Below are 104,786 nucleotides of genomic sequence, written 5' to 3'. Positions count from 1 at the left end.
TTTAGGATAGTAAAACCTCAGTCTGTTCGAGCAAAGCTCTCGGGTTTCCGAGGTTTTACTTTTTAGGATAGTAAAACCTCAGTCTGTTCGAGCAAAGCTCTCGGGTTTCCGAGGTTTTACTTTTTAGGATAGTAAAACCTCAGTCTGTTCGAGCAAAGCTCTCGGGTTTCCGAGGTTTTACTTTTTAGTTCTAATCTTGGTTCAGGTTTTATCTATTATAATTATCTTTGCCAACACAAAATTATTTCAGAAGTTAAACAACACTGAAAAAATCTACAACATGAAACAAACACTTATTGCTCCTTCCGTTTTGGCGGCTGATTTTGCCAATTTACAACGCGACATCGAAATGATTAATCATAGTGAAGCCGATTGGTTTCATATTGATATCATGGATGGCGTTTTTGTGCCCAATATTTCTTTTGGAATGCCCGTTTTAGAAGCAATAGCCAAACATGCTAAAAAAACAATCGATGTGCATTTAATGATTATCGACCCCGATCGCTACATCAAAACGTTTGCTCAACTTGGCTCAAACAACCTAACTGTGCATTATGAAGCTTGCACCCACTTGCACCGCACACTTCAAGCTATTAAAGCCGAAGGAATGAAAGCAGGTGTCGCTATTAATCCGCACACACCCGTGAGTCTACTTGAAGACATTATTCAAGACATTGACATCGTATGTTTGATGAGTGTTAACCCAGGATTTGGCGGACAATCCTTTATTGAGCATACCTATACTAAAATTAAACAACTCCGTGAAATCATTACCCGTAATCATGCCAACACTTTAATTGAGATAGACGGTGGCGTGACCGATAAAAACGCAGCTCAATTAGTTGCCGCTGGAGCAGATGTATTAGTTGCTGGAAATTATGTTTTTAAAGCAGCAAATCCAACTGAAACCATCAAAAACTTAAAAGCCATGTTACAAAAAGGTGATTAATCTTTGTACTGAGACAACAAATACTTGATGATATCCGTAGTCGTTACAATTCCAACTAACAGATTGCCTTGTAGGACTGGTAAAGCGTGAAATTCTTTTTTAGACAATATCTCTGCCACTTCTCTAATCGAAGTCTCTGGCGTTACGGTAGTCAGTTTTTTGGCCATAACTTGCTCTACGGTAAACATATTATAGACGGTCACATCAACTACTTCCTCATCATCGTCAACGGCATCTACAAAGGAAATTCGCAGTAAATCGGTGTAACTTAACATTCCTAATATTTTGTTACCATCCACCACTGGAATATGGCGAATATGATTTTTTTTGAACAATAATTCTGCCTTAGTTAAATCATCACTAAGATTTAAAACAATGAGGTTTTTACTCATTATAGTCGAAACGGGGACAAGATTTTTCATGATGTTACGGATTTATTAACAACAAATTTCAAGCATTTTTTAGTGTTTTAAAATGACGGAAATCATTGTGCCAGAACCTATTTTTTTGTATCTTATGTTTTATGTGAAAAATTTATCATTTTACTCACTTTTTCAAATAAAGTGGGGAATTCTGACTTAAACTGTGCAGGTGTTTCAAAAAAATGTTCGATTAAAACAGCAATAAATTCAAAACTATTGGTATATCCATAAATCCTAAAGTAATTGGATTGGATTAGTTTTTCGGTAATGGCTGGCTGAGCGATGTATGTCATAATTTCGGTATACCGTTGTGCAAAAAGCAATGCACTCACATCGTTTCGTTTTAATCCGTGAAAATGTACCGCATGCGTAAATTCATGAAATCCTAAATTAAGATTATCATTCTGCTGCTGAAAACCTTCCAAAAAGTCTTTCCAAGAAAAAACAATGGCTTTCATTCTTGGGTTAAACTCTCCTTTATGCCACGCGTCATTATGAGTAGAATAATAGGCTTCGGGATAGAGTATGATTTTATCAAATACATCTACTAAATAGTTCCGCATACCAAAAGTTAGCATGATAGCAGAGGCAGAAATCATCACTTTCATTTCTTCGGTAATGACCAAATCTTCTTTAGAAATAAATTGATAATGCGTTAAAAAAACAGCCATACGATGATTAAAATAGTGTCTTTTTTTCACCTCCAAATTAGAATAAAAAGGAAAGGTTTCTTTTAAAAACCGTTGCTGTTCTAGAGAAACGGTTTGTTTATTCCAATAAAAATGAACATACACGGGTCGGTGGAAAATTTTAGCAAAAAAATGCTCAAACGTATCTAAAACGACGGCAAAAAAAAGCACCACGATTAGCGATAGTAAAATAAAAATAACGATGAAAACACCCTCCATTTGTAGTTGTTAAACAGATGGGAAGATAGGGATTATTTTAAATCGCTGAATAGAAAAAAAATGTAATTCCACTAAACCTGTTTTTGAAAAAAATTAAAAGGATTCACTGCGTGCATCCTGACAAAGGGCCGCTTTGAAAATAGCAAGCCAAAAAAAATTCGCACAAGTGAACTTGGCGAAATGTATTCTTTCACGAATCAGGATTCACTGCGTGCATCCTGACAAAGCTCCGCTTTGAAAATAGCAAGCCAAAAAAAATTCGCACAAGTGAACTTAGCGAAATGTATTCTTTCACGAATCAGGATTCACTGCGTGCATCCTGACAAAGCTCCGCTTTGAAAATAGCAAGCCAAAAAAAATTCGCACAAGTGAACTTAGCGAAATTTTTTTGGCTTGCTATTTATTCGTGACCTCGACAGGATTCAAACCTGTAACCCTCAGAGCCGAAATCTGATATTCTATTCAGTTGAACTACGAGGCCTTTTTTAATCTGTGTGCGAATTTACAACAAAAATTGTTATGCTAAAAGTTTTTTTACAATAGTTGAAATAGTTTTTCCATCAGCACTTCCTCCTAATTGTTTAGAAGCAATTCCCATTAATTGTCCCATAGAAGCCATTCCGGCAAAGCCATTGGCTGCAATAATTTGAGCCACAGCCGTTTCTACTTCTGCTTCGCTTAATTGTTTTGGTAAAAACTTTTCGATAACCGTCGCTTGTAATAATTCTGGTTCTGCTAAATCGGCTCTTCCTTGTTGTAAATAAATTGCAGCACTATCTTTCCGTTGTTTCACTAAACGCTGTAATAGCTTAATTTCATCTTCCGAGGCTAATTCTTCTTTGGCACCCCCTTCTGTCAAGGCTAATAAAATAGCCGATTTAACCGCTCTTAATGATTCTAATGCAATCGTGTCTTTGGCACGCATGGCGTTTTTAATTTCCTCGTTTATTGTTGTTTGTAAACTCATATTAATTTTTTTAAGCGATTTACAAAAGAAAATCAAGGGTTGAATCTTTTGTAAAACGTAGGCAAAGATAAAAAAAATAACCCGGAAATTAGATTCTAATTTCCGGGTTAAATACACTAGTTAGAGCTAGCTAATCCACATTGTCATGAAGAAACGAATTATTTGAACGCAATTGTGCGTCGTTATTACTATCGGTTCCCAACGACGTTCTGGATTGATTATTTATTGGTGTATTGGTTGATAAATCAACTCCTTGTCTTTTAAAAGCGGGTACTTTTTCCATCTCTTCTAATCGAGCAGAATTGGTATGAAACTTATAATTGAACTCTTTCAGTTTTTTTCTTCTGTCATCTGCCCGCATTTTTAAAGTTTCATCGATGGATAAATCTATTGGATTAATATCGTCATACGACGGAGCGAATTGCGAAGGACTATCCACACTTTTTAAAGTGATGTTCATCTCTTCATTCTCAGGCTCTTTAACTTCATCAAGAACAGGCTTTGAATTCACTAATTCGTTTTCAATTTCCATATAATCTTCAAGAGAAAATTTGACAACGCCTTCTTTGCCAATTTCAGTTAACGGAATTAATTGGGTAGGTTCGTTTACCACAATATCATTTGTAGCAGTAGGAATAGTAGGTTCTAGGTCAAAAAGGATGGTATTTTTAGTTTCTTTCACTTCAGTTGGCAAATCAAAGGAAAGCACGACTTGTTCTTTTTCTACAATAACAAACTCGGGTTCCCTCACCATAATTTCGCGTACTTCGTGGGTCGTCGCTACTAACCGACTTTCAAAATCAGGACTCACAATCTCGTAGGTCACTTCCATATTTTTAATAACGTCTGTGATAGGCACGAGTTCTGAAAACACAGTTGTTGGCTCAATAACATTAATATCATCGATTAATTCAAATACGATTTTTTCTTCGGTGGATGCCGTCGGTTTTTCATTTATAAGGTTCTCCTCTAAAAGCGTTGCCGCAGCATTTTTAGACAAGTCAATCGTGTTTGACTGATTTTCATCTAAAGAATGGATTATTTTTTTCGGCTCAGCATTGACGATTTCTTTTTGTTGTTCTACATTAAAACCAGTTGCAATAATAGTAACCGCTATAGAATCTCCCAAAGACTCATCGTCACCAACTCCCATGATGATATTGGCATTATGTCCTGCTTCTGCTTGAATATGGTCATTAATTTCACCTATTTCATCAATTGTAATTTCAGTAGTTCCAGAAACGATAAGCAACAATACGTTTCTAGCACCTGAAATTTTATTATCATTTAAAAGTGGCGAATCCAAGGCAGAAATGATAGCATCTTTTGCTCTTGTTTCACCTTCTGCTTTAGCAGAACCCATAATGGCTGTTCCGCTGTTAGACAACACTGTTTTAGCATCTTTTAAATCGATATTTTGCGTATAGTGATGCGTAATTACTTCTGCAATTCCACGAGAAGCAGTAGCTAACACTTCGTCTGCTTTAGAGAAACCTGCTTTAAAACCAAGATTCCCATAAACTTCTCGTAATTTATTATTATTAATAACGATCAGTGAATCTACTTGTTTACGCAACCTTTCTACACCCGACATCGCTTGTTCGAAACGTACTTTTCCTTCAAATTGAAATGGAATCGTTACAATACCAACCGTTAAGATGTCTTTTTCTTTAGCCATTTGAGCGATTACAGGAGCAGCACCCGTTCCGGTACCTCCTCCCATACCTGCCGTGATGAAAATCATTTTGGTATTGCTATCCAGCAATTTATCAATGTCTTCCATGCTTTCTAATGCCGATTGCTGACCTATTTCTGGATTAGCTCCAGCTCCTAAGCCTTCTGTTAAGTTTAATCCTAACTGAATTTTGTTTGGCACCGGACTATTTTGTAGAGCTTGTGAGTCGGTATTACAAACCACAAAATCTACACCTTTAATCCCTTGCTTAAACATGTGGTTGATGGCGTTACTTCCGCCTCCGCCCACTCCAATTACTTTAATTACATTTGATTGGTTTCTAGGTAAATCAAATGAAATGCTTCCAAAATCTGAGTTGCTTGTCATACTTATTGGTTTTTCTAGTTCATTTATTTTTATCGAGGCAGTTTATTCTGCACTGTCTAAAAATTCTTTAATTTTTTCTACGTATTTTTCAAAGAAAGAACGTTTGATTTTATTCTCGGTACTTTCTTGGTTTGGAATATCAGTTTTGGGGTCTTCTTCTAATTTTTCCGCAGCAGGTTCGTTTTTAACTTCGTTTTTCGATTGTTCCATTTCAGTCAATAAAATGGCACTTTTCGTATTATTATTGATGCTATTCATCATCAGTCCCACGGCAGTGGCATACAAGGGACTTGACATTTCCTCGCTAGAATTTCCAGCTAAATGCTCGTTTGGATAACCAATTCGTGTATCCATTCCTGTGATATACTCGACCAATTGTTTGATATGCTTTAATTGAGCACCGCCACCGGTCAAAACGATTCCGCCAATCAATTTCTTTTTTTGATCTTCATGTCCGTATGATTTGATTTCGTCAAATACTTGTTCAATAATCTCAACTACGCGAGCATTAATAATCTTTGAAAGGTTTTTTAAGGAAATTTCTTTTGGTTCACGCCCTCTTAATCCGGGAATAGAAACAATCTCATTTTCTTTGTTTTCACCAGGCCAAGCCGAACCAAATTTGACTTTCAATAATTCTGCTTGCTTTTCAATGATAGAACAGCCTTCTTTGATATCGTCTGTAATCACATTTCCTCCGAAAGGAATCACAGCGGTATGTCGAATAATTCCATCCTTAAAAATGGCCAAATCAGTGGTTCCACCGCCAATATCAATCAAGGCTACACCTGCTTCTTTTTCTTCTTGACTTAGCACTGCATCAGAAGAGGCCAAAGGTTCTAACGTTAATCCAGACAATTCTATTCCTGCACTTTGAATACAACGTCCGACATTACGAATAGAAGCTGCATGACCAACCACCACGTGAAAACTACTTTCTAAACGTCCACCATACATTCCAACTGGCTCTTTGATTTCAAATTGCCCGTCGATTTTAAATTCTTGTGGTAAAACATGAATTATTTCTTCACCTGGCAACATGGCCAACTTGTGTACTTGACTGATTAATTGTTCAATATCACTGCCACTAATCACTTCTTCTGGATTGTTACGACTAATGTAATCACTGTGTTGAATACTGCGAATATGCTGCCCTGCAATTCCAACAACCACATCTTTTATCATGTAACCCGAGTTATCTTCTGCTTCTTTAATAGCAATTTGAATCGACTCAATCGTTTGTGTAATATTATTGACAACGCCTCTGTGTACACCCAAACTTTTAGATTTTCCAACCCCTAAAATTTCAAGTTTACCATACTCGTTTTTCCGACCAATCATGGCCACAATTTTTGTGGTCCCGATGTCTAACCCTACTGCGATGTTTTCGTTTTTCATGTGCTCTTATTTTGTGCAGACAACCTGTTGTGTAAACTTCAGATTAATCTTCTTGTAATTATAAATCGAACTATCTAAAACTGCTTTCTGTAAAAAAGCTTTATAATTTTTAAATTTCTGTTCCATATTGATGGTTCTGCCAAACTCAATATCGTAATCATAGTTTCTATTTTTCATTTTCAAGCTTCCGTTGGGCAATACTTGAATGCCAATGATATTTTTTTTCAAAAAATCATCTTCATGAATAATCCGAAACAACTCTTCTAATTTTTCACTATATTCTGCTTTAATTTCACCTGAAACTAGCGGAACTCGTGCCGTATAAATATCCGACAAAGGCATCTTAGCCCCTTTAATATCAACATAATACGACTCGTCCTGACCATACACTCTGGCCACCGGAGTTTTTTGTTTAACGATCGCTTTTAATGTGCCATCAATACTCAAAAAGACTTCAACTTCATCAACCATCTCATGTTTTTGGATGGTATTTTCCAAATCATTCAAATCTAAAGTAACTTTCCCTATGCTGGAAGCAACTTCATTATTTTCTATTAACAATTTATTAACCGTTTCATGTGTCATAAAAAGTTGATCATTCCCTAAAAATTCGACTTTAATTTCTTTCAATTTTCGATTGTCATTTCGTTTGGTCATAAAAGAATATAAAAAGCAAACTAAGCCTAAAATCAAAACTAATCGAAGCGTTGGCCAGCTAAGATATTTTTTCATATAATCGTTTCTTTAAAGGGTTAACTAAATCGCCAATATCGCCAGCTCCAATAGTCACGATGATGCGGGCCTTACTTTTTAAAACAGCAGTAATCAAGTCGTTTTTAGAGACTAATTGCTTCTGATTATTTTGAATTTTAGCTAATAACCAGTCGGATGTAATGCCTTCCATTGGCAATTCTCGTGCAGGATAAATGTCTAATAAAATCACTTCATCAAATTGAGCCAAACTCTTGGCAAAATCATCAGCAAAATCGCTAGTTCTACTAAATAAATGCGGTTGAAAAACAGCTAACACTTTGTCTTGAGGATACAATTCTCTGACAGCTTGGTGAACCGCATTTATCTCAGTAGGGTGATGAGCGTAGTCATCAATAAAAACCAATTTATCGTGTTTAATTTGATAAGAAAACCGTCGTTTAATTCCGTTGAATGTGCCCAAGGCTTTAACAATTTTGTCGGTTGGGGAACCATAGGTTTTGGCCATCGCCAAAGCCATGAGTGCATTCATTAAATTATGTCTTCCTGGTAAGTTAAATCGAATATCTTTAATCGTTTCGGTCGGTGTTTTCACGTCAAAAACATAAACACCTTGCTGAATTCGAATATTAAAAGCAGTAAAACTTGCTTCGTCTTCAATCGCAACTGTCATTCCTTCTAAAGGCAATTCTTTTGGGATAAAAAGGGCTTTTTTATCTTTAATTTTATCAGCAAATTCTACAAAAGTTGCTTCAATGGCTGCTTTATCGCCATAAATATCTAAATGATCGGCATCCATAGAAGTAATACAGGCCAAATTAGGATGTAGGTGTAAAAAAGAACGGTCAAACTCATCGGCTTCTACCACCGTAACTGTTTTGCCGTTTCCAATTAAATTGGAATTATAATTCTCTACAATTCCGCCTAAAAAAGCAGTAACGTCTACACCCGCTTCATATAAAATATGTCCTAAAATGCTTGATGTTGTTGTTTTTCCGTGCGTTCCCGCTACGGCAAAACAAAACGTATCTTTTGTGATTAAGCCTAAAACTTCTGCACGTTTCTGAATTGTAAATTTATTTTCTTTAAAATAATTCCACTCCGAATGATGGGCTGGAATTGCGGGTGTAATAATAACAAGCGTATTTTCTGGAGTCCAATCTGCTGGAATAGCATGAATTGCATCTTCAAAATGAATGTTCATCCCTAACAACTGTAAAGTTTTAGTTAGCTCGGTTTCGGTTTTGTCATAACCCGCCACTTTTTTGCCTAAAAATTTAAAATAGCGAGCTAAGGCACTCATTCCGATGCCTCCAATGCCAATAAAATAAACGTTATGGATTTGATTTAGATTCATTTCTGGTTTTTACTCTTATTTTTTATCAATTTTAAAATTTCTTTTACGATATCAACCGTCGCGTTGGGCTTGGCTAATTTTTTTATATTATGACTTAATTCCATTTGTTGTTTTTCATTGGAAAGCAAGGATGAAAAAACAGTTTCAAATTGTGCTTCAAGTTCAGTCTCTTTCAAAAGAATTGCTCCTTTTTTTTCAACAATTGCTTTGGCATTTTTTGTTTGATGGTCTTCAGCCACATTCGGTGAAGGAATAAAAACAACCGGTTTTCCAATCAAGCAAAGCTCTGATACCGAAGAAGCTCCAGAACGGGAAATGATGACATCTGCCGCGGCATAAACTAAATCCATTCTATCCACAAAGGAAAGCACGTGTACAAATTTGTGCTGGTTTAAATGACTATACGCATCAAAATACAATTTTCCACATTGCCAAATTACTTGTAGGTTTAGAGCCAAGAAAAAGTCTATCTCTTTTTCGATTAATTGGTTGATTCTTCGTGCTCCCAAACTTCCTCCTAAAACCAACAAGGTTTTTTTATTCGCCTCTAAATTAAAATAGGTAAGTGCGTCAATTTTTTTATTTTCGATTGAAAGTAAGTCTTGACGAACTGGATTTCCTGTTAATTTTATTTTATGCTTTGGAAAATATTTTTCTAAATTTTCATAGGCTACGCAAATTGAATTAGCCTTTTTACTTAACAACTTATTGGTGATGCCAGGATAGGAATTTTGTTCTTGAATTACCGTTAAGATTCCCATTCCCGCAGCTACTTTAAGCAAAGGTCCAGAGGCGAATCCTCCCGTTCCGATAACGACATCGGGCTGAAAAGACTTCAAAATCTGTCTTGCTTTCCACAAACTAGAAAACAATTTAATTGGAAACAACGCATTTTGCAAGGTTAACTTTCTTTGAAGACCAGCAATCCATAACCCTTTAATGGCAAACCCTGCTTGTGGCACTTTTTGCATTTCCATTTTATCTTGAGCCCCAACAAAAAGAATTTCACACGTTGGAAATTGCATTTTTAATTCATTTGCAATAGCGATGGCCGGGTAAATATGACCTCCGGTTCCACCTCCACTCAAAATGAATTTCAAATTGCTCATTTACTTTTTATTTTATAAAACACTACTTAACTTTTATTTAAAACGGCATTCATCGGATTATCTTCGATACTATATTCCTTGTTTTCAATATCATCCGCTTCATCTTCCTTTATTTGTCTATCGATTATTTTCTGAAGAGCGGCTTCTCTTTTTGCTTTTTCTGTATTTTCTGCTGCAATCTCTTCCTCTTTTTTAGTTACATTTAAAATAATACCGATGGCAATACAGGTTACCCAAATGGAGCTTCCACCGCTACTAATAAGTGGCAAGGTTTGACCAGTGGTTGGTAATAATTCTACCGCTACACCCATATTGATAACTGCCTGAAAAACAATTGGAAAACCAAGACCGACCACCAGTAACTTTCCGAATTGCGTAGTTGCTTTATGAGCCGCAATAACAATTCTGAAAAGCAAAAGCATATAAATTCCAATAATTACTATTCCTCCAAAAAGGCCAAATTCCTCTACAATAATGGCATAAATAAAATCGGAAGACGATTGAGGAAGAAAGTTCTTTTGCACACTTTTTCCTGGGCCTAATCCATAAACACCCCCTGTAGCGATAGCTGTTTTTGCTCTTTCAATTTGATAAACCTCATCCAAATCTTTCACATCATCAGTTACAAAACGTTCAATTCGAGATTCCCAAGTATTTACGCGACTTGTTAACGGATTTGGAAATGCTTTGGCAATGAAAATAAAGAGTGCTAAACTGGCAATCCCTATTCCTATAATTGCAGCAATATATTTTATGGGATATTTTCCGATGAAAACCAACATGATAATCATTAAAAACATCAACGCCGCAGTTGAAAAATTTGCGGGTAAAATAAACAACAAGGTAATTCCGACAGGCAACCATAAGTCAATAAACGACGACTTAAAAGTGATCGGTTCTTCGCGTGTTTTCGACAAATAACGCACAACAAATATCATAATGATGATAAAAGCAAAAGCTGAGGGTTGAAAAGAAATCCTAATAAAAGGCACCTGAATCCATCGGCTTGCATTAGCCCCCGCAATGACTGTTCCTTTAAACAACGTATAGGCTAAAAGCACCCAAATAAAGGGCAATAATATTCTAGATATACTTCTAAAATAATGGTACGGAATTTTATGAACTCGATAGATGATAAAAAAACCTAATAAAAGATGCATAAAATGTTTGGCTAAATAACCAACCGTATTTCCCGTCCCTTTTCCGGCGTAAGCCAAGTTGCTGCTTGCACTAAAAACGGGCATAAAAGAAAACAGAGCCAATAGCGCAACCAATGCCCAAATGACTTTATCTCCTTTTAATTTTTTAATAATTGCAAACATAATTCAATTGACTTTTCTGTTCTATTTTATTCTAGTTTTATAATCCTCGAACGGCATGTTTAAACTGACGACCTCTATCTTCATAATTTTCAAACAAATCGAAACTTGCACAAGCAGGCGACAACAAAACGGCATCTCCTTTTTCTGCTAAGTGCTGAGCTGTGCGAACCGCATCATTCATAGAAGAAACTTCTACCATCATGTCTACGACATTTCCGAAGGCATCAATAATTTTTTTATTATCTACTCCTAAACAAATAATTGCTTTTACTTTTTCACGAACCATAGCCATTAACTCGCTGTAATCATTTCCTTTATCTACGCCCCCAACTATCCAAACTGTAGGAGAAGACATGCTGTCTAAAGCAAAAAAAGTAGCGTTTACATTTGTTGCTTTACTATCATTGATATACATCACATTTTGAATTTTTAGAACCCGCTCAAGTCGGTGCTCTACCCCCTGAAAGCTAGATAAACTCTCTCTGATGGTTTGTTTTCTGATTCGCATCAGTTGAGCAACAGAAGTGGCAGCCATTGCATTTTTCATGTTGTGTTTGCCTTCCAAAGCGATTGTTTTTGTTTCCATTGTAAATTCTTCTTCGTTGATGTAGCTTTCCATAATGTTGTTGTTAATAAATCCTCCTATTTTCGGTTTGTTTTGGAGCGAAAAAGGAATTAATTGCGCTTTTGTTTTGTTGTTTTTTAACCAATTCTGTATGGCTTCGTCATCTGCATCATAAATCAAATAATCACTTTGGGTTTGATTCATGGTAATTCTAAATTTTGAAGCTATGTAATTTTCATATTTGTAATCATATCGATCTAAATGATCCGGACTAATATTTGTAATAATGGCGATATGTGGCTTATAGTTAAGGATTCCATCTAATTGAAAACTACTCAGTTCCAAAACATAGACATCAAACTCTTCATCGGCAACTTGCCAGGCAAAACTTTTTCCAATATTTCCCGCCAATCCCACATTCAATCCTGCAGTTTTTAGCAGATGATACGTGAGCATCGTGGTAGTTGTTTTTCCGTTACTTCCAGTAATTCCGATGGTAACGGCTTGCGTAAACGGAGCAGCAAACTCAATTTCTGAAATAACCGGAATGAGCAAAGCGTTTAACTTTGTTACAATTGGCACCGTATCAGGAATACCAGGACTTTTCATCACCACTGCTGCATTTAAAATCAGGGCTTCTGTATGTTTCTCTTCCTCCCAAGCAATTTCATTTAGTATCAGAACTTCTTTATAATTTTCTTTAATTTTTCCAAAATCAGACAGAAAAACATCATAGCCTTTTTTCTTTCCTAAAAGTGCTGTTCCTATACCGCTTTCACCTCCACCTAAAATAACCAATCGCATACTATCTTAATTTTAAGGTGACAATGGATAAAATGGCTAATAAAATTCCGACAATCCAAAAGCGAGTAACAATTTTACTTTCGTGATAGCCTTTCTTTTGATAATGGTGATGCAAGGGCGACATGAGAAAAATGCGTTTTCCTTCGCCATATTTCTTTTTGGTATATTTAAAATAGCTGACTTGTAATACGACCGATAAGTTTTCTGCTAAAAAGACACCACAAAGCACAGGAATTAAAAGTTCTTTACGGATGGCAATGGCAATTACCGCAATAATTCCACCAATAGTTAAACTTCCCGTATCGCCCATAAATACGGCGGCTGGATAACTGTTATACCATAAAAATCCGATGAGTGATCCCACAAAAGCAGAAATAAAAACGGTCATCTCTCCCGAATTGGGGATATACATAATGTTCAAATAATTTGAAAAAATGATGTTACCGGAGACGAACGTAAAAATACCTAAAGTGAGTACCGAAATGGCCGATGTTCCTGCAGCCAAACCGTCAATTCCGTCGGTTAAATTAGCTCCATTGGAAACTGCGGTGATAATAAAAATCACAATTGGAATAAAAATCAACCAAGCCCATTGTTCATATCCTTCACCCAAAAAAGATAAAAAATCAGCATAATTTAATTCGTTATTTTTAAAAAACGGAATTGTCGTAGCCGTTGATTTTTCCTCTAGTGGAACTGGAGAAACCACTGTGGTTGTTGGCTGTAAAATATTGGTTCGTTGCGTATCTTTTCGAACGGTCACTCCAGGATGAAAATAGAGCACCGAACCTACAATTAAGCCCAAACCGACTTGGCCAATAACTTTAAATTTTCCTTTTAAGCCTTCTTTATCTTTTTTGAATATTTTTATATAATCATCTATAAATCCGATTGTACCCATCCATAATGTTGTTACAATCAATAAAATGATATAAATATTATCTAATTTTGCCAACAATAAAACAGGCACTAAAGTGGCTAAAATAATAATCAATCCCCCCATTGTGGGCGTTCCCGCTTTTTGAGTTTGTCCTTCTAAACCTAATTCCCGAACAGTTTCGCCTACTTGTTGATTTCTTAAAAATTCAATAATTCGTTTTCCAAAAATTGTAGAAAGCAATAAGGATAACAGCACTGCCAATCCAGAACGAAACGTAATGTATTGAAAAACACCCGTTCCAGGAACGTCCATTATTTTGTCTAAGTAGTCAAATAAATAATACAGCATCGTAGTTCTATTTATTTCTTTCGGTTAAAAATTCGTTTACCATTTCCATATCATCAAAATGATGACGCACCCCTTTTATTTCCTGATAGGTTTCATGCCCTTTTCCAGCAATTAAAATAATATCATTCGGACTCGCTAATTGACAAGCGGTTTTAATTGCTTGTTTTCTATCTGCAATAGTTAATGCTTTTCGATGATTCTGAGGTTCAATTCCTTTTTCCATATCGGCTAAAATGACCAACGGATCTTCCGTTCGCGGATTGTCCGAAGTAAGGATCACTTTGTCACTCAGGTTAGACGCAATTTGAGCCATAATCGGACGCTTTGTTTTGTCGCGATCGCCACCACAACCAACAATAGTAATGAGTAGCTCATTTTTTGTACGAATAGCATTGATGGTTTCGATTACATTTTCGAGAGCATCGGGCGTATGAGCATAATCCACAATGGCTGTAATTTTATCATCGGATACAATAAATTGAAAACGGCCGGAAACACTTTCTAATTCAGACAATATTCGCAATACTTCCAAGCTTTCCATTCCTAATTCGACTGCCGTTCCGTAAATTGCTAATAAATTATAGGCATTAAAGGTTCCGATAAGTTTTACCCAAACTTCATTTCCATTAATCTTTAGTAATAATCCACTTAATTGATTTTCTAAAATAGTAGCTTTATAATCTGCATACGATTTTAAGGCATAAGTCAATTTTTTAGCTTTGGTGTTTTGCAACATCACCGAACCGTTTTTATCATCATTATTTGATAAAGCAAAAGCCTCTTTTGACAAGGAGTCAAAAAATGATTTTTTCACATCGCGGTATTCAGCAAAAGAAGGATGATAATCAAGATGATCATGTGATAAATTGGTAAAAATGCCTCCAACAAATTGTAATCCTTCGGTTCGTTTTTGGTGAATGCCGTGCGAACTCACTTCCATAAAACAGTATTCTATTCCTTCCTCTGTCATTTGATTCAAAAACCGATTGATGGTAAGTGAATCAGGAGTTGTATGTGTTGCAGGATATTCGGTTTCATCTACCAAAATTTTGACGGTAGAAAGCAAACCCACTTTATAGCCCGCATTTTTAAATAATTGATACAATAAAGAAGCAATCGTGGTTTTGCCATTGGTTCCTGTAATTCCGACTAATTTTAAATTCCGTGAAGGGTTTTCATAAAAATTTGCCGCCATATAAGCCAAAGCCAGATTAGTGTCTTTCACTTGAATATAGGTTACCCCATTCACAATTCGTTCTGGAAAAGTATCGCACACAATCACTGATGCTCCTTGATTTAATGCTTTTTCAATAAAATCATGCCCATTAGAAACCGAACCGCGAATGGCCACAAACACATCATTGAATTCTATTTTTCTTGAATCGAATTCCACTTTATGAATAGCCGCATCCGTTGAACCTTTTACAGCTTCAATATTTACTTTATATAATATGTCTTTTAAAGTTATCATGATAATTCTAAAGTAATAGTGCTGTTTTTTAATAAAGGCTCGCCAGGCTGAATGGATTGTTTTTTTACTTTTCCAATTCCAACTAATTTTACTTTGATATTTAGATTTTCCAAAAGAGCAACGGCATCCATTCCGGGCATTCCGCGAAGATTTGGAACGGTTCTTAGTTCACTACTTGCTTGAGTATAAAACAATTCATAATTCTTATCTTGTAAGAGATTATGCTTGTCAATATTTTTTATTTCATTAGTGGAAGGCACATCGGTATAAACTTTTTGTGCAATTCTTTTAAAGACTGGTCCAGACACATCTGCTCCGTAATAGCCCTTGGAAGCACTAGGCTTATGCACCACGACGATGCATGAATATTTTGGATTATCCGCAGGAAAATAGCCTACAAAAGACGATGCATAGTATAAATTTGCTCTGTCCGCATAGCCTACTTGGGCTGTTCCGGTTTTGCCAGCCATCGAAAAATCTTTTGAATATAATTTAGAACCCGTTCCTCTTTTAACTACGTTTTCAAGAACCACTTTCACTTTATCAATGGTTTCTTGCGAAGCAATTTTAGGATTGATAACTTCTTTGTCAAATTTTTTAATTGTTTTATTCCACTCCTTCACTTCTTTGACAAACAAAGGTTTTACCATTTCTCCATTATTTGCCACAGCATTATAAAGTGTAAGCGTTTGTAATGGCGTCATAGAAACCCCATAACCATAAGCCATCCACGGCAAGGTTGTACCGTACCAATTTTTTGCACCTGGTTGTGGAATAATTGGTTTTCCTTCCCCCTTAATTTGAAGTCCCAATGGCTCATTCAATTTCATCCGGTTAATATGGTTTACGAATTTTTTAGGATTGTTCTTATAATTATCATAAACCGCTTGCACTAAGACTGTATTAGAAGACAATTCAAAACCTCGAGCTAAGGAAATTTTGCCATAGCCCCCTTTTTTAGAATCCCTAACCTTTCTATTATGATAGATAACTTCACCGCCTCTAGAATCAAAAACCGTATTAGTATCGGCTAATTTATCTTCAAAAAGAGCTAACATGTCCATTAATTTAAACGTCGAGCCCGGCTCATGTGATTCTGCCACTGCATAATTGACAGTTTCAGAATAATTTCCTTGAGAATCTCTACCTAAATTTGAAATTGCTTTTACATGACCCGTATTGGTTTCCATCACGACTACACATCCATGATCAGCCTCATAATATTGAAGTTGTTTTAGCAACGCATGGTGTGCAATATCTTGTATATACACATCTAAAGTTGAAATAATATCATAGCCATCTTGTGGCTCCACTTCATTTTCATCTCGCAAAGGTTTCCATTGGCCTTGAGCCATTTTTTGCATTAACCGTTTGCCATCTTTTCCATTTAAATAATCTTTAAATGCCCATTCAATTCCTTTCCCGTCAGGTTTTCCGTTGGGACGAATGCGTTCGTAGCCAATCGTTCGTTCTGCTACCAATCCTATCGGATGCTCACGAACTGTTTGTTGCTCTGTGATAATTCCTCCCTTATAAGGTCCTTTATTAAAAAGCGGAAAACGTTTGATTCGCATATATTCTGTATAACTCAAGTTTCGAGCAACTAAATAATAGCGGTTTTTGTGACTTCTAGCTTTTAGAAACTCTGTTTTATAAAATTGAGAAGGTTTACCAAGTAAAATAGACAAGGAATCAGAAAGCGATTGCAAATTTGCATCAAAATCTACCTTTTTGGGAGCAATGGCATCAAATCGAATTTTATAATTGGGAATAGAAGTCGCCAATAAACTTCCATCAGCCGAATAAATATTCCCTTTATTTGCCGGAATCACGAAATTTTTAACGGTGCGTTCTTTAGCAAGTTTAGTATAATAATCGCCTTCCACCCATTGAATGTTGGTTAATTTTACCGCTATTGCAATCGCCAAAATAAAGAGGAGAAATGCAACGAGGTAAATTCGGTAAGAGATATGTTTATCTTCTACGGCCATATTCTATCTTTGAGTGATTTTTCTTTGGGTTGAATAACTTTTATTTTTGTTGGCGGCACCGTGGACGGAATGATTCCTTTTGCTTCCATTTTTTTTGATACGGTACTTTCCATTTTTAATTTCATTAATTCTGAACGTCTGTCTACAAACTCTGAACGCAATTCTTTTACTTCTTTGTTTAAGGCTAGTATTTCAAATATTTTTTTTTCATACCAATGGATATTGGCAATCATAATCATTGCGAGTACAATCAAAAAAACAAGAAATCGCCAATTTTTAACGGCGTCTTCATTCACTAAAAATCTTGCCTTAAGAATGTCGTAAATACTCGTTTTCATTATTTCTTTTCTGCTATTCTTAATTTTGCACTTCGTGCTCGATTATTCATTTTAATTTCTGCTGCGGTAGGCACAATTAATTTTCCAACGGTTTTGAAAGGGACGCTGAAATTTCCAAAAAAATCTTTTTCAGGCTCACCTTCAAACAAACCGTTTTTCATGAATCGCTTAACCAGTCGGTCTTCTAAAGAATGATACGAAATCACACTTAATCTTCCGCCTGGCTTTAAAACGTCTAACGACTGTTCTAAAAATTCTTTTAGCACTTCCATTTCTTGATTCACTTCAATGCGAATGGCTTGATAGATTTGAGCTAATATTTTATGACTTTTATGAGCGGGCAGATATCTTGATAACACCTGCTTAAGTTGCTCTGTATTTTTAATAGGTTCTTCGCTCCTAGCCTGCACAATTGTACTTGCCATCGCTGCTGCATTAGTTAACTCACCAAATTCCGAAAATAGTAGCTTTAAATCGGCTTCTGCATACTCATTCACAACCGTAAAAGCATTTAGTATCTCATTCTGATTCATACGCATATCCAAACCCGCATCAAATCGGGTAGAAAATCCGCGTTCTGCCACATCAAATTGGTGCGAGGAAACGCCTAAATCGGCTAAAATACCGTCCACCTCTTTGATTCCGTAAAATCTTAAAAAGCGTTTAATATTTCTGAAATTTTCATTAATTAATTGAAAACGTTCATCCACTAAGGCATTTGCTAAAGCATCTTGGTCCTGATCAAAAGCCACTAATTTTCCATTTTCATCCAATTGTTTTAGAATAGCTTTAGAATGGCCTCCGCCGCCAAAAGTGACATCCACATAAACACCTGCTGGTTTGATATTTAAACCTTCAACCGATGCTTCTAATAAAACAGGGTTATGATATTCCATCTGGCTCGTCATTTAAATTACCCATTACTTCTTCCGCTAAATCGGCAAAATCAATTGCAGTGTCGTCTATCGATTTTTCATACAATTCTTTATCCCAAATTTCTACAATATTCACAGCAGAAGACAATACAATATCTTTTGAAATAGCGGCAAAAAGAACTAAATCTTTCGGCACTAACAACCTTCCTAACGCATCAATTTCAACAACTTTAACTCCTGCTGTGAATCGTCTTATGAAATCATTATTTTGTTTTTTAAAGCGATTCAACTTGTTCACTTTACTCATCAAGACATTCCATTCTGCCATTGGATACAATTCCAAACACGGCTGAAAAACCGAACGCTTTAAAACGAAACCTTCTTGCAAGGAAGCAGACAATTGCTTTTTTAAGGGAGCTGGCAATAGTAGCCTTCCCTTAGCATCGACCTTACATTCATATGTTCCTATAATGGTATTCAACACGTTACAATTTTCATGGATTGAAAGCAAATATAAAAAGTTTTTACCACAATTTACCACAAAATACCACTTTGTTAATAAGTTTTACCACTTTACTTCCCACATTGAATTAGAATAAAAAGAGGAATTGAATCAAAAAAACAAAAAATTGCCCAAAACATGCGGATTGAATTGAATCTCAATGCTTCATTGAATTATAATTTTCCAATTATAATTCACAGAGGAAAGCATATTAATATTTAAAAGGGTTTAAAAATGCTGATAACTAGAATTTTATAAGAGTTGTCGATTTTAATTATTTAATCCATCAAATAATCGTGTTAAAACATCATTTTTATAGATAAAATCATATATTTGTGTGCAATTGAAAGCTGTGATTTTGAATGGAACAACAATTTAAAAAAGAAGGAAAATATAGTTATTTTGAAGCGGGTGAAGGAACGCCAATCATTGTATTGCATGGACTCATGGGAGGGCTAAGCAATTTTAGTGGTGTTGCCAATTTTTTTCCTCAAAATGGCTATAAAGTTGTTATTCCGGAACTACCTCTTTACACCCAAAATATTTTAAAAACCAATGTCAAAGCTTTTGCTAAATTTGTAAAAGACTTCATCACGTTTAAAGGATTTGACAAGGTAATTTTATTGGGTAATTCATTAGGTGGTCACGTTGCTTTATACCATACCAAAATGTACCCTGAAAAAGTTACCGCCATGGTATTAACCGGAAGCTCAGGCCTTTATGAAAGTGCGATGGGTGACACCTATCCTAAACGAGGTGATTATGAATATATTAAACAGAAAACACAAGCTGTTTTTTATGACCCCAATATGGCAACAAAAGAAGTTGTAGACGATGTTTTTAACATTGTAAATGACCGTATTAAAGTGATTAAAACACTTACTATTGCAAAAAGTGCTATTCGTCATAATATGGCAAAAGATTTGCCTAAAATGCCAGTACCCACTTGTTTAATTTGGGGAAAAAATGACAAAGTAACTCCGCCAGAAGTCGCTGAAGAATTTCACAAACTGTTGCCTGTATCCGATTTATTTTGGATAGATCAATGCGGTCATGCAGCCATGATGGAACGTCCAGACGAATTTAACCAAATTCTATTGACTTGGCTCACAAAAAATAAAATATAAAAAGTCCGTTTGGACTTTTTTAGTTTAAATACATCCTATGAAAATTACATCTGCCGAGTTTATCATTAGTAATTCCGAAGTCAGTAAATGTCCGAAAGAACCTTTACCTGAATATGCTTTTATTGGACGTTCCAATGTGGGAAAATCGTCTTTAATAAACATGCTGACCAATCATAAAAACTTAGCTAAAACCTCTTCTAAACCAGGAAAAACACAGTTAATCAATCATTTCAAGATTAACAACAATTGGTTTTTAGTAGATTTACCCGGTTATGGCTATGCTCGCGTTTCAAAAAAATCAAAGGCTGTTTTTCAGCAATTTGTGACTGATTATTTTGAAAAAAGAGAACAAATGGTTTGTGCTTTTGTCTTAATTGACATTCGACTAGAAGCTCAAAAAATTGATTTAGAATTTTTTACTTATTTAGGCGTAACAGAAGTTCCTTTTTGTATCGTTTTTACTAAAGCGGATAAAATTGGGAAAACCAAAATTCACTCGCATGTAGAAGCGTATCGCAAACAAGTTTTAGCTAGCGGTTGGGAAGAAATGCCTCAACATTTTGTAACGTCTGCTACTGAAGCTACTGGAAAAGAGGACTTGCTTTCTTATATCGATGAAATTAATCAAGAAATGTTTAAAAGCAATTCATTTTAAGCTTTCAATTCTAATTTTTCGGCAAAATAATCGCAAAAATCACGCATCGTATCAGCCATTTTCTCATCGGTAGTTGCTCGCTGAAACGTATCAGCCATTGCGACTAAGGTTTGGTGAAAGAAAATTTTCATTTCGTCAACGGGCATCTCTTTTGTCCATAAATCAATACGTAATGATTCTTTGTTTTTTGCATCCCAAACAGAAAGCATCATGGCTTTGGTTTCTTGGTTACTAATTCCGCCATCTTCTGCGGTCCAGTGCATTTTTTCAGGGACTTTATTTCCATCTAATTCGATGTCGAATTTTATTTCAAATCGTTTATTTGCCATTATTTTTTTGGTTTATATTTTGAGCGTTCAAATACTTCTTTCGCATCCATTTTCATCAAGTCGTCCACAGAAACTTCATTGTTTTTCATAAAAGACCGAACAATTTGCCAACCCATCCAAACCCCTGTTTTCCCAGGTGATTCACTGTCTAATTCTAAATAAAATTTAGAAAAAGGAGCGGGGGCAATAAAACGGGCAATTAATTTAGAATCGGTATCATATAAAAGATTATCTTCAATAAAATACCGCCAAATTTCCGTTTGATTTTCTTCGCACCAAGTTTGTTGTTCTTTGGTATAGCCTATTTTAGAAAAATCGTCATAGTCTGGCAAAATTAAATCTTTTAGGTACATTTCTTTCCCAAAATAAATCATTTGAGCCAAAAATGTTTTATCTCTTGGCGGAGCAATAACTCGTGTAGAAAAATCAGCTACTATATCGGGCATGATTTGTGAACGTTCAAATGTTTGCGTAAAATAAGCCGGAAACTCATAAAATTTATGGTCTTTTCCTAAATACAAATCTAATGAAACTAGCAACAACGAATCCGAATAAATCACTTTGTGTTGATAATCCATTTCAGAAATTAACGTAATTACTTTTTTAGGTAAAACAGTGTTGGGAAAATAGTATTTGATGTGTCGAAACGTTTTTTCTATTTCAGCTTGAATAGGACTAAAATCGCTGTATTTTTTTTGGACTTCGGCATATAATTCACGGTAAAGCGGATTGGTCATTTTTTCAATAAAAACGCTATCTGCTATTTCATTAGGAAAAAAAGCAGCATATTTACGTCGCATACTTGAAAAATCAGCAATAGGTGTTTCATAAAAAACCTTATCAAATCGTTCTACTTGAACCGTTAGCGGAATTTTCTCAGTAGCTTTTTCTATCTTTGATTTTTCATTGCAAGAAACAAAAGCGACAAACAATAATAGTAAAAAAAGTTTTTTCATTTTGTTATTTATTATCAAGAACTCCATTGGCGTTCGGTTTCAAATCTTTTAGTATTTTTACCTTTTAATTTAATCCGTGCAAATATACAGTACGCATTTGTATTCCTATTATAAGATGACACAAAAAAAAATTCCGCTCGATATAGAAAAAGTCAACCATCACATTGTCAATTGGCTGAAAACATATGCTGAAAACGCAAGAGTGAAGGGTTTTGTTGTGGGTGTTTCTGGCGGCATTGACAGTGCGGTCACTTCTACATTATGTGCTCAAACAGGTTTAAAAACACTTTGTGTCGAATTGCCCATTCATCAAGCGGCATCACAGGTGAGCAGAAAAAAAGAGCATATTGTTCATTTAAAAAACAGATTTCCTAATGTCGACAGTGTTTTAATTGACTTAACAGAAACCTTTGAAACTTTTAAATCAAGTGTACCAAATTCGACAGATGAAGCTAAATATAATTTATCATTAGCGAATTCAAGAGCTCGTTTACGAATGACTACCTTATATTATTTGGCGGGAGTTCATGACTTATTAGTGGCGGGAACAGGAAATAAAGTAGAAGATTTTGGCGTGGGCTTTTATACCAAATATGGCGATGGCGGTGTCGATTTGAGTCCGATTGCCGATTTGATGAAGTCGGAAGTTTTTGCTTTAGGGCGTTATTTAGAAGTGCCAATTTCTATTTTAAACGCTGCTCCAACGGATGGGCTTTTTGGAGATGACCGCTCGGATGAAGACCAATTGGGAGCGAGTTATGACGAATTAGAGAAGGCAATGCTAGCAGTAGAAAACGGAAAAGCTGAAGCGGATTTTAAAGGGCGAGAATTAGAAGTTTTTAACATTTATACTCGCCTACATCGGGTTAACCAGCACAAAATGAATCCCATACCAACATGCATTATTCCTAAAGAATTAAGATAAATAGATGTTTTATGTTAAATATTTTAGTCAGAAATACATTCCATTCCAAAAAAATACAGTACCTTTAACTGCCCTAAATAATTATTAATCATTTTTTCTAACCAAAATACCACTTCTTATGATTAAAGTTTGTTTAGCCGATAACCAGCCTGTAGTTCACTTCGGGGTGAAATCGTATTTTAAAGATCATGCAGAAATTAGTGTTGTGGGCCATGTGGGCAATTACAACATGATTCTAGACATGCTCAAAATTAAACCCATCGACATCTTGGTTTTAGACCTTGAGTTGGAAGGGTTGACAACTATTAACCTCGTGAAATATATTTTAAAAGAATTTCCGTCTACTAAAATCATTATTTTTAGTAATTTATCAGAAAACATTTATGCTCCAAATTCGTTAAAAGCGGGTGTCGCTGCTTATTTACATAAATCAGCTAAATTAGAAACTTTAGGCAATGTTATTGTCAAAGTGAATAATGGAGCGGTTATTTTTAATGATACTATTAAAAAGAATTTAGCGTTGATTGCCAAACAAAACAAAAGCGAACGCTTATACCGTAAATTATCAAATAGAGAAATTGAAGTTTTACGTTTTTTGAGTGATGGTAAAAAGAATAATGAGATTTCTAAAATCTTAGGATTAAACGAAAAAACGATTAGTACTTATAAATTGCGATTACTCACCAAACTGAATGTAACCAATCTTGTAGATTTAGTCAATAAAGCCAAGACGTTGGAGATAGTATAAAACCTAAAAAGACCTCAATTGAGGTCTTTTTTTATCTAAAATAATTAAAATATAATAAGTCGAATTACTTAAACTCAAAATTTACTTTTAAACTTATGGAAAACCTATTTCTACTTCTCTAATGATTATTTTCTTTCCTTTAAAATCTATTTCATCAATTATGAAAAAGACATAGTTTTGATTTCTATATTTTTCATGTACTTCAGAAAGTTCTAATTCTGTGATTTCAGAAATATCAATTGTCTTTTCCTTTATCTACTTCAAAAATCGTTTATTTTTACAGAACTTTAATGGTGGGTGGTTGTCTCCAATATACGAAGATGATTTTTGATTATAAAACGCAAAATGAAATAATTCAAAACCTCTATTTTTTGATGTAGTCTTATGAACTGCATAAAAAATTGTTTCATTTTTATTATTGTTATCTCCATCATCAATACCAAGCCAATTTTTATGAACTATTCTATTAATCTTTTCGTTATCTTTCTTTATTAGAATATACAAAGTGTCTTTTGTCTGAGCAGTACTTAGACTATAACTAAATAAAAAAAATATTAATATTATAAAAAATTTCACTTTAAAATTCTTATTTAATGAACAACTTTTATATTACTATCAATTTCGTTAATCTCTTTAAACCATTGTGATGAACTTTTAATTTCCACGTTTGGTATTCTCCAATTTTGAAACTATTAAGAAAATCAATAAAATAATCCTTAAAAACATTAAACCAAGTTGGAATCTTTATTACATTTAGATTGGTAGTATGTTTTGCAGTCTTTTCTAAAAAAGGTTCAGGTAATCTTCATATGGAATAAAATCACTTTGTATATCTCCAATAATTCCCTCAGTACTCTGAAATTGAGTTCCGGTTTCTTTTGTGTTCAAAGAATTATAAATCAATTTATAATATTTCATTTTTATGGATATTGAATTAAATTTGCTATTTGTTGCAAATTCTTATTCAGATTTTGAATAATCTAATATATAACCTTTATTCTTTTATCCATTTCTTCTATTTCCTGAAATGCAAAACCAGTAAATCTTTTTTCTTCAATAGCATTTTTTAACCTTTCAGAAACATAATATCCTAAACCTGTCATCGGCATATTTGCTAACCTTAAAATATCATTTTCTTGTTTTGAAAAATCTAATACAAGTTCGTGAGCAAGTAAAAAAGGAGGAGTAGTGTGCTTTTTCAATTCTGCATGATAATCTTCATAATTGTAAAACTTTACAACTTCACCGATACTATTTCTCATAACCCAGTCTTCATTAATTTCAAATTTCGATTTTTCAAAATCAATAATATCCTTTTGACTTGGGTAAGAAAGATGAAATAAAGAATAATCTTTTAGAAGCTGCTTTTTATGATGAACATCTATACTCCAAAATTGAAAATCTGCTATTTTAAAATCTTTTAAAAAATCTATAAAATAGTTCTTTAAAACTAAAAAAACAGAATAATCAATAGAAACTACGGAAAGGTGGGTTGTTTCTTTTGCCTTACTTTGCAAAATCGGTTCGGGCAAAGTAAATTGTCTTTGAATCGGCTCGTCAACACCAAATCGAAATTCATTAAAATCAAGAATATTCTTAGCTGAAAGTGCTTGTGGATATATTCCTATTTCTCTTGTATTTATACTCTCTTTACACCAGTAGTATTTCATTTTTCTAATTAATTAGATTTGCAATTTGACCTAAATTCATATTTGGATTGTTCTGAATCAAAGTCTTTACTTGATTTGTAAAATTAACTAAATTAACATATGCTTCTTGTGGTGTGTTCGATATTGCATTCAGCTGTGTTAATTTTTGCCCGATCTTATTGTTATAAAGATTATGCCCTGTTAAATGATTAGTTGAAGGTAATGGAATGCCGTTAATAATATCATTCATGTGCCAAGCATCCCCAGATTTAGCCGCCTTTTGAACTATTGCACTATTACAAAAATCCCATGGTATTAAATGATGTGCGTGTTGACCGTTTGAAGCAAATGAACCCAAACCTAAAACTTTTCTTAGTTGAGCTCTATCACCAAAAGTAATTAAATTTGCGGTTACTTTCCAAATTAAAACCTCTTTTGAAGCAATATTTGTTGCTACATTAAAATAGTTTTTAGCTCTTAACCCAAACTTAGTTGCAGCAGAACCGAATCCTACAATTGGTAATGCACTAGCAAAACTTAAACCAGAGTTTAATTTATCTCCCTCTAAAGCATATAATACCCCATTAATCAAATCTGCTGGCTCTCCTAACAAAGGAACTAAACCAACAACATCAAGACCTAAATGTATTACGTCTTTAAGTGTCTCCCATATCAAAGTTGCTTCGTTCCAGCTTGGGTTAAGTGTCTTTAAAATTCGATATCTGATTTGCAATCTTAATAGAAATACATCTTGCTTTTCAGCATCTAAACTACTTAAGTCGAGGTCAATGTCAGAATCTATTTGATTTAGATAATCGATATCTAAAGAATTATCTAAACCATGCATTTTCGTTTTAACACTAAGACTTACTAATTTAATTGCATCTTGTTGATTTGCCTCTTCTTTAGCAAGCAAAGCTAAATCTCTAGCAAACCCCAAATCTGCATTGTCAGAATTCACATAATCTTTAATTAAATTTTTAATTTCTTCTGGTGCTCCCATCGGATAAGGGTTTTTTAACCAATAATAAAGATCACTATTTTCAGTTTCTAAAGGATTTAAGAAGTTATCATACATAAAGCCTTCATATTCTTCATACTCTAATGGATTTGGAACTACAACAACCGAGTCAGGATCTAACCCCAATGAATTTGAATTTCCACTAGAACCCAAACCTGAGTTACTTCCTGATCCCGAACCCGACCCAGAACCGCTGTTACCTGTTCCTGATGAGCCAGTTCCTGATGAGCCTGATGAGGTTCCTCCGCCACCTCCAGTTGAACAATCCGCAAGAACTACATATGCGGCACATTGGAAACAAAAGCAGTTGTAAGGAATAAAATTACAACTACAGTAAATTATATTTTGACATTCTGCATTCACATAACTACTTGAAGCACCATCAGGAATTGGAGTAGAAGTATCTAACATCATTCCATTTTGATATATACTCATAGATTTTAACGTATAATCTGTTTCATAATTTTCTACTACACCACTGAATGTTTTTAAATCAAAAGGAATATCCTTATTGTCAGGTAACCACCTATAAATAAATGATTGCAAACTATCACCTTTTTCAACTACATGAAGATTTTCAAAAAAATACGGACTATCTTTATCTATTTCGTTTTTTATGACAATAGAATAACTAACCAATCCTTCATTGGGGTAATAAACCAAAATTTTATCTAAATCTAAAATCAAATGAGCGAATGATTCAAATCTTGAAGATTCTCTAGCAAATTTGTTTATAGATTTATTTTTCTTAGCAAATTTTTCTACTACCGGATTTAAAAAAGGAACTTTATCAATAGAGACAGTTTCTAATTTATAATTGTGTTCATGACTCTCTACCTTATTAAGCAAGTCCTCATTTAAACAACTATTCATAATAAAAGCTAAACACAAAAAAGACAAGATTTTAACTGGTAATTTTTTCATACTAATTAAATTTTTGCTAGACATAATTATTTATATATCATGTTAAAATTGCAAAAAAACTATTCTTACAAAAAATAAAATAAAATTAACAAAAAATTAACTTTAGTAGATTATGATTGGTTAATACAGATTAATTATAATCCGAACGCATTCGTCCAATTTTTCGGGTAATATTTACTTTAAGTTTGTTGTAATCGTTAATCATCACAATAATTTCTTGCGGAGAAAAAGTGGGGTTTTCTTCTTGAAGTTGAAGAATTAATTCTTTGTTCACTTGCGTAATAAGGAATTCTCTAAATGTGACAATCGTTTCCGAAACTAAACGAGAGAGAATTTCAAAGTCGTCTTTTTCTTTTACAAATACTTGTTTTTTATCTAGCCAACCATGTAATTGGTATTTTTCATCAGTCATCAAAATATCGGTCACCACCGAAGCTTGTCCCGGCTGTAAATTATTGACATACTGATTTTTATCAAATTCTTTATTGAGATGATAATGTGAAATCAAATCAACATAAATGGCATTAAAAAGCGGGTTTGCTAACTCAATTTCATCTTCTTGTAAGCTTAAATAAATGCGTTCATAAATTTTTTGCTGCACTTTTTCAATGGTTTCTATTTCTTTTCCCTCGTCGTCATACTGCAAAAAAACATTTTCAAACTCCACTTCATGATGTCCATACAATAATAAAATTTCTAAAATTGTTTTTTCCAACAAGGTTAAAATATCAATTTTAGAAATCACAGAATCGTGTTCTGTTTTAACAATTTCAAACGCTTTTTGTTCCTGTTTGAATTTTTTATTGGCTTCAGACAAATCCTTCTGCGTCATTTGAGCCAACGTGCTAAACAAAACTTCTTCTGAAATATCCATGATACGAGCACATTCCTGAATATAAATTTCTTTTTTAATCCGGTCAGGAATTTTAGAAATACTGGTCACCATATCTCGAATTAACTCGGCTTTTTTGATGGGATCATTCTTGGCTTCTTTCATCAACAAAGAGGCTTTGAACTGAATAAAATCCTTCGCATTTTCCTCCAAATACGCCACCAATTCGTTATAAGGCGTTTTTTTAGCGAAACTATCGGGGTCGTCACCATCAGGAAAAGTGCTTATTTTCACATTCATTCCTTCTTCCAAAATCAAATCAATTCCACGTAATGAAGCTCGTAAACCAGCCGCATCACCATCAAATAAAACGGTAATATTTTTGGTTAATCGATTTACGAGGCGAATTTGATTTGGCGTTAAAGCCGTTCCTGAAGAAGAAACGACATTTTCAATTCCCGCTTGATGCATTTGAATTACATCCGTATATCCTTCTACTAAATAACAATTATCTTGTTTGGCAATAGCTTGTTTGGCATGAAAAATTCCATACAATACATTGCTCTTGTGGTATATTTCGCTTTCAGGTGAATTAAGGTATTTAGCTGCTTTTTTATCATTGGTTAAAATCCGACCGCCAAAACCCAGTACGCGACCCGACATGCTTTGGATGGGAAACATGACGCGACCTTTAAAACGGTCAAATTGTTTTCCTTCGCCTACAATAGTCAGTCCTGTTTTTTCTAAAAACTCCAATTGATACGATTTGCCGAGAGCCTCTTTAGTCAACGCATCCCATGTGTTAGGAGAATAACCCAAGTTAAATTTTTTGATGGTTTCAGTCGTAAAACCACGTTCTTTGAAATAAGTTAGCCCGATTGCTTTGCCTTCTTCTTCTTCCCATAATACGTGCTGAAAATAAGTACTAGCAAATTCTGAAACCAGGTACATACTTTCTTTTTCATTGGCCGCCACGGCATCTTCTTCGCTAGAAACCGTTTCTTCTATCTCAATATTGTATTTTTTTGCTAAATAGCGAATGGCTTCAGGAAACGTAAAATGTTCATGTTCCATCAAAAATGTCACGGCATTTCCGCCTTTGCCAGAACTGAAATCTTTCCAGATTTGCTTGACGGGCGAAACCATAAACGAAGGCGATTTTTCATTAGAAAACGGACTCAACCCTTTCAAATTACTGCCCGCCCGTTTGAGTTGCACAAAATCGCCAATGACCTCTTCGACCCGAGCGGTTTCAAAAACTAAATCGACAGTACTTGGTGAAATCATGGTTGTTTTTCAAAGAATGTAAAAGTACATAATTCCATTTTTAAAAAAGGATTTCCTCAAAAAAAAGGTGCTTCTTTATGAAACACCTTTTTTGAAATATAAACTAACTGTACAAATCTTAATTGAAATCAAATCGCAATCCCATCGAGATATTGTGCTGATCAACTGGGTTATCTATAAAAAGAGGATTCAAATTGTATTTAACATATAATGAAGTTGCTCCGTATCCAACATAACCACTCAATCCGTAAACCAAAGTAGATACGTTAAAATCACCTTTTTGTTTGTACTTTATACGAATATCATCTTCTTCATAACGTAATTTTTGAGTAGATTGATAATTTAAACCTCCAAATCCACCAACACCTAAACGGACACTTTTGTGCGTTCTGAATCTTGAAACACCGTCTTCTCCTACCGTTTTTGGTGTAAAATCAAACTCTAAATGAAGTGGAAAAACGACCATAGAATTTCTGAATTTATTTTGACGTAAATTATTATCAAATGTTTGTAATGTGGTTATATCGCCCTCTTTTACAAAATAACGATTCTCCGTTGGACGCAAATTATTATACATTAATGATAGTCCATATTTAAAATGAAGCAAATTATTGTCTTTTAAAATTCTAGTATTAAAAGTAAATCCCCATTCGACAAAATTCGAACCCCATGTTTTAAAATCACTGTTTTCGAGCGAATTTGAATCGCCATCGGTCAATAAATTATTCAAACCGAAGGCAAATACAAACTGGGAAGTAGTTCGTTTTGATAGACGTTGCATCTTCTCTTCTTCACCACTATAAACTTTCATAGAACCAATGTTAATTTCAGTTTTGTGCTTTCCGATGGAATCAACGCCAGTTGAACCAAGTATAACCATAGTTCCGCCATAGGGTTTTGAAGTTTTCGTTTTTCCGTCAATCTCATCTTTAATTAATTGTTGCAATTTTGCCTCTTGTTGAGCTACTTTTTGCTCAATGATTTGAGCTCGTTTTTCGGCAGCATTTAATTTTTCTGTAGCCGCCATTTCTGCAGAAATAGTTCCATTTTCAAGCTTTTTTTCGATGTTTTCGACTTCCGTTTTTAGCGAATCTTTTTGCTGTTGGGTTACCATTCGGATATTTTCCGCTATGTTTTTAGCTCGATTTTCGAATGTTTCTTGGCTGTACATTTTAGTCGCCAATGTGCATAGCAATACTGCTGCATAAATGATAATTTTTTGCATAATTTTAAAATTTAACTGTTCGTGATGGATTGATTTACTCGTAATTTCGATTGGCCAAAGTAGACTTAATCGAATTGTAATTTTTATTGATAGATTGAATAACTTTAGTTCTAAACGACTCATTTACTTCTTGTTCTGCTTCAGAAAGCAACGTTTGTGGGTCGATTATAATTTTAGTTGGATTAACTTTTTTCTCGATTATTGGCACTTCTTTCGATTCGATTTCAGCTAACAAAGCAAGAGCATTAACATATTTATTTTGATTTGCTTTTGGAGTAGCTTTTGGAATTAAAACAACTTGTTCTTCAACTTTCAAATCTAAAAAAGCCTCTTCTTTTGGATTGATTCTCGTCGTTTTAACTTTTATTTTTTCGATTTTAGAAGAAGACTGCACTAGCGGTTTTAAGTCAGTCATAATCACTTCCCCTTCCAACTCTAATTTATTTTCTTCAATTTCTATTGGAAGTATAGTTTCTTTTACTATTGGATTATTCCTTTCGTTTGGTTGAAAAGATTTATACGTATTCATCAACACAATTCCAACTATTGAAAATCCAATTAATGTAGCCGCAATGGTAATCCAATTGTAATTTGGTTTTGATTTCTTTTCAGATATAGTCAACATCGAATCCAGACGATCCCAAGCTTCAGGAGAAGGTTGAATCGCTCTATTTTTCATAGATTCTTTGATTTGCTTTTCTATCTTATTCGGTTCCATTTTCCTTGTTTTTTAATTTTGAAAGCTGCTTCTGAAGCATTTTCCGTGCATGTGCTAATTGTGATTTTGATGTTCCTTCTGAAATTTCGAGCATTTTAGCAATTTCTTGATGCTTAAAACCTTCAATTGCAAAAAGCGTAAAGACCATTCGGCAACCATCTGGTAATTGGTCTATTAAAAGTTGAATCTCTTCGACCGAATAATGGTCTTCTAAACTATCCCATCGTTCTTCAAAAAAAGTTTCATCCTCAATAAATTTAACTTGTTTTTGAACCCGAATGAACGAAATGCATTCATTCACCATGATTCGCCTAATCCACCCCTCAAAACTCCCTTTGTGTTCAAAAGCTTTCAAGTTCGTAAACACTTTCATAAAAGCCGTAATCATGACATCTTCCGCTTGTTGTACATCTTTGATATATTGCCGACAAACCCCTAACATTTTAGGTGAAAACGTGGTATACAGCTGATGTTGAGCATGCCGGTTTTGTTTAACCGCAAGTTGAATAAGGTTTTTTTCGTCTCGATGTAAATTAATTACTTTCATTCTCGGTGCTCCGTATTCCGTTGCGGTTTTCTGTTGAGGTGCTTTACCCAGTGTTCTATTCTAATAGACGATTAAAAGTGCAAAATAGTTGTATGAAGTACTTAAAAAAGTTTGTTTATTTTAATAAACAAACCCTATCTAATTATAAAACAGCTTTTTATGAAAATCTATTTTTTGCGTTCTATCACATAGTTTACCATCAAAATCAAGGCGTCCTTATAATCGGAGGAAGGAAAATCGTTTAAAAGCTGAAGAGCTTCTTGTTGAAATTGAACCATTTTTTGTTCGGCATAAGAAAGTCCGTTGTTCTTTTTTACAAAAGCAATAACTTCTTTTACCCTTTTTTTATCTTTATTATGGTTTTTGACCGAATTAATGAGCCATTTTTTTTCTGTTTTTGAACAAGTGTTCAACGTATAAATCAAAGGAAGCGTCATTTTTTGTTCTTTGATATCGATTCCTGTTGGTTTACCGATGGCTTCTTCGGTATAATCAAACAAATCATCTTTAATTTGAAAAGCCATCCCAATCAATTCACCGAATTTTCTTGTTTTTTCAACAATTACTGTGTTTTCAGGCATTACTGAACACGCTCCTAACGAACAACAAGCAGCGATAAGTGTTGCTGTTTTCTGCCGAATAATTTCATAATAAATATCCTCCGTAATATCTAAGCGTCTGGCTTTTTCAATTTGTAATAATTCGCCTTCACTCATTTCTCGTACGGCAACCGAAATAATTTTAAGTAAATCAAAATCATTGTTGTCAATGGAAAGCAACAATCCTTTAGACAATAAATAATCACCTACTAAGACTGCAATTTTATTTTTCCATAACGCATTGATGGAGAAAAACCCGCGGCGACGGTTACTGTCATCCACCACATCGTCATGGACTAAAGTGGCGGTATGAATCAATTCAATGACCGAAGCTCCACGAAAAGTACGTTCATTCACCAAACCATTTGAAACCATTTTGGCCGTTAGAAAAACAAACATCGGCCGCATTTGTTTACCTTTTCGGTTCACAATATAATAGGTAATCCGATTGAGCAACGCCACTTTAGAAGTCATCGATTCATAGAACTTTTTTTCAAAAAGCTCCATTTCTTTCAGAATGGGTTGTTTAATCTGTTCGGTAATTTTCATAGAGTTTCAAAGATAAGTAGAATCTTAGAATACTACAAGACGAGAAGGCCTCAAAGTGCTTCATTTTTATTCGCTAATTGGCCACAAGCAGCATCAATATCTTTTCCTCTACTGTGTCGCACTTTGGCAATCACACCTATTTTGGCTAAAGCCGAGACATATTCCGCTAAGGCTTTATCCTCTGCTTGCTGAAAAATGCCGTCATCAATTGGATTATATTCTATCAAATTGACTTTACAAGGAACATATTTGCAGAATTTCACCAAGGCTTCAATCGATTTTGCATCATCATTAATTCCTTTCCAAACCACATATTCGTAGGTAATTTTGCTTTTGGTTTTCTGATACCAATAAATCAAACTATCTCGCAAATCGATTAACGGAAAACTTTTAGAAAAAGGCATAATTTCCGAACGAATCTCGTCGATTGCGGAATGAAGGGAAACTGCTAATTTGAATTTCACCTCTTCATCAGCCATTTTTTTAATCATTTTGGGAATTCCAGAAGTCGATAACGTAATGCGTTTAGGTGACATTCCTAATCCTTCTGGCGAAGTAATCATTTCAATCGCTTTGAGTACGTTGTTATAATTCATTAACGGTTCTCCCATTCCCATAAAAACAATATTTGAAAGCGGTCGATCAAAATACAAACGGCTTTCATTATCTATTGCCACCACTTGATCGTAAATTTCATCTGGATTTAGATTTCGCATCCGTTTTAAACGAGCGGTTGCACAAAAACTACAATCTAAACTACAACCTACTTGGCTTGAAACGCAAGCGGTTGTTCTTGTAGCAGTTGGAATTAACACACTTTCTACCACCAAACCATCATATAAACGCACAGCATTTTTAACGGTGCCGTCTTCACTGCGTTGCATTTGATCGACTTTGATGTGGTTAATCACAAAATTATCTTCGAGCATTTGACGCGTTTCTTTCGAAATATTAGTCATATCGTCAAAATTATAGACTTTTTTACTCCATAACCATTCATAAATCTGATTGCCACGAAAGGCTTTATCGCCATTGGCAACAAAAAAATCACGAAGTTGGTCTTTCGTTAACGCCCGAATGTCTTTTTTGGTGGTGTTCATTTTGCAAAAATAGGAAGTATTTATGGAATTGATTAAGTTGTAATTTGTAATTTTGCTCAAAATCAGATTATATGCATTTTCTTTCTGAAGATTTAGAAGATTATATTGCTTTCCATTCGCAAGACGAGCCCGAATTATTAGCCCAATTAAACAAAGAAACTTATCAAAAAATATTGCTTCCGAGAATGTTAAGTGGGCATTTTCAAGGTCGTGTTTTGAGTATGTTGTCTAAGTTGATTCGGCCAACTTCCATTTTAGAAATTGGAACTTATACCGGGTATGCAACGTTGTGCTTATGCGAAGGGCTGCAAGAAAACGGGATTGTTCATACCATCGATATCAAAGAAGAATTAATTGATTTTCAACGAAAATATTTTGACCAATCGTCCTGGGGAAATCAAATTCACCAACATTTAGGCAAAGCGATTTCCATTATTCCAACATTAGAAACAACGTTTGATTTAGTTTTTATTGATGCGGATAAAGAAAATTACCTCAACTATTACGAATTGATTTTACCCAAAATGAACCAAGGCGGCATTATTCTATCCGACAATGTTTTGTGGTCTGGAAAAGTTGTTGAGCCGCTAAAAGAGGGCGATTTGAGCACAAAAATTCTGTTGGAATACAACAAAAGATTGAAAGAAGATATTCGTATAGAAACCGTTTTATTGCCTATTCGTGATGGACTGACTGTTAGTCGTGTTTTATGAAATTGGGAAATAGCGTTTTTGAAAATAGCCATACAATTTATAAAACAAGGTGCCGTTAAAAACTCCAACCATAAATCCGACTAAAATATCAATTGGAAAATGCAATCCTAGATAAATTCTACTGTAGGCAAAGATTAATGGAAACGCAAATAATAGAAAGGCATAGCGGTAATGTTTTCTAAAAATCAAAAAGAAAAAGGTAGTGGATGCCATCGAATTAGACGCATGTCCGGAAAAGAAACTAAATGAACTTCGTTCTTGCACAATCCGAATAGCATTCTGAACCGTTGGATCACTACAAGGACGTAGCCTTTGGAAAGTGAATTTTGAAAAATTAGTTAATTGATCCGTTACTAGAATTAATAAAGCGAGGAATAAAACTACAAACCCAAATTGTTTCCAGCCTATTTTTCTCATTAAGAAATAGAAAACTATTATAAAAAAAAGACTCCAATGCAATTGTTTTGTAATCAACAACCAAAAATTGTCCCAAGCAGGTGAGCCAAGATTGTTAAGGTAAATCAGTAGGTTTTTGTCGAAGGCAATAATTTTTTCCAACTTAATTTTGTCTTTTGATTGGGCCTGTTAATTGGTCTAAATCCGCTTTGGTTTTTTCTATTTCTTTAGTCAGTGCTGTTTCAATTTCTTTCGGCTTTACAATATCGGCGACGTCTTGTTTTATTTTTTGAATTTCTTCTGTAATTCCAGCCGTTAAATCTTGCGTATTTAACCCGTTTTCACCAGCACTTTTTTGAATTTCGTTTTTGATGTCATCTGTAGCATGTTTTAGCTGCTTGATAATCTTCCCTAACGTTCTCGCTATTTCAGGAATTTTATCTGAGCCAAAAAGCATCAAGATCACTATAATGATGAGCAAAAACTCACCTCCACCAATTCCAAACATATTAATTTATTATTTAGCGGCAAATATACAAAGAAATTATAGCTTCCTTTTTTTGAAACGTTTTTTACTTTGATTTTTCAACGTCATCAAATTTAGACTTGATTTCTTCTTTTGGCCACACATTATTCGTTATATCAATATCGGCTGTTTCTAGTTTTGGGTCGAGTTGAATTTTTTTAATTGCTTTTTCTGTAGCAAAAATGCGAGTTGCAGTCTGGTTATTTTTTCTCCAAATTTGCTCTGGGAATTTTATCAATTCTGAGGCACCGTCTTCAAATTGTAATTCGACAATAATTGGCATAATCATACCGCCTGGTTTATCAAAAATTACTTCATAAAAATATTTGGGCGATTTGAGTTTAGTTCGTTCTACTGCTGAAAATTTAGTTGATAAAAAATCATTTAATGGAGCAATTTCTGCGGTATTTAATTCTTTTTTGCGTTTAGTATCTAATTCAGAATTATTCCCTTCGATTAAATACACATACGGTCCTTTTGCTGTTCCGAAACGACCTCGTCTGGTTCTTTGTTCTTTTAATTCGGTTGTTGGTTCTTCTGAAACATAGTATTGCTTGACGTCTTGAATGCCAATATCAACATAATCGGTTGAAAAAAACCATCCTCTCCAAAACCAATCTAAATCAACGGCAGAAGCATCTTCCATCGTTCTAAAAAAGTCTTCTGGCGTGGGGTGTTTAAACTTCCATCGGTTGGCAAAGGTTTTAAAAGCATGGTCAAACAATTCATGCCCCATGATGGTTTCCCGTAAAATATTTAATCCTGCAGCAGGTTTTGCATAGGCATTAGCTCCAAATTGATGAATCCCTTCTGAATTAGACATGATTGGTTCTAAAAACTTTTGGTTGCCACTCATATAAGGTACAATTTTATGAGCTGGCCCTCTACTCGATGGAAAATCAGCCATAAATTCTTTTTCGGTTAAATATTCTAAAAAGGTATTTAAGCCTTCGTCCATCCAAGTCCATTGTCGTTCATCAGAATTGACAATCATCGGAAAATAATTATGTCCTACTTCATGAATAATTACACCAATCATTCCATATTTTATTCGGTCTGACACATAACCGTTTTCATCCGGACGACCGTAATTCCAACAAATCATTGGGTATTCCATTCCTTGATCTTCGGCAGAAACAGAAATCGCTTTATGATACGGATAATCAAAGGTATGTCTGGAATAAGTTATTAACGTTTGTGCTACTGCTCGCGTAGAATAGGTTTCCCACAACGGATTAGCCTCGTTGGGATAAAGCGAAATGGCCATCACACTTTTAGTGTCTAATTTAACGGCCATAGCGTCTAAAATAAATTTTCGAGAAGAAGAAAAGGCAAAATCACGCACATTTTCTGCTCTAAATTTCCATGTTTTTGATTTATCCGAAAAACCTTTCTCTGCTATTTTTGCTTCATTCGGGGTAACAATTAAAACAGGCTTATCGTATGTTTTTTCAGCTAATTCATATCGTTTTACTTGTTCTGCTGAAAAAACTTCTTTTCGATTTAACAAAACCCCGGTTGCTTCCAACACATGGTCGGCTGGAACTGTTATATTTACATCATAATTTCCGAAAGCTAAAGCAAATTCACCTCGACCCCAGAATTGCATGTTTTGCCAACCTTCTACATCATTATAGACTGCCATTCTTGGAAAAAACTGAGCAATAACATACAAACGATTGCCGTCTTTTTCGAATTCTTCATAACCAGAACGACCGCCATCGACACGATAATTATTTAGATTATACCACCATTTAATAGAAAAAGATACTTTTTCTTTCGATTTTAAAGGTGTAGGTAAATTTATTCGCATCATCGTTTGATTGATGATGTAAGAAAGTGGATTTCCTTTGGCATCCTTTACATAAATCAAATTAAAACCGCCGTCAAAAGAATCTTGCATATGTTTTTTTACAAAATCATCAACAGGCAAGGAGCCATCCATGCGTTGACTTTCAATCAAAGATGTTTTTGATTCTCGGGAACGCATATTTTGGTCTAATTGAATCCAAAGATAATCGAGTGTTTCTGGAGAATTATTGTGATACGTGATGGTTTCGACGCCATCAATGCGTTTGTTTTTATCGTCTAAAACGATGTCCATTTTATAATCGGCTTGTTGCTGATAATAAGCTGGTCCTGGTGCTCCAGAAGCTGTTCTAAACATGTTGGGAGTTGCCAACAAATCATACATTTGGCTAAATTTGTTGGAATCATAATTCCCCGATTCTCTCTTGATTTCTGTTTTTTCTTGAGCAAAAAACAAGCTGGGAATCAATCCTAAAAACAACAACTTCTTCATTTATTTTAATTTTAACGGACTAAAATAAACAATTTAAAGTTGCTTTTATTTTTTTATCAGTACTTTAACAACTCACTGGAGTTGTCATCTGTTAATAAAATACTTTTTTTGATATTGAGCACCTTGGTGTGCGTAATATGTTGTTGCTCGGGAAGAACTTCAAATAAAAGTGTATTTTTCACTTCTAGGGTGTTGATTTTTGAGATGTCAATTATTTTTAAGTAACAAATTAATACATCGTCTTCCATTTCTTTTTGAACAAACTGCATCGTTTTTGGTTTGCCATTCACTCGAATAGAAAAATGAGTTGAAAGGTATTGCTTCAATTGCTCTTTTTGAATTTCTGTTTCTCGTTCTGAACCTAGATAAAACTTAGCTTTGTATTTATTTTCCAACGCATTATTTAAATCATCAATAAAAAAACGAGCAGTTACTTCAATTCGCTTTTTTTCGGGTATAAAATCAATTTGCGTGACCGAAACATAAAATTTATGAACAGAAAACGAGGCCAATCCAATGGTCAGCAATACAAGTATCGGAATTATTAATTTTTTGCGGATGCTCATTTAATCTTTCGGAATTTTTTTATAGTCTACACTTTTATTAATTAAAAAGTCAATTAAATCAATTTCGCGATTTACGGCTAACAATTGATTCACGTTAGCATCAGATTCACAATAAGCCAAAAACAAGCCAATCTCTTCTTGCTTCAAACCCAAGGTTTCGGTAAAAAAATGATAGGTAAACTTATCTTTTACTGCTTCTTGAAAATTTTTAGACGACGTGAATACCATTTTCTCTGGTTTATCTTTTTCAAAAATCTTTCCAATCATTTTTCCAATTTTAACAAAATCCATTCCGTACTGAATAGTTCCATCATAAACGCCAGGGTTTGTTGGAGTAGTTTGCAAATCGGCCTCGTATTGTAAATCAATAATTTGCCCCACATTTTCGTTAGAACGCATATCAATTATTTTCATGTTTCGCACATCTTTCATTAAATCACCGGTTAAAGTTCGTGGAGTGACCACTACTTCTTCAAGTTCATTTACAAACTCTTCTAATCGGATGATGAGCGTGATTACTTTAAAGTCATTTTCATTTAAAACCAATAGTCTTGACTTAAAAACAACATTGGAAAAATAAAGCGTATCCGTAGGCCGAGCATACATCGCAAATTCACCTAGATGGTCTGAAACAGCTCCTTTATTGGATGAAATATTGAATATCGTTACGTTTTCAATCGGCATCCGATCGGCCAAGATTTTTCCTTTAATCACTTCTCTGGGCACTAATTGAGCGTAACTCAGTTGCATGGCGAGTAAACACAGAAATAAAAGTAATTTATTTTTCATAATCTTCGATATATATTAAAAATTCTTGGGCTAATTCACCTAATAAAAAGTGGGTTCTATCTTTATTTTTTGCTGTTAATGCTTGAGCAAGATCGCCATCTTCTACAACATAATATTTGAAGCCACCAACATATACTTCAGGTATTTTTAACGAATCCATAAAAAAAGCATCATCAAAATAACTTTCTAATCGCATGATGTATCGCTCTCTTTTTTCAATTTCCAGTTGTTTCTTCAAATCTTTTGTTCGACCAGAAATCCAATTGATAAGCGGATCTAAAACACCTGATGTTGCTGTTCTAATTCGACGTTCAGCTGGCGTATACACTTTCGGTTTATAGGTAATAATCCCTAAACTCTGTGCAGTCATGGTTACATTTTCAGAAACCACCACTTCGTCTAATTGGTTTTCTTTTGCGGTCATTTCAACTTCTACATAACCCGATTGTATTTCTTTTGCCGTAATACTTTTTCGCCAATAATTTAAATGAACTGCCGAAAAGACAACCAAATCATCTTCTTTTACTTCTAAAAAAAAACCTCCTTTTGCATCGGTCACAGTGGCTTTTTCAGAAACTAAATTCAATACATGAATTCCTTCTGCCGAAGCATTTTCCACTTTGACCAAACCTCGAATTTTAATTGAGTTTTGTGCGGCCATGTTAAAAGAGGAGCAAATCAGAAATAATAGCATTAACTTATTCATCGGCTGCTAGAAAATTTAAAAAAACCGTAGCCAAACTAGCCAGTCGGAATTCCATTGCTGTTTTTTGATTTGTTTCCATATAACCTACAACCTCTTCATCATGAATAACATAATACTTAAAAGCACCAACATATTCTACAGGAATTTTTAATGATTGGCTGAAATATTCCTCCTTATAAAGATACGATAATTTTTCGTAACGTTTTTCTTTAATTTCTATTTTGACTTCCTTTTTTAATCGATTGGTTTTACCATTAATTTCATTGATTAGCCCATCGACACTCATTCCACCAAGCGGAATTAAAAGTGGGCTATACCATCTGAACTTCTCGGCAGTTCGCAAACGTCGTTCAGCCGGTGTATAGGATTTTGGAGTATAGTCTATAATACGAAGATCTTGAGCATTGATTTTGGTATATTCGGTCACCACAACTTCATCTAGCTTTTCTTCTTTTGGCGTAAGCAACACTTCAAAATTGCCGTTTTTAATGTCGCTTTCACGGATACTTTTACGCCAATAGTTTAAATGTACAGCTGAAAACACTAGTAAATCATCGGCTTTGACTTCTAGTTTAAAATCGCCTGAAGCATTTGAAATGGTAGCTTGCTCTGTAACCAAGTTCAACACATGTACTCCTTCCACAGGAGCCGAGTCTGCTTTGATTTTTCCTTGAATTAAAATTCGTTCCTTTTCTTGAGCGTTAGAAAGAAAGGAAAGTAAAAGTAAAAGTATAAGAAAGTTTTTTCCTTTCATGTCAAACGATTATCAAATCGGAGTTGTAAATCTATTTGGATTGTTGCTAAAACCATCCCAAAAAGATGGTAATATTTTGTTAAACCAAAAAACGAACCAAAAAATTAATCTGTTATATTTGTAGTAAACGATTTTAAAATGAAAAACATACTCATTGCAAGCACTTCAACTGTACATGGCGGCAGTTATTTAGACTATTTACTACCAGAATTGAAAAATCATTTTTCTAAATGCAAAAGCCTATTATTTATTCCGTATGCCCGACCAGGTGGGATTTCAGAAGACGCTTATACAGAAAAAGTGCAACTTGTTTTTAAAGATTTGGGAATTCAAGTCCGTGGTTTACATGAATTTGATAATCCAGCAGAAGCCTTGAAAAAAGCGGAAGGAATTTTTACAGGCGGCGGCAACACGTTTTTATTGGTCTCTAAATTATATGAAAACAAGGTTTTGGACGTTTTAAAAAAGTTGATTGAATCGGGCACACCCTATTTAGGCACAAGTGCAGGAAGCAACATTTGCGGCATTTCGATGAAAACAACAAATGACATGCCTATTGTTTATCCACCTAGTTTTGACACGTTGAATGTAGTTCCTTTTAATTTGAATCCGCACTATTTAGATCCCGATTTGGGTTCGAAACACATGGGTGAAACACGGGAAACCCGGATCAACGAATTTCATCAATTGAATAGCGAGCCTGTTTTAGGATTGCGAGAAGGCAGTTGGCTAGATGTAAAAGGAGATTCGATTGTTTTGAAAGGAGAATTGACGGCGAGATTATTTAGAAAAAATCAGGATCCAATTGAGTTGAAACCAAACTCTGATTTACATTTTTAATTTTTCTGTCAATACTTAATCTGTTCCTAAAGCTAAAACACGTGTAAAAGTAAATTTTAATTCATTGTACAAGCTGTACAACCAGTGCAATAATAAGCTACATAACCAAACAATCCCTCTTTTTTCAAATCACAGCCGCTACCTGAACCACCGCAATCACATTTTTTTGGAGCTTCAACTCGTTGTAAATTAGTCATTAATTTACCTAAATTTGGGTCATTTGGTATAATTAGACCTATTTCAAAACCAAATAAATAGGTTTTGGCAAATACAAATTTGTCGTTATTTAAATTTTTCTCAAAATTGGGATTAGAAAAATCAGGCTTATCAACATGTTTGTAGACTAAATCATAAGTTCTTTTGATTTCATTTCTGAATGCAGCTACTTTAAAAATGCCTTTTTTTCCAATTTCTGACAAACTTGCTCTTTTAACAGTATCGGAATCGACCATATCATTTGTGGTATATAAAACACCTTCAATGACTTCATTACTTTTAACTTTACCATTCTTACCTGTGCAAGAACCACCACAAGTGCTCTGTAAGCAACCATATCCTAAATCTGCATTATAAAAAGTAGTACAACTTCCACCGCTTGAACAAGTACATGAATAACCTCCTCCATCATTAGCTACCTTAAATTCACCAGTTAACGTGTTATGCAAAAGAAATTGATAGCCTTTTGGCAATTCAAAAGCAACTTCATTTTTTTCTCTGTTAGTGTAATACCAAGCTGTACCAATAGGTAAATTAATTTCATTGCCTAACAAAGTAACTTTTTTCAGCACTTGTTTTTCTGGACTTAATTTCAAGCTCGCATCTTGTTCTGTATCTTTCTCACAAGAAGAGAGGGTTAAAACCATCAAAAAAATAACTAAACCAGAACTTAGGTTATAAAAAAATGTTTTCATATTTTCTTAAATTTGAAATTAATGAAAATAATTATTACTCTGGATATCCAACATAAAATTAATAAAATAAAAAAAACGAAAATATATGTTAACTCTTTTTTAACATTTAATAATATGACATATAGATAGTTACAAAAAATGCGTAGTTAAATTTAGACAAGAATTGTCAAGAATATTTTCAAAAAAATCGAATTATTTTCTTGATTTTTTTCATAAAAAAAACCCCAAAATTTCGTTTGGGGTTATTTGCAGAGCGGAAGACGAGGCTCGAACTCGCGACAACCAGCTTGGAAGGCTGGAGCTCTACCAACTGAGCTACTTCCGCATTTGTGAGTGCAAATATAGAAAAATAGTTTACTTTGATGCAAGTTTTTTTTAAAAAAAATTAATCTGTGTTATTTCTAATGGATAACCGTTTTATTTTTAAATTGTTATCCTTTTTAATTCATGTGATTTTGTCTAATTTTAATAGTATAACATCTAAAAACAGTACGTTTATCACTCCTTTATTGACTGGTAATTCTGAATGAAACTAAAAAAAACCAACTCAGCTGATTCATTTTATCTAAAATAAAGCAGTTGCGTTTTAATAAAAATTAAGTTACCTTACACAAACTATTGTCTAAAAAGAGATAATTGGCATCGCTTTTGTTAGAACTAAAAAAAATGATTAAGCATACGCCTATTTTATGAAATATACTTTTGTTTTTTTATTGCTTTTTTCCATGTTTTCTTGTCAAAAGGAGAAGAAAAAAAATAGTGTTATAAAAGCTCCTCCTGTTGTAACAGTTACTAACGAAGGGAAAATTATTTCTATTGACAGTCTTTTGGTTAGTCAAATCAAAGATTCATTGGTGCAGTCTTTTTACCGAGTCAATAACTACCAAACCGCTTGGCTAGATTACAACTGCCGTGAATCTTTACTTCGAGAACTGCAAAATGTCGAAGAGGAGGGATTAAATCTCAACGATTTTGACATAAAAAAAATTAATGAATTTGAAAAATCCATCAGCACACTTTCAGATAATGAATTAATCGCGTACGATATTTTATTAACTGAAAACTTGAATAGGTACAATCTCAAGGTTGCGAAAGGAACGTTAGACCCCAAAACGCTATACAAAGATTGGGACTTAAAAGCGAATAAGATTAATTTTGAAAAATTGCTACACCGCTTTCTAAAAAAAGATTCGTTTGATTATGCCTTATACCAAGTCAAACCGAATCATTTGGTTTATCAGAAATTAAAAAAAAGTTTAAAATTGTTAGAGAACTTTTCAGATCGACCCTTTCCCAAGTTGGAAATTAAAGATAAAATCGTCTTACAAGACACGAATTCGCTCTTGCCAGAAATAAAAAACAGGTTGGTTTATTGGGGCGATATGAAAAAAAGCGATTCGCTGACTTCCTTTTATGATGAAAACACGTTAAAAGGAATTAAAAAATTTCAATTGCGGCATGGTTTATCTCCCGATGGTGTGATTGGAAAAGGAACAATTTCTGCTTTAAATTTTTCCAAAAAGAAACGGAAAGAGCAAATCATCGCTAATATGGAACGCTGGCGATGGTATCCGCGAGAATTTGAAAAAGAGTACCTTTTGATTAATATTCCAGATTACACATTGGTTGTCATAAAAAACCGTGACACGATTAAAACGCACCGCATTATTGTGGGAAAAGCAAGCAGAAGCACGCCAATTTTGTCTTCAAAATTGAGTTATGTGGTATTTAATCCAACGTGGACGTTGCCGCCAACTATTTTAAAAGAAGATGTGATTCCGGCTGCGACAAGGAATCGGAGTTATTTTGCCAATAAAAAAATCACTATTTATGAAGGAAGCACAATTGTGAGTGCAGAGGATTGGAATCCTTCTAAAGCTAGGTCGTATCGCTACGTTCAATCGCCTGGAGTGAATAATTCTTTGGGGTTAGTTAAAATTATGTTTCCAAATCGGTTTTCGGTTTATTTACACGACACCAATTCTAGAGGTTATTTTGGCCGCGAAATTCGTTCGTTAAGTTCGGGTTGTGTTCGAGTTCAAGATCCGTTTGAGTTGACAGAAACCTTATTACACGATTCTATTCAATGGAATAAACAAAAAATAGATTCGGTTTTGGTGAATGCTAAAACTAAAAATGTCAATTTTAAGCAAGACATTTATCTTCATCTTTTATATTGGACAGCCTGGAGCGAAGGAAATACGCTTCAATTTAGAGACGATATTTATAATTTAGATGCCGCTCTTTATCAAAAACTACGAAATTAATTTAGAAGCAACTTTATAATTTCCTGAAGGATGATAAATAAATAAACACGATTGGTCTTTGATAATCTGGATGATTTCTGCCGTTAATTCTTGTGGCAAAGCAGGGCATCCTAAACTTCTCCCTAAACGTTTATTTTGTTTAATAAATGAAGTAGACACATAATCTGCTCCATGAATCACAACCGCTCTATCTCTAGCATTATCGTTTATTCCGCGTTCTACTCCGTCTAAACGTAAAGATTGGCCATGTTTACCTTGATAAACTTCGCCAGTGAGATAAAAGCCTAAGCTGCTTTGAAATGATTCAGATTTATTAGAAAACTTGTTTGCAAATTCATCTCCAGAATTTCTGCCGTGAGCCACTAAAGAATGGTATAAAATAGAATTGGAATCCATATCGATAACCCATAATCGCTTGACGTTTGAAGACAAACTAAAATCGATTAAGGTTAAAATATTATTGTGAATTAATCCTTTTTGTTGCAGTTTATAAAATCCTTCCAACGCATTTGAAAAACTTTCAAGCTGCGGGAGTTTAAAACTATTGGATTGTAAAGATTGGTATAACGAATTTGCTTTCGATTCGAAAGTTGCCGTTGTGTTTTCCGCAAAAATAGGAGCTTTAGTGGTATTTTTGGTTGATGAAGTAAAAGAAAATAATCCGAACAACAAAACCGATAATAACTTATAATTCATTGGTATTCTTTGGTTTAAAATTAGACTTGGGGTTGCAAACATAAAAATTAAAAATTTTAATACCAAATATAATTTGATATAAATCGTTATTTTTTAAGAAATTAAATCATTTTTTGGAAATTGAATAGCTAACGAAAAAATGAAATAAAAAGTATTTTAAAAGTGTAACAAATCTCAAATTTAACGTCTTTATAATAGAAAATCATAAGAAAATGATAAAGTCGAAGCCTTTTAATTGCCTTTTTTTACTTTTGAACATTATATAGATATGGTAAAAATTAAACTTTTTTTTATTTTGTTTTTTTTATTTTGCGGGGCACAAACAGCCTTTAGTCAGAAGAAAACAGCAAATGCTAAAAGAACTGCAGAAAATATTCTAATTGATGGAAAACTCAATGAAACGGCTTGGGACAACGTTCCTGTGGCAAATGAATTTATTTGTTTTGAACCTGACAATGGTGCATTAGAACAAGAAAATCAAAAAACCGAAATCAAAATTATCTACACAGACAATGCGGTTTATATTGGAGCCGTGCTTTATGACAATCAACCCCATAAGATTGATAAAGAAATTACACAACGTGATAATTTTGGAACATCCGATATTTTTGGTGTTTTTTTAAATGGATTTAATGATGGCCAACAAGATTTTCGCTTTTTAGTCACTGCTTCGGGCGTTCAGTTGGACTGTTTAGCTACCGAAAATGGAGAAGATTACTCTTGGGATGCCATTTGGAATAGCGAAGTTCGAATTACGGATACGGGTTGGATTGTAGAAATGGAAATTCCGTATGCTGCGTTGCGTTTTTCTAAAAATCAAATCCAAACATGGGGATTGAATTTTTTTAGAGAAATTAAACGAAATAGGTATTCGTACACTTGGAATCCAATTGACCGAGCAAAAGGAGCGACAATCAATCAAGCAGGAATTTTAGAAGGAATTACAAATATCAACACGCCAACTCGCTTATTTTTTATTCCGTACACTTCAGGGTATGTGGAATCTGTAAATAATGAAACAACAAGTACCGGGAAAGTCGGAATGGATATTAAATACGGATTAAATGATTCTTTTACCTTAGACGCTATTTTAATTCCTGATTTTGGTCAAACCGCTTTTGACAATGTAGAACTCAATCTGGGACCATTTGAACAACAGTTCAATGAAAATCGTCCTTTTTTTACGGAGGGAACTGATTTATTTTCTAAGGGAGATTTGGTCTATTCCAGACGAATTGGTGGCCCTCCCGCATCTTATCCGAATACGGGAGAAAATGAAACAGTCACTGAATATCCGAATACGGTTGATTTGATTAATGCCGTAAAAATTTCAGGAAGAACCGCTGACGGATTGGGAATAGGATTTTTAAATGCCGCGACTCAAAAAACCTATGCAACCATCAAAAACACAGAAACGAATGAAGTAAGAAAAGAACTTGTGGAGCCTTTTACCAATTATAATGTATTGGTTTTTGACCAACGATTTAATCAAAATTCATCGGTTTCGTTTATCAACACCAATGTGAGTCGCTTTGGCGATTTTCGTGATGCCAACGTAACAGGTTTAGTTTACGACATCAACACTAAAGGAAATAAATTTAATGTTTCTGGCGATTTAGAAATGAGCAGTATTTATGATGATGAAAAACCAAATGGTTATACGGCTTATCTCAATTTGGGAAAAACTTTTGGGAAATACCGTTATTCATTGGCCACAAAATATGTTTCAAAAGATTTTGATCCGAATGATTTAGGAATAAATTTTGTAACAAACTATCATAATTTATATGCTAATTTTAATTATCGCATTATAAATCCAACAAAATGGTATAATTCGTTTCGAATAAACACTAATTATTATGTAGAAATCGAGAATACAACGGGCAAGCTTCAAGACAATTGGATTAATGCGAATGTAAATTCCAGCACGGTGAAAAATGACTATTTTGGCTATGGTTTTTTAATTAGTCCGGTGGTGACGTATAATTTTTATGAGCCTCGTGTTCCTGGTCGTTACCTGGCTGTTCCTGCAACAGGGAATGCATTCATCTTTTTTTCATCTAATTACAACCGAAGATTTGCGATTGATATTGAGCCTTCATTTCGATATTTTGACCAAGAAAACAGACGCAATTACGACTTATTTGTGAGTCCGAGATACCGATTTAATGATAAATTCACTTTAATTTATAATGTGAATGTTTCAAAACAAAATAGTGATATTGGCTGGGTTGATCAAGTAGGAGAAAACATTATTTTGGCCGAAAGAGATCGATTTACTTTCACCAATGGTTTTTCGGGCAAATATGCTTTAAACAATAAAATGACTTTAAATTTAACCTCGCGTTATTATTGGTCTTATGCTGAAAATAAAAAGTTTCACACCTTACAAGACGATGGTACTTTTATCATTAACCCTAATTATACTGCAGATAAAGATTCTAATTTTACAATTTGGAATTTTGATGTTTCCTACTCGTGGTGGTTTGCACCTGGCAGTCAAATAACGGCTTTATATCGAAATAATGCTCAACTTTTTTCCAATAATATCGATAAAAACTTTGGCTCAAACCTCGATACCTTTTTAGATGATGATTTAAACCACATTATTTCTATCAGTCTTCGTTATTTCATCGATTATAATAAAGCCAAGAATTGGTTCAAAAAAGGATAAGTTATCGTAGCAAAAAACTACGACAATCTTTATCTTTGTTTAAAATTCATACCAATGAACAAAAAAGTTATCCTCATGATTCTAGACGGTTGGGGCCATTCACCCGATCCAAAAGTTTCTGCTATCGACCATGCCAAAACACCTTTTATAGATGCTCTTTACCACAACTATCCCAATGCCGAACTGCGAACCGATGGCTTAAATGTCGGTTTACCCGAAGGACAAATGGGAAATTCAGAAGTGGGTCACATGAATTTAGGTGCAGGTCGAATTATTTACCAAGAATTAACCCGAATTAATTTAGCTGTAGCTCATAAAACCTTAAACCAGGAAAAAGTACTACAAGAAGCTTTTGTTTATGCGAAAGAGAATAAAAAAGATATTCATTTTTTAGGATTGGTTTCAGATGGTGGCGTGCATTCGCATATCGATCACTTAAAAGGATTGGTTGATGCCACTCAAGAATATGGTTTAGATAACGTTTTTATTCATGCGTTTACCGATGGCCGTGATGTTGACCCAAAATCTGGGGTTCGGTTTATTTCTGAAATTGAAAATTATTGCAAAAACACAACCGTAAAATTAGCGTCAATCATTGGTCGTTATTATGCAATGGACCGTGACAGACGATGGGAACGGGTTAAAAAAGCATATGATTTATTGGTTAACGGCGTCGGAACATATTCGCATAACGCCGTAGATAGCATCCAAGATTCATATGCCAAAGACATTACCGATGAATTCATTGAGCCGATTCTGATGACTGACGAAAACAATAAACCGCTTGCTACAATTAAAGAGGGTGATGTTGTTTTGTTTTTTAATTTTAGAACAGATAGAGGAAGGCAATTAACCGAAGTTTTGACACAATTTGATTGCCATGAATTCAATATGCATCGGTTAAATTTATATTTTGTGACGTTGACAAATTATGATGAAACCTATCAAAACATCAAAGTGATTTATAATAAAGATAATATCACTGAAACCTTGGGTGAAGTTTTAGAAAAAAATCATAAAAAGCAAATACGAATCGCCGAAACAGAAAAATATCCGCACGTCACTTTCTTTTTCTCTGGCGGACGTGAAGAACCGTTTGAAGGTGAAACCCGAATTTTAAGAAATTCACCCAAAGTTGCCACCTACGATTTACAACCTGAAATGAGTGCGTTTGAACTAAAAGATGCTTTAGTTGCCGAATTAAAGAAAGAAGAAGTTGATTTTGTCTGTTTGAATTTTGCCAATGGCGACATGGTTGGACATACTGGTGTGATGGAAGCCGCCATAAAAGCGTGCGAGGCTGTTGACACTTGTGTGAGGGAAGTTATTGAAACTGCCTTAGAACACCATTATACCACAATTGTTATTGCCGACCACGGAAATTGCGAAACAATGATAAATCCCGATGGTTCTCCGAATACAGCACACACTACTAATCCGGTTCCGATAATTTTAGTAGATAAAGATTTGAAACACATTCAAAATGGCGTTTTAGGAGATGTTGCTCCTACCATTTTAGACTTAATGGGAATTGAAAAACCAGAAGCGATGACACGTCATTCTTTGTTGTAATGAGAATAACAAATGTAATTGAACCCGATATACTAGTTTTATATCGGGTTTTTTAATTAATATTTGCCTATGTAATTGATTTTCATAAACTTGAATTAATTATAAATAAATTCAGATGTTAAAAAAATCCATTTTACTAGAAAACAAAGCATCGCTAACATGCAAAAATTTACAACTAATTATTAAAACAGAAGTTAAAGAATCAAGCATTCCCATTGAAGATATTGGTTTTATTGTTTTGGATCATCCCGAAATTTATATCAGTTTACCAGCAATGAATTTATTGATTGAAAACAATTCTGCTTTCATCCTATGCAATTCCAATCACTTACCCAATGGCATGTTTCTAAATTTGAACAGTCACCATATTCAACAAGAGATTTTCAAGAAACAAATTGAAGCAACAGTTCCGCTAAAAAAACAATTGTGGCAACAAACCATTGTAGAAAAAATTAAAAATCAAGGCGTTTTATTAGAAAAAATAACGGATTCAAAAAATCATTTTGACTATTTAGCAAGTAAAGTCCAAAGTGGCGACACCTCAAATATGGAGGCTGTGGCAGCGAGTTATTATTGGAAATCATTTTTTGAGATTGATTTTAAGCGGGAACGATTTGGTGATTATCCAAACAATTTTCTCAATTATGGCTATGCGATTTTACGAGCGGCAACTGCAAGAGCATTATCAGGAAGCGGTTTATTGAATACGCTTGGTATTCACCATAAAAGTAAGTACAATGCCTTTGCTTTAGCCGATGATATTATGGAGCCTTTTCGACCCATCGTAGATGAAAAAGTGATGGAACTCATGGAAAATTTTCCTGAACAAGAACTCAATACACAACTTAAAGCGGAACTTTTAAAAATCCTAACCCGGACGGTTTATTTTAAAGAGGAAAAAAGTCCATTAATGGTCGCTTTGCAAAAAACAGCAAGTTCTTTACAACAATGTTATACTGGCGATCGGAAGAAAATAAAATATCCAAAATTATGGAGCTAAACGGATATCGAATTATGTGGCTATTTGTATTTTTTGATTTACCAACCGAGACAAAAAAAGACCGACGCAATGCTTCTGGTTTCAGAAAAAATTTACTGAAAGACGGTTTTAGCATGATGCAATATTCGGTATATGTACGACATTGTGCGAGCAGTGAAAGTGCTGACGTTCATGAAAAGCGGATTCACAAACTATTACCTCCTTTGGGAAAAGTTAGTGTTTTGCGAATAACAGACAAACAATTTGGCAATATCTTAAATTTTTGGGGCAAAGCAGAAGTCCCCAAAGAACCAATGCCAACCCAATTGGAATTGTTTTAAAATAAAAAAACACCTCAATTACAGCTTATCATCCTGTAAAAGAAGCGTTTTTTTAATCGATATTTACCTATATTCTCTTGATTACTAGAAGGTCACAAGCCAACTAATATCGTGTTTTCTAATCTTTAATCAAACCACAACAATATTATGAAAGTTATTATTTTAGGTCAGAATATCGTGTTTTCTAATCTTTAATCAAACCACAACTTTGTTTATCGAAAAGCTTTTTGGCGAAAAAATATCGTGTTTTCTAATCTTTAATCAAACCACAACCATTTCCGCAGACTTATAGAATTGTTTTTAATATCGTGTTTTCTAATCTTTAATCAAACCACAACTCTTCTGCAGTGGCTTGATATAAATCAAAGAATATCGTGTTTTCTAATCTTTAATCAAACCACAACACTGGCTCATTGCCCCAGAAAAAGAACAAAAATATCGTGTTTTCTAATCTTTAATCAAACCACAACCTCCTCCTGTACTAACTACTACTTCTTATAATATCGTGTTTTCTAATCTTTAATCAAACCACAACCTATTTACAGTGGCGACAGCTAATCCTGTAAATATCGTGTTTTCTAATCTTTAATCAAACCACAACTCTCATTTGTTCACGCAAGAAATACTCTCTAATATCGTGTTTTCTAATCTTTAATCAAACCACAACTCATCATCCAAAATAGAACCTTGAAGCTCTAATATCGTGTTTTCTAATCTTTAATCAAACCACAACCAGTTATCAGCTTGCTTTTCAATTTCATCAAATATCGTGTTTTCTAATCTTTAATCAAACCACAACCGGCATGCATATTATTACTTGTACACGTTCAATATCGTGTTTTCTAATCTTTAATCAAACCACAACGGGGCATTTAGAGAAATGTATTTGAGTTCAATATCGTGTTTTCTAATCTTTAATCAAACCACAACCACCTGACGGTTATTGTCAGCCATTATAAAAATATCGTGTTTTCTAATCTTTAATCAAACCACAACTGAACATTACACACTACTATTTTCACATGGAATATCGTGTTTTCTAATCTTTAATCAAACCACAACACTTAAACCCTACTATTAATTTAGTGGGGTTAATATCGTGTTTTCTAATCTTTAATCAAACCACAACCAATAAATACCATCTTCATCCTTCGGCAAAAATATCGTGTTTTCTAATCTTTAATCAAACCACAACTAAAAAGGCTATTGCTACCAATTGATGAACAATATCGTGTTTTCTAATCTTTAATCAAACCACAACTTTGTTAAATTCTCTAAATTTTTGGTAAGGAATATCGTGTTTTCTAATCTTTAATCAAACCACAACGGAAGTAGTAGGAAAAGTAAAAGTAGTTAAAATATCGTGTTTTCTAATCTTTAATCAAACCACAACTTGGAGATTGCAAGGTGATAAACGACACTAAATATCGTGTTTTCTAATCTTTAATCAAACCACAACACCTTATTGACCGTAAAAACGGAAGTCCGAAATATCGTGTTTTCTAATCTTTAATCAAACCACAACTTTGTTGATGCGTAAACTAAATTTAATCCAATATCGTGTTTTCTAATCTTTAATCAAACCACAACAAGAAAGTTGAAATAACAGAAACGGAATTAAATATCGTGTTTTCTAATCTTTAATCAAACCACAACAATGGAAACTCATCTACACCAAATGGATTTAATATCGTGTTTTCTAATCTTTAATCAAACCACAACGAGTCTGTTTACGATGTTTATAAATGTATTAATATCGTGTTTTCTAATCTTTAATCAAACCACAACCGCGTATCGGTATAGATCATTCCGGAATAAAATATCGTGTTTTCTAATCTTTAATCAAACCACAACAGTATAACTCATTACTTTCTGTTTTTAGATAATATCGTGTTTTCTAATCTTTAATCAAACCACAACCTGTTTATGGCAATTAGGCTGTCGGCTTTAAATATCGTGTTTTCTAATCTTTAATCAAACCACAACAGCATATTGCTTAGTCGTTTCTTTTGCTACAATATCGTGTTTTCTAATCTTTAATCAAACCACAACATTGATTCATTTCTTAATAAATTTTGTCTAAATATCGTGTTTTCTAATCTTTAATCAAACCACAACACATGTAAACTATACACGAACTATAAGCTAAATATCGTGTTTTCTAATCTTTAATCAAACCACAACATAAAAAATCTTGAATAATTTTTAGCCATAAATATCGTGTTTTCTAATCTTTAATCAAACCACAACGATAGAGAGTTTGCCTTTCAAAGGGTTAACAATATCGTGTTTTCTAATCTTTAATCAAACCACAACGTATCTTTAACGGTCTGACCTTTAATAGAAAATATCGTGTTTTCTAATCTTTAATCAAACCACAACTGCTGAAACTAAATCATTGTAATATTGTAAATATCGTGTTTTCTAATCTTTAATCAAACCACAACAAAAGCATTAAGTAACTGTCCTATTTCTCCAATATCGTGTTTTCTAATCTTTAATCAAACCACAACTCTTGAAACTCGATTTGTTTTTCGAGCACTAATATCGTGTTTTCTAATCTTTAATCAAACCACAACAATTGCGATAAAAATATTCATTGGTACGTTAATATCGTGTTTTCTAATCTTTAATCAAACCACAACTACTTCACTTACAACAAAACACGCAAAACAAATATCGTGTTTTCTAATCTTTAATCAAACCACAACTGCAATTCAGATAGATCTCCATCAGGTCGCAATATCGTGTTTTCTAATCTTTAATCAAACCACAACACCCAATCGTTAGCACTTGCACGAGCAAATAATATCGTGTTTTCTAATCTTTAATCAAACCACAACAGGTATAAATATGTAGGTAGTACAAGCGGGAATATCGTGTTTTCTAATCTTTAATCAAACCACAACCCCGCACTTTGCGACATGATGGCAAAAATGAATATCGTGTTTTCTAATCTTTAATCAAACCACAACTCCATGTCCTCGTTGTCTTCTTCGCTAGCTAATATCGTGTTTTCTAATCTTTAATCAAACCACAACCCCGTAAGTTTTGCGTGACAATTTGCACAAAATATCGTGTTTTCTAATCTTTAATCAAACCACAACCAAAGCGAGTACTGGTTTTACTTTTTATAAAATATCGTGTTTTCTAATCTTTAATCAAACCACAACATGAATGACGATTTCTTTTTTACAAAGCCTAATATCGTGTTTTCTAATCTTTAATCAAACCACAACTATAAATAAAGAGTCAATACATAAAATCGAAATATCGTGTTTTCTAATCTTTAATCAAACCACAACTGTATCGGTTGTTTCATTTGCAAATGCAATAATATCGTGTTTTCTAATCTTTAATCAAACCACAACTACTACTTTCTACAAAAAAAATAACTTAACAATATCGTGTTTTCTAATCTTTAATCAAACCACAACAATGACCTTGACCATGTGTTTCAACAAATTAATATCGTGTTTTCTAATCTTTAATCAAACCACAACGACGCTATTCGTGAACTTGAAAAACGTGATAATATCGTGTTTTCTAATCTTTAATCAAACCACAACGGTCAATCCGTTGGCAAAATCGGGAGATTTTCCGTTGTGGTTTGGTTGTTTAAGAGTTTGAAAAACTTATGTCAAAGAACATTTTTTTACTATTTACATTAATCCTAATTTTTTTTTAAATTCAATAAGCATTTCCTCTTTAGTTTGCTTTTTTGCAAAACCACTTTTTTCAGCTTTATCTATTTTTGCTTGAATTTTTTCAATTTGCTCTTTTGTTAGTTTTGATTCATCCATAATTATATTTTTTCAAATTTTCCTGTTGGTAAAAATTTAAAATCAATTCCTTCAACAAAGGCAGTAAATTGATTGTGATTCATTTTTCTTGTTGGTTTTCTTTCTCCCAATTTAAAAACACCATCCGGTTTAAATTTATCTTTTTTAATATCATCAGACTTTCTAGCTTCTTTAAAATATCGGAATGAAATTACACCAAATTCATAGAGCTTTCCTGAAACAACTTGTCTCTGAATTGATAAACCTTCAATAATATAAATTCTTCCTTTAAAATCTATTATTTCAGAAATATCTTTTGGCTGTTCTACTTCCTTATCATAAAAAACAACTTGCTGCCCTCTTTTTAATACAACATCATTATTATTGCTTTTTGCTATTGGAATCAAAACCTTTTTACCTTTAACTTCTTTTTCTTTATTTAAAGGATAAAATCCTTGACCTTGTTTAATAAGTTTTGCTAAATTAAAATTATTAATTAATTCAAATTCTTTTTTTCCATCTAACTCATATATGGCCATAGCATAATTCTCATCATTTTGTCCATAAACTTTTTGCTTATGTTCGTGACGAGATTTAGACAATAAACTATGTTCTTTTATTTCTAAAGGGTTTTTAACTGAGTTGGCATATAACCTAACTTTATTTATTGGAGTCCCAACAATATTGTTTTCATCGTCTGGCTTTTTCATCCAAACTGTACCTTCTAATTTGTTTTTTTGTTGTGCGTTTGATGAAATTAATAAAACTTTATTTAAAATGGCTTCTTTTACTTTTTGTTTGACTATTTCATCCACAATACTTTCAACATCAGAGGCTTTGATACTTTCTAAATCTTTACGAATTACATATCTAATTTCTTCTGCATTTAATGGATTTTTAATTGCTCCATAAATACTATCTTGATGCAAAGAACCTCTAATAGTATCACCTTGTTGAAATCTCGGAAGTTTTTTTCCGTCTTTATCTAATTTGTAAATTATTCTTCCGGTTGCATCTTTTTTAGGAATTGCTTTTCCGTTTGCGTCCCTTTCAATTTCAGCTACAAATTGCTTTTTACCACGAATTCTAATTATTTTCTTGGATTGCTTTTTAACGTTATCTGGTGTGTAGTGAGATACTAAAATTTCTTTCTCAATTTTTTCTAAATCTTCTTTAAATGTTTTCCAAGGTTTAGCTTTTTCAATAATGGCTTTTGCTTCTTTTTTGTTTTGTTCATCTTCTAATGTCCAAGCACGAGCCAAAACATCATATTTGTCTTTGGTCATACAAGCAATTGTTATTGCATCTATAGTATGATGTGTATGTTTACTTCTATCTTTTACTTTATATTGTTTAAAGCCGTTTTCGTCAATAAAACTTTCTTGGATTCCCCATTGTTTTCTAAATTCGGCAACCATTCCTCCTTTTACACTTTCTACTCTCTTAAAATAAGATTTTAGGTAAGCTTGTGAATATTTAGTAATAATTCCTGTATCTGGAATTTGGCTATTTTTAAAGCCTACTTTTGGTTCTTCCCAAATAAATCGTTCGTATTTTCCTTTTAAATAGTCTCGTTTTAAGGTTAAATAATGTCTTCTTCTAATTTTCTTATCTTTAATTTCTTTTGTTGCAGCAGCTTTTATGGAACGAGTAATGATTTCAATTTCTCTTGATAAATTATCGGCTTCTTCTTTCCAATGTGCAATTCTTGGTAAGATTTCCAAATGATTATTTAACTCAAATGGCATTTGTTGTTTTTTAATTTCTCTATTGAAGTGTTTACTGCACAAAGTCTTATTCATTTGAGAGTTATCTTGTGAAATACTTCTTGGAATAGTATGTTCAATATCATAAGACGGATTACTTCCAATGATATCGCAAATACTTATGTTATTTCCCTTCTCATATATTTCACACTTTTGCTGTTCAATCCAAAGTTGATAGCGTAAAATATCATCTTCAGTTGGATTTACTTCTTTTTTACATTCCTCAAAATAAAGTTTCTTTATTTCTTTAATGGCATCTTCTCTAAATTTTTTATTCTCATTTTGATAATCTTGAATTCCTTTTCTTTTGTTGGCATCGTTTAACTCACGAGCCATTTCTATATGAATCACAGTTTTCTCATCTATTTGTCCTTCAAGAATTAAAGCATTTAACACTTTACGCAATTGATGTAAAGCTCTCATTGCCATAGGGTTTTTTATAGAATTAGTCAGTGGACTTCCCAGAACTACTTTTTCATTTCCAAAAGCATCTTTGATGATTTTCTTTTTGAAAAAATCAATATCTGATGGATGATATAATTTTTTTAATCTATTATTTATCTTCTTATCTTTTTCTTCTTCTGTTCCTTTTTCCTCGCTACAAAATACTTGACCAGTTTCATTTTCACCTTTTAGAAATGCTATAACTTTTTCGTCTAATCGTTTAATTTTAATGAACTCATGTTTTTTCAATTGTTCAATGAAAACTGGAAATAAATTTTCTAAAATAGTTTCTTGTTCATCTTTCTCTTCAATTTTATTGTATTTATAAAAACTCAATAATTGATTTGATAAGTCTTTTTTATAAATAGCTTCGGCTTCTTTTGAATAGTATTCTTCTTTTAATTTACTTGCTTTAATTAATGCATTAATAATTTCTAATTGATTTTTTTCAAAAGTGTAATTTTCTACTAATCCAGCTATTTCATTTTTAATATACTTTTGTTGCTCAATATCTTTCCAAATAGCATCATCAACTATGTTTTCAATGTTAGCCATAAAAACAGCATAAGAATAAAGTAATCCCTCTTTAACATAGGGCAAAATCTTATTTATTGCAGACAAACTTAAACTTGCAAAATCCTTTTTCAATTTTATTTTACTAAACGCTTTTGCAGTTTTTTCATCAAAACCTAACTTATCTTTTGCAAAATCATATAAATAAAGGTCAGACGTTGCAACTGAAAGCAAATGCCATAAATCAATATAATTTACAGATTTTAATACTTCTTCTTGCTTTGAATTTAAAGTTTTGTATGTAAATATTTTTTTACTCCAATCTTCACCTATACAGTTTTTCAAGGAAGCAGAAACTTGGCAAGCAGCAACAGAGTCTGTTGGTTTATAATTGAACCAATAAAAACAGTCGTTCTTTTTAGAAGATTTATAAAAACAGAAACTTGAGCCTTTTTCAATTAACTCTTTGGCTAATACTTCAAAATTAAAATCATTTTTTCTATAGAATTTTGGAACTAATTTCAACTTTTCTTCTTGAGTTATAAATCGTAATGTTTTTTCACTTTGCGTTCCAATCTTAATGGTATTTAGATAAGTCCACATTCTATATTCTTCGAAATTAGGATGCGAAATGGCACATCTTGATTTAGCTTTTTCAAAAGAACATTTTCCTATTAATCCTTTTTGAGATTTTAAAGGTCTTTGAAAAAAAATAGCTTTATATATATCTTTTGCTAACCCTGAAAATTTTTTTTCAGGTAACTTTTCATTATGATTAATTCCAAGGATCTCTTGTGTTTGACAAATTATTATAAACTCTTCCAGATAATGTTCTTCTCTTGAAGTATATTGATTTCTAATTTTTTCTTTATTGTATAAACTATAAAAATATTGTCCTAATGTTTTAAAATTTCCGTCAAGCATGGCTTGAGAAATATCTTTTATTTTACCTTTAACTTTTCCCAATACATCTTTTTTATTTAATCTGACAATAATTTCTTCTTTACATTTTTCAAAATCATCTTCATTTTTATTTATAATGGATATAATGGATTTATATAATGAAACTAATTTTTTATCACCTTCATCTAAATCTTTTGTAAAACCACTTTTCTCGCTACTATCAAGAATTCCTGTTTCAGTGAAGTAATCTTTTAAATCAAATAAAATTTCATCTGTTGAATTCAAATCTTCAACTAATTCTAAAATTTTTGGACAATGCTCTTCTAAAATACCTTCAGCAGATTGATCTAATCTATTACTTAAGAAACCTCTTCTTTGTGCAATATGATATAAAGCTCTACCTAATTCATATAAAGTAACTTTTTGTTTACTTGCTTTATCTCTAAAATAGTAGGGATTTATATTCTCTTCATCGCTCGTTCTTAACCATTTTAAAAATTCTGGATTAAGAGGATAATCTTTAAACCCTGATTTTTTCCATAGTCCAACTTCTTCAATTGATAATGGACACATTCCATTTAGTGATAGTACTTTTAACGTTTCATATTTTCTTAATTTTCTTCGATATTTAATTTTTCTTGCACTTCTGTATTCAGTTCTTTCAGCAGCACGAGAACTTTCAATACCTTTTTCAGTTTTTACACCTTCCGAAAATATCCTTACTCCTTTGTCTACCAGAGAAAAATCATTTCCATCTTTTTCCACAATCGCCCAACCAATACTATTTGTTCCTAAATCTAATCCTAAAATTTTTGCCATTTCCGTATTGTTTTAAAAATCAATTCATAAATATATAAAAAAGAAAAATACTAAAATTACGGGAATCCGTAAACCAACTAAAAAAAGTTTTAGCTATATTTGTAATTGATTAAAATTTCTAATCTTTAATCTTATCACAATAAGGCTATATGCCGTAGGTGAAAACCTTTAGTCCTGCTTCGGTGGGACTTTTTTTTTGGAATTAACATAACGCTTCCAGAAATGTTTACTACATCGATTTTTTTGAGATACGAACGAAGATTAAAAAGATGTTCACTCCTAAACAAAAAAAATCCTTGTCTTTTTAAAAACAAGGATTAATTTAGTTAAAAAACAACTCTAATTAAAAGCCTCTCATTTCATAATAAGCTTTTTCTATACTTTCTTGGTGGTTTGGATGAGCAATTCGGACCAACTCTTTCATGCGTTGCTTCAACGTTTTTCCGTATAAATCGGCAATTCCGTTTTCAGTAATGATATATTGAACGTGCGAACGCGTAGTTACTACTCCTGCTCCTTGTTTTAGGTAAGGCACAATTCGACTTTCTCCTCTTTTGGTTACCGACGGAAGGGCAATAATCGCTTTTCCTCCCACGCTCAATGATGCCCCACGAATAAAGTCCATTTGTCCTCCAACACCCGAATACATTCTGCCTCCAATAGAATCTGCACAAACTTGACCTGTTAAATCCACTTCAATGGCAGAATTAATAGCCACCATTTTTGGGTTTTTACGGATACGAGCCGTATCATTCACGGCAGAAGATTCTTTTAGTTCGAAAAATGAATTGTCGTCTACAAAATCATACAATCGTTTGGAACCCATTAAAAAAGTGGCCAAGACACGACCTCGAGTTGTTCCTTTATAATTACAATTTATCACGTCTCTTTCGATCAAATCTATCACTCCGTCCGAAAACATCTCGGTATGCAAGCCTAAATCTTTATGATTTGTCAATTGACTCAAAGCTGCATTTGGAATGGAACCGATTCCCATTTGAAGCGTACTTTTATCTTCAATTAATGAGGCAACATATTTTCCTATTATCTCTTCTTCTGGCGTAAACGCTTCCAATTCATGCGTATAAATAGGCACATTGACTTCTACTAAATAATCAATTTCTGATTCATGTAAAATTCCATCACCAAAAGTCCTTGGCATGTTTGGATTTACTTGAGCGATCACAATTTTTGCATTTTCGATGGCAGCCATTGTTGCTTCAACAGAAACTCCAAGGGAACAATACCCATGCTTGTCTGGTGGCGAAACGTGAATAAAAACGACATCCAAGGGAAGCACATTTTTTCTAAACAACCACGGTAATTCACTTAAAAATACCGGAGTATACGAGCCGTTTCCTGCTTTTAGGGTATGCCGAACATTGGCACCAATAAAAAAGGAATTTACATGGAAACTTTGTGCTAATTCAGGATTGGCATACGGAGCTTCTCCTTCGGTATGCAAATGGCAAATTTCTACATCTCTTAATTCTGAAGCTCTATTGGTTAATGCTTTCGCTAAAACGGTTGGGGCAGCTGCGGCAGCCTGTAAATAAACCCGATCACCAGATTTTACAACTTTAACGGCTTCTTCTGCGGTTACATACGTACTCATATTCTTAAATTTTAAACAAAGATAAACGCATTTTTCACGAACAAAGATGACATTTCTCATAGTATTTCAAATTGTAGAAATTTAATTTAAAAGAGTCACAAGGAATGCTTTGGATACAAGGATAAAAAAACAAAAATGTGTACCTTTGTGCCTTTAATTTTTGAACATGATAATTCCAAAAACCAGAGAAGAAATTGAATTAATGCGAGAAAGCTCGCTTTTAGTTTCTAAAACATTAGGAATGATTGCAGGTATAATCAAGCCAGGTGTTACTACCTTATATTTAGATAAATTGGCCGAAGAATTTATCCGTGACCACGGAGGAATTCCGGCATTTTTAGGATTATACGGCTTTCCTAATTCACTGTGTATGAGTCCAAATGCACAAGTGGTACATGGCATTCCCAACCATAAACCTTTAGCAGAAGGCGATGTCATTTCGGTAGATTGTGGTGTTTTGAAAAATGAGTTTTATGGCGATCATGCCTATTCCTTTGAGATTGGCGAAGTAGCTCCTGATGTTAAAAAACTTCTGCAAGTAACCAAAGAATCACTTTATGTAGGCATCCGTCAATTTAAAGCAGGAAATCGTGTGGAAGATGTAGGAAACGCAATTCAAACTTATTGCGAATCAAACGGTTACGGTGTAGTGCGTGAATTAGTAGGACATGGTTTAGGAAGAAAAATGCACGAAGACCCTGAAATGCCAAATTATGGCAAAAGAGGTCGTGGAAAATTGTTTGTAGAAGGAATGGTTGTCGCTATTGAACCGATGATTAATATGGGAACTAAAAACATTAAGCAATTAAAAGATGGTTGGACAATTTTAACGGCCGACATGAAACCGAGTGCTCATTTTGAACATAATGTGGCCTTAATTGATGGAAAACCTGAATTATTATCGACGTTTGCTTATGTATATGAAGCGTTAGGAATTGTGAGTAATGAGGAAGATGGCTTAAGACAAAAGCCTTTGGTTTTATAGGATTTGATTAAAACCAATTAAGTCGTATTGGTGTATTAAACTAATCGTTTCTAGGGCTTAATGGCGAAGAATTATGAAAAAAACATTTAAATATATTTTAAATACTGTTCCGAGACCTATCTTAATTCGGCTGAGTTATGTGGCTCGTCCTATTTTAGCTTTGTTTTTAAAAGGAAATAAATTCACGGATCCTATTGACGGAAAAAGTTTTAGTCAATTTTTACCATATGGCTATGAAAACCAACGAAATAACGTATTGTCTCCGAGTACTCTTTCGCTAGAAAGACATCGGTTGTTATGGTTGTATTTAAAAAATGAAACGCATTTTTTCACCTCAGAACACAAAATAAAAGTGTTGCATTTTGCTCCTGAACAAGCCTTTTACAAACGTTTTCGAAATCAAAAAAACCTTATTTATACTACAACTGATTTGTTTTCGCCTTTAGCGGATGTCAAGGCTGATATTTGTAATTTGCCTTTTAAAGACAATGAATATGATGTGATTTTGTGCAATCATGTGCTAGAACATATTCCAGATGACACCAAAGCAATGCAGGAGTTGTTTCGGGTCTTAAAACCAGGCGGAATGGGGATTTTTCAAATTCCACAAGATTTATCACGAGCGGTTACCTTTTCGGACGACTCGATTACAGATAAAAAAGAACGAGCAATGGTTTTTGGGCAATATGACCACGTTCGTATTTATGGCCGTGATTATTTTGACAAACTTCGAAGTATTGGATTTACTGTAGTTGAAGAAGATTATACTTCAAAAATGACTCCTGAATTAGTTGAAAAATACTGTTTGGCAAAAGGGGAAATTATTCCAGTTTGTTTCAAAAATTAATCTACGATTAATTCTTTAAAATTATCTGATTGAAATTGCTTAATTTTTCCGTTTTCATCGGTATAAATCAAAAGTACAGCAAGTTCCTTTTTAGTTTTTAATAAGGCCGTTGTTGCTTCTAAATCCATAATCATAAAGGCGGTGGCATATCCATCGGCCTCAATACAAGTTGGAGCTAATACAGTTGCACTCAAAATGTTGCTTTTTTCAGAAACTCCTGTTTTCGGATTGATAATATGGACAAATTTTTGTCCCGTTAGGCTATCTATTTTTACTTTTCTATAATTTCCAGAAGTAGCCATGCCTAAGTTTTCGAGTTTTATTTTAGCAATGATGGTTCGTTCTTCTGGCGATTGAGTTGGATCATCTATTCCGACAATCCAATTTTTTTGTTCTATTTTATTAGAGCCAAAGGCAAGGATTTCGCCACCAATTTCAACGATTCCATCTTGGATTCCTTTAGACTTTAAAAAATCAACGACTACATCTACTGAAAAACCTTGTGCAATGGCGTTAAAATCAAAATAGGTTTCAGGATGTTTTTTGGTAATGGTTTTATCTTGGTTTAAGCTTACTTTATCAAAGCCGACAAATACTAATAAACTATCAATTTTTGAAGCGTTTAAATCGATTCTTTTTTTGTTTGGACCAAAGCCATACGCGTTAACTAAAACACCAATGGTTGGGTCAAAAAGCCCGTTTGTTTCTGTAAAGATTTGATGAGAAGTAGAAAAAGTCTTTTCAAATAAATCATCCACCACGATGGTAGAATCACCTGCATTAATTTTAGAAATTTTAGAATCTGGACGATAGGTAGACAAAGACAAATCAAAAACTAACAATAAAGAATCGATTGTTTTTTTATTGACTACTTCGTGTTCACTACTATATTTAATGGCATAGGTGCTTCCTTGTGCTTCGCCTTGTATCACAAAAAACTGAAGATGATCTGACTGACAGCTCAAAGTGAGCAATGCCAAAATTAAAAGACTAGCTAATTTCTTGAAGTCCATTGTAATTAAGAATATAATCTTCATTTTTTGTTACTGGTTTTTCATAATCGTTCGCATTCGCGATGCCTACTCCTGCATATAAAACTTTTGCATTAAGTTTAGTAGCATGAGCTTTAAACGTTTCCATCCAGATAGAATCGTATTCAGCTGGGTCGTTTGGGTATTCATAAACGGTTACTAAAACAAAATGGAGTGTGTTGGTTGGTTTGTCTACACAAACGAATTGTGGGTGCCGTTTTAACTGACTATTGACCGCTAAAAATTCATAGCCAAGCGATTCAAGCTCTTTTCCTACATGATTCATGGCCAAATTATGCAATTCTTGTACTGTTAAAATATCCATGTTGCAAAGGTAATTAGAAATGACAAAAAGAATTCTTAATTAAATTAAAAAGGAGTTGAAACATCCTGAATAAATTAAACCATTAATAAATTAAAAATAACTTATTAATGGTTTAAAGTATAAAACTATTTGTTTAGAAAATACTATCCTCCAAAATCATCAAAACGGATATTTTCAGGAGGCATTCCATAATCTTCTCCCATTTTTTGAACGGCTTGGTTCATCATTGGAGGACCACAGAAATACAATTCAATATCTTCTGGATTTTCGTGTTTAGAAAGGTAATTATCAATTACACAATTGTGGATAAATCCAACAAATCCGTCACCTTCACCATTAACACCTTCTTTTACTTTCCAATTATCTTCTGGCATTGGTTCAGATAAAGCCAAGTAGAATTTAAAATTAGGAAAATCTTTTTCTAAGGCTCTAAAGTGATCTACATAGAACAACTCTCTTTTTGAACGACCACCATACCAATAAGTTACTTTTCTTCCTGTTTTAACGGTTCTGAAAAGATGGTATAAGTGAGAACGCATTGGAGCCATTCCAGCACCACCACCAACATAAAGCATTTCTGATTCACTTTCGTTGATAAAAAATTCACCATAAGGACCAGAAACAATTACTGGATCACCCGCTTTTTTGGAAAAAATATAAGAAGAAGCAATTCCAGGATTGACTGCCGCCCATCCATTTTTTGCTCTATCCCATGGTGGCGTAGCAATACGCACATTCAACATGATTTTTCTACCTTCAGCAGGATAAGAAGCCATAGAATAAGCTCTTTCAACTAATTCATTGTTTTTCATTACTAATGGCCATAAATTAAATTTATCCCATTCTGCTTTAAATTTTTCAGGTTCACCTGGATGTTCCTCAGGATGAGCTGCAATATCGATTTCTGTATACTTTACTTCACATTTAGGGATTTCAATTTGAATATATCCACCTGCTTCATAATGCATATCGTCTGGAAGCTCAACAATAAATTCTTTAATAAACGAAGCTACGTTATAATTAGAGAATACTTTTGCTTCAAATTTTTTGATTCCGAAAACCTCTTCAGGAACTTCGATAACCATATCATTTTTCACTTTAACTTGACAACCTAATCGCCATCCTTGTGCAATTTCTTTTCTTGTAAAATGAGGCTCTTCGGTAGGAAGTATAGAACCTCCACCACTAGTGACAATACATTTACATTGAATACAAGTTCCACCTCCACCACAAGCGGATGGTAAAAATATTTTATTGTTACCTAATGTGGTAAGCAAGGTATTTCCTGATTCAACTTCGATTTGTTCTTCACCATTAATTTTAATTTTAACGGGGCCTGACGGCAATAATTTTGCTTTTGCTCCTAGTAACATCCCTACTAAAAGAAACACGACTATAAGGAAAACAACGACACTGGCTATAATTACTGAATATTCCATTCTATCTTATTATAAATTATATTTTAATTCCCATGAAACTCATAAAAGCAATCGCCATCAAACCGGTAATAAGGAAAGTAATTCCTAATCCTCTTAAAGGTGCTGGCACGTGTGAGTAAGCGATTTTTTCGCGAATAGCGGCTATAGCTAAAATAGCTAAAAACCATCCGATACCAGAGCCAAAACCATAAGTCACGGCTTGAGATATTCCAGAAAAATCTTTTTGTTGCATAAATAAAGAACCTCCTAAGATTGCACAGTTTACGGCAATTAAAGGAAGAAAAATACCTAATGCACCATAAAGAGCTGGAGCAAATTTTTCGACAATCATTTCAACCAATTGCACCATAGAGGCAATTACGGCGATAAACATGATAAAACTCAAAAAGCTCAAATCATAAGTTGCATATTCTGCACCTAACCAACTTAACGCTCCTGGTTTTAATAAATAGTTATCTAATAAATAGTTAATTGGAACAGTAATCGATAAAACGAATATAACTGCAACTCCCAATCCAACGGCTGTTTTTACCGTTTTTGATACCGCCAAATAGGAACACATTCCTAAGAAATAGGCGAAAATCATATTTTCTATGAAGATACTTTTTACAAATAAACTAGCTAATTCTTGCATTGTAATAATTTTTAGATAGCGATGCTATGATTAGTGTTTTTCAATTAATTTTCTGTTTTTAGAACGTTGAATCCAGATTATGATTCCAACAACAATCAAAGCCATTGGAGAAAGCAACATCAACCCGTTATTTTCATATCCAAAAGAATACAAACCTGTTGATTCTGCTAACGTTACTCCTTTATGACCCAATACTTCTATTCCAAATAGCTTTCCAGATCCAAGTAATTCTCTAAAAAAGGCAACTACAACAAGTAGTAAGCCATATCCAGCTCCATTACCTACACCATCTAAAAACGATGGCCAAGGTTTATTTGCTAAAGCAAATGCTTCTAAACGGCCCATAACGATACAATTGGTAATAATTAATCCAACGAATACTGATAATTGTTTACTAACGTCGTATGCATAAGCCTTTAATACTTGGTCAACCAAAATTACCAAAGCTGCTACTACAACTAATTGAACGATGATTCGGATTCGGTTTGGAATTAAGTTTCTTAATAGAGATATAGTCACATTACTAAAAGCAGTAACTACAATAACTGATAAAGCCATTACGATAGCTGGTTCCAATTGAACTGTAATTGCTAAAGCCGAACAAATTCCTAAAACTTGTACTGTAATTGGGTTATTGTCATTCAAGGGATCTGACAATAAACTTCTATTTTTCTTTGAAAATAAAGCTTCTTTTTCTTCTGACATAATTTCTAATTATTTAAAGCTAATTTTGATTTTTGAGCAGAGAAATATTCTTTATAATGACTTAATCTCTCTATAATCATTGCGGTCACACCATCACCTGTAATAGTAGCTCCAGAAATGGCATCTACTTTATTATCTTCTTTAGAAGGGTCGGTATTTCCTTTAGCAACTGTTATCCCAACAATTTCTCCTGATTTATCCATGATTTTTTCTCCAACAAAACGGTCTTGAAACCATTGTTGAGTAATTTCAGCTCCTAGACCAGGCGTTTCTCCTTGGTGGTCAAAAACGGCACCTTTAACAGTATTTAAATCTTCTTCTAAGGCAACATATCCCCAAATTGCATTCCATAATCCAGCTCCTCTTAACGGAATGATATAGAATTTTTTTCCTTCTTTTTCTGCGACATATAAAGGAAATAATTGTTTGTCTGCTGGTTTAGATAATTCTTGTTTTAAATCAATATTAAAAGCAGATACACTTTCATCCACTGTACCATCTACTTTTAGTGATAATTTTTGTTTTATAACTGTTTCAAACTCTTTTTCAGCATGATCTCTGTCGACACTTACACCTACAGAAGCTAAAATGTTTTGCATTTTTTCTTTCTTAACATTTTCATCTTGCAAATCTTTCAATGAAGTAGCAGCAAAAGCCAATAAAGCTCCTACAACTACGACCATAATCCCTGCAAACAAAAACGTATATCCGTTACTATTTCTATCCATGATTAGGCTGTTTTTAATTGTTTAGCAACTCTTTTCTTTCTTCTACTAATATTACCTTGAACCACATAATGGTCGATGGTTGGAGCAAAAACGTTTAGCAACAAAATAGCTAACATTACTCCTTCTGGATAAGCTGGATTAAATACACGTATTAAAATACTAAATAACCCGATTAGAAATCCATAAATCCATTTTCCGCGGTTAGTTTGTGCTGCAGAAACAGGGTCTGTTGCCATAAACACCACTCCAAATGCCAAGCCACCTACTAATAAGTGCGACATTCCGAAGTTCATTAAAGGATTAGCTCCCCAAAGTTCAAAAAGAAATGCTGTAAAAGCAGCTCCTAAAAAGCCACTGACAATAATTCTCCAACTTCCCACTCCGGTAAAAATTAAGATGGCGGCACCAACTAATATCCATAATACAGAAGTTTCTGCGATAGAACCTGGAATTGTTCCTTCAAACATACTCCAAGTATCATAGGCTACTTCTTTTCCGGCAGCTAATTTTCCTAAAATTGTTTCCCCTGAAATGGCATCCATTGTAGTTGCATCAGAAACCCAAACCTTGTCACCTGACATAAAGGTTGGATAAGCAAAGAATGCAAAGGCTCTTGCCGTTAAAGCAGGATTTAAAATATTCATTCCTGTTCCTCCAAAAGCTTCTTTACCGATAATCACCGCAAAAGCAACCGATAAGGCTAACATCCACAACGGTAAGTCAACCGGCATAATCATTGGGATTAATAATCCCGTTACGAGGTAACCTTCGTTTACATCATGCCCGCGTTGAATTGCAAAATAAAATTCAATTCCTAATCCAACACCATAGGATACGATTATCATCGGAATCACTTTCCAAAGTCCATGAATAAAAGCATCCATAAACGGAACTACTTCTTGCAATTGCGATAAACTTTGATATCCTGCATTCCATATTCCAAAAACCAAAGCGGGCAATAAAGCTAAAACAACCGTAATCATAGTTCGTTTTAAATCTACCGCATCTCTAATATGAGCTCCATGCTTTGTGGTGTGATTGGGAACAAATAAAAATGTATCCAACGAATTTACCGCTGGTGCAAATCTTTCAAGTTTTTCACCTTTACCAAAAGGTTTTTTAATTTGATCTATTTTATCTCTTAAAAACTTCATAGCTATATTTTTTAACCTACTTCGTTAATCATTAAATCTAATGCTTCTCTGATAATAACCTGAGCTTCAATTTTAGACGTATTGGCATAATCTATCAATGCAAAATCTTCTGGAGCAACTTCGTAAATCCCTAGATTTTCCATTTTTTCAATATCATGAGCTATACATGCTTTTAACAATTGCATAGGATAAATATCCAAAGGCATTAATTTTTCCATCTCTCCGGTTACTACAAACGCTCTTTCTTCCCCATTTAAATTGGTATCTGCTTTGTATTTTTTTCCTGGCATTAACCAAGATAAAGCGGTGCGTTGCACACTGTGTTTGTTTGCTCCAGCAAATGGCAACCAACCAAACATTCGGTAGTAATTTCCTTCTGGGATAACTGTGACTGTATTAGAATAATATCCTAGATTTCCATCCATTCCTACTTTTGTTCCGGTTAACACATCGCCTGAAATAATTCTAACATTATCCGACGATAATTTACCTGAAACAATTTCTTTAATTTGAGCACCAATTTTAACCGTATAATATTGTGGTTTTGCCACATCAGAACCGGTTAAAGCAATCACTCTAGTAGCATCAAATCGTCCTGTTAAAAACAAATCGCCAATAATAGCTACATCTTGTGGAGCAACTATCCAAACGCGTTCACCCACATTAATCGGGTTTACTTTTGCAATTTGAACACCTACATTCCCAGCTGGATGTGGCCCAACGACGTTGTGTTTTTCAACACCAGAAATTCCACTTAAAATAGAATTCATTTTTCCTCTTAAAGAAAGATGAATTTTACCTGAAGTTAGTTTAGATAACGCATCAACACCTGCCTGAAAAGAAGCCACTTTGTCTTTTAGACAAACTTCGACATCAGCAGACAAAGGAGCCGTGCTAAACCCTGAAATAAAAATAGCTTTTGGCGTGTCATTTGAATTAGCAACTACGTCATAAGGACGTTGCTTAATGAATGGCCAACAGCCAGAAGCAAGTAAATGAGCTTTTATTTGCTCACTAGACATCTCTTTTGGATTTTTCTTTCCGTGTTCCACAAAAGAGTCTTGTGCATCTGCTTGAATTCTAATTTCCAAAATCACACGCTTTTCACCACGTTTAATTTCGATAATTTTTCCACTCACAGGCGACACAAATTTTACTTCTTGGTCATCTTTAGAATAAAATAGGGCTTCACCAGCCTTAACTTCAGCCCCTTCTTTTAAAGTCAATTTTGGCGTAACTTTATGAAAGTCAGAAGGTTTAATAGAGTAAACTTGAGAACGCGGCACAGTAGAAACTGTAGCCTCCGCATCGCCCACTAATTTCAAGTCTAATCCTTTTCTAATTTGAATGTCTGTAGACATAGGTAATGAAGATATGATTAGTAATTTTTCTTAAATAATTTAAACGGTGCAAATTTAAAAATTTAAATGCAATAGGGCTAACTCTATTTGGAATTGTATGAAAAAGCAAGTCTATTTATACTTGTTCTAAATAAGTATTTTTTTAGTTAAAAATTTTAACGGAACGATTTCATTTAAAAGTGAATACCTTTTCAAAATTATAGTTAGTCCTAAACAATTCATAAAATAAAAAGTGCTTTTTAATATATTAACAAATAATAGTATATTTACTTTTTGATACTAAGAACCACAACATGATTAAATTTCGAATTTTAATTGCTTTTCTCTTTTTTTCCTTCACGCTAATTGCCCAATCAATAGGAGAGGTTATTCCTCCATTTAACATCAAAACCGCTTCATTTATTCAGAATAATCAAAACGTTATTCCAATTTTTAGATTAGGTGATTCTTTTGAATTTGCCTTTGATGATTTGTTTGGTGATGAAGCGAACTATTACTATACCATCACCCATTGTAATTATGATTGGACTAAATCTGATTTGAATTTAAATGAATACCTTACGGGATTAGACAACCAACGCATCATTACCTATGACAATTCATTTAACACATTGCAATTGTATTCAAGATATCAGTTAAAACTACCTAACTCTATCACAAAAAGACTTAAAGTGAGTGGCAACTACATTCTGAATATTTTAAATAATAATCAAGAAATTGTATTTTCTCGAAAGTTTGTTTTATATGAAGATTTAGTCAGTGTTCCCATGCTTGTAAAAAACCCTCGAGATGTTAAAGATTTGCAATTTAAACACAATCTAGAATTTTATGTAAGACCTCTTAATATTGTTTTACAAAATCCTATCCAAAATTTAAAAATACTATTGTTGCAAAATGATATTTGGAATACCGCTATAACCGACATCAAACCCATGTATACGTTAGGAACAGATTTATATTATAAATACGATAAGGAAACACAGTTTTGGGCCGGAAATGAGTTTTTATTTTATGAAAACAAAGACATTCGAAATGCTTCAAATAATGTGAGACGAATTTCACTAACCGGAATTTATAACACCTATTTGCAAACCAATTATCCAAGAGGAAACAACCCTTATACGTATGCTCCAGATGCTAACGGTACTTTTGTTGTTCAAAATATTGATTCTAGAGAAAACAATGACGTTGAATCAGATTATTCCTGGGTGTTTTTCTCTTTAAGTGCTCCGACTTATTATGGAAAAAATGACATTTATGTCACAGGCATGTTTAATAATTATGCCCTAACCCCAGAAAACAAAATGGAATTTAATAAAGAAAAAGGTTTTTACGAAAAAGCAATTGTCATCAAGCAGGGATTTACTAATTATCAATACACTTTAGCTGATTCTAATGGGAAAGTAGATTTTGAAAATGCGTTAGACGGTAATTATATTCAAACTGAAAATAATTATACTTGTTTAGTATATTATAGAGCCAATAACGAGCGGTATGACAGAGTTGTTGGAAGAGGGTCTACCAACTCAATAGACATGGTCAAATAACAAACTACGAAACTAAATCAGTGTCAAGCAAAAGGTTAAAAAATTATCGTGGAAACAGTTGCTTAAATTGCAACCATCCTTTAGATATTACAGACAAGTACTGTCCGAATTGTAGTCAGAAAAACTCAAACAAACGTTTAACTTTAAAAGATTTTATTGAGGAGTTTTTAGCAAATTTTTATGCTTATGATTCAAAAGTAAAAAACACCATTCGCTCTTTATTCACCAAGCCTGGTCAAGCCGCTAAAGAATTTATAGCGGGAAAAAGAATGTTTTATGCCAATCCGTTTCGGTTTTATTTAAGTATTTCCTTAGTTTATTTTATTTTACTCGGGCTCATTAACAACTTCTCTCCAGCGGATGACAATGCGTATCATTTTGAAAATGAAAAGATAAAAGAAACACCTATCGACAGTCTTGCCCAGGCAGAAAGCGAAAAAAAGGCAGAAAAAGAATTGGATTCCGTATTAAAGCTAAACGCATTTCAGGACAAAGAATTGGATGCTGTTTTTAAGAAAAAAAACGACACCTTATATACAGAGAAACAGCTAGCTAAGAAAAACGCAATCACTAGTTTGTATTATAAAATTGACACCTACACCTCTTTTATAGAAAAATCTAAAGAAACCGATTACAATAAAATATTAGAAACCCTAAAACACGATTCAACAAATTGGAATAAATTTTTGCTTAAAAAATGCTTTCAAATTATCGAAATGAATACGAGTGGTTCTACTTCGTCTGAAAAGTTTTTCAATTATTTTATAGACAAGTTGACCTTTATTCTTTTTATATCGCTTCCGTTTTTAACGCTCAATTTCGCTCTGCTTTATTACAGAAGCAAATTAAACTATGCAGAGCATCTCGTTTTTGTTTTTAGTGTAATGAGTTTTGTTTTTTTAATTTTATTCCTCTTTGAATTTCTCAATTTACTCACAGCTATTAAGTTAGACGGATTTATATTCTTAGGTTTATATTTTTATTTTTATAAAGCTCTCCGAAACTTTTATGGTCAAAGCCGTTTGAAAACAATAATTAAATTTGTACTTTTGAACTTTATGCTGTCCATAACCGCAGTTTTTGTAGGTTTATTAATGCTTTTGTTTGTTTTTATTTTATATTAGGAATGGTTACACAGATTACTCGAGGTATAAAGATTTCAGTTTCTACTAGTTTTGAAGGCACTTACTTCAAGAACTATAAACTTCATTTTGCTTTTAGTTACCATATTACTATCGAAAATCACAGCAAAGATTCCGTTCAGCTAATGTCTCGCCATTGGGAAATATTAGACGCACTTAATAACCTAGAAATTGTAGATGGCGAAGGCGTTATCGGAAAAAAACCCGTTTTAAAACCAGGCGAAAACTATACGTATAGTTCTGGTTGTTTGTTATCCTCTCCTTTTGGTGCAATGAAAGGTTATTTCAATATGATTAATTTTACCTCAACGCGTAATTTTAAAGTGATTGTTCCTACTTTTAAATTAAGTGCTCCTTTTGCTTTAAATTAAATCTTTCTCTATCGTATTTTGCTTTGTAACTTTTGTTATCAACAATTCAAAAAAACCTTCGTACTTTTGCAATTAAGTTTATAATCCTAAAAAAATTATTGACTTTTTCAACAAATTGTTCAATTTTAAACTTTTCATATTATGTTAAAAGGTTTTTTTCAAGTCCCAAAAGCAGTTAACGAACCCGTTAAAACGTACGCTCCTAATAGTCCAGAAAAAGCAGCAGTTTTAGCAGCTTATAAAAAAATGTGGAACGAAAATATAGATGTTCCTTTGTATATTGGTTCTGAAGAAATTCGCACCAACAATACCAAAAATATGTCGGCACCTCACGACCATAAACATAATGTAGGGAAATTTCATTTAGCGGAAAAATCACATATTGAAAAAGCGATAAATGTTGCCCTTGAAGCTAGAAAAAAATGGTCGCAAATGCCATGGGAGCACAGAGCTTCTGTCTTTTTAAAAGCAGCTGAATTAATTGCAGGCCCGTACCGAGCTAGAATTAATGCCGCAACCATGATTGCCCAATCCAAAACTATTTATCAGGCTGAAATTGATGCTTCTTGTGAATTGATTGACTTTTTACGTTACAATGTTCAATTCATGACGCAAATTTATAACGATCAACCTGCTTCAAACTCTGATGTTTGGAATAAAGTAGAATACCGTGCTTTAGAAGGATTTGTATATGCCATCACCCCTTTTAACTTTACCGCAATTGCAGGAAACTTACCCGCTAGTGCTGCCTTAATGGGCAATGTTGTGGTATGGAAACCAGCAGCAACACAAGTCTATTCGGCTAACATCGTGATGCAAATTTTTAAAGAAGCAGGCTTACCAGACGGAGTTATTAATATGGTCATGGGAGACTCAGCAATGATTTCTGAAGTTGTTTTATCAAACACGCATTTGGCAGGCGTTCACTTTACAGGCTCAACGGGTGTCTTTAATGACATTTGGGCAAAAATAGGCACCAACATCAGTAATTATAAAACCTATCCAAGAATTGTAGGAGAAACGGGCGGAAAAGATTTCATCGTAGCTCATCCTTCATCAATTGTTAAACAAGTAGTGACCGGTATTACACGTGGAGCTTTTGAATATCAGGGACAAAAATGTTCCGCGGCATCCAGAGCTTATATTCCTCAAAGTATGTGGCCAGCAGTAAAAGAACAATTGACCACTGATGTTAATTCGATGAAAATGGGTTCACCTGAAGATTTTGGAAATTTTGTTACGGCAGTAATTTCAGAAGCTTCCTTTGACAAATTAGCTCGTTATATTGATCAAGCAAAAAAAGATAGTGATGCAGAAGTTATCATTGGCGGCAATTACGATAAATCAAAAGGTTATTTTATTGAACCAACCGTTATTCTAACTTCAAATCCAAAATACGCCACTATGGAAACTGAGCTTTTTGGACCAGTAATCACGATTTATGTATATGAAGATGCAAAATGGTCTGAAACATTAAAGCTAGTTGACGAGACATCAGAATATGCTTTAACAGGAGCTATTTTCAGCCAAGACCGGTATGCAATTGTAGAAGCAACTCAAGCCCTAGAAAACGCAGCTGGAAACTTTTACATTAACGACAAACCCACAGGAGCAGTAGTAGGAATGCAACCTTTTGGTGGAGCTAGAGGTTCTGGAACAAATGACAAAGCAGGTTCAATGCAAAACTTATTGCGTTGGGTTTCTACAAGAACTATTAAAGAAACCTTTGTAACTGCAGAAGATTACCGTTACCCATTTTTAGGATAATTTTAATTTTTTTTAATATATATGAAAGTCCGAGCAAATTGTTCGGACTTTTTTTTATATTTGATTGAACTAAACCATTCGCAATCAAACAAAAAAAACCGCTCATGAAAACAAAAATTACTCTTGTAGCACTTTTTGCAATACTATTTTCCTATGCTCAAAACGGAAAATATGATTTGCTAAAAGACAAAACAAAAACGAATATTCTTTATGATCAAGTTTTTGAACTTTCTAAAGTTACAAAATCGCCTAAAGAAGTGATTTCTTCCCTGTATTTTAAACAAGTTTATCACGAAGTACAACGAGCCGATTTTTTACAGCGGTTTCCTGCTTATGACCAATTAAAAAAGGAAGCAGACAACGCTTTTTTTTCAAAAGAAATTCCATTAGCTATCCTTATTTCTGATGTTGAAACGATTAAACCTACTGTGTTTGAAAATCAAGAAATAAGTCAGAATAACAAACAGCAATTTGTTTTAAATCCAACAATAAACGAGGCTTTTCAAATTCATGAATTAGTTTTAATGGCACCGCTAGTAGGAAAATCTAAATTAAACTTAGTTAATTTTATTTTATCAGACAAACATATTTACAATACAACGTCAAAAACAATTCAAGCTATTTCTTATCGATTAAACCCAAATCAAGCTTGGCAATCAGTGCTAATTAATCAGCCATTTCAAGTAAATTTTGATTCTAATGGAAAAAAGAATTTATCCTTTAAAATCAACTTCAATTCGGGTGAAGAGAAAATCATCTCGTCAGAAATTGATATTCAAACCAACAAAAACAATCAGTCTGGAAATGTCATTCAAGCAACATCCATCACGGCTACTATACCTTTTCAAGGATTTGGCGAACCGACTTCCTATTTAGGTCAAGGAGAATATGAAATCTATTTAGACAATGTTGATCAAGTTTTGGATAAACCTATTTTTTTAGTGGACGGTTTTGATCCGGGAGATTCTCGTGGAACGGAACTCATTTACTCTATTTTAGATTATGGAACGTCTGGAGAAAACCTAGGTGATATTGTTCGTGCGGAAGGATATGATGTTATCATTTTAAATTTTCCGCAATATTCACCCGTTGATGGAGTAGTTATTGATGGTGGTGCAGATTTCATCCAGCGAAATGCCATGATTTTAGTAGAACTCATTAATCAAATTAACGCTCAAAAAATAGGAAACGAACAAAATGTGGTGATCGGCCCAAGTATGGGTGGATTAATTAGCCGTTATGCCTTGCGGTATATGGAACAAAACAACATGGAGCATGATGCTCGTTTATATCTTTCTTTTGATTCGCCTCATTTAGGTGCTAATGTTCCCATTGGTTTTCAACATTTATTTAACTATATGGCTTTTGGCCCTTTAGGAGATGTGACGATTCAGGATTTAGTTTCACAAGTAATAGACAGCCCCGCAGCAAAACAAATGTTGTTAGACCATTATAAAGGCCATCTTCAAAGCGGTAGTGCAACAGAATTCAACAATGCAATTCAATTGCCAACAGGAGCACCTAACTTTAGAACGGCTTTTCAAAATGAATTAAACGCCATGGGCTTTCCAACTGAGACAAGAAATGTGGCTATTTCTAACGGAAGCGGCAATGGAACAACAACTGGAACTCCGGGAATGTTTGTTCTTGATGATTATATTGTAGATGCAAGCACCACGCAACGAGCACGTTTTGACATACGATTTACGCCTCCTGCGGGAGTTTCCAATCAGTTAGTCAGTCGTTTTAGAGCTCAACAATACCTTTTATTCTGGGTTACTTTATTTTCAAGTACAGCTAATGCAACTTCACCCGCCACTTCTGCTGGTTTAGATGCTGCTCCAGGCGGCATGTTTAATGTGGCCGATTTTGCAGCTGACGGAAGCGGAAATCCCACTTTAGACGATTTTTTAGCCAATTTGTTAATTGATCGTTTTTGTTTTATTCCGACCTTAAGCTCATTAGCAATCACAAATCCAAATTGGTTTAGTACCGTTACCTCAAGCACTGCCACACCGTTTGTTGCCACGTATGTTCCCTCAGAAAATGAAGACCACGTTACGCTAACCGAAGGAAATGTTGATTTTGCTTTAGAGGAAATTTTAAATTCTCCTTTATCAATTGGTGAAATACCATGGCAAAACACCTTGACAATTAAAAATCCATTTACAAATGTGATTGAAGTTTTTAGTCCAAATACAATCTCAAATGCTACAATAAAAATAGCGGATGCAACTGGAAAAATTGTTTTCAGTAAAAAACAGCTAAACATATCAGGGAATTATCAAATTCCAATTCAATTAACAAAAGGCTTTTATTTTATTAAAATTGAATCGGCAGATAAAACTATCGTTAAAAAACTAATTAAGCAGTAAAAACTAAGACTCATTAAAACCACGAATAGTTTATTAAATCTTACTATTCGTGGTTTTTAGTTTTTATGTTTCAGTGGTAAATGGACCACTTTTTTAGTTTCAAAAAAATCTTCTGTAAAAAAGTCAGCTAACGAAAACTGCACTGCTTTTGGAAAACTAGCTAATTCCTCAGTTAAATCACCGCCTTTTAAATACAAAATACCATTCGCTAAATCATGATTGGATTTGTTTTTCACTTTTTCTTTAACCCAATTCACAAAGTCTGGCATATTGGTTACCGCCCGACTAACAATAAAATCAAAATCGTCTTTTACCTGTTCTGCACGCATTTGTTCCGCTTTTACATTTTCTAATCCTAAAGCAGTAGCCACTTCATTCACTACTTTTATTTTTTTTGCGATGACATCAATCAAATAAAATTGAACTTCTGGAAATAAAATCGCTAACGGAATACCCGGAAAACCGCCACCCGTTCCGACATCTAAAACGGTCGTATGCGGTTGTAAAGAAATGATTTTGGCAATTCCTAGAGAATGAAGTACATGTTTGACATATAATTCATCGATATCTTTACGAGAAATGACATTGATTTTGGCATTCCAATCTTGATATAATTCTTCTAATTTCCGAAATTGAATCACCTGATTTTCAGATAAATTAGGAAAATACTTGGTAATTTCTTCCATCTTGTGCTATTTTTAACAAAAGTAAACAAATTCCTGTTGAAATTTTATAGTTTGTTCGATGTTCTGACTTATAATAATAGTTACCTTTGGAAAAAATTTACAAAATAAATGAATAACAATATCCCTACATTTTCAAAACAAGACAATCTAAAGTTTTTTAGAACGTTAAACTCAAGGGTAAACAACTATTTTAAAGAAAATAAAATCCAAAAAACAGGTAATTGGAAACTACATTTAAAAACCATTATCATGTTTTCTATTTTCTTAACGCCTTATTTTTTCCTATTGGCAATGGATATGCCTTTTTGGACTTATCTTCTACTTAATGTAGTGATTGGTATTGGAATGGCTGGTGTTGGAATGAACGTCATGCATGATGGAAATCATGGTTCGTACTCTAACAAACCGTGGTTAAATAAAATAATGGGTGGAAGCATCTACATTCTAGCCGGAAATGTTTACAATTGGCAAGTACAGCACAATGTTTTACATCATACCTATACCAATATTGTTGGACATGATGAAGATCTTGATGCGGGTAGAATCATCCGCTTTTCAAAACAATCGGAATGGAAATATTTTCATAAATTTCAACATTTTTATTCTGTTTTTCTATATGGCTTATTAACCTTTAATTGGGCAATTACAACTGATTTCAAACAAATGAGAGCCTATTTAAAACGAAAATTATCATACGGAGAAGCCAAAAGCCCAAAAATTTTATGGACAACGTTAATCATCACCAAAGTAATTTACTTCTCGATTTGGTTAGTGGTTCCTATGCTAATGGGAATAACGTGGTGGAAAGTAGTACTAGGTTTTGTAGTGATGCATTATACTGCAGGTTTAATTTTAAGTGTTGTTTTTCAATTAGCACATGTGGTTGAAGAAACTACAAACCCAGTTCCAGATGAGAACGGAGAATTAGAAAACACGTGGGCCATTCACCAATTATTCACAACGGCAAATTTTGCCCCTAAAAGTTGGATTGTCAACTGGTATACAGGCGGTTTAAATCACCAAATCGAACACCATATTTTTCCAAATATCAGCCATGTTCACTATGGTAAAATTGCAGAAATTGTGCGTGAAACGGCTAAAGAGTGCAACCTGCCTTATCATGAGTTTAAAACAATGCGAGAAGCAGTAATTGCTCATTTTAAACACCTAAAAGAACTTGGACAAAAGCCGCAAATAGCATAAGATTGATGACTCACAATTTTTGATCTTAAAATTTAAAATTGACCGACAACATTTATTAAAACAGTATTGACCATTAAACTATTTAGTTTCATTAAGACTCAAAACTTAGTAATCTTAAATATTTTAATGGTTTTAATTTGAAATTTTATTACACATTACTACCATGAACAATCCCCTTTCAGACAGAATCAACAGTTTATCTACTTCTCAAACCTTAGCAATGGCTGCCTTGGCTAGAGAATTAAAAGCTCAAGGAAAAGACATTATCAGTTTAAGTTTAGGCGAGCCTGATTTTAACACCCCTGATTTTATAAAAGAAGCTGCAAAAAAAGCAATCGATGAAAATTATTCTACCTATTCTCCCGTGGATGGTTATGCAGATTTGAAAGAAGCCATTTGCAGAAAATTTAAAAGAGATAATGAGTTGGACTATAAGCCAAGTAATGTGGTGGTTTCTACAGGTGCAAAACAAGCGTTATACAATGTAGCACAATGTATGATCAACGAAGGCGACGAGGTTATTCTACCCGCTCCGTATTGGGTTTCTTATTATGAGATTATTAAAATGTCGGGGGGAATTCCAGTAGAAGTACCCACTTCTATTGAAACTGATTTTAAAATCACTCCAGAACAATTAGAAAAAGCCATTACTCCAAAAACCAAAATGATTTGGTATTCTTCTCCTTGCAACCCAAGTGGTTCGGTTTTTAATCGAGAAGAATTAACTGCTTTATCTAAAGTGATTTTAAAGCATGAAAATATTTATGTGGTTTCGGATGAAATCTATGAACATATTAATTTTTCAGGAACTTTTTGTAGCATCGCTTCAATTCCAGGCATGTTTGACAGAACCATTACGGTGAATGGTGTTGCCAAAGCTTTTGCAATGACAGGATGGAGAATTGGCTATATTGGTGCTCCAGAAATTATTGCCAAAGCGTGTACAAAAATGCAAGGTCAAGTGACTTCTGGAGCCAATTCAATTGCTCAAAGAGCTACGATTGCTGCTGTTGATGCAGATCCAAGTGTTTTAAATTACATGGTTGAAGCCTTCCATAAAAGAAGAGATTTAGTGGTGGGATTAATTCAAGCTATTCCAAACTTAAAAATAAATGTACCCGAAGGAGCTTTTTATGTTTTTCCAGACGTTTCCTTTTATTTTGGCAAAACCTTACGGGGAACATTCATCAAAGATGCTACGGATTTTTCGATGTATTTATTAGCAGAAGCAAATGTCGCTACCGTAACGGGTGACGCCTTTGGAAATCCAGATTGTATTCGTTTTTCCTATGCAACGAGTGAAGAATTACTAATAGAAGCATTGAGAAGAATAAAAGAAGCATTAGCATAAAAATTATCCTTATTTATTTAACTTTCGGATAACTTTTGCAGGATTTCCTACTGCTAAAGAGTTATCCGGAATGTCCTTAGTTACCACGGAACCTGCTCCAATGGTACAGCCATTGCCTATTTTTACTCCAGGACAAATTACAGTGTTTCCGCCTACCCAACAATCATTGCCAATAGAAATTGGTTTAGAAAATTCTACCGTTCTCCGTTCCATTGCGTCAAGCGGATGCGAAGCTGTATACAATTGCACGTGAGGACCAAAAAAAACATTGTTGCCAATTTCAACTTTCATTCCATCTAACACGACACAGTTAACATTAAAGTAAACATTTTCACCTGCGTGAATGTTGTAACCGTAATCACAAAAAAAAGGTGGCTCTACATAAAGCCGTTTGTGAGCATTGGGAAGAAGTTGATGTAAAATATTGCGAGCATTGCCGTTCATCACATATTCGGTTACATTTAATTTATGTAATAATTTTTTGGCACGCAATCGTTCTTCTACTAATTGCTTGTCGTTTGCAAAATAATTTTCACCCGCTAACATCTTATCTTTTTCGGTTTTCATAATTCCTAATTAAGCTTTCAAAAATAGCGTTTTTCACACTTATTCTTGGTCAAAAGTGATGCTTTTTATTTGTAAATTTGAAAATATGAATTCTATTATAGACCATATAGGAAAATTTATTTCACTTACTTCCGAAGAGGAAAATTTATTTTTATCGAAAGTAACGAAACAGCACTATAATGCAAAAACGGTTTTATTGCGACCGGGCGAAATTTGCAAACAGACCTACTTTGTGCAAACTGGAATTTTGAGAAGTTTCACCATCAATGACCACATTGTTGAACACGTGTTACATTTTGCCTGCGAAGGTTGGTGGATTGGTGACATGTACAGTTTAATTTCACAAAAACCAGGCAATTTATACATCGAAGTAAACGAAGATGCAGAAGTGGTTTTGCTCTCGAAGGAAAATCAAGAAGCCTTATATTTAGAAATTCCAAAATTAGAACGCTTTTTTAGAATATTAACTGAAAAATCATTAGTTGCTCATCAAGAACGATTAATGGACAATCTGAGTTTATCTGCCGAAGAACGCTTTGAAAAATTTTGTTTGAAATACCCAACACTTATTCAAAGGGTACCACAAAAACAAATCGCTTCCTATATTGGAGTGACTCCCGAGTTTTTTAGCAAAATGAAAAGTAAATTAGTAAAAAAAATGATTTCTTAATCTAGGTTAAGTGCTAATCCATTCAGGTGGTTGTAAATTTGTATCATAATCACTAAATTTATAACTTCATGAAAAACACTGTTTTGCACCGAGCCAATACAAGAGGAAATGCCAACCACGGATGGTTAAACGCCTATCACAGTTTTAGTTTTGGTAGTTGGTATAATCCAGAACGAGTACAATTTGGCGTGTTGCGAGTGCTAAACGACGATACCATTGCTGCAGGCATGGGTTTTGGAACACATCCACACGAGAATATGGAAATTATTACCATTCCGCTCGAAGGCGATTTGGCTCACAAAGACAGCATGGGAAATTCTGCCACTATTAAAACAGGCGACGTGCAAGTCATGAGTGCTGGCACAGGCATTCAACATTCAGAGTTTAATCCAAATGCCGATTTAAAAACAAAATTATTTCAAATTTGGTTGTTTCCGAAAACAAAAAATGTAGCTCCTCGATACCAGCAAATCACTTTAGACAAATCATTACAAAAAAATAATTTTGCACAGATTTTATCGCCTAATCCAGAAGATGATGGTGTTTGGGTTCATCAAGATGCTTGGTTTTATTTAAGTGATTTTGAACAAGATTTCTCTAAAAAATTATCTCTAAAAAAGGAAGGAAATGGTTTTTATATCATGAACATCGAAGGAGAAATTGAAGTAAATGGTGAGCTATTAGAAAAAAGAGATGCTATTGGCATTACAGCTACTTCAGAAATTGAAATTAAAGCCAATACCGCATCTAAATTTTTAGTAATGGAAATACCGATGGAAGTTTAACTTAATATTTAGCCACCGTAATTAATAAAAAAGCAGTTATGAAAGAAGCCGTTAAATTAAAGACCAACGATCAAAATGGTCTTTTTTACATCGAAGTAGACGAAAAAACCGAAGCAAAAATGACTTTTATTTTTGCTGGAACTGACAAAATAATCATCGATCATACAGAAGTAAATCCGGGAAACAACGGCAAAGGGTATGGCAAAATGATGGTTGAAAAAGCAGTGGAATTTGCTAGAGAAAAAAACATTAAAATAATTCCGCTTTGTAATTTTGCAAAAAGTGTTTTTGATAAAACGCCCACATTTAAAGACGTATTATAAATTAAAAAACAGACTCCTATGGGTTCCAAAGACCTTAAAAAAGAATACACCAATGGAGAAGTGACTGTGGTTTGGCAATCAGAAAAATGTATTCATCCAGGCAATTGTGTTCGCAACAATCCAGCTGTATTTCGACCTAAAGAAAAACCATAGATTAAAATCGATACTTCCACTTCTGAAAAAATCATAGCTACCGTTAACAAATGTCCATCAGGTGCCCTAACATTTTATAGAAATAAATAGTATTTTTGTTTAGGTTTACAAAAACGTAGGACCATAAACTTTAATTTAACTACTATGAAAGCATACGTATTTCCGGGCCAGGGTGCTCAATTTACCGGAATGGGTAAAGACTTATATGAAAATTCGGCGGTAGCCAAAGCATTATTTGAACAAGCCAATGAAATTCTTGGTTTCCGAATTACAGACATCATGTTTGAAGGAACTCCAGAAGAATTAAAAGAAACCAAAGTAACACAACCGGCCGTGTTTTTACACTCGGTTATTATGGCAAAAACGTTGGAAAATTTTAAGCCAGAAATGGTAGCGGGACATTCTTTAGGCGAATTTTCTGCTTTAGTTGCCAATGGAGCCTTATCATTTGAAGACGGTTTGCGATTAGTTTCTAAGCGTGCCCTAGCGATGCAAAAAGCGTGTGAAATCAAACCTTCCACCATGGCCGCTGTTTTAAATTTAGAAGATAAAATTGTAGAGGACATTTGTGCCTCGATTGATGGGGTTGTAGTAGCTGCCAATTATAATTGTCCGGGACAATTAGTGATTTCTGGCGAATACAAAGCCGTTGAATTAGCTTGCGAAAAAATGAAAGAAGCCGGAGCAAAAAGAGCGTTAATTCTACCCGTTGGTGGAGCTTTTCATTCACCGATGATGGAGCCTGCCAGAGAAGAATTGGCTGCGGCTATTGAAGCAACTACATTTTCAAAACCAATCTGCCCTGTTTATCAAAATGTAACCGCAACGGCGGTGACTAATCCAGAAGAAATTAAAAAGAACTTGATTATTCAATTAACCGCTCCGGTTCGTTGGACACAATCCGTTCAGCAAATGATTGCTGATGGTGCAACAAGTTTCACAGAAGTTGGCCCAGGAAAAGTATTGGTTGGTTTAGTTGGAAAAATTAATAAAGAAGTAGAAACGTTTTCTGCTTAACTAGCGATTGAAGTTTTCCTTTAGAAATAGTGGTTTTTTTTAAGACAACCTTACTAAATAATGTAATTTAAGAAACTCAAAAAAAGGTATACTACTTAAAGTCAAATAATTATTACTACATTTGAATAACTAATTTATAATCTAAAACATTTATTTATGAAAAAATTATTTTTAAGTTTAGCTGTTGTTGCTGCTTTAACCATTGTTTCTTGCAAAGAATCTACTGAAGACAAAATGGAAGATTCGATGGAATCAATGGGTCATGATATTGAATCAGGTCTTGAAGACGCTGGTGATGCTATCGATTCTACGGCGACCAAAATGGGAAATGATATGGAAGAAGGTGCAGAAAAAATGGGCGACGAAATTAAAGATGCAACAAATTAATAATTGCTCTTTGTAAAATCTAAAAATCCTCTTAATTTTAATTAAGAGGATTTTTTCTATAATAACAATTTGATTTTGCCGCAAGGATTATTTAAAAAATTCTTGCTACAAAACACTACAATTTATTCTCTAATTTTCTGCTCCCATTTCCATGCACTTGCCAAACTCTCTTCTAAAGTAGATTTTGCATTCCATCCTAAAACTTCGTTTGCTTTATCTGTATTGGCATAGGCCGATGTAATATCACCTTCTCTCCTACCCACAATTTTATAGGGTAATTTTTGACCAGAAACTTTTTCAAAAGCAGTAATTACTTCTAAAACAGAACTTCCCGTACCAGTTCCTAGATTAAACGTTTCAATTTTTGCTAAATTCTTATTTTCAAGCAAACGCTGCAAAGCTACTACATGAGCTTTTGCTAAATCGACCACGTGAATGTAATCACGAATTGCTGTTCCATCTGGTGTTGGATAATCATCCCCATAAACAGCTAATTCTTTCCGCAATCCAAAACCAGTTTGTGTAATAAAAGGAACCAAATTTTGTGGAACACCAATTGGTAATTCCCCTATTTCAGCTGTTGGATGGGCTCCTATCGGATTAAAATAACGCAACAAAATGGCATTAATATTCGAAACTTTAGCAACATCGGTAATGATTTCTTCACCAATTTGTTTGGTATTTCCATAAGGCGACATGGCTGGCTGAATAGAAGCATCTTCTGTAATCGGCATTTTTTCGGCTTGACCGTAAACCGTACAAGAAGAACTAAAAATAAAATGTGCTTTTGGCTTTTGTTGTAATTCTTGCAAAAGAAATACTAATGTATTCAAATTGTTTTCATAATACAAAAGCGGATTTTCAACACTTTCACCCACTGCTTTTGATGCTGCAAAATGAATCACTCCTGAAATATCTTGATGCCTTTTAAAAAAATCTTGAACAGCACCTTTCTCACGTAAATCAAGTTGTTCAAAAAGCGGTTTTTTTCCTGTAATGTTTGTAATTCTATCTAAAACTTCAATAGAAGAATTGGATAAATTATCTATAATAACAGGTTCTATCCCAACATTTTGCAATTCTACTACCGTGTGAGAGCCAATAAAACCAAGACCTCCAGTTACTAATACTTTCATTTTTAAAGTTAAAAAGTTAATTAAAGAATTCTAAAACCGAATTGGTGATGAATTTAATTTGTTCTTCATCTAATTCAGTATGCATTGGCAAGGATATTACTTCTTTTACCAATTGATTTGTGACCGGAAAATCTTCTTCGCGATAACGAGTATCTGCATACGCTTTTTGCGAATGCAATGGAATTGGATAATAAATTGCACATGGAATTCCTTTTTCTACTAAATATTCCATCAACGCATTTCGGTCGGCATCAATAATTCGTAACGTATATTGATGAAAAACATGGCAATCACAGCTATCACAAATAGACGGAGCAATAATGTGAGGATGTCCTTCGAATGCTTTAGAATAGCTTCGGGCTGCGTCTTGACGAGCGGCATTATAACTATCTAATAAAGGTAATTTCGTGTTCAAAACAGCTGCTTGAATACTGTCTAATCGAGAGTTTACTCCTACTACATCATGGTGATAACGCACATACATTCCGTGATTTACAATGCCGCGAATGACATGAGCCAACGCATCATCGTTTGTAAAAATAGCTCCGCCATCACCATAACATCCTAAGTTTTTGGATGGGAAAAAGGAAGTTGCTCCCACATGACCAATTGTTCCAGCTTTCTTTTTAGTTCCGTCAGAAAAACGATAATTGGCTCCAATAGCTTGAGCGTTATCTTCTATAACATATAAATTATGTTCTTTAGCAATTTGCATGATGGCCTCCATATTGGCTGCCCTTCCAAACAAATGCACGGGTACAATCGCTTTGGTTTTTGGTGTAATGGCTTTGCGGATACCGTCTAATGAAATATTCATATTCACCATATCAACATCCACTAAAACAGGCACCAATTGAAGTAATGCAATAACTTCTACAGTAGCAGCAAATGTAAAATCGGCAGTAATTACCTCATCGCCAGGTTGTAAACCCAATCCCATCATGGCTACTTGAAGAGCATCCGTTCCGTTTGCACAAGGAATTACATGTTTTACACCTAAATAATCCTCAAGACTTTTTTGAAACTCATGTACTTTTGGCCCATTAATATAGGTATTGGTGTCTAAAACTTCTTGTATTGAAGCATCTACGGTGGATTTTATTTTTTCGTACTGACTTTTTAAGTCAACCATTTGAAGTTTACGCATTATTTTTTTGTTTAGATTTAAATTTAAGGAAACCTGTCAAAACTTGTGATTTCATAAATTATATAACAAAAGTAATTATTTAGGAACTTATAACCATAAAAATTCTGTAAAGTGATGTATTTTAGCGTCACAATTCCCTATTTATGTTTCTACTTTATAATTTACTTGTTCATTTAGCGGCGTCTTTTTTAAGAATTCTCGCTTTTTTTAGTCCAAAAATGAAATTATTTGTGGAGGGTAGAAAGATAGTCTTTACTGATTTAAAGCAAAAAATTAGTTCAGGCGATAAAACAATTTGGTTCCACGCCGCTTCGCTAGGTGAGTTTGAGCAAGGTCTACCCGTGATGGAAGCGATTAAAAAAAAATTTCCATCGCATAAACTGGTCGTTACTTTTTTTTCTCCATCTGGTTATGAAGTTCGAAAAAATCATCCTATTGCAGAGGTCATCGTATATTTACCTTTAGACACTGCTCAAAATGCAAAGCAGTTTGTATCCATCGTTCATCCTGAGATGGTGTTTTTTATAAAATATGAATATTGGCCTAATTATTTAAATGAACTTAAAAAGATGGCTATTCCAACTTATTTAATTTCTGGAATTCTTCGTAAAAATCAAGTTTTTTTTAAATGGTATGGTGGATTTTATCGCAACTGTCTTAAAACATTTACCTTCTTTTTTGTACAAAATGATTCATCCAAAAAACTATTGCATTCTATTGGCTATCAAAATGTGAAAGTTTCTGGCGACACCCGATTTGACCGTGTCGTTTCTATTTTAGAACGAGACAATCGGTTGGATTTTATAGAAGAATTTAAAAACAATAAAACAACAATCGTCGTTGGAAGTTCTTGGCCAAAAGATGAAGAATTAGTAGTAAAATTTATCAATCAAACCGATAAAAACATCAAATTTATCATTGCTCCACATAATATAAAAGCAGCACAAATTCAGGAATTACAAAAATCGATTATAAAAAAATCTATTTTATATTCTGATTTTGCTACACAAACGAAGCCTACTTCGTCTCTGCGGGAATATGATGTTTTCATTATTGATACAATCGGTATACTAACAAAAATCTATGCGTATGCTGACATTGCTTACGTTGGTGGCGGATTTGGAAATCCAGGTGTTCACAACATTTTAGAACCCGCTACTTTTGGAATTCCAATTGTAATTGGCCCAAATTATTCGCATTTTGCAGAAGCCACTGCATTGGTTGCAATGGATGGCTGTTTATCAATTTCTTCCGAAAACGAATTGGAAAACGCCTTCGATTTATTACTTCAAAATGAAGACGAACGACATGAAAAAGGACATATTTGCAGCACTTTTGTAGAAATGAATAAAGGTGCAACAGCACTAATTCTGAAACACATTGAAAATGACCTATTTTAAACCAATTTTATCTGCTGATTGTGAGCAAATCTGCTTACTGATGGAAGAATTCTATCAAATTGACGGTTATCCTTTTAATCGAGAAGTAAGCCATAAACTGTTTCACGAATTTATATTGGATGAAAAACTTGGCAAAGCTTGGCTCATTTATCATCAAGAAGAGCTCGTTGGTTATGTTATTTTAACCTTTGTTTTTAGTTTTGAATACCAAGGAAAAATTGCCTTTCTAGATGAACTTTACCTTAAAGCATCTGCTCGAGGAAAAGGAATTGGAAAAGAAACCGTTCGTTTCGTTCAGGGAGAAGCTGCTAAATTATCGTTAAAAATTATCTATTTAGAGGTTGAAACGCATAATCAAGCGGCTCAAAAATTGTATATTGCAAACGATTTTTCGATTCATCCCCGAAAAATCATGAAACACATTGTTAAACCATCGAATACCTAAATTTAATACTATGAAATTTTTACGCATCCTTTTATTATTCCTTTCCTTTTCTGCATTTGCACAACAAGGCGGCATGTGGATTCCATCCTTATTAGACGGAATGAATGAAAACGAAATGAAATCGTTAGGCATGAAAATGTCGGCCAAAGATATTTATGATGTTAATCAATCGAGTTTAAAAGATGCTGTTCCGCATTTTAATGGCGGCTGCACTTCGGAAGTGATTTCTTCCAAAGGCTTATTGCTTACAAATCATCATTGTGGATACAGTCAAATTCAGTCGCATTCTACCGTTGAAAATGACTATTTAGAAAAAGGTTTTTGGGCCATGAACTTAACTGAAGAATTACCCAATGAAAATTTAGTTGTTACTTTTATTGCCAAAATTGAAGATGTGACTACTAAAGTTTTAGAAAACACACAAAGTTTGACAAATGAAGCAGACAAACAGAAAAAAATTCAAGAAAATATTAGTGCATTAAACAATTCGTTGCCAAAAGAAGCTTGGCAAGAGAATAGAATCAGAACGTTTTATGACGGCAATCAATACATTTGGTTTGTAACAGAAACATTTAAAGATGTTCGTTTAGTGGGAGCTCCGCCATCGTCAATAGGAAAATTTGGTTCAGACACCGACAATTGGGTTTGGCCTCGTCATACCGGAGATTTCTCCTTGTTTAGAATTTATGCCGATAAAAATAACCGTCCTGCTGCTTATTCAAAAGAAAACGTTCCGTATACGCCTAAACATTTTTTCCCAGTTTCCACTAGTGGTGTTGCAGAAAATGATTTTACATTGGTTTTTGGTTACCCAGGAAGAACGCAAGAATATTTGCCAGCCGTTGCTGTAGAGCAAATTATAAATGATTTGAATCCTGCGAAAATAGAAATTCGCGATGCTGCTCTAAAAGTTCAAGACGGTTTTATGCGAAAAGACAAGGCAATAAAGATTCAATATGCGTCAAAATATGCCTCTGTTGCCAATTATTGGAAAAAATGGATTGGTGAAACAAAAGGATTAAAAAAATCAAATGCTGTTCAAATCAAAAAAGATTTTGAAAAAAATTTCCAAGAAAAAGTAGTAAAAGCAGGTAAACAAGCCGAATACGGAAATCTATTAGCCGATTTTGAAACCAATTACAAAGCCATTGCACCGTATGCATTAAGCCGTGATTATTTTATAGAAGTAGTGATGCGAAATACTGAACTACTAAACTTTGGCTATCGCTTGTATCAATTAGAAAATATTTACACTACTAAAGGAGAACAATCTTTTAACGACCGAAAAGGAAATTATATCCAAGCTTTCGACGAATTATACAAAGATTTCAACGCACAAGTGGACGAAAAAGTTATGGAGCAACTCCTCCAACTCTATGCAACAAAATCTCCAAAAGAGTTTTTGCCAGAAGGATTGCTTTCTATAGACACAAAAGCTAAAACAGCTGAAATTTTCAAACAATCCAAATTAACTAGTTTTGAGGGATTGCAAGAATTATTGCAAGGTGATGCCAAAACGGTGATTGAAAATATGAATAAAGACACTGGGTATGCATTTGTTAAAATGATTTCTGATGCGTATACAAAAAATGTCGCTCCGAAATATGAAGAATTAAACTTGAAAAATTCGGCATTGCAACGCACCTATATGAAAGGTATTTTAGAATTGAGCTCAAAAGAAGATAGAATTTTTCCAGATGCTAATTCCACTTTACGTGTAACTTATGGCAAAGTAAAAGGTTATTCACCAAGCGATGCGGTTTATTACAATCCTGTGACTTATTTAGATGGCGTCATGGAAAAATATGTACCAGGTGATTATGAATTCGATGTTTCGCCTAAATTGATTGAATTATTTCAAAAGAAAGATTTTGGCCCTTATGCTGAAAACGGAAAAATACCTGTCAATTTTATTGGAACGAATCATACTACTGGTGGAAATTCTGGAAGTCCAGCTATTGATGCCCACGGAAATTTAATCGGATTGAATTTTGACCGCGTTTGGGAAGGAACGATGAGCGATATTTATTATGACCCAGCCATTTGTCGAAATATTATGGTTGATGTTCGGTATATCCTTTTTGTGATTGATAAGTATGCGGGTGCCAAACATTTAGTGGATGAAATGAAATTAGTTCAACCAAAAAAGAAGAAAAAATCGTAATTACCAAGATAATAAAAATAAATTAGTAAAAAAACAGTGATTTATAGTAAGAAAAACCGCTGTATATCGTACGCAAACGTTTGAAATACAAATAGTTCATTTTTTTTAAAAATATTTAACCAAAATATTTTGTTGAACAAAAAAAAGTATATCTTTGCCTCGAATTAATAATCAACCTTTTATAATTTAGTAAGATGAAAAAAGTAATTTTAAGTTTAGTATTTGTTGCTGCTTTAACAGTAGTATCTTGTAAAGAAAAAGAAGCTGAAGTTGTAACTGAAGAAGTTGTAACTGAAGAAGTTATCGCACCAGTTGAAGAAGCTGCTACTGTAGTTGACACAACAATGGCTGTTGAAGCTCCTGCTGAAACTCCAGCTCAGTAATTAGTTACAAAAACTAATACAAAAATTTAATCCCGACTAGTTCGGGATTTTTTTTTGACTAAAGAAACGCCTTTTGCAGCACATAAAAATGCATCTTTTTGGCAAACGAATTTTCCGCCGTATTTATTCAAGTCAATTGGCACAGTTTTTCCTGGATAAGGCGAAGCAAAAGAAACTTTTTTCTTTCCGTGTTCCACATTTTGATAAGCCGTCATAAACAAACGTTCACCTGTTAAAACACGTTTTCCTGCATATCCAATCCTTTTCTGTAAATTGAAAATGCACTGGTTGTTGAGCAATTAAATAATTGTACATTAGGCATAAGTAAAAAAGAAACTTGGTTTTCAACTACAATATATTTTAGTAAAAATAGAAAATGTTCTTACTTATGAATCTTTTTCTTTCTAAAACTGTAGTTTTTTTTTCTAAACCGAGTACATAAAAAATCTCGCTGTTAGCGAGATTTTTTATTTTAATTATTTAGGACTAGTCACGAAAGAAAGTTTAGAATGTATACCCAACTCTTATACCAAATCTTCCAGCCCATTCATCTATATAATTATTATCTATAAACCCAGAACCTTTCATCTGAATAACCCATTGCACACCCACACTTGGATCAATGGATAAGTTTTCACCCACTTTGAATTTGTAACCCACAGTTGGATTCAGAAAACTAAAATAAGAATAAGTTCCCTTATAACCATTCTCTTTAAACTCGATATTTCCATAAGCCAAAGTGTTTTGCGTATAGACGCCAGAATCTTTTTCAGAAAAATAACCCCTACTTCCCAACTCAATCACATAGCCAGTACCGTCAGCTTCTTGGCTTCCAACTTCATAGGTCATCGTTCCATAAGCAACTTGTAAAATAGAAGAATTGCCGCCAGAACCAAATAAAGTTCCTCTGTTTAACTCGAAACTTAATCCAATTTGTGATGGCTCAGACCATAAATAATAAGGAGAAACAGTGATGTTGGCTTTTTTTACATCATCTTGAGCAAAACTAAGTGCACATACAAACAACAAAACAATAGTAGAAATTTTTTTCATTTGAATTTAAATTAATTAAAAAATAATATTCAAATGTATGAAAAATGTCTGTTTTCTTTAAAATAAAAGATATTTTTTAAAGTATGGGCAAAAAAAAAGCTCCAAACAATGTTTGAAGCTTTGTACTCAAGGCGGGACTTGAACCCGCACGGGCATTACTACCCACTGGATTTTAAGTCCAGCGTGTCTACCAATTCCACCACTCGAGCCTGTTACTTGTATTATTGAAAATAATCAATCACACTAGCACTATAAGGTAGTAGAGCGAAAAACGGGATTCGAACCCGCGACCTCGACCTTGGCAAGGTCGCGCTCTACCAACTGAGCTATTTTCGCAAACATATTTTCTAAGAACGGCACTACTTGTTGAGCAATGCGGATGCAAATGTACTATAATTATTTACTTTTACAAGTGTTTTTTTGAAAAAAAATCACACTTTAAAGTAACTTTTTGATAGTGAAAACACTAACGTTTATTTTTTTGTCAACATTCGCTTAATTTCATTCAATTTCATTAAGGCTTCCACCGGGGTTAAGGTGTTTATGTCGAGGTTTACTATCTCTTCTTTGATTTCTTCCAGTAACGGATCATCTAAATTGAAAAAGCTCAATTGCATTTCATCTTTTGTCGATTTAATACCAGCTAATTCTTCGCTTGAATGATTTTTTTCTAATTTTTTTAAAATTTTCTGTGCTTTTTGAATCACGGTTTGTGGCATTCCAGCCATTCTCGCCACATGAATTCCGAAACTATGAGCCGTTCCGCCTTTTACTAATTTACGAATAAATAAAACAGTGTCTTTTAATTCTTTAACGGAAACATTAAAATTTTGAATTCGTTCAAAAATGGCTTCCATTTCATTTAATTCATGATAATGGGTCGCAAATAACGTTTTTGGGCGATTTGGATGTTCGTGCAAGTATTCAGAAATAGCCCATGCAATCGAAATTCCGTCATAGGTTGATGTTCCACGACCAATTTCATCCAAAAGCACTAAACTTCGTTCTGAGATGTTATTCAATATAGAGGCCGTTTCATTCATCTCCACCATAAAAGTCGATTCGCCCATCGAAATATTATCACTCGCTCCTACTCTAGTAAAAATTTTATCTACAATTCCCATTCGAACCGCTTCTGCTGGCACAAAACTCCCCATTTGGGCTAATAACACAATCAAAGCCGTTTGTCTTAAAATAGCAGATTTTCCAGACATATTTGGCCCAGTAATCATAATCATTTGTTGCGTTTCTCTGTCTAAATAAACATCGTTGGCAATATAAGGCACACCAATAGGTAATTGTTTTTCGATAACTGGATGACGACCATTCGTGATTTCTAATTCAAATGAATCGTCTATCGTTGGTCTAACAAAATTATTTTGGATAGCCAATTGAGCAAAAGACTGCAAACAATCTAATTGAGCAATCAAACTTGCATTTAATTGAATGGGCTTGATATACGTGCCAATCCAAATGACCAGCTGTTCAAAAAGATGAGATTCTATTTCATGAATTCGGTCTTCGGCTCCTAAAATTTTAGCTTCATATTCCTTTAATTCTTCTGTAATATAACGTTCTGCATTGACTAAAGTTTGTTTCCGAATCCATTCTGAAGGCACTTTGTCTTTGTGCGTATTTCTGACTTCAATATAATAGCCAAATACGTTATTAAAGGAAATTTTTAAGGAAGATATTCCCGTTAGGGCGGATTCTCTACTTTCAATTTTTTCTAAAAATTCTTTTCCAGAAGTTGAAATTCCACGTAATTCATCCAATTCTGCATTAATTCCATGAGCGATAGCATTTCCTTTATTGATAGAAACTGGTGCTTCTGGAAATAAGGTCGTTTTAATTTTTTCTCGCAGCAACTCACAAGCGTGCAAACTGTCGCCAATTGCTTTTACAGATTCATTACTGCTAGCCAAGGCGATTGTTTTAACTGGAATAATGGCATCTAAGGATTGGCATAGGTTCATCACTTCTCGAGGAGAAACTTTTCCGGTGGCCACTTTAGAGATTAAGCGTTCTAAATCAGAAATTTGCTTGAGTTGGTATTGAATTTTTTGTAAAAATGCGACATTATCTTTCAAATAGTCTACCACTTCATGACGGGATTGCACTTTTGCTTTATCCTTTAAAGGCAAAGCTAACCAACGTTTTAAAAGCCGAGAACCCATTGGCGAAAGCGTATGATCAATCACATCCAACAAGGTTACTGCATTTGGATTACTACTTTGATAAAGTTCTAAATTCCGAATGGTGAACCGATCCATCCAAACATAGGCATCTTCCGCAATGCGTTGAATTGCCGTAATATGCTGAATTTTATTATGTTGTGTTTCAGACAAATAATATAAAACCGCTCCTGCAGCAATAATCCCTTCGTTTAAATCTTCAATTCCAAATCCTTTCAAGGAATTTGTCTGAAAATGTTTGGTTAACACTTCACGACCATAGTCTTCGTGATATACCCAGTCTTCTAGAAAAAACGTATGAAAATCTTCGCCAAAAACTTCTCTAAATTGTTGTTTGTGATTTTTAGTAACTAAAATTTCACTCGGACTAAAATTTTGAAGCAACTTATCGATATACTCTTCATTGCCTTGAGCCGTTAAAAATTCGCCAGTTGAAACATCTAAAAAAGAAATTCCTATTTGTTTTCTTCCAAAATAAACGGATGCCAAAAAATTATTGGATTTTGACTGTAATACCTCATCATTCATAGAAACGCCGGGTGTAACTAATTCGGTTACTCCACGTTTTACGATGGTTTTGGTCATTTTTGGATCTTCGAGTTGATCGCAAATAGCAACTCGCAACCCAGCTTTGACCAATTTAGGCAAATACGTGTTTAGTGAATGGTGCGGAAAACCAGCCAAAGCGGTTTCGGTTTCTGAACCTGCTCCGCGTTTGGTTAACACAATTCCTAAAATTTGAGAAGCACGAACGGCATCATCTCCAAAAGTTTCATAGAAATCGCCAACGCGAAACAACAAACAGGCATCGGGATATTTCCGTTTGATGTCGTTATACTGCTTCATTAAAGGAGTTTCCTTTGGCTCTTTGACTACACTGGTTTTGGCTGACAATGTGACTCTTTTTTGGTTAGGATTCAAAAATACATAATTAAAATTTTAAAGGCAATGACAATTGTTAAAATGAAGTTTAATTTTGAAAAGAGTCCTTTCATTACAAAAATGATTTTCTATTTTTGTGTTATGAGAAAATTAGCCAACGCGGAACTGGAGCGTAAAAATATCGATGAATTTAAAGCTGCCGACAAAACGCCTGTCATTATAATTTTAGATGATATTAGAAGCCTTCACAACATTGGCTCTGTTTTTCGAACCTCCGATGCTTTTTTAATTGAAAAAATATATTTGTGTGGCATTACAGCTACGCCGCCAAATAAAGAAATTCACAAAACGGCCTTGGGAGCTACCGACACCGTGGAATGGGAATATGAAAAAGATATTCTTACTGTTTTAGATCATTTAAAAAAAGAAAACGTTTCGTTATTTGCTATTGAACAAGTGGAAAACGCGGTCTTTTTGCATGATTTTCAAGTGGAAAACAAAAAAAGATATGCTTTGATTTTTGGTAATGAAGTAAAAGGAGTTTCGCAAGAAGCAATTAAAAAATGTGATGGTGTGATTGAAATTCCGCAATTAGGAACAAAGCATTCTTTAAATATAGCGGTGAGTGCTGGAATAGTAATTTGGGATATATTTCAGAAAATAAATCAGTTAACTGCTGTTCAAAGTGATTCTTAATTATTTAGAAAACAGTCTACAGATTCACTTCACATATTCGTTAATTTTACGCTTAACATTCAAAACTAGGCAATTCTATTACTGTGGATTTTTAGAACGCCAAACATAAAGGTCTATTTTGTTTTTAAACACCAATCAGCTTTGACTTTTTTCTGCTATTTTATCTAAAATAAAAATATAATCTGCTTGATTTTCCATAAAATCTTTATCCGAGACATCTAAAACTAATACATTTAAATTAGTTTGTGTTTTGATATATTCCAAATAACCTTGATTAATTTTTTCTAAATATTCGGCTGGAATTTGCATTTCATAACTTCTTCCTCTTTTTTTAATATTGGCTAAAAGTTGTTCGGTATTTTGGTATAAATAAACATATAAGTCGGGTTTGGGCGTTTCTTTATGAATGATATCGAACATCGTTTTATACAAACGAAATTCATCTTCCGCCAAGGTTACTTTTGCAAAAATTAAAGATTTAAAAATGTGATAATCGGCTACAATAAAATCTTTAAACAAATCAAATTGAGCTAAATCGTCCGATAATTGTTGGTATCTATCAGCCAAAAAAGACATTTCTAAAGGAAAAGCATACCTCGTTTGGTCTTCATAAAATTTAGGTAAAAACGGATTATCTGCAAAGCGTTCTAACACTAATTTTGCGTTAAAATCTTCAGCAATTTTAGTGGATAAGGTTGTTTTTCCTGCTCCAATATTTCCTTCAATAGCGATGTAATTATACTGTTGCAAATTAATTTTCTCTAAAGGAGCTGTTAGCTTTTGAATAACGACACACTTACTTTTATCTTCGGAAAGCTGTACTAATTCTGGCAAGTATTTTTGTAAAATAGGATGTCGCCAATCTAAATTCAAATCTCGCATTGGCATCAAAACAAACAAGCGGTTTTGCATGTGTGGATGAGGCACTTTTAGCTTGTCGGTTTGAATAATTTCTTCATTATAAGTAATAACATCAATATCAATAATTCGCGATTGATAGCCTTCAATTGGCTCTCTTTGTCTACCTAGTTTGATTTCAAGTTCTAAAATTTCTTCTAAAATTTGAGTTGCTTCTTTATGGGTTTGCAAAACCAAAGCACAGTTATAAAATGATTCGCCTTCAAAACCCCAAGCGGGTGTTTCATAAATAGCCGAAACTTTTACGACGGTGGCCACAGTAGCGTGAAGGGAATCTATTGCCAATTGAATATTATTCAATCGATTACCCCTATTACTTCCTAAAGATAAAATAACTTGATGTTGCGTATTCATAGTAAAGCAAAATAACTAAAACTATTTTAGAAATAAAGTATCTTTGCCGAGACTGTTAATAAGTTTCTACTTATAATAGAAAGACCAAAAACAGTTTGTAACATAATGCGATGATTTACTACTAATTAGATTACAAATCATCATTAATAAAAAATAGTAACATGAAGTTTTTAGGAAATGTATTGGCCACCGTCATCGGATTATTTGTTTTTATCATGCTTTTATTCTTCAGCATATTGATTATCAGTGCATTAATGGGTAGCGGGTCGGATGTGGTTCAAGTAAAATCTGATTCGGTAATTGAATTAGACATGAAAAATATCAGTTTAGATTATGCTGGAAAATTCAAAGATCCTTGGGTTACCCTAATGTCTGAGGAATCTTCTGTTGGTTTTATTGATGTCTTAAATGCCATTGATGCAGCCAAAACCGACAAAGACATAAAAGGAATTTCCATTTTAAATAGCTCAAGCAATTTAGGATTAGCACAAGCAAAAGCACTTCGGGATCAATTGAACGATTTTAAAAAATCAGGAAAATTTATTGTTTCCTATGCGGATGCTTTTTCACAAAAAGAATATTATATCAATTCGGTAGCCGATACCATTTATTTAAATCCTGTTGGCGAAATGGATTTTAAAGGATTGTCTACAGAAATTATGTTTTTTAAAGCTATTCAAGAAAAAACAGGTGTAAAAATGGAAGTTATCCGTCACGGAAAATACAAAAGTGCCGTTGAACCTTTCTTAGAAAACGAAATGAGCGAGGCTAATCGCGAGCAAGTAAGTGCGTTACTAAATTCTGCCTGGAGTTCTATCGTGACTGATATTTCTACCAGCCGAAAAATCACTGTGGACACTTTAAACAGCATTGCCAATCAACTCGCAGCTCGCACACCTGAAATGGCTTTATCTCGAAAATTAATTGACAAAATTGGCTATGAAGACCAATACCACAATGGCATTAAAAAAGCCTTAAAAGTAGAAAAGGACAAAGATTACAATAAAGTAAAGATTGCTGATTACGCCAAAAAGAATGCTCAAACGCCACAAAAAGTAGATTCCAGTGATAAAATTGCCGTGATTTATGCTCAAGGCGAAATTCAAGGTGGAAAAGGCGACGTTAATATTATTGGTGAAGAAGCGATGCGAACGGCTTTGCAAGAGGCTAGAAAAGATGATAAAGTAAAAGCCATTGTAATTCGCGTCGATAGTCCAGGCGGAAGTGCCTTGACTTCTGAACTCATTTGGAGAGAAATTGAAATCACTAAAAAAACAAAGCCCATTGTTGTTTCAATGGGAAATTTAGCTGCTTCTGGCGGTTACTATATTGCCTGTAATGCAAATAAAATCATTGCAGAACCGAGTACGATAACGGGTTCTATTGGGGTTTTTGGAGTTTTACCAAACATGACCGAGCTTTCTACAAAAATAGGAATAAGTACCTCTCAAGTTAAAACACATGCTCATTCTGCAGGTTATAGTCCGTTTAGACCTCTTGACGAAAAATTTAAAGAAGTCACTACCGAAAGCGTTGAACATATTTATAACATCTTTGTAAATCGAGTAGCCGCTGGAAGAAACATGACGATTGAACAAGTGGACGCCATTGCCCAAGGACGCGTTTGGACAGGATCGGAAGCGTTAAAAATTGGATTAGTTGATCAATTGGGTGGATTAGATGTGGCGTTAAAAGAAGCCGCTGCATTGGCTAAAATCAAAAAATACAAAACACAAAATTACCCAGAGTTTGACAAATCACTATTTGAATTTATCAGTGACCAAAACAAATTACCTTTTGCAAAATCAAAAGAAACCATGATAAAAGAAGAATTAGGCATAGAAGCGTATGAAACTTTTAAACAAATCAAAAAATTAACTGCTCATCAAGGCATTCAAATGCTAATGCCTTATACGTTAAAAATTGAATAATCCTTTTTTCTAAGCAATTCGAAAAAGTCCGATAAGTATTCTTTTCGGACTTTTTTATTGATTCGAAAAGATTTGATTTTTCATTAACATTTCTTTGTTTTCTAATCTCTATTTTTGTTAAAATATTTTTTTAATGATTCAAATTCACTTATCAAGAAAGAATTGGCATTAGATTAACGCATTCAAAGTAACAATTACAAGAACTATCTCGTTAATATCACAGCTCCATAAAATTACACACATGTTAAAAAAAATAGCAAAAGGTTTCGGAATTTTTTTAGTCGTCATTATAATTGCCTTAGCGGTTACTCCTTTTTTATTCAAAGGTAAAATCAAAGCGATGGTCTTAAAATCTATCAACGAAAAGGTTGATGCTACTGTTGGTTTTGAAGACGTTAGCATTAGTTTGTTTCGAAATTTTCCGAATGCGAATGTATCGATTGAAAAATTAAGCATTATCAACAAAGCCCCATTTGCGGGAGATACCTTATTTTATTCGGATGAATTACACTTAAAAATGTCTGTCAAAGAACTTTTTAAATCTGAAGGGGAAACGATGGAACTGCAATCTTTTTCGAGTAAAAACGGATTGGTAAATATTATTTTCAACAAAGACGGAATCGGAAATTTTGACATTGCTTTGAAAGAAGACGCAAAAGAAAATGACAATGAGAGTAAGCCATTTGCCCTTTCATTACAAAATTATAACATTGATAATTTACGGTTTTCATATTGGGATGAATCGTCAAACATGAAGGTTATGATTGATGAAATTTATCATGTTGGAAAAGGTAATTTTGCCGCTTCAAAATTAGATTTAAATACAACCACCAAAGCGTTTATGAGTGTCGATATGGACAAAGTGAATTATATGAATAAAATTCCGTTATCACTAGAAGCTGTATTGGGGATTGATTTAGACAAAAACAAATATGAATTCAAAGATAATAAAGCTTTAATTAACCAATTACCTTTGGAGTTTAAAGGATTTATACAATTAGTAGAAAATGGACAACAATACGATTTAACCTTCAAAACACCTACTTCTTCTTTTAAAAACTTTTTAGGTCTAATCCCTTCTGCTTATAAAGGCGATTTAGATAAGATTAATACCTCTGGCGATTTTACCGTTTCTGGTTTTGCAAAAGGAGAATATACAGCAACGACCATCCCTACTTTTGAGTTGGTGATTGCTTCAAACAATGCATCGTTTAAGTATCCTGATTTATCAAAATCGGTAGAGAATATTATTATTGATACCAAAATTAAAAATGAAACTGGTCAATTAAATGATACTTACATTAATGTTGATAAGCTTTCATTTAAAATAGATCAAGATGTCTTTATGGCGAAAGCGACAATTAAAAACATGACCGAAAACGCATTAGTTGATGCGGCTTTGAAAGGAACTATCAATTTAGCAAATGTAACCAAAGCTTATCCTGTAAAGTTAGACAAGCCATTAACTGGTGTTTTAAAAGCAGATATTACTACAAATTTTGACATGCAATCGGTTGAAAAAGAACAGTATCAAAACATCAAGAATGCAGGAACACTTAATTTGACAAACTTCAATTATACTGATGATAACGGAAAAGGAATGGAAATTTTGGAAGCGATGGTCGAATTTAACCCAAGCCAATTAAATTTAAAACAATTTAAAGCTAAAACAGGCAAAAGTGATTTACAAGTAGACGGTGTTTTGGATAATTTTTACGGTTATTTATTCAACAAACAAAACCTTAAAGGAAAATTCAATTTGTCATCCAATGTGTTAGCGGTAAGCGATTTTATGTCTACTTCTGAACCGACGAAAGAAGGCGAAAAAGCAAGTGAAGCAATGAAAATCCCTGCTTTTTTAGACTGTGTTTTAACAGCAAAAGCCAACACGGTTTTATATGATAATTTAACGCTGAACGAAGTTTCTGGAAAAGTGATTATTAAAGATGAAAAGGCAACCTTAGAGAATGTAAAAACTTCGATTTTTGGAGGTCAAATTGGTTTAAATGGAAATGTGTCAACCAAAACTAAAGTACCCACTTTTGCAATGGATTTGAACATGAGCCAAGTAAACATCAACGAAACATTTACGCAATTGGATATGATGAAAAGCATTGCTCCTATTGCTAATATCATAAATGGAAAATTAAATTCTACCATTTCTGTTGCAGGAAATTTAGACTCCAAAGAAATGACTCCTAATTTAAAATCTATTACGGGTGATATTGCTGCACAACTGCTTTCCACCACTATAAATTCATCTAATTCTACCTTATTAAATGCCTTAGATAATCAGATAAAATTTATTGATTTAAACAAAATTAATTTAAATGATTTAAAAACTTCCTTGACTTTTCAAGACGGAAAAGTTAATGTAAAACCCTTTGACATTAACTACCAAGATATTTCTATGACTATTGGAGGAACGCATGGTTTTGATCAATCAATGAATTATAATTTAAAATTCGACGTGCCTGCGAAGTATTTAGGAACAGAAACAACTGCTTTAATTAACAAATTATCACCCGCAGATGCAGCCAATTTCAAAAGCATTCCGATTACGGCTATGCTGACAGGTAATTTTACAAATCCGAAAGTTAGCACAGATATTAAACAAGCAACTACCAAATTAGTCACTCAACTTGTTGAACAGCAGAAACAAAAATTAATTAATCAAGGAACTTCAGCTTTAACAGATCTTATCAATCAAAACACAAAGCCAGCAGATACAACTAAGCCAACTCAACCCAAATCAAAAGAAGACCAAATTAAAGATCAGGTGAAAGACGGTTTAAACAGTTTGTTCAATAAAAATAAAAAAGAGTAAAAATAAAAGCCCCAAAACAAGTATAATTTTGGGGCTTTTATTTATGGTAAAATTGTTATTTATTCGGTTTTTAAATTAACTACTAATTTAATCTCTTCATTTATTTTTATTATTCCGCCCATTTTTTTTGGTGGTTCCAAATCAAAGTCGCTTATGTTTAATAAAACTTCGCCTTGTAGAGCATGTTGTTTTAATTTTAAAGGCAACTGTTTATAGACTCTTTTTTTACCAACTAAGTTTATCGTTAAATTACATGTTATTTTTTCTTCTTCTTTTTTAAAATTAGAGAGTATAATTTTAATAGTTGGATATTCTTTTTCTTTTAAGGTTTTCCGAAAATCATTGTTTAATAAAAAATTTCCACAGCCAAAGTTTCTTACCGGAATCGAATGAGAGATAACATTGGTTTGATATGGCGAATTAAAAAAAAGCGTGTCCTTAGTTTTCAAATCATAATTACATTCAAAACCTCCAATGGATGTAGTACCCTGAACAGTAAACTGTTTTGTACTGACCAACAGATAATCTTTAGGTGTTGAAAACAGTGTTCCTGCTACAACGATAAGAAAACTAAAAACACGCACTAACATTTTTGTTTTTTTAGAATGAAATCACAGCTTCAGCTATAAATCCATTAAATTGACCATCACTTAAGATATTTGTTTTAGCATAACCATCATACTGTTGGTCAACATATTCAAATTTAACTAAAATATTTTTAGTCATAAACCAACCAGCTCCTAAGTTAAATCGAGTAACATCAACATCTTCTTTTGCAACGGTTTCACCATTCACGCTATTATAACGTCCAGCTACATATAAGTTTTCGTTTTTACCAAAACGGTAAATTAATTCCGCTCCTAATTGTGTAAAATCTCTTTCGTCTGTTTCTGCATTGGTTTTCCCATTCGCATGTTCATACATTCCAAAGAATTCTAATCCTTTATATTTCACAAATGGATTAACCATAATAGCCGTTAATTTGTTTGATAAGCCAGGATTAATTAAACCTGAAGAATAGTTTCCAGAAGAGGTTGCTAACGTATTTTCCATCACAAAATAATATCTAGAACCAGCACGGTCTCCTCCATAAAGATAGGTTCTAGCAGATTGAGCACTGTTGTATAAAGATCCTGTTAATCTAAATCGTAAATCAGTTGAAAGCTGTTTGTCATAACCCAACTTTGCCATTACCGAAGGACTTGTTACCCCTGGAGCATTTGTAGCTTGATTTAATTTACCATTTGTAGCTCCTAACATCGCAATCCAACCGTTTCTTCGATAGTATAACTCAGCCCCAACTTCTGTTGTAAAAGCATCCATAATATAATTCCCTACGAATGGATTGTATAAAGCTTGGGCATTATCCGATCTTCTAAAGTGAGCATCACCATAGTTATTCTCCATATGTCCAATTCTAAGTGTTGCATATTTCATCACATCACTTAAAAAATCCTTTTGAATAAAATCTAATTTATCAATTTGAATATAACCTCCTTTTACATAAGGTTCTGGGTGATGACGTGAAGAAAGATAGGTTCTTAAGTGAAGATTAACTCCGTCATATAGAGCAACGTCAATATCTAAATTTGCTGTAGCTAAGTTAAAATTATTTCCTAACCCTACTAATTGATTAAGATTTACATTATTTGCATTAAGAACAATGTCTGCATTATTTTCATGGTCAAATGCCTGATATTGTAAAGCAAAGGCTCCACCAATTCTAACTTTCACGCTTTCAAAAGTTGTTGCCGTATCTTTTGGAGCTTCAAACATTAACAATCCAGTTTTGTCATAAGGTCGCCAGTTATCTAACTGAAATTGTTGTTTTTGGGCGATAGCTAAAGTACCAACAAGTACTAGAGCAAGGGTCATTAAATTTCTCATTGTTATTAATTTTAGAGGTTTTTAGGTTTATTTGAATTTTAATACAAAACTTATTTTAACATCGTCTCCAGTTTTAACCGTTCCCATTAAAGCTGTTGGCGGATCGATTTTATAATCGGTTAGTTTAAAAGGATAAGTTCCTTCTAAAACAGTTTGTCCATTTGATGTTGATTCTTTAATTTTTAAAGTAACAGCCTTACTCACACCAGCAAAAGTAAAAGTCCCAGAGAAATTCCAAGTTCCATCTGAGTTTTGTGTAGCCGATTTTAAATTGAATTTAGCCGATTTAAACTGGCTAGTTTTTAAGGCTTTATATGCATTTTTATCCATTCCGCCTTTTCCACTTTTGATGCTTTCTGCTGGCATTTCTACAATTAGAGATGAAATTGCGGTGATGTTGTTTCCGTCGAGAGTGGCCTGGATTTTTCCAGTGGCTGTTTCAGAAACCATATCCCAATCGTGTAAACTAGATGTTCCTGAAATAACAAGTTTTGGTTTTGCAACTAATTGAAGTGTGGTCTGCCCAAAGCTTAAACTAGTTAGGCCTATAAAAAACAATAAGGTGGTTGTTTTTAAGAAAGTTGGAAATCGTTTCATAATCATGAGGTTTTGAATTATGATACAAATTTCCAACCTAAAAAAAATTTGATTGTCCGTAATTATCCATAATTAAATAAAAAGTATTATTTTTGATAAAAAAAGCAATGAATTTATTCAGTTTTACAGCAAATTTTGGGAGTGAAGAATCCTGTAGACTTCATTTTAAAGAAG

General features: G+C 33.7%; 89 protein-coding genes, 4 tRNA genes, 2 pseudogenes and 1 CRISPR repeat array. Of the genes and pseudogenes, 34 read left to right on the top strand and 61 right to left on the bottom strand.

Features of this window, described 5'->3' with window-relative positions; all coding sequences use genetic code 11:
* Window positions 1-280 precede the first annotated feature (280 nt).
* Window positions 281-949, top strand: a complete 669-nt coding sequence (rpe, locus tag PHR76_RS02385) for a ribulose-phosphate 3-epimerase (protein WP_300058100.1) — start codon at window positions 281-283, stop codon at window positions 947-949.
* Here rpe and PHR76_RS02380 read toward each other — a convergent pair.
* The 17 genes from PHR76_RS02380 to mraZ all read right to left on the bottom strand — a co-directional run bounded on the left by PHR76_RS02380 (window position 946) and on the right by mraZ (window position 18,958).
* The gene (locus PHR76_RS02380; protein WP_300058097.1) at window positions 946-1,371 is read right to left on the bottom strand and encodes a CBS domain-containing protein; all 426 of its coding nucleotides are present in this window, start codon (window positions 1,369-1,371) and stop codon (window positions 946-948) included. The two genes, rpe and PHR76_RS02380, sit on opposite strands and share 4 nt — an antisense overlap.
* Window positions 1,372-1,463: 92 nt before the next feature.
* Window positions 1,464-2,279, bottom strand: a complete 816-nt coding sequence (locus tag PHR76_RS02375; protein ID WP_300058094.1) for a zinc-dependent peptidase — start codon at window positions 2,277-2,279, stop codon at window positions 1,464-1,466.
* Window positions 2,280-2,686: 407 nt separating this feature from the next.
* A tRNA-Arg gene (locus tag PHR76_RS02370) sits at window positions 2,687-2,760 on the bottom strand.
* A 36-nt stretch (window positions 2,761-2,796) separates the two neighbouring features.
* Window positions 2,797-3,246 (bottom strand): GatB/YqeY domain-containing protein, encoded by a 450-nt coding sequence (locus PHR76_RS02365; RefSeq protein WP_300058091.1) that lies wholly within the window; start codon window positions 3,244-3,246, stop codon window positions 2,797-2,799.
* Window positions 3,247-3,376: 130 nt separating this feature from the next.
* On the bottom strand, window positions 3,377-5,308 hold the full coding sequence (ftsZ, locus tag PHR76_RS02360) for a cell division protein FtsZ (protein WP_300058088.1): 1,932 nt from the start codon (window positions 5,306-5,308) through the stop codon (window positions 3,377-3,379).
* 42 nt (window positions 5,309-5,350) lie between these two features.
* Window positions 5,351-6,706, bottom strand: coding sequence for a cell division protein FtsA (gene ftsA / locus PHR76_RS02355; RefSeq protein ID WP_300058085.1), 1,356 nt, complete (start codon window positions 6,704-6,706; stop codon window positions 5,351-5,353).
* Window positions 6,707-6,712: 6 nt separating this feature from the next.
* Window positions 6,713-7,438, bottom strand: coding sequence for a cell division protein FtsQ (locus PHR76_RS02350; RefSeq protein WP_300058083.1), 726 nt, complete (start codon window positions 7,436-7,438; stop codon window positions 6,713-6,715).
* The gene (gene murC, locus PHR76_RS02345) at window positions 7,422-8,774 is read right to left on the bottom strand and encodes a UDP-N-acetylmuramate--L-alanine ligase (protein WP_300058080.1); all 1,353 of its coding nucleotides are present in this window, start codon (window positions 8,772-8,774) and stop codon (window positions 7,422-7,424) included. Before murC ends, PHR76_RS02350 begins: the two co-directional genes overlap by 17 nt.
* Entirely contained in the window at window positions 8,771-9,883 is a 1,113-nt protein-coding gene (murG, locus tag PHR76_RS02340) for an undecaprenyldiphospho-muramoylpentapeptide beta-N-acetylglucosaminyltransferase (protein ID WP_300058078.1), read from the bottom strand. Before murG ends, murC begins: the two co-directional genes overlap by 4 nt.
* A gap of 26 nt (window positions 9,884-9,909) precedes the next feature.
* On the bottom strand, window positions 9,910-11,205 hold the full coding sequence (locus PHR76_RS02335) for an FtsW/RodA/SpoVE family cell cycle protein (RefSeq protein ID WP_300058075.1): 1,296 nt from the start codon (window positions 11,203-11,205) through the stop codon (window positions 9,910-9,912).
* 37 nt (window positions 11,206-11,242) lie between these two features.
* The gene (gene murD / locus PHR76_RS02330; protein ID WP_300058072.1) at window positions 11,243-12,574 is read right to left on the bottom strand and encodes a UDP-N-acetylmuramoyl-L-alanine--D-glutamate ligase; all 1,332 of its coding nucleotides are present in this window, start codon (window positions 12,572-12,574) and stop codon (window positions 11,243-11,245) included.
* A gap of 1 nt (window position 12,575) precedes the next feature.
* A complete protein-coding gene (mraY, locus tag PHR76_RS02325; RefSeq protein ID WP_300058069.1) occupies window positions 12,576-13,802 on the bottom strand; it encodes a phospho-N-acetylmuramoyl-pentapeptide-transferase in 1,227 nt (408 codons plus the stop codon).
* 7 nt (window positions 13,803-13,809) lie between these two features.
* The gene (locus PHR76_RS02320) at window positions 13,810-15,273 is read right to left on the bottom strand and encodes a UDP-N-acetylmuramoyl-L-alanyl-D-glutamate--2,6-diaminopimelate ligase (RefSeq protein WP_300058066.1); all 1,464 of its coding nucleotides are present in this window, start codon (window positions 15,271-15,273) and stop codon (window positions 13,810-13,812) included.
* Window positions 15,270-17,264, bottom strand: a complete 1,995-nt coding sequence (locus PHR76_RS02315; RefSeq protein WP_300058063.1) for a penicillin-binding protein — start codon at window positions 17,262-17,264, stop codon at window positions 15,270-15,272. The genes PHR76_RS02320 and PHR76_RS02315 overlap by 4 nt, the downstream gene beginning before the upstream one ends.
* A complete protein-coding gene (locus PHR76_RS02310; RefSeq protein ID WP_300058060.1) occupies window positions 17,255-17,602 on the bottom strand; it encodes an FtsL-like putative cell division protein in 348 nt (115 codons plus the stop codon). The genes PHR76_RS02315 and PHR76_RS02310 overlap by 10 nt, the downstream gene beginning before the upstream one ends.
* The gene (rsmH, locus tag PHR76_RS02305; RefSeq protein WP_300058057.1) at window positions 17,602-18,510 is read right to left on the bottom strand and encodes a 16S rRNA (cytosine(1402)-N(4))-methyltransferase RsmH; all 909 of its coding nucleotides are present in this window, start codon (window positions 18,508-18,510) and stop codon (window positions 17,602-17,604) included. Before rsmH ends, PHR76_RS02310 begins: the two co-directional genes overlap by 1 nt.
* Window positions 18,485-18,958, bottom strand: a complete 474-nt coding sequence (gene mraZ, locus PHR76_RS02300) for a division/cell wall cluster transcriptional repressor MraZ (protein WP_300058054.1) — start codon at window positions 18,956-18,958, stop codon at window positions 18,485-18,487. Before mraZ ends, rsmH begins: the two co-directional genes overlap by 26 nt.
* Before the next feature lie 383 nt (window positions 18,959-19,341).
* On the opposite strand from mraZ, the gene PHR76_RS02295 reads away from it, so the two are divergent.
* Both PHR76_RS02295 and yihA read left to right on the top strand, forming a co-directional pair.
* A complete protein-coding gene (locus PHR76_RS02295; protein WP_300058051.1) occupies window positions 19,342-20,106 on the top strand; it encodes an alpha/beta hydrolase in 765 nt (254 codons plus the stop codon).
* Window positions 20,107-20,143: 37 nt separating this feature from the next.
* Complete coding sequence (gene yihA, locus PHR76_RS02290) at window positions 20,144-20,761, top strand: ribosome biogenesis GTP-binding protein YihA/YsxC (RefSeq protein WP_300058048.1); 618 nt, start codon at window positions 20,144-20,146, stop codon at window positions 20,759-20,761.
* Here yihA and gldC read toward each other — a convergent pair.
* Entirely contained in the window at window positions 20,758-21,090 is a 333-nt protein-coding gene (gene gldC / locus PHR76_RS02285; protein WP_300058045.1) for a gliding motility protein GldC, read from the bottom strand. The two genes, yihA and gldC, sit on opposite strands and share 4 nt — an antisense overlap.
* Window positions 21,090-22,046, bottom strand: coding sequence for a gliding motility lipoprotein GldB (gene gldB / locus PHR76_RS02280; RefSeq protein ID WP_300058042.1), 957 nt, complete (start codon window positions 22,044-22,046; stop codon window positions 21,090-21,092). Before gldB ends, gldC begins: the two co-directional genes overlap by 1 nt.
* A 115-nt stretch (window positions 22,047-22,161) precedes the next feature.
* On the opposite strand from gldB, the gene nadE reads away from it, so the two are divergent.
* Together nadE and PHR76_RS02270 are read left to right on the top strand one after the other, a co-directional pair.
* Window positions 22,162-22,971, top strand: coding sequence for an NAD(+) synthase (gene nadE / locus PHR76_RS02275; protein ID WP_300058039.1), 810 nt, complete (start codon window positions 22,162-22,164; stop codon window positions 22,969-22,971).
* A 118-nt stretch (window positions 22,972-23,089) separates the two neighbouring features.
* The gene (locus PHR76_RS02270; protein ID WP_300058036.1) at window positions 23,090-23,719 is read left to right on the top strand and encodes a response regulator transcription factor; all 630 of its coding nucleotides are present in this window, start codon (window positions 23,090-23,092) and stop codon (window positions 23,717-23,719) included.
* Between the two features lie 980 nt (window positions 23,720-24,699).
* Here PHR76_RS02270 and PHR76_RS02265 read toward each other — a convergent pair.
* From PHR76_RS02265 to rlmN, 8 genes are all read right to left on the bottom strand, one after another.
* Complete coding sequence (locus PHR76_RS02265; protein WP_300058034.1) at window positions 24,700-25,389, bottom strand: hypothetical protein; 690 nt, start codon at window positions 25,387-25,389, stop codon at window positions 24,700-24,702.
* 4 nt (window positions 25,390-25,393) lie between these two features.
* Window positions 25,394-27,313: an AHH domain-containing protein gene (locus PHR76_RS02260; RefSeq protein ID WP_300058031.1), complete on the bottom strand. Its 1,920-nt coding sequence runs from the start codon at window positions 27,311-27,313 to the stop codon at window positions 25,394-25,396.
* Between the two features lie 130 nt (window positions 27,314-27,443).
* The gene (dnaG, locus tag PHR76_RS02255) at window positions 27,444-29,432 is read right to left on the bottom strand and encodes a DNA primase (RefSeq protein WP_300058028.1); all 1,989 of its coding nucleotides are present in this window, start codon (window positions 29,430-29,432) and stop codon (window positions 27,444-27,446) included.
* Window positions 29,433-29,550: 118 nt separating this feature from the next.
* The gene (locus tag PHR76_RS02250) at window positions 29,551-30,657 is read right to left on the bottom strand and encodes a hypothetical protein (protein ID WP_300058025.1); all 1,107 of its coding nucleotides are present in this window, start codon (window positions 30,655-30,657) and stop codon (window positions 29,551-29,553) included.
* Window positions 30,658-30,691: 34 nt separating this feature from the next.
* Window positions 30,692-31,375, bottom strand: coding sequence for a hypothetical protein (locus PHR76_RS02245; protein ID WP_300058022.1), 684 nt, complete (start codon window positions 31,373-31,375; stop codon window positions 30,692-30,694).
* A complete protein-coding gene (locus tag PHR76_RS02240; protein WP_300058020.1) occupies window positions 31,362-31,922 on the bottom strand; it encodes an RNA polymerase sigma factor in 561 nt (186 codons plus the stop codon). The genes PHR76_RS02245 and PHR76_RS02240 overlap by 14 nt, the downstream gene beginning before the upstream one ends.
* Window positions 31,923-32,089: 167 nt before the next feature.
* Complete coding sequence (locus PHR76_RS02235; protein ID WP_300058017.1) at window positions 32,090-33,070, bottom strand: polyprenyl synthetase family protein; 981 nt, start codon at window positions 33,068-33,070, stop codon at window positions 32,090-32,092.
* Window positions 33,071-33,120: 50 nt separating this feature from the next.
* Window positions 33,121-34,170 carry a 23S rRNA (adenine(2503)-C(2))-methyltransferase RlmN gene (gene rlmN / locus PHR76_RS02230; RefSeq protein WP_300058014.1) on the bottom strand — a complete coding sequence of 350 codons (1,050 nt, stop codon included), beginning with the start codon at window positions 34,168-34,170 and terminating at the stop codon, window positions 33,121-33,123.
* 71 nt (window positions 34,171-34,241) lie between these two features.
* Between rlmN and PHR76_RS02225 the strand changes: the two genes are divergently transcribed.
* Window positions 34,242-34,883 carry an O-methyltransferase gene (locus PHR76_RS02225; RefSeq protein WP_300058012.1) on the top strand — a complete coding sequence of 214 codons (642 nt, stop codon included), beginning with the start codon at window positions 34,242-34,244 and terminating at the stop codon, window positions 34,881-34,883.
* Here the strand turns inward: PHR76_RS02225 and PHR76_RS02220 are convergent.
* The 7 genes from PHR76_RS02220 to PHR76_RS02190 all read right to left on the bottom strand — a co-directional run bounded on the left by PHR76_RS02220 (window position 34,878) and on the right by PHR76_RS02190 (window position 40,922).
* Window positions 34,878-35,441 carry a phosphatase PAP2 family protein gene (locus tag PHR76_RS02220; protein ID WP_300058010.1) on the bottom strand — a complete coding sequence of 188 codons (564 nt, stop codon included), beginning with the start codon at window positions 35,439-35,441 and terminating at the stop codon, window positions 34,878-34,880. The genes PHR76_RS02225 and PHR76_RS02220 overlap by 6 nt on opposite strands.
* 1 nt (window position 35,442) lies before the next feature.
* On the bottom strand, window positions 35,443-35,787 hold the full coding sequence (locus PHR76_RS02215; protein ID WP_300058008.1) for a twin-arginine translocase TatA/TatE family subunit: 345 nt from the start codon (window positions 35,785-35,787) through the stop codon (window positions 35,443-35,445).
* A 64-nt stretch (window positions 35,788-35,851) separates the two neighbouring features.
* Window positions 35,852-38,107: a M1 family metallopeptidase gene (locus PHR76_RS02210; RefSeq protein WP_300058006.1), complete on the bottom strand. Its 2,256-nt coding sequence runs from the start codon at window positions 38,105-38,107 to the stop codon at window positions 35,852-35,854.
* 56 nt (window positions 38,108-38,163) lie between these two features.
* Window positions 38,164-38,673, bottom strand: a complete 510-nt coding sequence (locus tag PHR76_RS02205) for a DUF6702 family protein (RefSeq protein WP_300058004.1) — start codon at window positions 38,671-38,673, stop codon at window positions 38,164-38,166.
* Window positions 38,674-39,462, bottom strand: coding sequence for a hypothetical protein (locus PHR76_RS02200; protein ID WP_300058001.1), 789 nt, complete (start codon window positions 39,460-39,462; stop codon window positions 38,674-38,676).
* On the bottom strand, window positions 39,452-40,123 hold the full coding sequence (locus PHR76_RS02195; RefSeq protein ID WP_300057998.1) for a hypothetical protein: 672 nt from the start codon (window positions 40,121-40,123) through the stop codon (window positions 39,452-39,454). The genes PHR76_RS02200 and PHR76_RS02195 overlap by 11 nt, the downstream gene beginning before the upstream one ends.
* A 37-nt stretch (window positions 40,124-40,160) precedes the next feature.
* A complete protein-coding gene (locus tag PHR76_RS02190; protein WP_300057996.1) occupies window positions 40,161-40,922 on the bottom strand; it encodes a carboxypeptidase-like regulatory domain-containing protein in 762 nt (253 codons plus the stop codon).
* Window positions 40,923-41,060: 138 nt separating this feature from the next.
* Here PHR76_RS02190 and pepE point away from each other — a divergent pair, with 138 nt between their 5' ends.
* Complete coding sequence (gene pepE, locus PHR76_RS02185; protein WP_300057994.1) at window positions 41,061-41,762, top strand: dipeptidase PepE; 702 nt, start codon at window positions 41,061-41,063, stop codon at window positions 41,760-41,762.
* 56 nt (window positions 41,763-41,818) lie between these two features.
* Here pepE and PHR76_RS02180 read toward each other — a convergent pair whose 3' ends face one another.
* Entirely contained in the window at window positions 41,819-42,673 is an 855-nt protein-coding gene (locus PHR76_RS02180; RefSeq protein WP_300057992.1) for a hypothetical protein, read from the bottom strand.
* 252 nt (window positions 42,674-42,925) lie between these two features.
* Window positions 42,926-42,998, bottom strand: a tRNA-Gly gene (locus PHR76_RS02175).
* 364 nt (window positions 42,999-43,362) lie between these two features.
* Between PHR76_RS02175 and PHR76_RS02170 the strand changes: the two genes are divergently transcribed.
* A complete protein-coding gene (locus PHR76_RS02170; protein ID WP_300057990.1) occupies window positions 43,363-44,940 on the top strand; it encodes a L,D-transpeptidase family protein in 1,578 nt (525 codons plus the stop codon).
* Here PHR76_RS02170 and PHR76_RS02165 read toward each other — a convergent pair.
* On the bottom strand, window positions 44,929-45,636 hold the full coding sequence (locus tag PHR76_RS02165) for a murein L,D-transpeptidase catalytic domain family protein (RefSeq protein WP_300057987.1): 708 nt from the start codon (window positions 45,634-45,636) through the stop codon (window positions 44,929-44,931). The genes PHR76_RS02170 and PHR76_RS02165 overlap by 12 nt on opposite strands.
* 268 nt (window positions 45,637-45,904) lie before the next feature.
* Between PHR76_RS02165 and PHR76_RS02160 the strand changes: the two genes are divergently transcribed.
* The 4 genes from PHR76_RS02160 (at window position 45,905) to cas2 (ending at window position 51,202) form a co-directional block, all read left to right on the top strand.
* Entirely contained in the window at window positions 45,905-48,310 is a 2,406-nt protein-coding gene (locus PHR76_RS02160) for a DUF5916 domain-containing protein (protein ID WP_300057984.1), read from the top strand.
* Between the two features lie 54 nt (window positions 48,311-48,364).
* Entirely contained in the window at window positions 48,365-49,882 is a 1,518-nt protein-coding gene (gpmI, locus tag PHR76_RS02155; protein ID WP_300057981.1) for a 2,3-bisphosphoglycerate-independent phosphoglycerate mutase, read from the top strand.
* A 115-nt stretch (window positions 49,883-49,997) separates the two neighbouring features.
* Entirely contained in the window at window positions 49,998-50,882 is an 885-nt protein-coding gene (cas1, locus tag PHR76_RS02150) for a type II CRISPR-associated endonuclease Cas1 (RefSeq protein ID WP_300057978.1), read from the top strand.
* Window positions 50,873-51,202 (top strand): CRISPR-associated endonuclease Cas2, encoded by a 330-nt coding sequence (gene cas2, locus PHR76_RS02145; RefSeq protein WP_300057976.1) that lies wholly within the window; start codon window positions 50,873-50,875, stop codon window positions 51,200-51,202. The genes cas1 and cas2 overlap by 10 nt, the downstream gene beginning before the upstream one ends.
* Window positions 51,203-51,307: 105 nt before the next feature.
* A CRISPR array of direct repeats spans window positions 51,308-54,771; the repeat unit is 36 nt; unit sequence AATATCGTGTTTTCTAATCTTTAATCAAACCACAAC.
* Window positions 54,772-54,864: 93 nt separating this feature from the next.
* On the opposite strand, the gene PHR76_RS02140 is transcribed toward cas2, so the two are convergent.
* The 3 genes from PHR76_RS02140 to PHR76_RS02130 all read right to left on the bottom strand — a co-directional run bounded on the left by PHR76_RS02140 (window position 54,865) and on the right by PHR76_RS02130 (window position 61,044).
* Window positions 54,865-55,005, bottom strand: coding sequence for a hypothetical protein (locus PHR76_RS02140; RefSeq protein ID WP_300057973.1), 141 nt, complete (start codon window positions 55,003-55,005; stop codon window positions 54,865-54,867).
* Between the two features lie 2 nt (window positions 55,006-55,007).
* Window positions 55,008-59,429, bottom strand: coding sequence for a type II CRISPR RNA-guided endonuclease Cas9 (gene cas9 / locus PHR76_RS02135; protein ID WP_300057970.1), 4,422 nt, complete (start codon window positions 59,427-59,429; stop codon window positions 55,008-55,010).
* 343 nt (window positions 59,430-59,772) lie between these two features.
* Window positions 59,773-61,044, bottom strand: coding sequence for an acetyl-CoA hydrolase/transferase C-terminal domain-containing protein (locus PHR76_RS02130; protein WP_300057968.1), 1,272 nt, complete (start codon window positions 61,042-61,044; stop codon window positions 59,773-59,775).
* Between the two features lie 166 nt (window positions 61,045-61,210).
* Between PHR76_RS02130 and map the strand changes: the two genes are divergently transcribed.
* A complete protein-coding gene (gene map, locus PHR76_RS02125) occupies window positions 61,211-62,029 on the top strand; it encodes a type I methionyl aminopeptidase (protein WP_300057966.1) in 819 nt (272 codons plus the stop codon).
* Between the two features lie 73 nt (window positions 62,030-62,102).
* Window positions 62,103-62,876: a class I SAM-dependent methyltransferase gene (locus tag PHR76_RS02120; protein ID WP_300057963.1), complete on the top strand. Its 774-nt coding sequence runs from the start codon at window positions 62,103-62,105 to the stop codon at window positions 62,874-62,876.
* Here the strand turns inward: PHR76_RS02120 and PHR76_RS02115 are convergent.
* From PHR76_RS02115 to PHR76_RS02080, 8 genes are all read right to left on the bottom strand, one after another.
* Window positions 62,873-63,913, bottom strand: a complete 1,041-nt coding sequence (locus PHR76_RS02115; protein ID WP_300057961.1) for an FAD:protein FMN transferase — start codon at window positions 63,911-63,913, stop codon at window positions 62,873-62,875. The genes PHR76_RS02120 and PHR76_RS02115 overlap by 4 nt on opposite strands.
* Window positions 63,867-64,232, bottom strand: a complete 366-nt coding sequence (locus tag PHR76_RS02110; protein WP_300057959.1) for a Na(+)-translocating NADH-quinone reductase subunit F — start codon at window positions 64,230-64,232, stop codon at window positions 63,867-63,869. The genes PHR76_RS02115 and PHR76_RS02110 overlap by 47 nt, the downstream gene beginning before the upstream one ends.
* 143 nt (window positions 64,233-64,375) lie before the next feature.
* Entirely contained in the window at window positions 64,376-65,671 is a 1,296-nt protein-coding gene (gene nqrF / locus PHR76_RS02105) for an NADH:ubiquinone reductase (Na(+)-transporting) subunit F (RefSeq protein WP_300057957.1), read from the bottom strand.
* A gap of 16 nt (window positions 65,672-65,687) precedes the next feature.
* Window positions 65,688-66,305 (bottom strand): NADH:ubiquinone reductase (Na(+)-transporting) subunit E, encoded by a 618-nt coding sequence (nqrE, locus tag PHR76_RS02100; RefSeq protein ID WP_300057955.1) that lies wholly within the window; start codon window positions 66,303-66,305, stop codon window positions 65,688-65,690.
* Between the two features lie 30 nt (window positions 66,306-66,335).
* Window positions 66,336-67,010, bottom strand: a complete 675-nt coding sequence (locus PHR76_RS02095; RefSeq protein WP_300057953.1) for an NADH:ubiquinone reductase (Na(+)-transporting) subunit D — start codon at window positions 67,008-67,010, stop codon at window positions 66,336-66,338.
* Between the two features lie 5 nt (window positions 67,011-67,015).
* On the bottom strand, window positions 67,016-67,738 hold the full coding sequence (locus PHR76_RS02090) for a Na(+)-translocating NADH-quinone reductase subunit C (RefSeq protein ID WP_300057951.1): 723 nt from the start codon (window positions 67,736-67,738) through the stop codon (window positions 67,016-67,018).
* A gap of 2 nt (window positions 67,739-67,740) precedes the next feature.
* A complete protein-coding gene (locus tag PHR76_RS02085) occupies window positions 67,741-68,892 on the bottom strand; it encodes an NADH:ubiquinone reductase (Na(+)-transporting) subunit B (RefSeq protein ID WP_300057949.1) in 1,152 nt (383 codons plus the stop codon).
* Between the two features lie 11 nt (window positions 68,893-68,903).
* Window positions 68,904-70,253 carry a Na(+)-translocating NADH-quinone reductase subunit A gene (locus tag PHR76_RS02080; protein ID WP_300057948.1) on the bottom strand — a complete coding sequence of 450 codons (1,350 nt, stop codon included), beginning with the start codon at window positions 70,251-70,253 and terminating at the stop codon, window positions 68,904-68,906.
* A gap of 293 nt (window positions 70,254-70,546) precedes the next feature.
* Here PHR76_RS02080 and PHR76_RS02075 point away from each other — a divergent pair, with 293 nt between their 5' ends.
* The 5 genes from PHR76_RS02075 to PHR76_RS02055 all read left to right on the top strand — a co-directional run bounded on the left by PHR76_RS02075 (window position 70,547) and on the right by PHR76_RS02055 (window position 77,455).
* On the top strand, window positions 70,547-71,800 hold the full coding sequence (locus tag PHR76_RS02075) for a DUF5103 domain-containing protein (protein WP_300057946.1): 1,254 nt from the start codon (window positions 70,547-70,549) through the stop codon (window positions 71,798-71,800).
* A 20-nt stretch (window positions 71,801-71,820) separates the two neighbouring features.
* Complete coding sequence (locus PHR76_RS02070; protein ID WP_300057944.1) at window positions 71,821-72,924, top strand: DUF3667 domain-containing protein; 1,104 nt, start codon at window positions 71,821-71,823, stop codon at window positions 72,922-72,924.
* Between the two features lie 2 nt (window positions 72,925-72,926).
* Window positions 72,927-73,313, top strand: a complete 387-nt coding sequence (apaG, locus tag PHR76_RS02065; protein WP_300057942.1) for a Co2+/Mg2+ efflux protein ApaG — start codon at window positions 72,927-72,929, stop codon at window positions 73,311-73,313.
* Window positions 73,314-73,454: 141 nt separating this feature from the next.
* On the top strand, window positions 73,455-75,080 hold the full coding sequence (pruA, locus tag PHR76_RS02060) for an L-glutamate gamma-semialdehyde dehydrogenase (protein ID WP_300057940.1): 1,626 nt from the start codon (window positions 73,455-73,457) through the stop codon (window positions 75,078-75,080).
* Between the two features lie 104 nt (window positions 75,081-75,184).
* Window positions 75,185-77,455 carry a T9SS type A sorting domain-containing protein gene (locus tag PHR76_RS02055; protein ID WP_300057938.1) on the top strand — a complete coding sequence of 757 codons (2,271 nt, stop codon included), beginning with the start codon at window positions 75,185-75,187 and terminating at the stop codon, window positions 77,453-77,455.
* Between the two features lie 56 nt (window positions 77,456-77,511).
* Here the strand turns inward: PHR76_RS02055 and rsmG are convergent, their stop codons facing one another.
* Window positions 77,512-78,141, bottom strand: a complete 630-nt coding sequence (gene rsmG, locus PHR76_RS02050) for a 16S rRNA (guanine(527)-N(7))-methyltransferase RsmG (RefSeq protein WP_300057936.1) — start codon at window positions 78,139-78,141, stop codon at window positions 77,512-77,514.
* Between the two features lie 108 nt (window positions 78,142-78,249).
* Here rsmG and PHR76_RS02045 point away from each other — a divergent pair, with 108 nt between their 5' ends.
* Window positions 78,250-79,344 carry an acyl-CoA desaturase gene (locus PHR76_RS02045; RefSeq protein ID WP_300057934.1) on the top strand — a complete coding sequence of 365 codons (1,095 nt, stop codon included), beginning with the start codon at window positions 78,250-78,252 and terminating at the stop codon, window positions 79,342-79,344.
* A 163-nt stretch (window positions 79,345-79,507) separates the two neighbouring features.
* Window positions 79,508-80,695, top strand: a complete 1,188-nt coding sequence (locus PHR76_RS02040; protein ID WP_300057932.1) for a pyridoxal phosphate-dependent aminotransferase — start codon at window positions 79,508-79,510, stop codon at window positions 80,693-80,695.
* A 9-nt stretch (window positions 80,696-80,704) separates the two neighbouring features.
* Here PHR76_RS02040 and PHR76_RS02035 read toward each other — a convergent pair whose 3' ends face one another.
* Window positions 80,705-81,262, bottom strand: coding sequence for a sugar O-acetyltransferase (locus PHR76_RS02035; RefSeq protein WP_300057931.1), 558 nt, complete (start codon window positions 81,260-81,262; stop codon window positions 80,705-80,707).
* Between the two features lie 85 nt (window positions 81,263-81,347).
* Here PHR76_RS02035 and PHR76_RS02030 point away from each other — a divergent pair, with 85 nt between their 5' ends.
* The 6 genes and pseudogenes from PHR76_RS02030 (at window position 81,348) to PHR76_RS02005 (ending at window position 84,597) form a co-directional block, all read left to right on the top strand.
* Window positions 81,348-81,932, top strand: a complete 585-nt coding sequence (locus PHR76_RS02030; protein WP_300057929.1) for a Crp/Fnr family transcriptional regulator — start codon at window positions 81,348-81,350, stop codon at window positions 81,930-81,932.
* A gap of 68 nt (window positions 81,933-82,000) precedes the next feature.
* Window positions 82,001-82,717 carry a pirin family protein gene (locus PHR76_RS02025; RefSeq protein WP_300057927.1) on the top strand — a complete coding sequence of 239 codons (717 nt, stop codon included), beginning with the start codon at window positions 82,001-82,003 and terminating at the stop codon, window positions 82,715-82,717.
* A 38-nt stretch (window positions 82,718-82,755) separates the two neighbouring features.
* Window positions 82,756-83,040: a GNAT family N-acetyltransferase gene (locus tag PHR76_RS02020; RefSeq protein ID WP_300057925.1), complete on the top strand. Its 285-nt coding sequence runs from the start codon at window positions 82,756-82,758 to the stop codon at window positions 83,038-83,040.
* Window positions 83,041-83,058: 18 nt separating this feature from the next.
* Window positions 83,059-83,283: pseudogene (locus PHR76_RS02015) on the top strand ((4Fe-4S)-binding protein).
* Window positions 83,284-83,337: 54 nt separating this feature from the next.
* Window positions 83,338-84,210, top strand: a complete 873-nt coding sequence (fabD, locus tag PHR76_RS02010; protein ID WP_300057923.1) for an ACP S-malonyltransferase — start codon at window positions 83,338-83,340, stop codon at window positions 84,208-84,210.
* A gap of 156 nt (window positions 84,211-84,366) precedes the next feature.
* On the top strand, window positions 84,367-84,597 hold the full coding sequence (locus PHR76_RS02005; RefSeq protein ID WP_300057921.1) for a hypothetical protein: 231 nt from the start codon (window positions 84,367-84,369) through the stop codon (window positions 84,595-84,597).
* A 122-nt stretch (window positions 84,598-84,719) separates the two neighbouring features.
* On the opposite strand, the gene galE is transcribed toward PHR76_RS02005, so the two are convergent.
* Both galE and PHR76_RS01995 read right to left on the bottom strand, forming a co-directional pair.
* Window positions 84,720-85,733, bottom strand: a complete 1,014-nt coding sequence (gene galE, locus PHR76_RS02000) for a UDP-glucose 4-epimerase GalE (protein ID WP_300057919.1) — start codon at window positions 85,731-85,733, stop codon at window positions 84,720-84,722.
* Between the two features lie 16 nt (window positions 85,734-85,749).
* Complete coding sequence (locus PHR76_RS01995) at window positions 85,750-86,880, bottom strand: DegT/DnrJ/EryC1/StrS family aminotransferase (RefSeq protein WP_300057917.1); 1,131 nt, start codon at window positions 86,878-86,880, stop codon at window positions 85,750-85,752.
* Window positions 86,881-87,023: 143 nt separating this feature from the next.
* On the opposite strand from PHR76_RS01995, the gene PHR76_RS01990 reads away from it, so the two are divergent.
* The 4 genes from PHR76_RS01990 (at window position 87,024) to PHR76_RS01975 (ending at window position 91,272) form a co-directional block, all read left to right on the top strand.
* On the top strand, window positions 87,024-88,280 hold the full coding sequence (locus PHR76_RS01990) for a glycosyltransferase N-terminal domain-containing protein (protein WP_300057914.1): 1,257 nt from the start codon (window positions 87,024-87,026) through the stop codon (window positions 88,278-88,280).
* Entirely contained in the window at window positions 88,267-88,725 is a 459-nt protein-coding gene (locus PHR76_RS01985) for a GNAT family N-acetyltransferase (protein ID WP_300057910.1), read from the top strand. The genes PHR76_RS01990 and PHR76_RS01985 overlap by 14 nt, the downstream gene beginning before the upstream one ends.
* A gap of 10 nt (window positions 88,726-88,735) precedes the next feature.
* Entirely contained in the window at window positions 88,736-90,889 is a 2,154-nt protein-coding gene (locus PHR76_RS01980) for a S46 family peptidase (RefSeq protein ID WP_300057907.1), read from the top strand.
* Between the two features lie 194 nt (window positions 90,890-91,083).
* Window positions 91,084-91,272, top strand: a complete 189-nt coding sequence (locus tag PHR76_RS01975) for a hypothetical protein (RefSeq protein WP_300057904.1) — start codon at window positions 91,084-91,086, stop codon at window positions 91,270-91,272.
* Window positions 91,273-91,331: 59 nt separating this feature from the next.
* On the opposite strand, the pseudogene PHR76_RS01970 reads toward PHR76_RS01975, so the two are convergent.
* The 5 genes and pseudogenes from PHR76_RS01970 to mutS form a co-directional block, all read right to left on the bottom strand.
* Window positions 91,332-91,535 (bottom strand): annotated as a pseudogene (locus tag PHR76_RS01970) (AIM24 family protein); the annotation flags it as partial.
* Window positions 91,536-91,776: 241 nt separating this feature from the next.
* Window positions 91,777-92,325 carry an autotransporter outer membrane beta-barrel domain-containing protein gene (locus tag PHR76_RS01965; protein ID WP_300057902.1) on the bottom strand — a complete coding sequence of 183 codons (549 nt, stop codon included), beginning with the start codon at window positions 92,323-92,325 and terminating at the stop codon, window positions 91,777-91,779.
* Between the two features lie 123 nt (window positions 92,326-92,448).
* Window positions 92,449-92,534 (bottom strand) — tRNA-Leu (locus tag PHR76_RS01960).
* Window positions 92,535-92,588: 54 nt separating this feature from the next.
* Window positions 92,589-92,661, bottom strand: a tRNA-Gly gene (locus tag PHR76_RS01955).
* 137 nt (window positions 92,662-92,798) lie between these two features.
* The gene (gene mutS, locus PHR76_RS01950) at window positions 92,799-95,366 is read right to left on the bottom strand and encodes a DNA mismatch repair protein MutS (RefSeq protein WP_300058193.1); all 2,568 of its coding nucleotides are present in this window, start codon (window positions 95,364-95,366) and stop codon (window positions 92,799-92,801) included.
* Window positions 95,367-95,543: 177 nt separating this feature from the next.
* On the opposite strand from mutS, the gene PHR76_RS01945 reads away from it, so the two are divergent.
* Window positions 95,544-96,098 (top strand): RNA methyltransferase, encoded by a 555-nt coding sequence (locus tag PHR76_RS01945; RefSeq protein WP_300057900.1) that lies wholly within the window; start codon window positions 95,544-95,546, stop codon window positions 96,096-96,098.
* Window positions 96,099-96,233: 135 nt separating this feature from the next.
* Here PHR76_RS01945 and folK read toward each other — a convergent pair whose 3' ends face one another.
* A complete protein-coding gene (folK, locus tag PHR76_RS01940) occupies window positions 96,234-97,370 on the bottom strand; it encodes a 2-amino-4-hydroxy-6-hydroxymethyldihydropteridine diphosphokinase (protein WP_300057899.1) in 1,137 nt (378 codons plus the stop codon).
* Between the two features lie 161 nt (window positions 97,371-97,531).
* Here folK and sppA point away from each other — a divergent pair, with 161 nt between their 5' ends.
* Together sppA and PHR76_RS01930 are read left to right on the top strand one after the other, a co-directional pair.
* The gene (sppA, locus tag PHR76_RS01935) at window positions 97,532-99,301 is read left to right on the top strand and encodes a signal peptide peptidase SppA (protein WP_300057897.1); all 1,770 of its coding nucleotides are present in this window, start codon (window positions 97,532-97,534) and stop codon (window positions 99,299-99,301) included.
* 241 nt (window positions 99,302-99,542) lie between these two features.
* On the top strand, window positions 99,543-102,128 hold the full coding sequence (locus PHR76_RS01930) for an AsmA-like C-terminal region-containing protein (protein WP_300057895.1): 2,586 nt from the start codon (window positions 99,543-99,545) through the stop codon (window positions 102,126-102,128).
* A 59-nt stretch (window positions 102,129-102,187) separates the two neighbouring features.
* Here the strand turns inward: PHR76_RS01930 and PHR76_RS01925 are convergent, their stop codons facing one another.
* From PHR76_RS01925 to PHR76_RS01915, 3 genes are read right to left on the bottom strand one after another with little or no spacing between them, the layout of a single operon-like run.
* Window positions 102,188-102,718: a hypothetical protein gene (locus PHR76_RS01925; RefSeq protein ID WP_300057892.1), complete on the bottom strand. Its 531-nt coding sequence runs from the start codon at window positions 102,716-102,718 to the stop codon at window positions 102,188-102,190.
* Window positions 102,719-102,728: 10 nt separating this feature from the next.
* Window positions 102,729-104,015: a hypothetical protein gene (locus tag PHR76_RS01920; RefSeq protein ID WP_300057890.1), complete on the bottom strand. Its 1,287-nt coding sequence runs from the start codon at window positions 104,013-104,015 to the stop codon at window positions 102,729-102,731.
* A 27-nt stretch (window positions 104,016-104,042) separates the two neighbouring features.
* Window positions 104,043-104,612, bottom strand: a complete 570-nt coding sequence (locus PHR76_RS01915) for a YceI family protein (RefSeq protein ID WP_300057887.1) — start codon at window positions 104,610-104,612, stop codon at window positions 104,043-104,045.
* Window positions 104,613-104,786: the final 174 nt, after the last annotated feature.

The organism is Flavobacterium sp. (genome assembly GCF_028689845.1).
Taxonomy (GTDB): Bacteria; Bacteroidota; Bacteroidia; order Flavobacteriales; family Flavobacteriaceae; genus Flavobacterium.
The sequence above is the reverse complement of the archived record's forward strand: the minus strand, read 5'-3'. Positions and strand labels throughout refer to the sequence as shown.

Excerpts from the sequence above, each read along its gene's own strand:
- ftsZ (WP_300058088.1), bottom strand. The coding sequence starts at position 5,308 with ATGACAAGCAACTCAGATTTTGGAAGCATTTCATTTGATTTACCTAGA.
- pepE (WP_300057994.1), top strand. The coding sequence starts at position 41,061 with ATGAAAAACATACTCATTGCAAGCACTTCAACTGTACATGGCGGCAGT.
- mutS (WP_300058193.1), bottom strand. The coding sequence starts at position 95,366 with ATGAAGCAGTATAACGACATCAAACGGAAATATCCCGATGCCTGTTTG.
- PHR76_RS02055 (WP_300057938.1), top strand. The coding sequence starts at position 75,185 with ATGAAAACAAAAATTACTCTTGTAGCACTTTTTGCAATACTATTTTCC.
- PHR76_RS01930 (WP_300057895.1), top strand. The coding sequence starts at position 99,543 with ATGTTAAAAAAAATAGCAAAAGGTTTCGGAATTTTTTTAGTCGTCATT.
- PHR76_RS02195 (WP_300057998.1), bottom strand. The coding sequence starts at position 40,123 with ATGGCCGCACAAAACTCAATTAAAATTCGAGGTTTGGTCAAAGTGGAA.
- PHR76_RS02270 (WP_300058036.1), top strand. The coding sequence starts at position 23,090 with ATGATTAAAGTTTGTTTAGCCGATAACCAGCCTGTAGTTCACTTCGGG.
- PHR76_RS02005 (WP_300057921.1), top strand. The coding sequence starts at position 84,367 with ATGAAAAAATTATTTTTAAGTTTAGCTGTTGTTGCTGCTTTAACCATT.
- PHR76_RS02160 (WP_300057984.1), top strand. The coding sequence starts at position 45,905 with ATGGTAAAAATTAAACTTTTTTTTATTTTGTTTTTTTTATTTTGCGGG.
- PHR76_RS01925 (WP_300057892.1), bottom strand. The coding sequence starts at position 102,718 with ATGTTAGTGCGTGTTTTTAGTTTTCTTATCGTTGTAGCAGGAACACTG.
- PHR76_RS01995 (WP_300057917.1), bottom strand. The coding sequence starts at position 86,880 with ATGCGTAAACTTCAAATGGTTGACTTAAAAAGTCAGTACGAAAAAATA.
- PHR76_RS01985 (WP_300057910.1), top strand. The coding sequence starts at position 88,267 with ATGACCTATTTTAAACCAATTTTATCTGCTGATTGTGAGCAAATCTGC.
- PHR76_RS02085 (WP_300057949.1), bottom strand. The coding sequence starts at position 68,892 with ATGAAGTTTTTAAGAGATAAAATAGATCAAATTAAAAAACCTTTTGGT.
- dnaG (WP_300058028.1), bottom strand. The coding sequence starts at position 29,432 with ATGATTTCACCAAGTACTGTCGATTTAGTTTTTGAAACCGCTCGGGTC.
- PHR76_RS02215 (WP_300058008.1), bottom strand. The coding sequence starts at position 35,787 with ATGTTTGGAATTGGTGGAGGTGAGTTTTTGCTCATCATTATAGTGATC.
- PHR76_RS02310 (WP_300058060.1), bottom strand. The coding sequence starts at position 17,602 with ATGAAAACGAGTATTTACGACATTCTTAAGGCAAGATTTTTAGTGAAT.
- PHR76_RS02170 (WP_300057990.1), top strand. The coding sequence starts at position 43,363 with ATGAAATATACTTTTGTTTTTTTATTGCTTTTTTCCATGTTTTCTTGT.
- gpmI (WP_300057981.1), top strand. The coding sequence starts at position 48,365 with ATGAACAAAAAAGTTATCCTCATGATTCTAGACGGTTGGGGCCATTCA.
- PHR76_RS01945 (WP_300057900.1), top strand. The coding sequence starts at position 95,544 with ATGAGAAAATTAGCCAACGCGGAACTGGAGCGTAAAAATATCGATGAA.
- folK (WP_300057899.1), bottom strand. The coding sequence starts at position 97,370 with ATGAATACGCAACATCAAGTTATTTTATCTTTAGGAAGTAATAGGGGT.
- PHR76_RS02200 (WP_300058001.1), bottom strand. The coding sequence starts at position 39,462 with ATGAAAAATAAATTACTTTTATTTCTGTGTTTACTCGCCATGCAACTG.
- cas2 (WP_300057976.1), top strand. The coding sequence starts at position 50,873 with ATGGAGCTAAACGGATATCGAATTATGTGGCTATTTGTATTTTTTGAT.
- PHR76_RS02030 (WP_300057929.1), top strand. The coding sequence starts at position 81,348 with ATGAATTCTATTATAGACCATATAGGAAAATTTATTTCACTTACTTCC.
- gldB (WP_300058042.1), bottom strand. The coding sequence starts at position 22,046 with ATGAAAAAACTTTTTTTACTATTATTGTTTGTCGCTTTTGTTTCTTGC.
- PHR76_RS01915 (WP_300057887.1), bottom strand. The coding sequence starts at position 104,612 with ATGAAACGATTTCCAACTTTCTTAAAAACAACCACCTTATTGTTTTTT.
- PHR76_RS02035 (WP_300057931.1), bottom strand. The coding sequence starts at position 81,262 with ATGAAAACCGAAAAAGATAAGATGTTAGCGGGTGAAAATTATTTTGCA.
- rlmN (WP_300058014.1), bottom strand. The coding sequence starts at position 34,170 with ATGAACACCACCAAAAAAGACATTCGGGCGTTAACGAAAGACCAACTT.
- PHR76_RS02225 (WP_300058012.1), top strand. The coding sequence starts at position 34,242 with ATGCATTTTCTTTCTGAAGATTTAGAAGATTATATTGCTTTCCATTCG.
- PHR76_RS02025 (WP_300057927.1), top strand. The coding sequence starts at position 82,001 with ATGAAAAACACTGTTTTGCACCGAGCCAATACAAGAGGAAATGCCAAC.
- PHR76_RS02020 (WP_300057925.1), top strand. The coding sequence starts at position 82,756 with ATGAAAGAAGCCGTTAAATTAAAGACCAACGATCAAAATGGTCTTTTT.
- PHR76_RS01965 (WP_300057902.1), bottom strand. The coding sequence starts at position 92,325 with ATGAAAAAAATTTCTACTATTGTTTTGTTGTTTGTATGTGCACTTAGT.
- rsmG (WP_300057936.1), bottom strand. The coding sequence starts at position 78,141 with ATGGAAGAAATTACCAAGTATTTTCCTAATTTATCTGAAAATCAGGTG.
- murD (WP_300058072.1), bottom strand. The coding sequence starts at position 12,574 with ATGCGATTGGTTATTTTAGGTGGAGGTGAAAGCGGTATAGGAACAGCA.
- PHR76_RS02365 (WP_300058091.1), bottom strand. The coding sequence starts at position 3,246 with ATGAGTTTACAAACAACAATAAACGAGGAAATTAAAAACGCCATGCGT.
- PHR76_RS02320 (WP_300058066.1), bottom strand. The coding sequence starts at position 15,273 with ATGATAACTTTAAAAGACATATTATATAAAGTAAATATTGAAGCTGTA.
- PHR76_RS02295 (WP_300058051.1), top strand. The coding sequence starts at position 19,342 with ATGGAACAACAATTTAAAAAAGAAGGAAAATATAGTTATTTTGAAGCG.
- PHR76_RS02335 (WP_300058075.1), bottom strand. The coding sequence starts at position 11,205 with ATGTTTGCAATTATTAAAAAATTAAAAGGAGATAAAGTCATTTGGGCA.
- PHR76_RS02210 (WP_300058006.1), bottom strand. The coding sequence starts at position 38,107 with ATGAAGAAGTTGTTGTTTTTAGGATTGATTCCCAGCTTGTTTTTTGCT.
- PHR76_RS02140 (WP_300057973.1), bottom strand. The coding sequence starts at position 55,005 with ATGGATGAATCAAAACTAACAAAAGAGCAAATTGAAAAAATTCAAGCA.
- PHR76_RS02350 (WP_300058083.1), bottom strand. The coding sequence starts at position 7,438 with ATGAAAAAATATCTTAGCTGGCCAACGCTTCGATTAGTTTTGATTTTA.
- cas1 (WP_300057978.1), top strand. The coding sequence starts at position 49,998 with ATGTTAAAAAAATCCATTTTACTAGAAAACAAAGCATCGCTAACATGC.
- PHR76_RS02235 (WP_300058017.1), bottom strand. The coding sequence starts at position 33,070 with ATGAAAATTACCGAACAGATTAAACAACCCATTCTGAAAGAAATGGAG.
- PHR76_RS02245 (WP_300058022.1), bottom strand. The coding sequence starts at position 31,375 with ATGGAACCGAATAAGATAGAAAAGCAAATCAAAGAATCTATGAAAAAT.
- gldC (WP_300058045.1), bottom strand. The coding sequence starts at position 21,090 with ATGGCAAATAAACGATTTGAAATAAAATTCGACATCGAATTAGATGGA.
- PHR76_RS01975 (WP_300057904.1), top strand. The coding sequence starts at position 91,084 with ATGAAAAAAGTAATTTTAAGTTTAGTATTTGTTGCTGCTTTAACAGTA.
- PHR76_RS02110 (WP_300057959.1), bottom strand. The coding sequence starts at position 64,232 with ATGGATATTTTAACAGTACAAGAATTGCATAATTTGGCCATGAATCAT.
- PHR76_RS02250 (WP_300058025.1), bottom strand. The coding sequence starts at position 30,657 with ATGCAAAAAATTATCATTTATGCAGCAGTATTGCTATGCACATTGGCG.
- pruA (WP_300057940.1), top strand. The coding sequence starts at position 73,455 with ATGTTAAAAGGTTTTTTTCAAGTCCCAAAAGCAGTTAACGAACCCGTT.
- map (WP_300057966.1), top strand. The coding sequence starts at position 61,211 with ATGATAATTCCAAAAACCAGAGAAGAAATTGAATTAATGCGAGAAAGC.
- cas9 (WP_300057970.1), bottom strand. The coding sequence starts at position 59,429 with ATGGCAAAAATTTTAGGATTAGATTTAGGAACAAATAGTATTGGTTGG.
- murC (WP_300058080.1), bottom strand. The coding sequence starts at position 8,774 with ATGAATCTAAATCAAATCCATAACGTTTATTTTATTGGCATTGGAGGC.
- PHR76_RS02120 (WP_300057963.1), top strand. The coding sequence starts at position 62,103 with ATGAAAAAAACATTTAAATATATTTTAAATACTGTTCCGAGACCTATC.
- apaG (WP_300057942.1), top strand. The coding sequence starts at position 72,927 with ATGGTTACACAGATTACTCGAGGTATAAAGATTTCAGTTTCTACTAGT.
- galE (WP_300057919.1), bottom strand. The coding sequence starts at position 85,733 with ATGAAAGTATTAGTAACTGGAGGTCTTGGTTTTATTGGCTCTCACACG.
- PHR76_RS02260 (WP_300058031.1), bottom strand. The coding sequence starts at position 27,313 with ATGAAAAAATTACCAGTTAAAATCTTGTCTTTTTTGTGTTTAGCTTTT.
- PHR76_RS01920 (WP_300057890.1), bottom strand. The coding sequence starts at position 104,015 with ATGAGAAATTTAATGACCCTTGCTCTAGTACTTGTTGGTACTTTAGCT.
- sppA (WP_300057897.1), top strand. The coding sequence starts at position 97,532 with ATGAAGTTTTTAGGAAATGTATTGGCCACCGTCATCGGATTATTTGTT.
- PHR76_RS02380 (WP_300058097.1), bottom strand. The coding sequence starts at position 1,371 with ATGAAAAATCTTGTCCCCGTTTCGACTATAATGAGTAAAAACCTCATT.
- mraY (WP_300058069.1), bottom strand. The coding sequence starts at position 13,802 with ATGCTGTATTATTTATTTGACTACTTAGACAAAATAATGGACGTTCCT.
- yihA (WP_300058048.1), top strand. The coding sequence starts at position 20,144 with ATGAAAATTACATCTGCCGAGTTTATCATTAGTAATTCCGAAGTCAGT.
- PHR76_RS02240 (WP_300058020.1), bottom strand. The coding sequence starts at position 31,922 with ATGAAAGTAATTAATTTACATCGAGACGAAAAAAACCTTATTCAACTT.
- PHR76_RS02115 (WP_300057961.1), bottom strand. The coding sequence starts at position 63,913 with ATGAAGATTATATTCTTAATTACAATGGACTTCAAGAAATTAGCTAGT.
- PHR76_RS02090 (WP_300057951.1), bottom strand. The coding sequence starts at position 67,738 with ATGGATAGAAATAGTAACGGATATACGTTTTTGTTTGCAGGGATTATG.
- rsmH (WP_300058057.1), bottom strand. The coding sequence starts at position 18,510 with ATGACGAGCCAGATGGAATATCATAACCCTGTTTTATTAGAAGCATCG.
- PHR76_RS01980 (WP_300057907.1), top strand. The coding sequence starts at position 88,736 with ATGAAATTTTTACGCATCCTTTTATTATTCCTTTCCTTTTCTGCATTT.
- nqrF (WP_300057957.1), bottom strand. The coding sequence starts at position 65,671 with ATGGAATATTCAGTAATTATAGCCAGTGTCGTTGTTTTCCTTATAGTC.
- fabD (WP_300057923.1), top strand. The coding sequence starts at position 83,338 with ATGAAAGCATACGTATTTCCGGGCCAGGGTGCTCAATTTACCGGAATG.
- PHR76_RS02095 (WP_300057953.1), bottom strand. The coding sequence starts at position 67,010 with ATGTCAGAAGAAAAAGAAGCTTTATTTTCAAAGAAAAATAGAAGTTTA.
- PHR76_RS01990 (WP_300057914.1), top strand. The coding sequence starts at position 87,024 with ATGTTTCTACTTTATAATTTACTTGTTCATTTAGCGGCGTCTTTTTTA.
- PHR76_RS02080 (WP_300057948.1), bottom strand. The coding sequence starts at position 70,253 with ATGTCTACAGACATTCAAATTAGAAAAGGATTAGACTTGAAATTAGTG.
- PHR76_RS02265 (WP_300058034.1), bottom strand. The coding sequence starts at position 25,389 with ATGAAATACTACTGGTGTAAAGAGAGTATAAATACAAGAGAAATAGGA.
- nadE (WP_300058039.1), top strand. The coding sequence starts at position 22,162 with ATGACACAAAAAAAAATTCCGCTCGATATAGAAAAAGTCAACCATCAC.
- PHR76_RS02205 (WP_300058004.1), bottom strand. The coding sequence starts at position 38,673 with ATGAGCATCCGCAAAAAATTAATAATTCCGATACTTGTATTGCTGACC.
- PHR76_RS02180 (WP_300057992.1), bottom strand. The coding sequence starts at position 42,673 with ATGAAAACATTTTTTTATAACCTAAGTTCTGGTTTAGTTATTTTTTTG.
- nqrE (WP_300057955.1), bottom strand. The coding sequence starts at position 66,305 with ATGCAAGAATTAGCTAGTTTATTTGTAAAAAGTATCTTCATAGAAAAT.
- rpe (WP_300058100.1), top strand. The coding sequence starts at position 281 with ATGAAACAAACACTTATTGCTCCTTCCGTTTTGGCGGCTGATTTTGCC.
- PHR76_RS02130 (WP_300057968.1), bottom strand. The coding sequence starts at position 61,044 with ATGAGTACGTATGTAACCGCAGAAGAAGCCGTTAAAGTTGTAAAATCT.
- PHR76_RS02165 (WP_300057987.1), bottom strand. The coding sequence starts at position 45,636 with ATGAATTATAAGTTATTATCGGTTTTGTTGTTCGGATTATTTTCTTTT.
- PHR76_RS02075 (WP_300057946.1), top strand. The coding sequence starts at position 70,547 with ATGATTAAATTTCGAATTTTAATTGCTTTTCTCTTTTTTTCCTTCACG.
- murG (WP_300058078.1), bottom strand. The coding sequence starts at position 9,883 with ATGAGCAATTTGAAATTCATTTTGAGTGGAGGTGGAACCGGAGGTCAT.
- PHR76_RS02375 (WP_300058094.1), bottom strand. The coding sequence starts at position 2,279 with ATGGAGGGTGTTTTCATCGTTATTTTTATTTTACTATCGCTAATCGTG.
- PHR76_RS02045 (WP_300057934.1), top strand. The coding sequence starts at position 78,250 with ATGAATAACAATATCCCTACATTTTCAAAACAAGACAATCTAAAGTTT.
- PHR76_RS02190 (WP_300057996.1), bottom strand. The coding sequence starts at position 40,922 with ATGAAAGGAAAAAACTTTCTTATACTTTTACTTTTACTTTCCTTTCTT.
- PHR76_RS02315 (WP_300058063.1), bottom strand. The coding sequence starts at position 17,264 with ATGGCCGTAGAAGATAAACATATCTCTTACCGAATTTACCTCGTTGCA.
- ftsA (WP_300058085.1), bottom strand. The coding sequence starts at position 6,706 with ATGAAAAACGAAAACATCGCAGTAGGGTTAGACATCGGGACCACAAAA.
- PHR76_RS02040 (WP_300057932.1), top strand. The coding sequence starts at position 79,508 with ATGAACAATCCCCTTTCAGACAGAATCAACAGTTTATCTACTTCTCAA.